The sequence below is a fragment of the Methylomonas koyamae genome (assembly GCF_019669905.1).
In the GTDB taxonomy this organism is placed as follows: Bacteria; Pseudomonadota; Gammaproteobacteria; order Methylococcales; family Methylomonadaceae; genus Methylomonas; species Methylomonas koyamae.
Map to the genome: position 1 here is coordinate 1 of NZ_AP019777.1, position 114,667 is coordinate 114,667.

Consider the following 114,667-nt stretch of genomic DNA (forward strand, 5'->3'; position numbering starts at 1 on the left):
ATGAGTGTGATTTGGAACAACTGCCTGGCCAAACTGGAACACGAAATCCCGAGCGCGGATTTCAGTACCTGGATCAGGCCGCTGCAAGCGGTGGAGTCCGACAGCCAACTGAAGTTGCTCGCCCCCAACCGTTTCATCATCGACCACATCAAGCAGCACTTTTTTTCGATCATCGAAGACGCGGTCAACGAATTTTCGAATGCGACGCTGTCGGTGCATTTCGAGATCGGCTCTAAGAAATCGCCGGCCATCAAAGCGCCGACTTTGAGTAAGAGTTCGACCCAGAAAAAGAACCAGCCCAATTTTTTGAACAAGGCCTTCACCTTCGAGAGCTTCGTCGAAGGCAAGTCCAACCAGTTGGCGCGGGCGGCGTCGGTCACGGTGTCGGACAATATCGGTAAGGTCTACAACCCGCTGTTCATCTATGGCAGTTCCGGCTTGGGCAAAACCCATTTGATGCATGCGATAGGCAATGCGGTGCTGTTGAAAAAACCGGATGCCAACATCGTTTACTTGCATTCGGAAAAGTTCGTGCAGGACATGGTCAAGGCCCTGCAGCAGAACAGCATCAATCAATTCAAAGAGTACTACCGCAGCATCGACATTTTGTTGATGGACGACATTCAGTTTCTGGCCGGCAAGGAGCGCTCTCAGGAAGAATTTTTCCACACGTTCAACAATCTGCTGGATAACAAGCACCAGGTGGTACTGACCTGCGACAAATACCCGAAGGAAATCGACGGCCTGGAAGACAGGCTGAAATCGCGTTTCGGCTGGGGCCTGCCGGTGGCGATCGAGCCGCCGGACTTGGAAACCCGCACCGCGATTCTGATCAAAAAAGCGTTGCAGGTCGGCGTCGAGCTGGACCAGGAAATCGCCTTTTTCATCGCCAAACGCATCCCGTCCAACGTTCGCGATTTGGAAGGCGCGCTGCGGCGGGTGGTGGCCAACTCCCAATTCACCGGCCGCGAGATTACGCTGGAATTTACTAAGGAAGCTCTGCACGATTTGATCAGCCTGCAGGACAAACTGATCAGCATCGACAATATCCAGAAAACCGTGGCCGAGTACTTCAAGATTCGCGTCGCCGATTTGTCGTCGAAAAACCGCAAGCAGTCCATTACCCGGCCGCGGCAGGTGGCAATGAGTTTGGCGCGGGAGTTGACTTCGCACAGTTACCCGGAAATCGGCGATGCCTTCGGCGGCCGTGACCATACCACCGTAATCAACGCCTGCAAACGTATTGCCGAACTGAAGGAAGAGGACGTGAAAATGGCGGAGGATTACAAAAATCTGCTGCGGACCTTGTCGCATTGATCCGGCCGGCCCACTGCCGCCAGATACCGTCTGCGCGATGAAACGCCATCTGCTCAGCGGCGCAATTTTTCTGGCCGCGACCGCGCTTTATCTGGTAGGTTATTCGCAAGCCAGCGCTGCTGCGGCGATTGCCGGCGGCGTGTGCGAGGCCTGGTTTTGGCTCAGAATGTTTGATAGTTCGTCGGGCGACGGCGCCCCGGCGCACCGGGGGCGTTAGCCGACCCGACAACGCGGCCGCGTTTCGCGCGCGGCATGGAATAACGGCGGAAAGGACCGAGTAACCGATAAGGAACAGAACACAAGGATTCAACATGAACGGCCCGCAACGCATTGTTTGTCTGACCGGGGAAACCACCGAAGTACTGTATCTGCTGAACCAGCAATGGCGCATAGCCGGCATTTCCGGTTATACCAGCCGCCCGGCAGCCGCGCGTAAGGAAAAGCCCAAGGTTGCCGGATTCACCTCGGCCAACATCGGTAAAATCCTGGCCTTGCAGCCCGATCTGGTGTTGACCTGTACCAATCTGCAAGCCGATATCGCCGCGGCGTTGATCAAAGCCGGTATCGAGGTGCATGCGTTCAATCAACGTTCGCTGGCCGGCATCCTGCAAATGGTTTCGACGCTGGGTGCGTTGGTCGATGCCGTCGAGGCCGCCGCGGCATTGCGCACCGAGCTGGAAGGCTTGTTAGCCTCGGCTCGAGCCGAGGCCGAAGCGTTAACGGCCAAACCTAAAGTTTATTTCGAGGAATGGAACGATCCGCTGATCAGCGGCATCGGCTGGGTGTCGGAAATCGTCGAGTCGGCCGGCGCTAGCGATTGTTTTGCCGAATTGGGCCGCCAAGCCGCCGCCAAGGACCGGATCATCGCCGACCCGAACCTGGTCGTCGAGCGCCAACCCGATATCATCGTCGGTTCCTGGTGCGGCAAAAAATTCCGGCCCGAGCAAGTCGTGGCCCGCCCCGGTTGGACCGAGATTCCGGCGGTGCAGCACGGCTTCGTCTACGAAATAAAATCGGCCGACATCCTGCAACCCGGACCGGCGGTATTTCGCCACGGCCTGCGGCAGATGCAAAACTTGGTCCGGCAATGGACGGCATGGCGGGCGGCTCATGGTTAATCCCGCGCCGCGCCGCAAATCTTCGGCCGAATCCGGCCCGCTGCCGCAGCTCCAGCCTGCGGTGTATCACTCAGACAGTTAACTGAAGTCCCGTGGCTACCTTATTTCAAATTCCGCCCAACCACCCGCAACGCTTCGTCTTGCATAACGAAGTCCATGCCCGCGCCTCGTCGATTCGCAGCCTGCCGGTGCGCGCCAGTTATTTGGCCTTGGCCTTGGCCGGCGAGGAAAAATTGCGGGAACGCCAGCATTTGGTTGCGCTGTGCCAACGCTACGGCGTCGCCCCGCCCGACAACGACGCCGACCATTTCGGCGCCGTGTTCGATGCGTTTCAGATGAGTTGGGAACAACACGGCGAATTCAGCACCTACACCTTTTATGCCTACGACAGCGAGAGCGAACCGTTCAGCGAACCGGCGCTGAAAAAAGTCCCGGTGGACTGGCTGGCGAATATCGGCGGCCAGACCATGGTCGCCGCTCATGCCAGCGTGGTTGCGGCTGCCGATACGGATTACCAGGATGGCATGGATTTGAGTTCGCTATCGGCCTATTTTGCCGGCAACTCTATCGTCGGCTCCAAGGTAACCGGCGGTGCGGCGTCGGTATTCACCGATTTTCGGATTCACGTCGACGGCTTCAGCCGCTTTCTGGTCGTCGACCAGAACCTGAAAACCGCCCAGGCCGGACGCTTGTTGCACCGCCTGTTCGATATCGAAGTCTATCGGGTACTGGCGCTATTGGCGTTTCCGATTGCCCGTAAACTCTACCCGGAACTGAAAAAAGCCGACCGCCAGTTGTACGCGATCACCAATTCGATGACCCAGCCCGACGCCGACGACGCCAAATTGCTCGACGAGCTGACGGCTCTGGCGGCCGAAGTGGAAAACCACATTTCATCGCACCAGTTTCGTTTTGCTGCGGCCAGCGCTTATTACCATCTGGTCGGCCAACGCCTGGAAGATTTGCGCGAAGCGCGGATTCAAGGCATCCAAACCCTGGGCGAGTTCATCAAGCGCCGCTTGGAACCGGCGATGAATACCTGCGCCTCGACATCGCACCGTTTCAATTTGATTTCGGAACGGGTCAGCAACGCCAGCCAGTTGCTGCGCACCAAGGTCGATATCATTATCGAGCGCCAAAACCAGGGCTTGTTGTCGTCGATGGCCTTGCGCGCCAAAATGCAGCTGCGCATGCAGCAAACGGTCGAAGGCATCTCGATGGTGGCGATCACTTATTATGCCGCCAGCCTGGTCGGCAAAATCGCCGAAGCCCTGCATGGCGCGGGCTGGCATGTCGATCCGGAAATTGCCGAGGGCGTAGCGATTCCGTTCATTTTTATCGTGGTCGGCCTCGCCACCAAACGCATCCACCGCATTATCGAAAACACGACGGACTTATGAAGTATCCGGAGCCGATGGCTTGGGAGTTTATTGCTAGATTTATACTGCGCCGGCCGCTAGCCAATGCCGTTAAGTTAAGCATTTCAACTTCCGCTCCCCTCTTTGAAAAAGCACCCAAGGGTATAAAAGGGGTTGGGGGAGATTGTTCAAATAAATTGCCCTCAATCACCCTTTTCCAAAGGGCGAGGCAGGTTTAACTTAACGGCATTGGGCTGCTAGCGGGCCGAGTTTGGGGGCATATCCGATTCGAAACTGCCGCCAATTAAATTGAATATAAACCGACAAAATAATATCTTCGAATTGAAATTAAAATGAAACTTCGCGTTGTTCTAAAAAGATTCTCGCATCCGCAAGTTAGAAGGCGATTGAAAATAGGCCTGTCGCTTTGGGCCGCCGCTATCGTTTTGAGTTTGATTTCCAAAATATCCTACGATATCGGTTATTTCAAAGCCCAATCCCTGATCGAGCAAAAGAACGCGGCAATGCCGGTAACACGCCAGTTTCTGACGTCGGAAGCCGCGCAACGCATCGTCTCCGGGGCACTGAAGGAAGATCCGAATTACCCGAAAACCGTGGTGTTGCAGGTTGTCGACAACAATCCGAAACTATCGGCGATTATTGTCGAGAATAACAAGCAAAAGCACATTGCCTGGATTGTCGACATGCGCTTGTATTTCACCGGCGATCTGTTCAGCGATAACGGTTACAATTTGACCCAGTCCATGGAATATCAAAATAATATTATCGCCGGTCCGCGTTGATTATTTACGCCGGGTAAATCGAAGCGGAATTTCGCCGATATAAAATCCGGCATGGCCGAGGCGAATACGTTATGACCGCACCGGCCGGTTGGCGGCGGCCTGTCATACTCCGGTCATACGCCTGTGCTCGAATAGCCGGAATCCGATTTCCGTCTATCGGCCCTACCCAACCTGCACCGATATTCCAGCCCAACCCATGCCTAGCCGCTCGAAGATATTCGCCACATTGCTGGTATTGGCGCTGTGCATCGCCGCATTTAGGCAAGGCACACCCGCTCTTCAGGACATCCAATTCCACAAACAGGCCATAGGCCTGTTCATCGGCAGCCACTATGGGGTTGCCGTGGCTTTGTTCTTTGCGTTGTGCGTGATTTTCATCAACTCGCCGCTGCCGTTGGCGGCAGCAATGAAAATCCTGTCCGGCTATTTCTTCGGTTTCTACCTGGGCGCGGTTTACAACATCAGTGCGACCGTACTGGCTTGTTTGGTCGGATTTTGGCTCAGCCGCTACGCCTTTAGGCGCCGATTCGAACAATTGTTTTACGCCCGGCTGGAATCCGTCGAACACGAAATCGAGCGTAACGGCCTGTACTATTTCCTGAGCCTGCGCGTTGCCATGGTGGTGCCTTACTTCCTGATCAACATCGTTGCCGGGTTGTCGCGGATATCGTTCAAGCATTATCTGGTCAGCACCTTGCTCGGCGTGTTGCCGGCCTCGTTGATTTACGCCAACGGCGGCCAGCGCCTGGAACAAATCCGTTCCGCCGCCGAATTGTTCGAATGGCAGACAGCCGCGTCGCTGGCGCTGGTCGCGGCGGCCAGCCTGCTTCCGGCATGGTTGCGCCGCGGAGGCCGCCGTTCGAACTAAGCCCGCCGCATTCCGCCAAGCGCTGCGCTATCGGCGCGCCAGTCGGTAGCCGACTGGGCGGCTCGTTTTGCGGCTGCTATATTGGCGGTTTATCCAAATCCAGCTAGCAGGAGCAGTAAGGCATGAATCCATTGTTCGACCCAATCCGTATCGGCGACCTCGAATTGCCCAACCGCATCGTCATGGCGCCGTTGACCCGCTGCCGCGCCAGCGCCGGCCGCATACCCAATGCGTTGATGGCGGAGTATTACGCACAGCGGGCCGGTGCCGGCCTGATCCTCAGCGAAGCTACTTGCGTCAGCCCGCAAGGCGTCGGTTATCCGGACACGCCCGGCATCTGGTCGCAAGAACAAATCGACGGTTGGCGCGGCGTCACCGAGTCGGTTCATGCCGCCGGCGGCCGTATTTTTTTGCAGTTGTGGCATGTCGGCCGGATCTCCGATCCGTATTATCTGGAAGGTGAATTGCCGGTGGCGCCCAGTGCGATTGCCGCCCAAGGCCATGTCAGCCTGTTGCGGCCGATGCGCGATTTCGTCACGCCGCGCGCCTTGGAGCTGGACGAAATTCCCGCCGTCGTCGAAGCCTTCCGCCAAGGCGCGGCCAACGCCAAGGAGGCCGGTTTCGACGGCGTCGAAATTCATGCCGCCAACGGTTATTTGCTGGACCAATTCCTGCAAGACAGCACGAATCGGCGCAACGATGCCTACGGCGGTCCGGTGGAAAATCGCGCCCGCTTGTTGCTGGAAGTGACCGACGCCGCGATATCGGTCTGGGGCGCCGGCCGGGTCGGCGTACATCTGTCGCCGCGCTGCGATATGCACAGTATGGGCGACTCCGATCCGCTGGCGACATTCGGCTACGTCGCCGAGCAATTGGGCCAACGCCAGGTTGCCTTTATCTTCACCCGCGAAGCGCAAGGCGCCGACGCGATCAGCCCGGCCTTGAAACGCCGTTTCGGCGGCGTGTTGATCGCCAACGAAAACTTTACGGCCGAGAGCGCGGTGCAAGCCATCGCTAACGGCGATGCCGATGCGGTCTCGTTCGGCAAACACTTCATCGCCAACCCCGACCTGCCGCGCCGCCTGCAAATCGGTGCGCCGCTGACGCCGTTCGATGCTGCGACGTTTTATCTCTGCGGCGCCGAAGGCCCGAGCAAGGGATATACCGATTATCCGTTTTTAGAGGACTGAGGTCGGAGCTAAACTAAAAAACCTGTTTTCGGCGTCTCTCTAGGCTTGCCGGCGGCCGGCCGCACGATCCGCAACGCGGCCACCGCGAACGGCGAAGTTTTCGGAAAGGCTCACCGATACCTACCGCCGGAAATAAAAACGGCCCGTCGCTGCGGGCCGTTCATCAACAGTTACGTGGAGGGTTTAAACGGCGGCTTTGCGGCGCTGCCAACCCAAAAAGCCAACCAATCCGCTCAAAAACATCCAGGCGCTAGCCGGAAGCGGCACACCGCTAATGGTTTCGGTTGGGATTCGGTTATTGATAAACGAATCGCTGGCACCCGCCGCACCGATCGATCTGACGTGCATACCGATGCGTAACGCGCCGCTGGTCAGGGCGGAGCTGATATCGTCGAAGCTGTAGCCGTTATTCAACGACACCAGGATGCCCAACACATCGGAGCCGGTATTCACGCCGAGACTCGGGTTACCCGGGTCGACGTTCGCGCCGAAATACGGGGTAGGTTCGAAATCGGGATCGGCGTTATTGCCGCCCGGCAACACGACGTTTTTCAGCGTTCCGTTGGGTTTGGTCCAGCTTACCGGGCTGAAAGAAGTAAATCCGCCCAAGCTGTTCAATATGGCCGTTTGCGAAGCCAGAAAACCGCTGTCGTCGAAGTAAATCTCGGCAATGTTGGCAGCGGTCTGGGCGCTGTTGGCAAAGGTAAACAGGATTTTGTTGGTCAGGGATTGGTTCAAGAACGCCGAGGCATCGGTATTGTTGTAAACGTCCATTTGCAACTGGCTGCCGACGTCTTCGGCGGCGTTGCTGGTGATGCGGGTGAAATTAAAGCTGGTCGGCGCGGCCCAGGCCGCAGCGGCCGAAAACATTAAAATCCCGGCCATTGCCGCGGTTCTGCAAGTTGCAGCTACATTCATTGATGTCTCCTTAGTGTTAAAAAATATTGGAGAGAATCATACCTGTCCGAAGCTTAACTGTTACTGAACCAAAGGCCAGTGAGCCTTATTCGTGGCTGCCCTGCAATCGGGTTACCCACGAGTCTTTGGCGTAAGGATCGATATGGAACGCCAGCGCCGCCGGCTTGTGCAACAAGCCTTCTTCGCCGGACGCATTCGGGTTGAGTTGGCGTTTTTCGACGAAATCGATCATCCGCCGCAAGTGGTAAATTGCCAATACCCGGTTAGTCTCGCTGCCCTTGTAAACCAGGTATGCGACATTGTCTTCGCCGATTTCGCTATTGCGTGCCAGTAACTCTGCCAAGCGTTGCGCATCGGGACCGGCCAGACTCTGCAAGGCCGAATCAGGATGGGTACGGATCAAGCCGACCAAGTAGTCCGCCAGCTTGCCGTTCAATTGTTGCTGTTGCAAGCCTTCCAATTCGCCATCGTCCAACAGAAAACTTTCCGCCACTAGATAGTGGCGGTCGCGCTCGCCGTCGTTGGCGAACAGCGAAATTTTCGATACGCCGGTATCCTCCAGCGCATGTAAAAACTCCTGCGGCGAGCGAATGTGTTTGTCGATGGTCACTACCCACGGCAACGCCCGGCCGCTGGTCTGAAACCGGGTTTTGACGCTGCCGACCACGCCGGAGCGCGACAGCTCCAGCTCGCGGCCGGCCGGCTTCACCAAAAAGGCGTCGACGGCGGCAATTTGCGTGCGGAACCCGGCCGCGCGGAATTGCTTGATGATGGCCGAGTAGCGCGGATGGTAAGGAATGCCGGTACCGTCGTACAAAATATTGATGCGTTGCTCGCACGCCCGTTGTGCCACCAAGTCGCGCAAGCGATTGGCGAAGGGTTCGATGTAGATGTAATCGTCGCTGTGGTGGTTGGCGGCGGTCAGCAGACGGTACAAGTCGCTGAGCTTGCGGAATTCGTCGAGCGAGGCGATGACGAAATTGTCGCCGCAAATCGCACCGGCGATTTCCTCGACCGCGGTCTTGCCGGCCCCGGCCCCGCCCATACTCATTAAAAATTGCGGCTCGGCTACCGGCGTTTTACCGGCAAAAATGGCGTCGCAGGCGGCCAGCAGCATCGCGTTGATTTTTCCCAGTCGGGCGTAGGCGATCTCCACGGTACGCCGCAGCCGCGTCTCGCGCTGGGCGGCGGCGAGCATCTTGTCTCTGAGCGATGCGTTATCGGCCAGCCAAAACAGATTGGCCTGCTCTCCGGCGCACTGCTTCAGCAAGTCTATCAACTCGGCCTGACTGGGCGAACGCAAACCGGTCAGCATGTTGACGTCGAGGCAGAATAACGGGGCGACGCCGTCGGCACGGATTGGAATCGCGTCGATCTCGGTCTTGCCCGGTGCGCGCAAATCCTCGGTACCGGGCAGATAGCCGATTACGTGTTCGGAGACGCTGAGCGGATTGTCGGCAAAATGCTGGCCGGCGATCAATTGTTCGGCGGCAATGCTCGATATCGGCACCAGCCCGCCGGTCACAGTCAGCAAACAATCAATGCCGTCCGGCGTGGTATGCGACAGAAACGGAATGCCGAGTAAAAACCGTTTGTTCTCCGGCCATTTGCCGTAGCGGTTGGCCTGGTTGCGCAAATATCGGGTACGGCTGCAATCCAGCGCATGTAGAAACGCCCGGCTCAAGGCTCGATGCTGGCTGGCATGGTCGTGCAATACCCGGGCGTCTTCGACGGTCAGCCGGCGAAAATCGATACCCTGGTCGTAAACCGCCCTGAAGGCAGGCAGGTTACCCAAGGCGGAGATGAAAAAGTCCAGCGTGATCCGGTTGCCGTAGGCGAACGGTCTGATTATCCGCAGCGAGTGGTAAAAACTCGCCAGCCGTTCGGCGATATCGTCGCTATAGATCACAAAGCCGTTATTGTCGAAAATCGCGCTATCGCGGTTGCTGTCGCCGTCCAGCACCAGGCGTTCGATGGCGATGCGGAATTGCCTGCGTTTGTCGGCATCCGGCATCGTGCCGGGGCGATGGGGCACGGTGGGCTGTTCCTTCCAGTCGCCGAACATCTCGCGGTGGATCCTTGAATACAACGCGGTCATGTAAGTAACCCGTTTGGTCTGGTCGTGGGAGACTGTAGCTTCCAGTTCCTTTAACAGCGTCGACAGCAAGCTGGTGCCCTGGGCTATCGCCAACGCGGTGCGCAAACGCTTTAACGGACGGTAACCCGGCAGGTTCCGGCAGGGGTTTGACATGTTCTACCCTCTTGTTATTTTTCGATTGGGATGCGGCCGTTGCCGGAGCTGAAAATTACGTGGTTTGCCGGAAGAAATCAATCGCCACTAACGCCCATGACTCTAAACGTTTTGCGCCAAGCAGGTCCATTGCATAAATACCATTGGCATATAAAGGATTTAGACTCGGGTATTCACGATCCGGTTAGCATCTAAATTTACCTGCTGCAAATGCGGCGGAGAAAATGATTGCCTATACTTTGTCACAGCTAATTACAAAGGTTTAGTTATGGATTTTTTGATTGCACCGGCCGTGGCCTTGATGAACAGGCTTAGTTATCCGGCCAAATTTACGCTGTTGTTCCTGATCGTATTGATCCCGATGTTGGCGATGGGCAGCGTTCTGGTCAAGCAGTTTGCCGGCGAAGCCGATTACCTGGAAGGCGAGCGGCTCGGCTTGGACTACATCAAACTGTTGCGGCTACCGATCGAGCATATTCAGCAACACCGGGGCATGACCAACGCCTACCGCAACGGTGCCGAGCAATTCAAGGAACGCATCCTCGGCAAACGCCAGCAGATCGATGCCGATTTCGCCGAGTTGGCGCGGCTGGACCAAACGGCAACGGTCCGCCTGAAAACTAGCGAGCGGCTGGCCAAGCTTAGGCAGCAATGGGCTACCGTCCAAGCCAATGCGATGGATCAGGAGCTGAGCGGGGTCATCGCCGCCCATAACGGCTTGATTGGCGACGGCCTGGATTTGATCACCCATGTCGCCAACACCTCCGGCATCATTCTCGACCCGAAGCTGGACAGCTTTCATTTGGGCTTCACGCTGACCGCCGACTTGCCGCGACTGATCGAGTTCATGGGCCAAGCCCGGGCCATGGCCTCCGGCGCTGCGGCGAAAGGCCAACTCAGCCCCGAAACCAAAAACAAACTGTTGCTTCTGATGGCCAACATCGACACCTATGCGCAAAAGTTGGATAGCGGCCTAAAGGTGGCGGCCGCCGAAAATCCCGCTGTCGGCGTCAGCTTGCAGGCCCCGATCCAAAACCATAACCAGGCGTTGCAGGCGATGCAGGATTTAATCCGCCGCCAACTACTGGAAAGCGAAACCATCGGCATCGACAGCGACAGCGTGTTTCAGATCGCCACCGACGCCATTACCCAGTCTTACCAACTTTACAACGGCCTGATTCAAGAACTCGGCAGTTTGTTCGCGGCCCGCGCCGACGCCGCGAACCGGTCTCTGCAACTGACGGTGGCCGGCCTGGCCGGCGTGCTGCTCGCCGTGGTTTTGTTGTTGGCCGGACTGACCCGTTCGGTCAACCGGAATATCGCGCTGATCAATAGCGCCACCCAGCGGATTGCCAAGAACGATTTGACGGTGCGTTTGCATATCGACTCCGAAGACGAAATGCACGAAATCGGCAAGAATTTCAATGTCATGGTCGAAACCAGCTCGGCGCTGCTGCGCCAGATTATGTATACCAGCAACGAGCTGCACGTATCGTCGGAACAGGTCTACACCGTCGCCAGCCAGAGCGCGGCCCATATCGACCGACAACGCCAGGAAACCACCTCGGTGGCGACCGCGGTTACCGAAATGAGCGCAACGATCCACGACGTGGCGGCCACCACCAGTAACGCGGCGCAAGCCGCCAGCAGCGCCAACGAACAGGCCAAAAACGGCAAAAACGTGGTGCAGAACACCACCCAGGCCATCGGCCAGTTGGCGCGGGACGTCGAAGCGGCCGCCAACGTGATTCGAAGCCTGGAAAAAAGCAGCGAATCGATCGGCGCCTTGCTCGACGTCATCAAAAGTATCGCCGAACAGACCAATCTGTTGGCGCTGAATGCAGCGATCGAGGCGGCTAGAGCCGGCGAGCACGGCCGCGGCTTTGCGGTTGTAGCGGACGAAGTGCGCAGTCTGGCCAGTCGGACCCAGGAATCGACTGCAACGATAGAAAACATGATCGCCCAATTGCAAAACGGCGCGCGCGAGGCCGTCCGCGTGATGCAGCAGAGCTGCAACCAGGCCCAGGTCGGCGTCGAGCGCTCGCAAGACGCCATGCAGATGTTGGAATCGATCAGCCGCTCGGTGGCGACGATAGATGCGATGAATTTGCAGATTGCCAGCGCCGCCGAACAGCAAAGTGCCGTGACCGAGGAAATCAACCGCAACATCATCCATATCACCAGCCTGTCGGAACAAACCGCGGCCGGCGCCGAACAAACCACGCAAGCCGCCAGCCATCTTAATCGGCTGGCGGAAAATTTGAACGGCTTGATTAACCAGTTCAAGATCGGCGCTTGACTTGCCGGGCAGCCCGGTAAACTGGGCTGCCTGGTTACAGCGGAGAACGATTATGAAAACTTTGGTGTTCTTGTTGAGTATCGGCGCCGCCGCGTTGCCGGCATTCGGCGCCGAAACTTGCGCCGATTTGTTGAACTTTAAAATGGCCCGCTTGCGTTCGACCGAGCAAATCGACTTTTGCCAGGCCTTCCAAGGCAAGCTGGTGCTCGCGGTCAATACTGCCAGCAATTGCGGCTACACTCCGCAATTTAAAGGCCTGGAAGCCTTGTACCAAAAATACAAGGACCGCGGCTTGGCGGTGGTCGGCTTTCCGTCCAACGATTTCAACCAGGAATTCGACGATGCCGAACAAACCGCCAAAGTGTGTTACATCAATTACGGCGTGACCTTCCCAATGCTGGAAAAAAGTGCCGTAACCGGAGCCAATGCCAACGCTTTTTTCCGAAAACTGGCCAAGGTCAGCGGCCAGGAGCCGCAATGGAATTTTCATAAATATCTGATCGGCCGCAACGGCGAATTAATCTCGGCCTTTCCCAGTAACGCCACGCCGGAGCAATTGGACGCCAAAATCGGCGAATTGCTGTCCAGGCATTGATTTCGCGGGGAGAGGCTTCGCGCCGCGCTAGCTGCCGTTCTTGACGTTTTTCCCGCTTCTGCCTGCTGCGGGCTTGCGCGCGGCCACTTTCAGCAAGCGCAAAAATTTCGGGCATTCGAAATGGCTGGCTGCGGTGCAGTCGGCGGCATGGAGCAGGCCGTCGCGCATCGCGACCAATTCCCGTATCGTGCGATCCAGTTCCCGCGCCTTCTCTCGCAACAAATCGCGGTCGATGTTGGTGCCTTCGGCCGAAAACATCGTCGCAATCTGGTCCAACGTAAGCCCGGCGCGCCGGCCCATCGCAATCAGCCCCAGCCTTTGTAAGGTCGCGGTATCGAACTGCCGCCGCAGCCCGATCCGGCCGCTGGAGCGGATCAGGCCTTTTTCCTCGTAATACCGCAACGTGGACGCCGGCAATCCGGAAATCCGCGCCACCTCGGCAATATCCATCAGCGTTCCTTTCGAAATTAATACTTGACTTAAAGTCGGCTTGAGTTCGTATTCTGAGCCGGAACCCCATTCTCCGCAATGCCTGAGGCAACGCGGCGGCATGGCATCGAACCCGAACCCGTGAGGATTAAATATGGATGCGAATTTTTGGCACGAAAAATGGCAACGCCGCGAAATCGGCTTTCATCAGCCACAGGCCAATCCGTTGTTGGTTGCCTATTTCGATAAACTGAATTTAGCGGCCGGCAGCCGGGTTTTGCTGCCTTTGTGCGGCAAGACCCGCGACATCGCTTGGCTGTTGGATCGTGGTTTCCGCGTTGCCGGCGTGGAACTGAGCAAGATCGCGGTCGAGGAATTATTCGACGAATTGGAATTGGCGGCGCAAATCAAACCGGCCGGTCCGCTATGGCACTACCGGGCAGATAACATCGATCTGTTCGTCGGCGACATTTTCCAGCTGTCGGCCGAACTGCTCGGTCCGGTAGACGCCGTTTATGACCGTGCCGCTTTAGTCGCGTTGCCGGCGGAAATACGGCGAAAATACGCAGCCCATTTGACCGGATTGACCGCCGCGGCGTCGCAGTTGCTGGTGGCATACGAATACGACCAACTGCTGGCCGAAGGCCCGCCGTTTTCTGTGGTCGCCGACGAAGTGCTTGGCCTCTATGCCGGCAGTTACCGCTTGACGCCGCTTGCGCGCAGCGAAGTCGACGGCGGCTTGAAAGGCATGGTGGCGGCGGTTGAAGCGACTTGGCTATTGGAAAAAGCGAACTGAAAGCCGCGGCCGCCGAACTGGTAGCGACAGGCCGATTTCGCGGCTAGATGGTGTGCAGCAATGGCGATAAAAAAATCCGAGCTTTACAGCTCCCTGTGGAAAACCTGCGACGAATTGCGCGGCGGCATGGACGCCTCCCAGTACAAAGACTATGTGCTGGTGTTGCTTGTCATCAAATACGTCAGCGACAAATACGCCGGTTTGCCGTTTGCGCCGATCAGCATACCCGCCGGCGCCAGTTTCAAGGACATGGTGGCGCTAAAGGGCACAACCGACATCGGCGACCAGATCAACAAGGCCATCATCGGCCCGTTGGCCAAAGCCAATAAGCTGTCCGACATGCCGGACTTCAACGATGCCGGCAAGTTGGGCAGCGGCAAGGAAATGGTGGACAGGCTGACCAATCTGATTGCCATTTTCGAAAATCCGGCGTTGGATTTCTCCAAAAACCGCGCGGAAGGCGACGACATCCTCGGCGATGCCTACGAGTTTTTGATGCGCCACTTTGCTGTCGATAGCGGCAAGAGCAAAGGCCAGTTTTACACCCCGGCCGAAGTCAGCCGCATCATTGCCCAGATCGTCGGCATCCGCGACGCCAACACCAGCAACAATACCACCGTCTACGATCCCACCTGCGGTTCCGGTTCGCTGCTGCTAAAAGTGGGCGATGAAGCGACTGCCAAAGTGACTGTTGGCGAAATCGGGAAAAGCGACTTCACCCATAGCAACCGATTTGACAGCTTGCTGGATCAGTTCATGCCGGGTTGGCAGCACCTTAGAGACAGTTTGAATCGGCTACCTGTCAGGCAAGAGGTTTGGGGATATTGAGGTGTCGATCTGCAGAAGTTCGGACTTAATCGGACACTTGGCCTTGAAAAGGTTGAGGCTTACTGGTGATATAGAAGTGTCGTCTTTTATCAAACCGAACGAGGTAACCCTTGCGTGACGGTGGCCTGATTCACCATAGCGATCGAGGTGTGCAGTACGTTTCGATTCACTATCCCAAACGTCTGTCAGATTTCCGAGTTAGCTAGCAGCATGACTCACGACAATCAGCCTCCCAGAAAACCGGGGCGATTCAAGCCACTTGTGTCTGGTTGCCATGGCTTGCATCGCTAAGCGGGTGATGTTTTCATAAGCCGTTTTACGCTTTGAATCATCATGCAACAACTCACAGACAAACCGCTCTTCGCAGCCCTGCAATACGCTAGAGACCAAGATGAACAAGCCGGCTGTGCCATCTTGGAACGTTTCCAAACCCGGCAACCGGTGTTTGCCCAAACTCTGTTCAACGTCTTTCCCTCGACGATGGTCGATTTGGATCAAGCCATGGCGCATCTATTCATGGATCTGTGCTTTGATGTCATCGCGGTTTACGAACACGCGTTCGGAAAAGTTCCTGATCAGCGGATCGTCGGCAATCGATGGTTTGAAGAGCGCGCAGAACGGCTGGATCAAGCAATGAAACCGGCCGCCAAGCCCAACACGACAGCCAATAGCAACGACCAAGACCGGCAAACGGATCTGGTGAATTTTTTACATGCCGCTATCGATCAACAACGTTGTCCCTCAATCGATGCCGTGCGATTAGCCAAAACGATGATCTTTACCACAGTGCAGTTATTTGACGCACTGTATGACGCCGCCGATTCAAGGCCGAATCAAGCCATCCATTAGACCATTGAAACTTGGGGCAGTCGTACCCATCAATAACAAAGAATTATCGTTTTATTTGATTTCAATGACACAACCTATTGCTAGCAAACCCGAACCCCGCAAAGCGCGAACCGACTGGTGTTACCAAACCTACTTTTTATCGCAACGACAACGCCGCGAAACAGTTGCCGAAACGACATCGGCCATTGCACTTCCGATAGGGTCCAAGAGTCATCCTTCGCCGACACTGCAAGCCGAACGGCGGGATCAGGTCATCGCTCAAATGGAGGCGCTGGCGGCGTCCATCGGTGTGGGTCTTACAATCGTCAATCAAGATGCTGTAACGAAACGCAATGCCATTGCTGGCGCGGGTAAAATATCGTAAATGCCCTCTCATTGACTCCAAGCCCCTGATTAACCTGGGTTAGAACACCGGCGAGTTAAAATCGGAAAGTCGATATCCGAGTAATATTGGGCCGGCGAACTTAAGCTGACGTTTGCTGAATGCAGTGATGTGCGCCACGGATATAATCGGTGAGTTGGGTATAGCCGCCGCCGTAGCCGGCTTTCTGCAGTTCCTCCAGCAACTTCAAAGCGGTCCGTCGTTCCCGTTTGGGGCGATAGCCATCGGCAATCAGTGCGCGTTTGAGCTGATCTTCAAACGGGGATCGTTTGGTCGGCTTTATATTTCGGGTCGGTCTCGCCGAGCAATTTCGTTGATGGATAACTTATCGCGGAAACACATCCGCCGGATTTTTGAAATTAAGATCAGGGTCATCACCTTCCTAAGCTCCTGTCTAAATTTTGGACAGGGCAGGTTCTATGAGTTAAAGCTATATCTACAATTCTTCGTTCCATGAATCTTCCCACTCAGCGACGGTAAACCGACAAAAAGCTAAGAACGTTATGAGCCGAGCCTAATGTTTTAGGTAGGCCGATGTTATTGGGATTCCGGTGCTTGGCATTGTCTCCACCGTATCAGGCCATCGAGCTGATGGTCTTGCGAAAGCGGCTCAGTGCCAGCATGAAAAACACGCCGCCTATGGCGATCAGCGCCAGAAATTCCGGCCAGACGATGCTGAAATCCGCACCGCGATAGAGAATAGCCTGAGCCAAAGAGACGAAATGGGTGGTGGGCGCCGCCATCATCAAGCCTTGCACCAATGCAGGCATGCTCTCTCGGGGAGTTATGCCGCCGGACAGCATCTGCAATGGCAGCAGGATGATGATCATCATAAGGCCCAGTTGCGGCATCGAGCGCGCCACCGTCCCCATAAAGATGCCCATCGAGGTGGTGGCGAACAAATGCACCGCCATTCCCAGGACGAAAAGCCCGATCGAGCCTTCGATGGGCACTTCGAGCACGCCTTGCACGATGAAGACCAGCGACGCCGTCGCCACCGCGACCACCACCAGGCCCATGGCCCACACCTTGGCCGACATGATTTCGAACGGCGTCAGCGGCATGACCAGCAAATGCTCGATAGTGCCGTGCTCGCGTTCGCGGATCAGCGCCGCGCCGGTGAGGATGATGGACAGCATGGTGATGCTGTTGATCAGTTCCATCACCGAACCGAACCAGACCGAACTCAGGTTCGGGTTGAAGCGCGCACGCACCTCGAGTTCGGCCGGCAGAGTCGTGACCGCGCGATGCCCCTGCACGAATGCCGCCACTTCGCCGTTGACGATGCTCTGCACATAGCTGTTGCCGATGAAGGACTGGGACATGCGCGTGGCATCGACATTGAGCTGGATCGAGGGTGTCCGTCCAGCCAGCACGTCACGCTGGAAATCGGGCGGGATGTCGAGGACGAAGGTATAGATGCCGGCATCCATGCCGGGGTCCATGGCATATTGATCGATGATCGCCGGCGCCAGGAAGTGAGGCGGATAAAAGGCGTTAATAATGCGCGTCGACAGTTGCGAGTGGTCTTCGTCGACGATGGCGATAGGCGCCTTGTGCAGCGATTCCGGCAGCCCGGTCGCCGTCAGGTAAACCTGGACGGTGAATGCAAACAGGATCAGCACCATCATCACCTTGTCGCGTCCCAGGCTGCGCAATTCCTTGACGCCGAGATGAAAAACATTCAGCCAGATATGCACGGCTAACACTCCTGTTTCTTCAGCAGTGCGACACTCAGAACGAGAATCACCGGGATGGCGAGGGCCAGCGGCAGCAACAAAGGGCTCAATTCAACGAAACCTAGCGCCTTGGAGAAAACTCCGCGGCAAATCGTCACGAAATGCGCGGCAGGAAAGATCTCGCCGACGAAGCGCGCCCCTCCCTCCAGTGACGACACGGGGTCTATCATGCCGGAAAACTGCCTGGTTGGAATGATGGTGGCGATCGACGTGGCGAAGATGGCGGCAATCTGGCTGCGGGTGAAGGCTGAGATCAAAAGCCCCAAACCTGTGGATGCGGTCACGTAGAGCAACGCGGCCACGGCAAGCAATAGAAAACTACCCTTGAGCGGCACGTCGAAAACAAACACACACAGCGCGCAAACCAGAAAGAAGTTGACCATCCCGATGGCGATGTAGGGCAGTTGCTTACCCAGCAAAAATTCCAGCTTCGTGACCGGCGTGACGTACAGATTGAGAATGGAGCCCAGCTCCTTTTCGCGCACCACGCTGAGCGCGCTGAGCATGGCCAGAATCAGCATCAGCAGCATCGGAATCACCGCCGGCACGATGGCCGGCAGACTCTTGACGTCCGGGTTGTAGCGAAAGCGTGTCTCGATGGTCATGAGTCCGGCCGGCAGGCGTCCCGTGGCATGTCGCCGCGCCTGCTCCTGCAGCCAGACCTGATGCATGGCTTGCACGTAGCCCAGCACATTCTCGGCGCGCGTCGGCATCGCGCCGTCTATCCAGGCGCCGATTTTCACGTTGTCGCCGCGCTCGATATCGCGGGCAAAGTTGGGAGGAATCTCCAGCGCCAGGCTCAGCTCGCCGCTGCGCATGCGCCGGTCGAGCTCGTCATAATCGCTGATCGGCGACTGGGCGATGAAATAGCGCGAACCGCCGAGATCGAGTGCGTAGTTACGGCTGAGCATGGTCTGATCGCGGTCGAGCACGGCAAAACGCAGATTTTCGACATCCATGCTGATGCCGTAACCGAATGTAACCATCAGCACCAAAGTACCGAACAGGGCTATCATCCAACGCAAGGGGTCGCGGCGCAGTTCCAGCGCCTCGCGAAAGGCATAGCTGAGCAATCGCAACAGGCTGAAGCGGGGGCTGGGTTGAATTGGCTCCCTCTCCCCTTTTGGGAGAGGGTCGGGGTGAGGGGGAAGGCGCGATAACTCGTCCGGGGCGGCAGCAGGCTCTTCATCCAGGCCACTCGCTTTTTTCAGATAAGCAATAAAGGCTTCTTCCAGCGTGGCGTGGCCGCTGTCTTCGACCAGCTTGGCCGGCGCATCGCTGGCCAGCACCGTCCCGGCGTGCATCAGCGAGATGCGATCGCAGCGCTCTGCTTCGTTCATGAAATGGGTGGAAATGAAAATGGTGACCTTGTCGCGGCGCGCGAGCTCGATCATCAGCTCCCAAAAACCATCTCGCGCTATCGGATCGACTCCAGAAGTCGGCTCGTCGAGGATCAGCAGGTCCGGCTTGTGGATCACCGCCACAGCCAGCGACAGCCGCTGACGAACGCCGAGCGGTAAAGCATCGGGCAGGCTATCCATCACCGCGTTCAGCGAAAAACGTTGCGCCATCTCGGCGACGCGACCGGCAATCTCGGTTTCCGGCAAGTGAAACAGGCGGGCATGCAACGCCAGATTTTGCCGCACGCTCAATTCCGAATATAAGGAAAACGCCTGCGACATGTAGCCGACGCGCCGGCGGGTAGCCAGGTTGCCGGCATCGACGACCTGGCCGAATAACCGCGACTCGCCCTCGCTGGGCTCCAACAGGCCGGTGAGCATTTTCATCGTGGTCGATTTGCCGCAGCCGTTGGAGCCGAGAAAACCGAAGATTTCGCCGCGTTCTATCGCCAAGCTGACGTTATCGACGGCGACGAAATCGCCGAAACGCATGGTCAAGCCGTGCGCCTCGATGGCGATTTCAGGCTCACCGCTGATGTCCCGCGGCGGAATGACGACTGCCCTGTGTCCCTGCCGTTTTGCTTCCGGCAGCAGGCGAATAAACGCAGTTTCCAGCGTGTCGGCGCCTGTGCGCCCACGCAGTTCGGCGGCCGTGCCGGTGGCCAGCACCCGGCCCGCATCCATCGCCACCAGCCAGTCGAAGCGCTCCGCTTCGTCCATGTAGGCGGTGGAGACCAGCACGCTCATGCCGGCATGGCGTTGGCGCAAGCGGGCGATCAGTTCCCAGAACTGGGCGCGCGACAGCGGATCGACGCCGGTAGTCGGCTCGTCCAGCACCAGTAGGTCCGGGTCGTGGATCAGCGCGCAGCACAAACCCAGTTTTTGTTTCATGCCACCCGACAAATTGTCCACGGGGCGATCGCGGAATGGCGCCAAGCCGGTGCTTTCCAGCAGTTCGTTGATGCGCTGATGACGCTCCGCCCGATGCTGACCGAACAAGCGTCCGAAGAAATCCACATTCTCGAACACCGACAAAGTGAGATAGAGGTTCTTGCCCAAACCCTGCGGCATATAGGCGATGCGCGGACAGACGGCTCGGCGATGGCCGGCGTCGGCAATGTCGCCACCCAGCACTTCGATTTTGCCGCCCTGCAGCTTGCGCGCGCCCGTCAACAGAGACATCAGGCTGGATTTGCCGACGCCGTCGGGGCCAATCAGACCCACCATGCGGCTGGCAGGAATCTCCAGGCTTAGGCCATCCAATGCCAGCGTGTCACCATAACGCAGGCTGGCACCCTGCACCCGGACGACTGGTGGTTGAGCGTTCATTTCGGCAACTTGATCGCCAGATTGGCGGGCCATTCGATGGCCGGATCGAGCTTGACATAAGCCACCCCAGGCACCCCGGTCTTGACCCGTTCGATATGCTGCTTCAACAGCTCGGCATCGATCCGGGCACGGACGCGAAACATTAGTTTCATGCGTTCGCTTTCGGTCTCGACCGTTTTTGGCGTGAACTGGGCGACACTGGCGACGAAACTGGCCTTGGCCGGAATCACGTAATCTGGCAGAGCATCGAACACAAGGTGGATTTCACTACCGACCGCGACCTTGCCGGCCGCCTCGGTGGGTAAAAAGAAGGTCATATAGACATCGGACAAATCCACCATGTTGAGCACGCGGCCGCCGGCATCCAGTACTTCGCCTGGTTCCGCGACCCGGTACTGGATGCGGCCGTCTATCGGCGCCTTCAGCTCGCTGTCGTCAATATCCGCTTGCAGGCGCGCGACCGTCGCCTTGACCGCGTCGATGATCGATTGCGCCTGTATCACTTGCGATTTCGCGGCCTCGATGCTCGCTTTCGCCGCCGCGACTTGGGCCACGGCGGTCCCGATTGCGGCCTGCATCCCCAGCACGCGGGCATGGTTGTCATCGACCTCCTGTTGCGGGGTGGCGCCTTCACCGACCAGCCTTTGCGAACGATGCAGACGTTTTTGGGCTGCGTCGAATTCGGCTCGACGCTGGGCTACGACCGCCTGCGCGGCAGCGTATTCGCTTTCGCGCTGAACAACGATGGATTTTGCCGTCTGATAGGCATTTTGGGCCTCATTGACTTTGGCTTGAGCCTCGGCCTGTTGAGCCCGCAGCACTTGGGTATCCATGCGCGCCAGTACCATGCCAGCTTGCACGAAGTCCCCTTCCCTAGCCATGATGTCGACGATACGACCGGCGGTCTTGGTGGCGATATTGATTTCGGTGGCCTCGAGCCGGCCATTGCCGGCGACGATGCCGACCGGTAGACCAGCAGGACGCATCTGCCACCAGACGGCGAAGGCAACGGCAGCGACTATGCCGACGAGAATCAGGGTCGATCGAAACGATCTGGGCATCGTCACCTCCTATGAATTTTATGTTTACGGCGCTATCGTCGCATCCGCACCGCCGCCTAGTGCCTTGTAGACCGCGATGAGATTGGTCGAAGTTGCGGCAGCTGACCGCGCCAACTCGATTTCGGCGACATACTGCGCACGCTGCGCATCCAGCACATCCAGAAAGGATATGACACCTTCGTGATAACGCAACTGCGACAGGCGCACCGATTCTTTTAGATCATCGACCGCGCGCGCCAGCTGCTGCCGGCGAATTTCTTCCTTCAGATAATGCGTCAGCGCCGTTTCGGTCTCCTGCAACGCATCGAGCACGGCTTTCTGGTAGCCCAGATAGGCTTCTTTTTGCCTGGCTTCGGCCATATCGATACCGGCCTGAATACGGCCAAAATTCAGCAGTGGCTGCATCAGGTTGGCGGCGGTGCCATAGGAAAACGCAGCATTTTTGAACAAGCTCTCGATATCGGTGTTGCGCAGTCCCACGAATGCCGACAGCGATATTTTCGGAAACAGTTCGGCGATCGCGGCGCCCTGCATCGCCGTGGCGGCCGCCAATTGGCGCTCGGCGACGCGAATGTCGGGACGTCGACGAATGGTTTCCGCCGGCGATGTCAGCAGTTGCCGTGCCGGCGCCGCTGGCAGAGGGGCCTCTGCATCCAACTCGGCGTTCAGTGTGCCTGGTGGGTGTCCGATCAGCACTTCCAACTGCCGTTGGATGGCAATTTGGTTGGCTTCCAGCGCCGGAATCTGCGCTTCGGTGGCTTCGGTCTGGGCGCGGGCACGCACCACGTCATGCCGAGTGCTAACGCCTTCATTGAACAATTTTTCGGTCAGCGCCAGCGTGTGTTTTTGCGATTCCAGATTCGAACGCGTGATGCGCAACTGATTTTGTAGACTGCGATAATCGATATAGTTGCGGGCCACTTCGGCGGTCAGTATCACCAGAGACTGGCGATACTCCTCTTTTGCGCCTTGCAGATCGGCCGTCGCCGCTTCCAGTCGTCGCAGTTGTCGTCCGAACAGATCGATTTCCCACAAGGCATCGAAGCCCACTTCAAACAGATTGTATTTGATGCCGGGCGCCAGGCCGGGAAGCGGGTTGCTTTGGCGCTGCGCGCCTGCCGTGGCATCCACGCTCGGAAACAGTTCGGCGCGGGTGCCGCGGCGTTCGGCCCGGGCCTGATCGATGCGCGCCAGTGCGATTTTGACGTCCAGATTTCCGGCCAACGCCTTATCCATCAGGTTGTCCAGTTGGCCATCACCAAAACTTTTCCACCAGGTTTTCAGCGCTTCCGGATCGACGGGCTCTTCAACAAGATTTTGACCGGATTGTCCTGACTGCCAATGCGCCGGCACCGCCGGGATTTCTTTACGATAGTCCGGTCCCATCGTGCAGCCCGCCAATCCGGCCAGCAGTAATAGCCAGCAAAGTTTATGCTTCATAGCCATGTCCTTTTAGAAAGAAGGCAACTACTCTGGAAATAAGGCGTTGTTTTTCCGGTTCGCCGAGGCCCGTTTCCAAGCCTAGCAGACAACGAAAATGCGGATCGCCTTTTAACATGTCCAGAAACAAACGACTGGATGTTTCAAGGTCGGTGATGTGCAGAATGCCTCGCCCACTCAGTTTGGCCAAATAAGAAGCCATCTGCCGCAACACGGGTTCTGCTCCGACCCGGTAAATCAATTCGCCCAATTCGGGGAAATGCTGCTGCTCGGCGATGATCGGCCGGTAAAGTTGCAAGGCTTCGTCGGCATAGGCCAAGTCGATGATCCAGATCGTCGCCAGTTCGCTGGAGCAGATTCAGGCCGGGTTATCCGCGACCGCCGATGAAATCACCTGGGTACAGACTGCCTACCGGGTAGCGGAAGTGGTGATTATTCCGCTGTCGGGCTGGCTGGCGCGCGCCTTTTCCGAGCGCATCCTGTTCGTAATGTCTTGCGGCGGCGTGGCAATTCTAAGCCTTCCGAATCACAAGAAATAGATTCTGTCTGAGCCTGTCTCGATCGATTTCAATGCATGGAGAGCTATTTCCATCGATTTTTAATCATCCAGGCAGTTTCGTTTCCCGGCGTTAGTGAGGCTATCGGTTGTGCGGGTCGGTAACTGCTCACTGTTGGTTCGTGGTGTGCGCTCCTGGTTTTAGAACATCCGCTGTTTCTGCAAGCAGACAGGAATTCGGCAAGCCACTGATAAATATATCTATTTTATTCAAAAGGTTTATCTTTTTAGAAAATGGTTCTCATAAGAACAAAAATAGTTGCAATTAGAACTATATATGCTAAGATCTTGCCATACGCAACGGTCGATCTGAATACATCCTCCTCAGTCCTTCGTTTTAATCGTTACGTATCAACACCCTATAATCAATCAAGAGGCTCGTCCCTATGAACACATACAAAAAAATCCTGGTTTCTTTCGTTTTGGCCGCGGCATCTACAAGTGCCTTTGCCGTGGTTAATCCCACCTATGCGGAAGTGAGAGCCGCTATCGACAATACGCTGGCTAAAGTGGAAGAAGCTAAGGCGGCCATGGACAGCGGCGCACCGAAAGAATCATTGGTCGATATGATTACCGAAGCTCGCCAGTTGCAAAAAGACATTGCCAACAACGTGCTGGACGTAAAACGCAATCAGGCCAGTGGTGTGTTGAAACAGGTCAGAGTCGCTATCGAAAAAGATGACATGCCAGCGGCCAAGGAGTCTTTGAATAATGCTTTAAACCGTTACAAAGAAATCAAACAGCTCTACGCCGATAACCATTAATCGAGCCGATGAGGATGGCTGCAAAGCCATCCTCGATTTTCGCCATTTATTCAAACGGCAGTAATAAATCCGAAGTCGAACTTGGCGATGAAGGCGTCGTTGATATTTTTCGCCAGCCTGATCTTGTCGACGGCATGGTTGAGGTCTGGATATCGATTTATGACCCGCATCATCGATAACGCCAGTGCATCCGATGCGCGTGTACTGGCCTTGGACCCATGCCCATGGTCCGAGCGTTTTCTTACCTCCGAAAAGAACAACGTTATTTTTGATTGGTTCGCCGCGTGGCGAACCGGTGATGAGGGTCTTTTTTATACTGCGCTCGCCGGCAAGCCTGATACTAATGAATTGGTCGTATCGGCCAACGCCGTAAGCGCCTTGGCTTTTCTGTGCGGATCGATCCAAACCGAAAACAGACTGGCCGCCGTTTTTCCAACTGAGTATTGCCACGCCGCCGTCCTTCGGCTTGCATCCTAATCGGGAGTCCTCAACCATGAAAAAAATGCTTATCCCGCTGCTGGTACTAGCCGGCATCGCGGTCGTGATGTTTGCCGTCTTTAACCCTACTGCGCCTGCCTACCATGCACAAAACGACCTGTCGTACTCGGATTTTATCCAGGATGTGCGCGGCAAGGCCGTTGCCGAAGTGGTGCTCGATGGTCGCTCTGTCAATGGTCTGCGCCATAACGGAACCCGCTTTACGGCCTACAATCCCGGCGATGCGCGAATGATCGACGACTTGTTGGAATATGGCGTCAAGATCAAGGTCCAGAGACCGGAGGTACAGTCGCCGTTGATGGAAGTCTTTTATGCCTGGGCGCCGACGTTGTTATTAATCGGGGTATTGGTGTACTTCATGCGCAAGCAGCAACTTGGCGCCGGTGCCCAAAACGGTTTCGGCAAAAGCCGCGCCAAATTGATGAGCGAAGACCTGATCAAGGTCCGTTTCAAGGACGTGGCCGGGGTCGAGGAAGCCAAGCAGGATGTCGCGGAAATGGTGGATTTTCTGAAAGATCCCGGCAAATACGAAGCTCTGGGTGGCAAAATCCCGCGCGGCGTCTTAATGGTTGGTCCTCCCGGCACCGGTAAGACCTTATTGGCCCGGGCCATAGCCGGTGAGGCAGGTGTGCCGTTCTTCTCGATCTCCGGCTCGGATTTCGTTGAAATGTTCGTCGGTGTCGGCGCGTCCCGCGTGCGGGACATGTTCGAAAAAGCCAAGAAACGCGCGCCTTGCATCGTCTTCATCGACGAAATCGACGCGGTCGGCCGGCAGCGTAGTCCCGGTAATATGGGGGGTACCGAAGAGCGCGAACAAACCCTCAACCAGCTATTGGTGGAAATGGACGGCTTCAGCGGTAACGAGGGCATCATAGTTATCGCCGCCACCAATCGCGCCGACGTGCTGGATAAAGCCTTGCTGAGGCCGGGCCGCTTCGATCGCCAAGTGCAGGTTGGCTTGCCGGACATCAAGGGCCGCGAGCAAATCCTCAAGGTTCATGCCGCCAGGGTGCCGTTGGCTGCTGACGTCGATATCAACGATCTGGCACGCGGCACCCCTGGTTTTTCCGGTGCCGAATTGGCCAACTTAATTAACGAAGGCGCTTTGTTCGCCGCCCGCAACAACCAGCGGCAAGTGACAATGACCGACCTGGATAAAGCCCGCGACAAAACCATCATGGGTGCTGAAAAACGCACCATGATCATGTGTCGGGAAGATCTGTTGATGACCGCTTACCACGAAGCCGGTCATGCCATTGTCGGTCGCCTGATGCCCGAGCACGACCCGGTTTATAAAGTCAGCATCATGCCGCGCGGCGGGGCCTTGGGCATTACCATGTTCTTGCCGGAACGCGACCAATACAGCGCCAGCAAGGACAAACTGGAAGGCCAAATTTCCAGCTTGTTTGGTGGCCGGATCGCCGAAGCGTTGATTTACGGCAAGAACAAAGTCACCACCGGCGCCTCCAACGACATCCAGCGTGCCACCCAGCTGGCCCGTAACATGGTCACCAAATGGGGGCTTTCGGACCGTTTAGGGCCGATGGATTGCGGCGAATTTGATGGGGGCTATCCGGGCTCATCCAAGCCGATGTCCGAACAAATGAGCCTGTTTGTCGATAAAGAAATCCGCCGCTTGCTGGCCAGGAATTATCAACGCGCCGAAACCATCCTCAAGGCGCATGTCGATATTCTGCACAACATGGCGCAAGCTTTGATGGAATGGGAAACGCTGGATAAAAATCAGATCGACGAATTGATGCAAGGCAAGGCGATAGCGCCGCCCAAGGCTGCGGGCACGTGAAGCGGAATTAAAAAAGCCAGAGCCGAATTCTGGCCCAAGGTTTCACGGAAGGGCGGCCTGAGTAACCAATATCGGAGGATTTTCATACCAATCCGCCGGGGAACGAAAATTATTCGGCCAACAATATGCTCGGCTCAGCCATGCTGAACTTGGAATGGCCCTTGTTCGACGGTTTCGAACGCAGCCATGCCGAGTAAGAAGCGGAAACCCGGAAATCCGCCATGAATAGGCGACGTGTCCTTATATCGCTTGGCTTGCAATGTTGGAGCGGTTTTTACTTGAGCGAGATGCCGCTTGCGGCTACCATCCGATTCTAATTAGAACAATTTTCTTTTTGCCTTATGTCGACTACATCCACATTTCCAACCGTACTTCGCCAGTTATTAAAGACCCATCAAACGTTTTTGTCTTACGCCGCCAAACACGTCCATAAGCTGGACCTGACCTTACCGCAATTCGATGTGATCATCACGTTGGGCGATACGCCCGGCATGACACCAAAAAAACTCGGTGAACAGACGCTGATTACCAAAGGTACGTTAACCGGCGTCGTCACCCGGCTGGAGGATAAAGGCTTGGTGCAGCGGACTGCCTCGAAAAAAGACGGCCGCAGTCAGATTATTCGCTTGACGGAGACCGGCCGGGCTTTATACGAACGGACTTATCCGGAGCATTTAGCGTTTATCAACCGCTTATTCAATAACTATCTTCCGGAAGAAGTGGTAACCCTGGAAGCGGACTTGGTGAGGTTGTACGACGAGATCATCGCTGCTCGTGGCGGAGACGGCGAGACGGTGGCTGACGAGTTTGAAGAATAAAGCTCTGGTACTGGTATAGCGCTATGGAAGCTCGCCAGTTACAGGATCAGCTGAATCTGCAAGGCATCCCGATCGGCCGCAAGCGGGTGAAAACTTTGATGAAGACAATGGGCATCGAAGCGGTGTACTGCAAGCCCAATACCAGCAAGAAGACGCCACGTCACGAAATCTATCCGGCATGACCATCCATCGCGCCAATCAAGTTTGGGCGTTGGATACGACCTACATCCCGCTGGCCAAAGGATTCGCGTATTTAACGGCGGTCGTGGACTGGGCCAGTCGCAAAGTGCTGGCAGCTAAAGTCGCGATTACCCTGGAAGCCTGCCATGCGGCGGTAGCTGCCTTGTTGCATGACGCCGTAGAGGATGCCGAGACTACCGACGAGGCAAACCGTCGGCGGGATTTAATCCGGGAAGCGTTCGGCGAGCGCGTTGCGACCATTGTCGAAGGTTACACAGACGGCGCGCCAGATAGTAATGGTGTAAAGCCCGATTGGCACACCTGCAAGCGTACCTATTTGGCGCATCTCAAGCCCCCCCGCCAATACCTTGTTGGTGTCTTGCGCAGATAAGCTTTACAACGCTAGGGCGATTTTGAATGACTTTCGGACTTTCGGCGACGAGATTTTAATACGGGTAAGGAAGATACTCTGTGGTATTACCAGACGTTAGCGAAGATTTTTGACTGCCGGCTTCAGAATGGACTATCTACAGAATTGTCAAAAACAGTCGAAGCTTTGTGTGTTCTGGCAAATTCGGTTTCAGGGGAAATAGCTGAGTGCTGACTTAAAAAGCTTACTCAGGACAGTGGCTTTTTAATTAGGAGAAAACGAGGCGCTCAATTGAGGTGAGTTTCCGTATAAATTCCGTACAGCCCTGGCATCGACACTATAATTTGTGCTAAGCCATTGATTTAATGGTCGGAGTGAGAGGATTCGAACCTCCGGCCCCTGCCTCCCGAAGGCAGTGCTCTACCAAGCTGAGCTACACTCCGTAATGCTCGGCTATTTTAACAAAGACCGGTAAAACCGACATGCAATTTTTAACCGCCATCGAGTTTATGATTCGGCTTGGCTTACAATCGAGCCACGCAGCGAGCGCTAACGGGCGGTTAGCGGAAGCCAGATGGCTGGTTGCCGGGAAATTAATTTGCCTAAGCTCGCTTTGACAACTGCGAAGAATCCACACAAGCAGCCCGCCCGCATGGCCGGCACGGTGAGTAAACCAAGTAGCTTAACCGCGGTAGGGCGGAATTTCCCGCTAGACGCCAGCCGCTTAGCGGGCAGTTTTTATAGCGTAAGCATCCCGTAAAATGTGTTCCGCGCTGCGCCCGGCTTCGGCTAGTTCGCGGGCGGTTTCGATAGATAAGCCCTCGCCATGGCCGGCGCCGATGCCTTGGAATAACCAGCTTTGGTTGTCTGCGGATTGAATCGAATCCGGGCACGACGGCAGTTTCAGCGTATTGCGAAATACTTCGCAGGCCAAGGCCTCGTCCGAATCGGCGTAGACCATGCGCACGTATAAGGCTCCGTCTTTGCGCCGCTCCCGGCGAATGTCAAAAATCTGCTGTTCGGCGAAAAGTCGCTGCAACTCCGCGAGCGGGATTTGCCGTTGCCAGCGTTGTGCGCCGCCGTTGGCAAACGCCAGCCAGTCGCGGTCTCCGGCCAATTCGTCCAATAGACCCAGTAACTTTGCATCGGTAGTGTGGCCGTGCCGGGCTGGGCCGGTTAATGCCTCGCCGAGAAATACCATGCAATGGGTGGTATCGCATACCGAGCGGGTTTCGGCGTGGCGGTGTCCGCCGCGGCTGCCGTTCCAAACGATTACGGCCCGCAACGCGTCACGCGCCGGGCCGGCCAGGTGCTGGGCCTCGGCGGCAAGTACCGCGTCGGCATAACTTTCGGCATCGGTTTCCAATACGGTCGCGCCGCCTGCTGGGGATCGATGCAAGATACCGTTTATTCGCCGTTCCGAGCGGCTGCCGCGGGCAGTCGAGGTAATGTAAAAATGGCCGCACAAACTGATGCGCGCCGAGCCGGCTTCCAGTTCCGGACATTCGCTGTGTGCCTGCCAACTGGCCGGATCGGTTGCCGATAGCACATGTACCCGCACGGCCGCGTAACGGGATGGAAACCGCCGCTGCCAATCGCGCAGCAATCCGGCGGCTTTGGCGGCGAGCGCGGCGCCACTGCTGCCCGATTGACGAAAAACGGCCAGATACACCGGATGTTCGGCCGGCCAGGCGACCATTAAATGCCCGACTAAGGGTTGGCCGCCGCTGCTGGATACCGTACCGGTTTTGGCCAACGCTTTCAGCTTACGGAAGGTCTGTTTGTCGGCAGCGTCGATGCCGGCCAGCGTCGAGTTCGGCGTGGCGCCGTTGCGAACCAGGCCTTGGAAATAATCGGGCTGCGACAACAGGGCGGCCCGCAGCGTTAAGGCCAGTTCCGGCAATGAGGCTTCGAGCGCGAAACCGCCGTCGGCGCCGCGTTCGCCGAGATAAGCCCGCCAGTCCTGTTCGGTAACGGGCGGCTGTAGCGTCAGGCTTTGCTGTTTGATTGGGGATAGCAATAAACGGTAACGCTCCGGGCTAAATTGGGCCCGCCGCGCCCCTAATTTATCGGTATCGCTGGCGGCCAACTCGTCGGCCAGTATTTGCGGATTGGCTTGGCTCAATGCCGCGGCATAGGGAATTTTCAATAACGAGCCGGGCGGTAGCGGCGTAGCGACATCGCCGCCGGTTTCCAAAATCCGACCGGAAACCAGGCTGGCCAACAAGTAACCGGAGCCGGCTGCGGGAAAGGGCGCGCCCAATAGGCGGCTCAGCGTTTCCGGTGGGTTACAGATTGCGGAAGGCCACTCGTAATGCAACGCCAGACGCCCCAACAAATCGCGGTCGCTCCGGTCCAGCGCCGAATTTTGCCGAATATGGCTGATCAGGTTTTCCAGGTCGGCAGCGTTCGGTTGCGGTTCGTGCTCGCGGCCGGCCAGTTCGCCGCTAAAACGCATCGCGGCCATTTCCTCGGCCCATTCCGGCAGGCGGCCGTTGCAAGTGCGGTAACTGGCTTCGTGAAACAGCTCGTGGCGTAAGTATGCCGATGTCGAGAAACCGGGTTGGGTTATTTCGCGTAAATAGATGCTGCCGGGGCGCCAGGCTCCGGCATGGCGGCCGCTGAACTCGCCGCCGGTCAATGCCGGGAACACCCGTAACGGCTGCTCAGCGCTGGGGATGCGGTAACCGAGTGCCGCCAGCTCCTGCATGGCTTGAAATGCATCGCCTTGCAGGGCCGGCTGTTGCGCCAGTGCCCCGAAAAACAAAATCGCCGCACCTGCCTCGAAACAGCAGCGGCTGCGCGTACAGCGACCAATGGCTCGGCGTATCGTCGCGATTAAGCGAGCCAGCGTCGCCAAGCCCGCGCCAATGAAACCGGAAGCCATAGCGCTCTGCGCAACCGATTCGGCTTAATTCCTGATCTTGTAACCGGTCCTGAACGCCCACCAGACGAATGCCAGGCAGATTAGCAAGAAGCCGAAGGTCATGCCTAAGCTGATTGCCACGTCGACATCAGCAATGCCGTAAAAGCTCCAGCGGAAGCCGCTGATCAGGTAAACCACCGGATTGAACAACGTGACTTTCTGCCATAGCGGCGGCAGCATGTTGATCGAATAAAACGCGCCGCCGAGAAAGGTCAGCGGCGTGACGACCAACATCGGCACCACTTGCAATTTCTGGAAGCTGTCCGCCCACAGGCCGATGATGAAGCCGAACAGGCTGAAGCTGACGGCGGTCAGCAGTAAGAATGCGACCATCCAGCCGGGATGCGCAATCTGGTAGGGTACGAATAGCCGCGCGGTACCGAGAATCAACAGCCCCAGCATCACCGATTTGGTGGCGGCCGCGCCGACATAACCCAACAACACTTCGATCCACGATACCGGCGCCGACAGCAGTTCGTAGATCGTGCCGGACCATTTCGGCATGTAGATGCCGAACGAGGCGTTGGAGATGCTCTCGTTTAACAGATTCAGCATCACCAGGCCGGGAATGATGAAGGCACCATAGCCGACACTGTCGATCTCGCCCATTCGCGAGCCGATGGCGCGGCCGAAGACGATGAAATACAGCGAGGTGGTCAGCACCGGTGCGGCGATGCTTTCGGCCAGTGTGCGAAAGGTGCGGGCCATTTCGAAATGGTAGATGGCGCGGATGCCGTAAAAATTCATGGCTTAACTCCTTGGGCTTGCTGGACCAGGCTGACGAAGATATCTTCCAGCGAGCTTTCGCTGGAACGCAGGTCTTTGAAATCGATGCCGAGTTGGTTCAAGGCCCGCAGTAATTCGGCGATTCCGCTTTCTTCGGTCTGGCTGTCGAAGGTGTAAACCAAAGTTTGGCCGTCGCCGGACAGGGTCAGCGGCCAGGCATGCAGTTCCGCCGGCAATTCCGTTAAAGTCTGGCGTAGCGTCAAGGCCAATTCTTTCTTGCCCAGCTTGCGCATCAACGCGGTTTTGTCTTCGACCACGACTAGCTGTCCCTTGTTAATGACGCCGATGCGGTCGGCCATGTCTTCGGCTTCTTCGATGTAATGCGTGGTCAGGATGATGGTTGTGCCTTGCTCGCGCAGTTCGCGTACCAGCCGCCACATGTCGTGGCGCAGCTCCACGTCGACGCCGGCGCTGGGTTCGTCGAGAAACAGGATTTCCGGTTCGTGGGATAAGGCTTTGGCAATTAGCAGTCGGCGTTTCATGCCGCCGGATAAGGCCATGATTTTGGCGTCGCGCTTTTCCCACAACGACAACGCGCGCAGAATTTTTTCCAGGTAGTCCGGGTTGGGCGGCTTGCCGAACAAGCCGCGGCTGAAGCGGACGGTCGCCCAGACCGACTCGAACGCATCGGTATGCAATTCCTGCGGTACCAGGCCGATTGCCGCCCGCGCGGCGCGATAATGCTTGCGGATATCGTAGCCCGCGGCGACCACGCTTCCCGAAGTCGGATTGACGATGCCGCAGATAATGCCGATTAGCGTAGTCTTGCCGGCACCGTTCGGGCCGAGCAACGCGAAAATCTCGCCGCGCCGGATCTCCAGATCGATGTTGCGCAAGGCCTGGAAACCGCCGGCGTAGGTTTTGTGTACGCCGTGCACCGAGATAATCGGCTCCGAGACTGCTGTCGTTGTGTGTGTGGATGTCGGACCTATAGCCACGGTAATCTCCAGGCGCGTGCGTTATCGGATCAAGACGAGCGTTATTTGGGTTTCGAAGGCCGCCAGGCCAATCGAAGTAACGCGATTTTAAGGCGAATCGCGCCGCTTTTCTCGGCGGAATAACCGGCCATCGAGAACATCGAGCAATGAAGAAGGCAGCCGTAAAGCTTCACGCCTCACTGAAATTACGAAAAGTGCCTATAGCGGAGTATCAAGCCCAATCCGATTTGCATGTTTATTGCTTGCTATTTTTTTTGGCGGTTGTATAATGCACGCATATCAATCGCGGGGTGGAGCAGCTTGGTAGCTCGTCGGGCTCATAACCCGAAGGTCGTAGGTTCAAATCCTGCCCCCGCTACCAGACAAAACAAAGGCTTAGGTTTTACGACCTAAGCCTTTTTTGTTGCCAGAATGGTTTCGGTAAGCAGATAGTAAGCGAATTTCGAATATATCAATCAACACTAAGGCATTCGCCCAAGTTCAACTGTTGGCATTTTCGACGCGAAGTCCCCACCACAAATAGTCCTGATTTGCCTATCGCTTAAGCTGTATTCGATGGCCAAGTCCACAATCCCTGCGCCTGCGGCCCGCTTTTTCCTGATTTCAGCATTTCTTGCGTCCAATCGATTGGCGTGGCCCTTGGGAATGTAAACCCAGCCAGCAAAATGCTTGCACATTGCCTCCCAAACGATCTGATCTAGCGCCACATGTCGCCCCTGTTGGCAATTATCCGGGAAATAGTGGGTGATGCCGCCGATCTGGCTTATCAAATGTTGGGCTTGGTCTGCGCCGATTACGTCGGCGATTTCTTGCAGGGTTAATGATCGACGTTTGGTTTTCATTATTTCCCAATTCAACTCTACCAAGGGAGCGAGTGACGATTTAGGGATATTCCAATAGATGCCAGTCAGGTATTCAAATCGCAGACAGCGCCTTCCACTTATTCAGCAGCTTGAAATGGTCAATGGCGAAATATTCCGCCATGTTTTATATCCCCTCAACATCAATTCCGTGTTCGGCCAGCCAGGTCTTGCGCTGATAATAATCGGGCATTGCACGCTCAACGCGTAACCAAAAAGCGGGGGTGTGATGTGGCTCGTGCAAGTGAGCAATTTCATGGACGACCACGTACTCGGCAATACGGGCTGGCAGCAAGATGGTCTTCCAATGAAAATACAGCCAGTCGCCCTTTCCGCAAGAGCCCCAGCGATAGCCGAGGTCCTGAACCTTAACGCCAGCAGGAGCGACCTCCATGCGAGACTGGTAGTCGGCGACGCGGCCGGACAACCAAACACGGGCTCTCTCACTGTACCAGCGGATGAAGTGCTCCCGTGCTGTATCCTGCACATCTTGGCGTAGTGCGAAGCGGCCATTTGCCAGTTTCAACGGGGCATCTTGGTGTTCGACCAATTTCAGTCGATGGCTGCGTCCTAGGTATAAGAAACCCTCACCATTGACGAATTCCTTGCGTGGCACCTGGCGTTGCAATCGGTCCTTCTCGGCCAGCTTGGTGTAGATCCAGAAGCGTTTCTCGATAATAAAGTCACGGAGTTGGCTAATGCCAACATCCGGTGGCGCGCTCAGTATCAGTTCCCCCGTTCGCTCGACCGTGATTTGCATGGTCCGGCGTCTGGCGCTGCGCCGTATCGCAAACTGCAAATCGTCCACCTGAATGCATCGCTCTGCCGCAACGGATAAGCTGCCCATTCGATGGTCGGTTGGTTTTAGAGGTGCCGGCATTGCTCTACACCTGCACCAGCTTGTCGTGACTGGCGCGTGCCTGCTCCATCAACTTGTCTGCGAGCACGCCGGCCTTGTCGGTGTCTACCAACGGTGGCCGCAGGCGCATCAAGTGCTCGAAAAGCACGCCATCACGCAGATTTTCCTGGTCTGGCATTTTGCTGGGGCTCCAAATCTTCGGGTTAGCCTTCAACTCATCCACCAATAGGTTTACGAGTTCCACGGTCACATCCTTCAGGCGCAGTAACTCAGTTGCCGTTGGTGTTTGACCAGCAGAAACCACATCCAGGACGGTACGCAAAAACGGCGCACAATGCTCGGGCAAGTCGCTGGGGGCATCGGCAGTTCCCGCCTTACCGGTGCGCAGCTCGTCGATGATTTTCTGCAGTTGCGCAATGACCTCATTCCACTGTTCGCCCAAGTTTTTCAGGATATCGTTCAAGCGTTCCGAGAGTTTGCGGTACAGCACCGGGTCTTCGTCGGTGTGCTTGCGAATATGCGAGCGAATCGCGTGCTCCATTTCGGAAGCCTTGGCGCGGTCGTTGGCGGCACGCGCCACGTGGCTATCAAACTCCGCATCACTTAGCTGAATCGGCGGAATTTTTGGATCGATGCCCAGCGAAATCACGTGGTCGTCGATCAGCTTGCGTACCTTGGCGCCAATATCCTTGCCCAATACCGGCGTGTCCTTGTAACGATTTCGGGCACGCGCATAGATGTAAGCCAGACGCTTGGCGTCGCCAGAATACGGCAAGCCTTCAGGGCGCGGCAGCACGGTATCCAACGATGCCAGAAAGGCTTTGAGTTTGACCGCGAACTCGGCGCGCAACTTCTCGCTGCCCAAAGCCTCGACACAGGCTTCGGCGTCATCGAGCGATTCAATGCCATGCCGACGAAACAGGTCCACCACGCGCAGATGCCGGTCGCGCAGTACCGGCACTTCGTCCTTCAGGCTGGCCAGTGCACCTGCCACGTCTTCATCGGCATAAGCCGCCAATGCTTCTTTCAAATGTTGCGCCACGCCGTAATAGTCCACCACGATGCCGCAACGTTTGCCAAAGCCGGTACGGTTGACGCGAGCAATGGCCTGCAGCAGTTCCGCTTCGCGGATGGGTCGGTCCAGATACATAACGCCTTCGATGGGCGCATCGAAGCCGGTCAACAACATCGACTTCACGACCAAAAAGGCCAATGGGTCGGTTTTCTCCGGCTTGGCTCCCTTGCTATCACCCAGCAACAGAGGCTTCTTGAAGCGTTTGAGCAATTGCTCGTGCGCCGTGCCGTCTGTCCAACGCTTCCAGGCCGGGTCGTCATTGTTGCTGCCAGAAATGATGGGCGCGAATTCGATGCGGGCCAGCGTGTCGCGGTAGCGCCAAGCCTGCACCAGCGCCTGAACCTTGGCTGGACGTTGGCACAGCGCCTCGTCATCCAGCCCCTTGTCTTCGGTGGAAAGAGCCTGCGCTTCAGCCAGAAGCTCGTCACGCGCCTGCTGCAAGGCCTCGAAGTAGCGGATTGCCGCCAGGCGACTGTAAGCCACCACCTGCGCCTTATAGCCATTCGGCAGGATATTGGTGACGTAGTGGCGAATGATGTCGCGTGCCTTATCAGCGATCAGCGCTGGAGCGTCGAAAATGTGGCCCTTGGTGGCGTATTTTTGCTTGATCGCCTCCAGTTCCTCGGGCGTGTGCTGGCGAAACAAATCCTCGAATAACTCGTCCAGGCTGGCCCCGTCCTTGATCGCGCCGTTGGCCGTGCGGCCCTCGTACAGAACCGGTACCGTGGCGCCGTCGGCTTCGGCTTCCTTGATGGTGTAACGGTCGATGAACTCGCCGAAGATTTCATGGGTGCGTTTCTTCTCGCCCATGATGATCGGCGTGCCGGTGAAGCCGATGCGCGCGCAGTTGGGCAGCCCTGCCAGCAGGTTGGCATGCAGGTCGCCAGCCTGGGTGCGGTGGGCTTCGTCGACCAGCACCAGGATGCTGTCGTCCTCGTTCAGTACCTCGAACTTTTCGTCGGCTTTATAACCGGCCTTCGGTTGTTCTACTTTTGGCAAATCGTCGGCTGTCAGTGGCGCATCGCCCGCAATGTCGGAGTCACGGTATTTCTGGATTGTGGCAAAAATGAGTCCCGGCCCTTTACGCCGCGCCAACTCCTTCACGCCTGCCGTGCTCTCGGCCACGTCCACTACTTCGCCGGTCAGCGTGGCGGTCGCGGATAACTGGCCCTGCAAGTCCTTGCGGTCGGTGATGACGATCACCTTGAAGCGCCGCAACTGCGCATCCGCGCGCATCTTGCGCACCAGAAACACCATGGTGAGCGATTTACCGGAGCCCTGGGTGTGCCAGATGATGCCGCCGCGCTGGTCGTGTTCGCCATGTTGTCGTCGCGTCAGGCCGGTTTTGAGTCGAACCAGGGCGCGGTTGACGGCCCGGTATTGCTGATAGCGGCACACCGTCTTGATGGTTTGCCCGCCCGCCTGCATGAACAACATGAAGTTTTGCACCACATCCAGCAGATGGGCAGGTGTCAACAGCCCGGCAATCAAACGCTCCTGCTCGGAGAGAGCGGACTTACCCAAACCGTGAGCCACCTCGAGTTCCGAACCCGCGCCATCCGGGCCGACCACGGTCTTCCATTGGGCGTAATGCTCGAAGGCCGCACCCACGCAGCCCACCCTAGCCTCGTCGAAGCTGCTGGCCACCAACAACTGATTGGTGGCGAACAAGGGCTCGTTGCCCTCGTTGTCATCCACCTCGAAGGCGGCCTTGCGCTGATTGCTGTAGCGCCGCAGTTGATCCACCGCTTCCGCCAGCGGCTCGGGGATGGATGGGCTTTTGCACTCCGCCACCACCAGCGGGATGCCGTTCACCAGCAGCACTAGATCGGGCACGATGAACTGCTTGGCGCTGTTGAAGCCGGGCGGGCAATCCACGCGGTACTGGTTAATCACCGTGAAGCGGTTGTTGGCAGGGGTGTCCCAGTCGATGTAGCGAATCGTCTGGCCGCGGCCTCCGTCCCAGCCGGGCAGACCTTCAACGGTCAGGCCACGGATCAATAAAGCGGTGGCCTTTTCGTTGGCCTCCATCAACTTGTGCGTGCCCAGCCGGGTGATGGCGGCAACGGTTTCTTGCAGCCGTGCCTCATCCAGCCAGGGCAAACCGTCAGGCCCGGGATTCAGCGCGCGCAATTGTTCGCGCAGCAAACTCTCCTGAATCACCTCGGCAAAGCCGGTGCGGCCCGTGACCGACGGGTCGTCCAGGCTGCCTTCGATATGCCTCCAACCCAGCGCCTGCAACTGGGCCACGAAAGGTTTTTCTACATCGTCGAGTTCCCAGCCCATCAGTCGTTCTCCGTGTCGGGCTCATCGGACAGAGCGCCCAGTTCCCGTTCAATTTGTTCAATGCTGGGCAGGCCGGTTTGCAGTTCCGCCGGTAGCGATTCCAGCAGTTTGTATTCGGCAATACCCATGGGCTGGTTTTTCTCGCGCAGAGCGTATTCGGCCACCACCTTGTTTTTGCTTTTGCACAGCAGCAAACCAATGGTCGGGTTGTCGTGCTCGTTCTTAACCTGGGCATCCACCACGGTGAGATAGAAGCTCAATTGCCCAAGGTGCTCGGGTTTAAATTTATCCGCCTTCAGCTCAATCACCACATAGCTACGTAATTTCAGGTGATAGAACAACAGGTCAATAAAAAAATCATCGCCGCCTACTTCTAAATGCACCTGCCGCCCTACAAAGGCAAAGCCCGCGCCCAGTTCCAGAAGAAAGCGGGTAATGTGCTGCACCAAGCCGGACTCGATCTCCCGTTCGTCGGCATCTTTGCCCAAACGCAAGAAATCAAACAAATAAGGGTCTTTTAGTGACTGCCGCGCCAAATCCGTGCCCGGCGGGGGGATACGTTGGACGAAGTTGGTAACCGCCTTGCCTTCACGTTCCAGAAAACGGGTTTCGATCTGCATTTCCAGAATTGAACGGGACCAACCATGTTCAATGGCCCGCTGGGCATAAGCCAGCCGTTGTTCTGCGTTTTTTAATTTGCTGAGCAACACCAGATTGTGGCCCCAAGGCAATTGTCCAACAGGCTGTTGGACAATTGCCTGCTCCGGCCAAGCCTCGGCAAAAGCGCGCATATACATCAAGTTAGCGCGGGAAAAGCCCTTCATGTCCGGGAAGGCGGTGCGTAAATCATGCGCCAGCCGTTCGATGACCTTGGCGCCCCAGCCTTCCCGGCCTTGCCGCTCCAAAATGTCGCGGCCAATCTGCCAGTACAACAGCACCAGCTCGCGGTTCACCGCCAGCGCGGCGCGCTGCTGGGCGGAGTGGATGCGCATCTTCAGCTCGGCCAGCCAGTCGGTGTAACCGCTGGGGGGCGGGGTGAGGGAAACGGGGCGGTCGGTCATGGGATGGTTCCCTCTAGCAGGGGCGTGACGCGGACGCGGCCGGTGAGGAGATCGTCCATTAGGCCGGATTTTTTTTTAATCAGTTTGTTTAGTGTTCGCCTCTCACATGCCAGTTTGCTCATTGAAGCATCTAAAATCTTTGCAATAGCATCCGCTTCTTCGACAGGAGGGCATGGGACGATTAGAAGCCTTACCGTCTCAATACCCAAGGCGGGTTGGGAAGTTGTATTCGTAACCTCCAATATCTGCTTTTCAAATTGCCGAGAGTCGACGAAGTGAAAAAGAAAAGAGCTATTGTGTTTTGGCTGGATCAGTAAAACATTTGCCGTAAGCGCGTAGCGACCTTTTGAAAGTAGCTTGGGTTGCCCTATGGTTCCAATTTTTCCGTAGATTATGTCGCCTTGCCTTACAGAGAAGCGACGCTCCTGCTTTTCCAGTGCGCTCCAAATTACTTTTCTGCATGTTGTTATATTGATTTCCCCGGTGTCATCGAAATCACCAATTCCAATATAAGGTGCTCCTTCCTCCTGCTCTCTGGGAGTCCTGTGATCTGGTTGAGGATCAACAACATCTGCAACATGTTGCAACGTTCGCACATCCCACTCCTTCGGAATCCATCCCAGCGGCGACTGCTTGTAGAGATGCGGCGCCTCGCTCTGGGAGGGGCGCAGTTCGCCGTTGGCGGCTATGCCACGCGTCAGCAGGTCGTCAAGCAGGGCCTGCTGCACGGCCTTGAGTTTGGCGATGATCGCCTCGGTTTCGTGGATGGCGGTGTCGAGGGTGTCGAGGACGTTGGCTATTCCTTCTTGCTCAGATTCGATGGGAAGGTTGATCTCAATCCGTCTGAGTTCGCCTTGAGTCAGTTTTGTTCTGGTCCCTCCTACGATGTATTTTCGGATGTCTTTGTTTACTATGCTCCAAAAAATGAAGCTCTGACATACGCCAGTTTTTGCCCGGATGATGTGAGCATGATTATTGACCCAAGACGGGCCATCGATTCGGTATGCGATTGGCCGGGTAGCAAAGTCGTCGAAATTTCCGCCGTCTTCAGCCAATAGGATGAGTGGCTCATTGAAAAGAGGTCGGTCAATCCAACCTTGAAAGCCGTTCGCACCGTAGTACGGAACCGTGCCCGCACGGCCCATACGTTCCGTCCCATTGATTGGGACTCGGAGGTTGTCCAAGATGTCTACCACATCCGCTAACTGAGCTGTTGGAAACGGCGATGCCTCAGACATACCTCAACCCCTTCAAGAATCCCTGCAACACAGAAGTCGTCATTCCCGCGAATGCGGGAATCCAGCGAGGGTTGAGGGCGCGTGCTGGGTCCCCGTTTTCACGGGGACGACGGATTAGGGCATTTTGATGTCCTCCCACAGATCGCGCCAGTTTGGGTTTTGGTGTTCGATTAAATCCAGCTTCCATTTACGGTTCCATTTTTTCAACTGCTTTTCGCGGGTAATTGCGGCGTTCATGTCGGCATGCAGCTCGTAGTAAACCAAGGTATGCACACGGTACTGTTTGGTAAAACCTTCGACCAGGTCGTTTTTGTGTTGCCAAATTCGTTGTACTAAATTACTGGTAACGCCGATGTATAAGGTGCCGTTGCGTTGGCTGGCGAGGATGTATACGGCAGGTTGTTTCATTGGGTTGCGGCAACCAGCAATTTTAAGTCATTCATGCGAATAGCCTTACCATCCATGGCTTCTGGGTTCCGGAAATCCCTGCCGGAACGACGGCCGTTAAACGTATCCCAACCCGCTCAAAAACCCCTGCAACACCTTGACTGCCTCATCGCGCTTGCTTTCAATTTCGGTCAGCGTTACCCGGTACTTATCCCACCAGTTCTCGAACGCGGCGACGATGCCCTTGCGCTGTGCGGCGATGTAGCGCTCGACGATGGCTTTCATGTCGTTATGCAGGATGGTCAACAGCAACTCGGCAGCGGCTTCCATCGTCAGGCCATCCACTGCGTCGTCGATGTGCTGCTTGAAGCTATCGTTTTTGGCCTTGAGTTGTTTCTTGACGGCGGCGAGTTCTTTCTTCCACGCTTTGAGCTGTTCTTCGTCCACGGCGTTTTCTTCGTCAGCCTCGTCCTCCGCCGCCTCGGCGGTTTCGCCGTCCTCGCCTTCGGCAGCCTTGGGGCTGGCGGCCTTGATCTGGCTGTCCAGTTCGGCCTTTTGGGCTTCCAGTTCGGTGATGGCCTCGACGAAATCACTCATCAGGAACTTGACCAGTTTGTGCTCCAGCGGGCTTTCCTTGCTGGCTTTGTCTTCCAGCGCGGTGACGATGCTGGTGCGCCAGGCGTCGGCCACGCCTTTGGCGCCGCGCGCCATCAGGGTGAGGAAGTCGTACTTGGTTTGGTACCAAAAGCCGGCCACAATGCCGCGCACCTGGAAGGGATCGAGCAGGCCGATGGTTTCCAGACTTTGGCTGAAGCTGGCCAGCAGGTCGTTACGCAAGGCCACCAGGCTGGCGGCGTTGTCCATTTGCCCGGATAGGGCGGTGATGCGGCCGCTGTGTTCTTGCCACCATTGCTCGAAGGCAGCGCGGATGGCGGCCTCTTTGGCCACCAAGCCGGCATTGGTTTCGATAGCGGGCTTGAGAGCCTGCCGCTTGTCGAGGGCGGGTACAAAGTCGAAATACTTGGAGTCGCGTTCCACCAGCAGGTCTAGCGGATTTAAGCCGTGGGCGTTGAACAAACTGAATTTGTAGGCCACCTCTGACTTGGGTATGCCGCCGACCAGATGGGCGCGCACGTCGTGCGGCTCGGGCGGTGGGGCGTTATCGGCATAGCGGCGAATGTTGAGGTTGTAGTCATTCTCTTTCAGCGCGGCGTTGGCGACGATGGCCGAGAAGCCGTCGATTTGTTTGAACTCATCAAAAGTCGTGACGATTTTCTCGATGTGCTCGGGCAGCAGGTAGTTCTGGGCGCGGCCTTCGAAAAATTCGCGGTCGGCATTGATGAATAGCACCTTGCCCTGGCGCTCGGCGGGTTTGCCGCTGACGCGGTGGGCGCCGTTCTGCACCTGCTGGCGCAACACCAGAATGCAGGCGGGAATGCCGGTGCCGTAGAACAGGTTGGGGGCGACGCCGATGACGGCTTCGAGCAAGTCGTCTTCGATGATGCCGGCGCGGATGGTTTTTTCCTCGCCGCCCCGGAACAGTACGCCATGCGGCATGACCGTGGCTACCATGCCGCCGTCGCGGGTGACCGCCAGCATGTGCTGCAGAAACATCAGGTCGGCCTTTTTGGCGCCCAGCGGCACCTGGCCGTAGCGGAAGCGCTCGGCTTCGAATTTGGGTTTCCAGGCCGGCTTACCGTCGGCATCTTTCTCGGTATTGCCCCAGTGGATGGAAAACGGCGGATTGGTCAGCACCCGGTCGAAGTGCATCAACTCGCCGCCTTCGACGTGCTGTGGCTCGGCCAGCGTGTCCTCGTTTTGCAGGTTGGCGGTGCTGATGCCGTGCAACAACATGTTCATTTTGGCGATGGACCACACCGTGCCGTTAAATTCCTGGCCGAACAGGTTAGCCTTGCGGCCGTCTTCGCCATGCTCGTCGACGAATTCCTTGGCGGCGATCAGCATGCCGCCGGAGCCGCAGCAGGGGTCGTAGATGTCGTGTTTCAGTTCGGGCTTGATCAGTCGCACCATCATCCGCACCACCGAGCGCGGCGTATAGAACTCGCCGCCTTTCTTGCCGGCCGAATCGGCGAATTCGCCAATCAGGTATTCGTAGGCTGCGCCCAGCAGGTCGGGAAACTCAAAGTCTTCGTTGCGCAGCCGGTACAGGCTGAAATGGGTGATGAGCTGCTGCAGCTTGATATCGGGGATTTTGCTCTGGCCGATCTTGCGGGTGAAGTCGATATGCTCCAGTACGTCGTAGAGGCTGACGTTTTCGCCCTCGATCCCGGCCAGCGCTTTGCTTAGAAGATTGCCGACGTTGGTTTGGCGCGAGTTGTCGACCAAGTAGCTGTAGCGCGACTCTTTCGGCACCCAGAAATAGCCGTCTTTTTTGTACCAACGTTTGTTCTCGGCCGAGGCTTCCGCTTCGGCGAGCGGCTTGCCTGCATTGAGTTCGAGCTGGATCACTTCTTCTCGGCGCTGTTCGAACACGTCGGAACAACGCTTGAGGAACAGCATCCCGAAGATGTATTCCTTGAATTCGGAGGCATCCATCTTGCCGCGTAGGATATCGGCGGCTTTGAAAAGGTGGCGTTCTAGTTGAGGTAAGGTTAAGGGCATTTAGCGTTCCTACTATTCATTGGCTTGATAGTAACAATTAATCTTTGTTTTGAAGATAGTTCGGTCGATTGGCTTGCTGTATAGCTTTTGGGGCGCAGGCTCTAGTCGCTTGGTTTTTCAACGGAATCCTCTGCCTGCTATTGCACTACGTTTTCAGGAATTAACGACTCAAGCAGATTTGGAAATGTGGCCGGCCATCGAAAATAAAGCACTTGCCCCAAGCTTGAGTAACCGCCGCTGCAGATTTCCCGTTTTTTTGGGGCGCACTTACCGAAGGTAGCGAAGGTAAGACCTGCCAGCCGTGTAAAGACTCTTGGTCAAAAACTGCTGCTACGGTGTCGGAAATAAGACAAAGATCTGACTGGAAATTTAGCATTTGCAGCTAAGTGTCTGACAGCAAAAAAGGTTGTAACGTTATCCACAAAAACTGTGGATAACACTGGGGATAAAAAGTTTTTTAAGCCGCTAAATGCCTAATTTTTGGGGCGTTTGCTTAGATTGACTCGATTTTAGCCACGAATTTATCTAATTCAAAATCAATAACTTACACGCGAAAAAGCATGGCTTGGAGACTAAGATCGCACCATGATTGCGCATCGATAGTGTCAAGTGGTTTTTTGTGAATAATTAAAATAAATGCCTTGCATTTTTCCATGTGCCGTCTAGCCCTTTTTCGCCCAAAACCATGTTAACTATGTTTGCCGCCCGGTCATTCCTTTGTCATTAACTACCCTGTTAATGTCGCTATTTGAGCGCCAAAACCAGCCAATGCTTTGGTCGTGTTTCCCGACGATCGGATTGATTCAGCACTCAATAAAGGCTTCTTCTAGCTCAATTAGTGGCTGGAATGGTTTTTCATCAACCTGTCAGGCCAATGCGTTTTCCATCGTTATGCCATCATTCAAATGATGGTAGGTGGGTTCGAACTGCGTGATACTGGTGTCGCACATTTCCGCGTTTGTGCAGCTTTATGGAAAAAACACAGCAAAAGCGGCTGTTGTTTTTGCTGTGCGAAACCTTTGTGTAACTTTAATTGTTAATTAATTCAAATAATTAACTTTAAGTTATTACTCCCACTCAATCGTCGCCGGCGGCTTGCCGGAAATGTCGTAAGTCACCCTGGAAATCCCCGGTACTTCGTTGATGATGCGGCGGGATACCAAATCCAAAAAGTCGTAAGGCAAATGCGCCCAACGGGCGGTCATGAAGTCTATGGTTTCGACGGCGCGCAGGGCCACGACGTAGTCGTATCTGCGGCCGTCGCCCATCACGCCGACCGATTTGACCGGCAGGAACACCGCGAAGGCTTGGCTGACTTGGTTGTACAAATCATGGCGATACAGTTCTTCGATGAAGATGGCGTCGGCTTTGCGCAGCAGGTCGGCGTAGGATTTTTTGACTTCGCCGAGAATGCGCACGCCCAGGCCGGGGCCGGGGAAGGGGTGGCGGTAGATCATGTCGGCGGGCAGGCCCAGTTCCAGGCCGAGTTTGCGGACTTCGTCCTTGAACAGTTCGCGCAAGGGTTCGACCAGTTTCAAGGTCATGTTTTCCGGCAGGCCGCCGACGTTGTGGTGGGATTTGATCAAATGCGCCTTGCCGCTCTTGGCGCCGGCCGATTCGATTACGTCCGGGTAAATCGTGCCTTGCGCCAGCCACCGAGCATCGGTCAGTTTGCCGGCTTCCTCGTCGAAAATCTCGACGAACAGCCCGCCGATGATCTTGCGTTTTTGTTCCGGGTCGTTGACGCCGGACAGCGCGGCCATGTAGCGGGCCTCGGCATCGACGCGGATGACTTTGATGCCCATGTGCTGAGCGAACATTGCCATGACCTGGTCGCCCTCGTGCAGGCGCAGCAGGCCGGTATCGACGAAGACACAGGTCAGTTGCTCGCCGATAGCTCGATGCAGTAAAGCCGCCACCACCGAGGAATCGACGCCGCCGGACAAGCCGAGAATGACTTGGTCGCTACCGACTTTTTCCCGTACCGCGTTAATGCTGTCTTCGATGATGTTGCTGGCGTTCCACAGCGCCGCGCAGCCGCAGATGTCCAATACGAAACGGCTCAGAATGCGGCCGCCTTGCTTGGTGTGGGTGACTTCCGGGTGGAATTGCAGCGCGTAGAAATTGCGCTCCTCGTCGGCGATGCCGGCAATCGGCGCGCCGTCGGAGCTGGCGATCAGTTTGAAACCGGCCGGTAGTTCCACCACGCGGTCGCCGTGGCTCATCCACACGTCCAGCAGGCCGTAACCTTCCGCCGAGACGTGGTCTTCGATTTCCTTTAACAATTTGGAGTGGCCGCGGGCGCGGATTTGGGCGTAGCCGAATTCGCGGTGGTCGGACGATTCGACCTTGCCGCCCAATTGCTCGGCCATGGTCTGCATGCCGTAGCAGATACCGAGCACCGGCACGCCCAATTCGAACACGGCTTGCGGCGCGCGCGGGGTGTCGCTGCTGGTCACGGTCTCCGGCCCGCCGGACAGGATGATGCCTTTGGCGCCGAAGTTTTTGACTTCGGCGTCGCTACTGTCGCAGGAATAAATCTCGCAATAGACGCCGATTTCGCGGATGCGGCGGGCGATCAGTTGCGTGTACTGCGAACCGAAGTCGAGGATCAGGATTTTGTCGGAATGGATGTTGGCGGCGGCAGAATTTGTCACGGGCTAACCTTCGAAGATGCTGGAGAGGCCTTAACCGGTTAAGGCCTGTTTGAATTGGCAAGTAGCGCGGTTGGCTGTCACAGCAGCCGATGTTCGCGGTAAAGTTGATCGAGCAAGACTTTGCTGTCGGCGACTTGTTGGCTCAAATTGCGTTCGGCAATCGCGCGTTGCAACTTTTTCACGAAGCGTAGATACGGCGCAGCCCGCATGTAATGGCGCAAATTGGTATGCCCTTTGACGATATTGCCGATGCGTTCGGCATTGCCGGCCACAGTCCAATTCTCTGCCGACGGGGCTTCCGCCGCCTGGAAAAACATCGTCAAATTGCCGCCGTCTGCCGACAGCAAATGGCCCACTGCACGCAGGCCGGCTTTCTCGCCCATCTTCTGCAAAGTCTGCACGTTGAAGTTGAACAAATGCGCTTCGTGGAAGCTGCTGGCCGGCGATTGGCAGACCGCTTCGACATTCGGTACTTCCACCACCAGCGTCGCGTCCAGTTTCAGTAACTTGCGCAAAATGCCGAGCACGGAACACGGGTCTTCGGTGTGTTCCAGCACATGCCAGATGGTGATCAAGTCGAAGCTGGCTTCGGCAAAGTCGCCATCCTGGACAAAGCCGACCTGCAAGTTCAACTGGTACTGGGCTTTGGAATATTCGGCATAGCCTTTATTCGGCTCGATGCCTTGAATATCGTGGCCCAGAGCCTTCATCAGGTAGGCGAACTCGCCGCCGCCGGTGCCAACGTCGAGCATGGTTTTGCGGCTTTGCAGCAAATGCTTGATCTTGTCGTGGCGCTCTATCGCCACCCGGCCGGCCCGCAATATGTGCTTGGCTTTGGGGGCATAGGTTTTTTTGTAATCCAGCCGGTATTCTTCCTCGTAAAATTTCCGGGGATCGTGCGGGAACGGATCGCTCCAGACCAAGCCGCATTGGTCGCAAATCACGGTGCGCAATGGCGCGCCGCTTCGGCTACGCATGGACAGCACGCTAACGTGCCGGTTGCCGCATAAATTGCAGGGGGTCGAAGAAGTTTCTGACATTGCGCTGACTTGGGGTGTGAAGGTTGCGATTCGTAGCGGACCGGGTGCGGTCCGCTGCCTAAACCGGCGGTGGCCGGTTTTAGTTCATATGGTAATTCGGCGCTTCTTTGGTAATCGTCACGTCATGGACGTGGCTTTCGCGCATGCCGGCGTTGGTTACGCGCACGAATTGCGCATTTTCCCGCATCTCGGCGATGGTGCTGTTACCGGTATAGCCCATGCTGGAACGCACGCCGCCCAATAATTGGTGGATGATGGCCAACACGCTGCCTTTATAAGGTACGCGGCCTTCGATGCCTTCCGGCACCAATTTCTCGACTTGGTCGGTGTCTTCCTGGAAGTAGCGGTCGCTGGAGCCTTGCTGCTGCGACATCGCGCCCAGCGAGCCCATGCCGCGGTAGGACTTGTAGGAGCGGCCTTGGAACAGTTCCACTTCCCCCGGCGCTTCTTCGGTACCGGCGAACAATCCGCCCAGCATGACGGCATAGGCGCCGGCCGCCAGGGCTTTGGCGACATCGCCGGAGTAACGGATACCGCCGTCGGCGATCAGGGGCACGCCGGTGCCCTTCAACGCGGCGGCGACGTTGGCGACCGCAGTGATTTGCGGCACGCCGACGCCGGCGACAATGCGGGTGGTACAAATGGAACCGGGGCCGATACCGACTTTGACGCCGTCGGCGCCGGCTTCGACCAATGCTTTGGCCGCCGCCGCGGTAGCGATGTTGCCGCCGATGACCTGCACCTGCGGAAAGTTTTGTTTGACCCAGCGTACCTTGTCCAGCACGCCCTGGGAATGGCCGTGGGCTGTGTCGACAATAATCACGTCGACGCCGCCTTCCACCAACGCTGCGGCCCGCTCGCCGGTATCCGTGCCGGTACCGACCGCGGCACCGACCAGCAAGCGCTCCTGTTCGTCTTTGCAGGCTTGCGGGTTGTCTTTGGCTTTTTGGATATCCTTGACGGTAATCATGCCGCGCAAATGAAAGTCATCGTTGACCACCAATACTTTTTCGATGCGGTGGGTATGCAGTTTTTCGATGACTTCTTTATGGGTAAACGATTCGTTTACCGTCACCAGTTTATCCTTGGGTGTCATGATTTGGCTGATCGCCACGTCCAGCCGGGTTTCGAAACGCAAATCGCGGCTGGTGACGATACCGACCAACTCTTCGCCGTCGACTACGGGTACCCCGGAGATGTTTTTGGCCCGGGTCAATTCCATGACTTCCCGCACCGTGACGTAGGGCGATACCGTAATCGGATCCTTGATTACGCCGCTCTCGTATTTCTTTACCCGCCTGACTTCCGCCGCTTGTTGCTCGACGGTCATGTTTTTGTGAATGATGCCGATGCCGCCTTCCTGAGCGATGGCGATTGCCAAGCGGGCTTCGGTTACGGTGTCCATCGCCGCCGAGACCAGCGGAATATTCAGTTTGATTTTGCGGGTGAGCTGGGTTTTCAGCTCGACTTCGCGCGGCAGCACGCTGGAATGGGCGGGAATCAATAAAACGTCGTCAAAGGTGAGAGCTTCTTGAATGATTTGCATAAATCACACCTGGGGGCTAATCGTGGATAAGCCAGCCATTGTACAACTTTACCGAGGTTCCGAAAAACCGGAAATAGTCAAGGACTTACTCGCCCCGGTTGTCTCGCGCCGAAAGTGCGGCGGCAATGGCGCGATATTCCGCCATTTTCGGCCGGTGCAGGAATATTCCCAAGCCATGCATCAGGCTGAATATGTATAAGGTGTTGAAGCCGTCGCCCAGCACGATCATGATCGGCCCGAACAGGCCGACCCATTCGATCAGCGCTTGGCTGACCGCGATCGTCGTGAAATAGCGTTGCCCCGCCGTTTTCGGACCGGGCATGGTCTGGTTCAGCCGCAGCAAAATATGTTTGGTCAGATTGGTTAACGGAAACAATACGATCGCGACGGCGTACAGCACGCTACGCACCAATACCCGCCGTTCTTCGCTGACCGTAATCTGTAGCTCATTGCCCCAGACCTGGCAAACGACGTTGTAAACAATCAGCATCAGCAGCATGGCGGCGCAGACCAGCCAATGGCTGCGTAAAGCGGCGGACGGCGTTGGGGCGATGGCGGACATTAAGCGCTCCTGTCGAGACGGTTACGGTAATCGCGCAGAATAACAACAAAGGCCACGAAGTCGTAAGCCGCGTGTATCACGACCGGCGTCAGCAAATTGCGTTCGCCGCCGTAGTCCAGCAGGGTTCCCAAATACAATCCCATCAGAAACGCCAGCAATGCATATAAAGGTGTTACGGCGTGCACCAGAGCAAAAACGACGTTGCTGAACAGCAAACCGAGCTCGGCATTCCAGCGTAATTCCAGCCATGGTTGCAAAAAGCCGCGGAACAGCGCCTCTTCGGCGAAACCGGCGATGCAGGCCAAAACCAGCAAGTCGGCCCAATGCCGGTCGCTCAACCTGGCGCCCAGAGTTTCCAGCAGCAATTCGCGGATGGTTTGCAACGGCGGATACGCCAAATGTTGCAACGCAAAAAACAACAGCAATAGCGGCACCGTCGCCAGTAGCCCGATTGCGACGGCGCTTTCCGAAAAATACCAGTCCTGAAACGGATCGACGTCGGCCAACCAGCCGAACAGCAAAGCCAAGCCCGCTAATGCCGACTCGAAATAGCAAGCGGCCTTAAAAAAGTTATCTGTGGAAAACGGGCTGGATTTCATCGGCGGAAACGGCCTAGATCGACAAGGGCTGAAAATTCTAAACAAAAACCGTTAAAATTGGCAGGGTTACCTCAGGAGTGGCAAACATGAACTGCTTTATCTACAAGAGCCTGAAGAAGGACGAACTTTACCTGTATTTGGATAAAAAAGACGATTTTTCGGCAATTCCGGCCGAACTGTACAAAAGTTTGGGCCGCTTGGAGTTTGTCATGGAGTTGGAACTGACGCCGCAACGTAAGCTGGCGCGAGCCGATTCGGCCAAAGTTATCGCCAGCCTGCAAGCCAAGGGTTTCTTCGTGCAGATGCCGCCGACGCTGTTCTCCGCCGTCCAAGCCGACGCCGCCCGGCAACTACACTGAAAGCGAGCTAGCCATCACAATCCGTGCTAACATGCCGGCATTCGGCCGCTAGGGCCTTTTTGTTCTCATCCGGATACGTAACACATGTCAGACAATTCATTCGCACTCGAAGAAGACAGTAAGTCTAAAGGCATACTCTGGGGATTCGGTACGCTGGTAGGCATCGTCCTTGTGGTCATGCTGATTTTAGGCGAATGGTGGAGCCGGGAGCCCGCGCAGTTCAACGTTCAGGACGAAGCGATCGAACGGATGAATGTGACCCATACCGACCAGATGCCGATCGGTTACGTCTATGCCAATACGCTGGCCCACATCGCCGACGTGATTTTGTTCAAAGCCGGCGGTTATTTATCCAACGACGTCGCCCCGCCGGGCCTGTTCTGCGACAACATCCAGAACTTCGAATACGGCGCTTTGGTTATGCTGCGCGACGGCACCACCGCATTACGTAACCACTTTGCCAGAGACCAGTCGCAATCGGCGGAAGACCCGGATTTAGCGAAAGCGGAACCTTATTTTTATTACGAGCGCAATTCCTGGGCCTTGCCGTCCACCGAGTCGGAATATATTAAAGGTATCGAGGCGTTACATGGCTATATGTCGCGGCTGCAAAATCCGACTTCGACCTCGAGAGCGGCCCAATTCCACTCCCGCGCCGACAACTTGTGGCAATACACCGAGGTCGTGATCAAGCGTCTGGGTGGTTTGTCGACCCGTCTCGCCGCCAGTACCGATAAATTTGCCGGCGCCGCGCACGGCGATCCTTCCAACCCGGTCGATATCAACATGCCAACCATCGGCCAGACGCCTTGGATGGAAATCGATAACGTATTCTACGAAGCGCGCGGCTCCTGCTGGGCCTTGCTGCACATCCTGCGCGCGATCAAGCACGATTTTTCCGACATTCTGCTGGATAAGCGGGCAATGAATACGCTGGATAACATGATCCAGGCGCTGGAAAACGCGTTGACGCCAACGCTGAGCCCGGTGGTACTGAACGGTGACGGCTTCGGCATTTTTGCCAACTACTCGCTGGCCATGGCCAACTACATTGCCCGTGCCAATGCTGCCGCACTCGACTTGCGCGACGTGATGAACAGAGGTTAAACCGCGGCCATGCAGGAACAAATCAACGAAAATCTGAAAAAAATCGAAACCTGGAAACGGGTGATATTTATGTTGGTTTTCGCCGCAATAGACAGTTTGGTCAAACTGCTGTTGTGGCTGGTGATTTTGCTGCAGGTCGGTTCGGTACTGTTTACCGGCGCCGCCAACGCCAACATTCTCAACTTCGGCCGCAGCTTGTCGACCTACCACTACCACATCCTGCTGTTTTTGACTTTCAATACCGAGCAATTGCCGTTTCCGTTTTCCGATTGGAACGAAACCGCCAAGCTGGAGTTGCTCGACAAACCCTAAGCCCCCATGGACGACCGTCCGCGCAAAATCATCCACATCGATATGGATGCGTTTTACGCGGCGGTCGAACAACGCGATCACCCGCAATACCGGAACAAACCGGTGATCGTCGGCGGCAGACCCGACTCGCGCGGCGTGGTCGCCACCTGCAGTTACGAAGCCCGCCAATTCGGCGTACGCTCGGCCATGCCATCCGCCCACGCCTACCGGCTTTGTCCGCAGGCCATCTTTATCAAGCCACGTTTCGACGCCTACCGCGAAGCCTCGGCAATCATCCGTAGCGTGTTCGCCCGTTACTGCGACTGCATCGAACCGCTATCTCTGGACGAAGCCTACTTGGACGTCAGCGACACCGAGCTTTGCCAAGGCTCGGCCACGCTGTTGGCCAAGCAAATCAAACAAGACATCCTGAAACAAACCCGGCTGATTGCATCGGCCGGCGTTTCCTACAATAAATTTCTGGCCAAACTTGCCTCGGACATGGGCAAGCCGGACGGACTGTATCTGATCGCGCCGGAACAAGGGCCCGAATTTGCCGAGCGCTTGGATATCGGCCGGTTCCACGGCATCGGCCCGGCCACCGAACAAAAAATGCGCGAGTTAGGCATCAATACCGGCAAGGATTTGAAAGCCGTGCCGCTGCCGGTATTGCACCAGCATTTCGGCAAGGCAGCTCGGCATTATTTCGACATCGCCCGCGGTATCGATTTGCGCCCGGTCAACGCCTACCGGCCGCGCAAGTCGGTCGGCGTCGAAACCACCTTCGAACAGGACTTGGCGGACCTCGGCGCGATTCAGCGCCAGTTGCAGGATCTGATGCGCACCGCTTTGCAACGGTTGGCGGAAAAGCGCATGACTGCGTATACCTTGACGGTAAAAATCAAATTCCAGAATTTCGTGCAAATCACCCGCAGCCGCACGTTATCCGAACCGGTCGCGGATAATCCGGCGTGTGCATCACTGCTTACCGAGTTAGTAAAAAACACCGGCGTCGGTTCCAGTAAGGTCCGTTTGCTCGGCGTCACGCTATCCGGCCTGGATAGCGGCGACGCCACCTTGAAGCCTCACCGGCAGTTGGATTTATTCGATTATGTCCAAGAGGGTGTCGGCCAATGCCGTTAAATGAAGCAACTCGATTTCCACGCCCCTGTTTGAAAAGTACCCCGCTAAACGGCTGCCGGGTCGATACATAAGCGTTTCATTTCTCCATTTAGCGGCTATGCTACTGCGGAAATAATACCGGTACGGGCGGCGCGTTTGCTTCGGAAACCGGCAATCGATAATCGTCGGCCGGGAGGCGTTGATATGTACCGATTTCTGAATGCGGTTTTGCGTAACCGGCCGGCCGGATTTGCCGCGGTCATTTGGCTGGCGATAACGCTGGTGCCCTACGCCGCCCTTGCCGGCAGCCCGTTCTACCTGACCGCCGAACGCAGCTTCAGCAACACCGAAGCGCCCAGCATCCGCCTGGACTATACCGTCACCGACCAGCCGATGCTGATCCGGGTGCTAAAAGCCGATAACCTGGAAAACTTTCTCGACGGCCAGTTCAACGTCAGCCGCAGCTACGAACAACCGGTCAGCGAACTCAACCCCGGCCACTATTTCGCCAAGGGCTTGAACCATGCCCAATCGCCGCTGAAACTGCTACGCGGCATGCTGGATGTGGAGTTTCGCAAATCCTTGAAAGACACAGCGTTCAGTGGCTCGGTGCTGACCGTGACCGACAAGCCGTTGGCGGCGGTACCGCAGCAAATTTTGGTGGCGCCGCCCAAGGGCTTTAGGGTGGTCAAGGAAGCCTATCTGGACTTGCTGCGCAACGGCCAGCAAACCCACGATCTGGGCTGGTGGTTTAACGAGGATACCTGGAGCGAACACCGCTACAAAGTCCGCCAGATTGCGCTCGAGCCGCTGCCGGACGGCCTGTACCTGCTGCAAGCGGTGCAAGGCAAGACCGAAGCGCAATGCCTGATTCAGGTCAGCAGTTTAGCGGTGCAAGTCAAGCAATCCAGCGCGCAGTTGCTGGTGCGGGCAATGAACCGCGATTTGCAAGCTCTCGCCAATGCCAAAGTCAGTATCCGCGACGGCCGCGGCCGTTGGCAAACGCTGCCCGGAACGACCGACGCTGCCGGCGAACTGCGTTTCGACAACCCGGACGGCGTGTTGGACGGCAAGTTGCTGGTCCGGGTCGATGCGCCGGCCGCCAAGCCGGGCGAGGCGGTGCGAACCGCGCTGACCGGCACCGACTTTTTGCCGACCCAAGCCAAGGACGATGCGGTATTCGTGATGACCGACCGGCCGATCTTCAAACCCGGCGAAACCTTTTTCTATAAAGGCATCGTCCGCAATTTGCAGGACGGCCAGCTAAAAATACCGCCGTTTCAATCCAAACAAACCGACGTATCCCTGATCCGCGCCGACGGCAACGCCACCGGTTTACAAGGCCAAACCCAGCTAACCGATTTCGGCTCGTTCTCCGGCGGCTTTGAGCTCGATCCCGGCCAGACGCCCGGCTTGTACCGCTTGCTGGCCGAGATCGACCACAAAGCCTACGGCGGCGAATTCCGGGTGCGCGATTACATCAAGCCGACGTTTTATCTGGAATGGCTGGAACGTAGCCCCAGCGTGCAGGCCGGCCAGCCGTTCAATCTGAAGTTCCGCGCCAAACGTTACAGCGGCGGCGCGCCGCAGAACGTCAAATTCGAAGTGTTTCTGTACCGCAAGAAGTTCGAGGCGCCGCAGTTCGTCGTCGAAGCCGGCGCCGGGCTATCCGCCGGCAACGACTATTTCGGCCAGGTCAAATCCGCCGCGCCGTTGACCCAGCCGCAGCGCCTGTTCAGTTCGATCGAGGCCCGCCAAGCCGCCGAAGCCAGCAACCCGTGGGAAACCGCCGCTAAATTGGCCGACGACGGCGACGGCAGTTTCGAATTTATCGTGCCGGTTGCCGACCAGGATCAAGCCAATCAGGAATGGATTTACACCCTGATGGTGCGCGCCCAGGACGCCGCCGGCGGCAGCGCGATTTTGACCGACAGCATTTACGCTACCTTGGCCGAAGCCCAGCCGGCGCTCAGATTTAATAAAACCGTGGCGGCGGTCGGCGATCAGGATTTGCAGATTCTGTTGCAGTCCAGTTATGCCGACGGCAAACCGGCAGCCAAGGCCGGCGGCGTGCTGGACGTGACCTTGGAACAACCCGGCAGCGGCAAGCGCAGTCTGGTGAAACTGGATATCGCCACCGACGCCAACGGCCAACAAAAACTCAGTGTGCCGGCCTTGAAAGAATTTGGGCGGCTAACCGCGGTCGCCCGGCTGGAAAGTTTGGACGGCCGGGCGATGAGCCATAGCGCTACCTCGCAACCGGCGACCTTGATCGTGGCCGGCAGCGGCGGCGAAGCGGTAGCCGACAACCCGGAGTTGGAGCTGTACACGCCGACCACCATCCTCAGCCCCGGCGAGCAAGCCAAAGTCTTTGCCTTGCTGCCCAAGGCGTGGGGCAACAACGAAAGCGGCGAAATTTGGGAAACCCTGGCTGGCGCCAAATTGTTCGATAGCCGCAGCGCCCAAGTGCAGGGCCGCAGCCGTTGGTTCGAAGTGACCGCCAAACCCGAATACGGCACCGGCTTTTACCACACCGTCACGGTGCCGGTGGCTGGCGGCAAATACAAAGAACAAACTTTGGGCTTCCGCATCGTGCCGTGGGAGAAGCGGTTGCAAATCGCCATCGAACCGGCCCAAGCCGAAGCCGAACCGCTTAAACCCACCCAAATCAAATTGCAGGTCAAACGCGCCGACGGCAGCCCGGCCGCGAATACCGAACTGGCGGTATCGATCGTCGATCGCGCCGTCTACGCAGTACAAGCCGAATTCCGTCCCGGCATTTTCGACTTTTTCTATCCGCTGCAACGCAGCAATTTGTCGACCTACTATTCCGACGACCTGCAAGGCTACGGCTACGCCGACTTGCTGCGTAAGCCCAATTTCGCGCTCAGCGCGTTGAAAAGCCAAAGCAAACTGGCGAAAAAAGCCATGCGCGACACCGCCGGCTGGTTTCCGCACGTGGTCACCGACGCCGCCGGCGTGGCGACGATTAACGTCGATATGCCGGCCAACGTCACCGAATGGCTGGTCACCGCCGTCGCCAGCGACAAAGACGGCCGCGTCGGCGAAACCACCGGCCAGTTCCGCACCAAAACCGACATCGCGGTCGATATGGTCGGCCCGCAATTTTTACGCAGCGGCGACGAGGTGGAATTGGCGGTGAAATTGACCAGCCATTGGCCGGGTCCGGTCAAAGTCGCCGGAAATTTAAGTTTGACCGACAACCTGCTAGGTCAGGACATCAATTTAACGCCGAATGCCGAATTGGCCGCCAAGGCGGAGCAATTGTGGCCGCTACGCCTGACTGCCGGCCCGCAGCCCGGTAATGCCACGTTAAAAGCGGCGTTGACTGCGCCGAGCACGGTCAAGGTTGGCGGCGCCGAGGAATTCGATCTGCCGATTCAAGCCGCGGCCATGCCGCAAGTCTATGCCGCGGAACGGCGCGACGGCGGGTTGTATTTCGATATCCCCGAGCAAGCCCAGCCTGCGCAACTGACCGTACGGGTCAATTCCGGCCTGCTCGGTGCGGCCTTGCAGGCGGCGTCTATGCTGGTGCAATACCCTTACGGTTGCACCGAACAATTGGCGCACAGCACGGTGCCGAATCTGGTATTGCTGGACTTGATCGAACGCGCCGGACTCAAGCCCGAGCAACTCGGGCCGTTGGAAAAAACCTTGCAACGCGCCAAACAGAACGCCGCGCTGGGCATCCGCAAACTGATCCAAAACCAGAAAGCCGACGGCGGCTTTGCGTTGTGGCCCAGCGATGCCGAGCCCAGCCTGCCGGTCACGCTGATCGCGATGCAGGCCTTGAAATACGCCGAGGAACTGAAACTGGAAGGTACCACTTCGGCTTATAACAAAGGCTCGGATTGGCTGGCCCAGCAAGCCAATACCGACCAGGTACTGGACGGCTTTACGCTGGCCGGCTATTCGGCGGTCGGTTACATCTATCAGGCGCCGTGGGAGCGGCAGGCCGAGTTCGTCGAAAAAGTCGCCGCCGACCCGCAAGCCGGCAGCGAGGATTTGACGGCGGCGCTACGCATATTGACGGCCTACCGAAACCAAAGCTGGCATGCCTTCAACCAGCAAATGAAAAACCAGCCCGATCTGGCCAAGCGTCTGAGCAAACGCCTGCAACAGGCGCTGGAGGCCATCGATCCGGCCAATTATCAAAGCCAGCGCGGCCAGTTGGCCGACCGGCTCGGCTTCCGCTTCGGCTTGCCCAGTGTGGTTTCGGCCGGCCTCGGCGCGTTGCAGGCCGCTGCCGACTTGCCGCCGGCATTGGAAACCAAACTGAAGCGGCTATTGCTGCAAAGCCAGCAACACGGTTACTGGGTCTCTACCTACGACACCGCGCAAGTCATCTTCAACACCCGCGAGTTATTGAGCAAGGAAGCCGCCGCCGCGCAAAGCCAAAAAGCCCGAACCCTGAAAGTCGCCGGCGCGGTCGGTGCCCTGGGCAACTTGCAACGCATCCCTGGCGGTTACTTGGGTCGCTTCGATAAGCTGCCGGCGGCCGGCGAACTGGCCGATCTGCGTATCGCCGATCTCAACGACACCGACATGGCTTCGGCCACGTTACAAGTGGAACTGCCGTACCCGGCCGTCGTCGCCCGTGACACCGGTTTGAATGTGGAGCGTAGTTTCCGCCGGATTACCGGCAGCGGCAGCGAAGCGGTCGACCTGAGCCAGGCGCTGCATGTCGGCGATGTCGTGGTCAGCGAGGTCAAAATCAAACGCAACGACGACCCCAGCCGCTTGCCGGCCGGCAGCGACTTCGTCGTCGTCGAAGACGGCATCCCGTCGCTGGCGGAAGGCCAGGAAAACGACCAGACCTACCTGGCCGACGCCAAACTGCAAGCCGGCGACGACAGCTATTGGGCCAGCGTGAAGGAAACCCAACGCTACCCGGATCGCATCGTCCGCGTCGCCAAACTGCAACCCGGCGCCGAATTGAAACTATACCAAGTCTGGAAAGTCGCCCGCCCCGGCATCGCCTCGATCCCGCCGGCCAGCGGGTTTGATATGTATAACGAGGCGGTCAGGGGTAATGGGGTGGCTGGTAATATTACGGCGAAATAATCTTCTTATCGAGCGCCAAACTATTTTGGAAAAGATATGCAAAAACGTCTGCCGACATTTATTTTCTTGTTTTTATATACAGCGGTAGTATTCGCTACGCAGTGGCCTGACTTTCCAGTCTTATTCTCGACAGGTTCGGCCGAAAAAGAAATTCCGCCAAATATCGCAACTATAACATTTAGCGTAGGTGCTTTCGACGAAAGTCCTGAAAAATCTCTTACTATTGTGAAAAAACAAAGCTTAGAAATTATTGATTTTTACTTTTCCTTAGGCTTACATAAAGATAATTTGGAGGCCTACGACATCAATAAAACAGCTGTGCGTGAGGATAACAATTATACGGAGCTCAAAATATTGGGGTACGAAGTGAAACAAAAGATTTCTATTGTATTGCCATCGCTCGATAATTACACATCGCTTCTGGAAAAACTTCTAAGAACTTCTAAGAACTTCTAATGTATCTGACATAGAAACAAAGTTCGATATCGCTGAACGTAAGGAAATAGAATCTGCTTTAATTAAAGAAGCTTGCGCCGACGCTCAAATTAAGGCCGAAAATATGGCAAATGGTATGAATGCTTCATTAGAATATCCATATGCAATTTCGGAAGACGGTTTTCATGGTTTAAACGAGTATTTTGGGGTTGCTAATCCAAAACCGCCGATGTTTAAAAAAATTCAATATAAAGAAGGCGATACAGCTAAGATTACATATATCCCTTCGAGAATTAGAATGTCCAAAAGCGTCAATGTGATATATCGTCTTTCGAACAAGTAATGAAAATATGTAGTTTACGTTTGCCCGATTAGATTCAGCGTCAACTAAAATAGCTGGCAACCAAGGAAGTTATATCGATTTCTAATTACTTATAAGTGCTTCGCGATAAGCCCGGTAGACCGGAATAAGCGTTAGCGTTTCCGGCGGGTTTTAAATTGCCAGAAACGCCGTTCGGTTTATTCTGGCCTACAGGTAACTGAATTTCTTATGTCCATTGGATTTTACGGTGGCCTGTTTAGCCGCGATTTGCGAAGCCTAATTGGGGAGTTATGAGTTTCCATTCGGAATTGATCGGCCAATAATCTCGCGTGGGCACTCAATCGTGCCCACCCTAAGGCTACAGCCGGATACACGTATTTATTCGGAGTAGAAACGACCAAGGTATTCGAAGTAACCGGCTGGCATTACGGCGGTTCGCGGAGATGCGCCAAGCCGGAAATCGAAGGCCGACCGTTGTTGATCGGCGAAAAGGCGCTTTGCGTCTCGAAAGATGCAAGATTGAGTCTACCGGTAGGGACGGAATTGAAAGCCGAAGGCCGCGAATCCGTTGTGGGGTTTAACGTCAATAAAATTCTTTCCTACACGCAGAAGGCCGGTTCGACTAACTAATTTGGCGGAAGCAGCTGCGGCTAGTCTTGCGCCGGTTTGGCAATTTTACCCACCTCTTGATTTGAACTCTGCGCCGCCCCGGTTGAGCGGCAACTGCGTTTTGCCGGGAGAGACCATACTCTTCTGCGCCTTAGTATAAAGGCTAGAATCCGGAGCGCCCGGTTTGGTGTTAAATCCATCTGCAGAGGAAACGATTATGAAAATATGTCGCTACGCCGTATTGGCGGGCTTTTTAATGGCGAATGCCTTCATCGGGGTTCAGGCTCACGACCGTCCGAACTGCGCCGAGCAACGCCGGCCGGCAATCGAGTTTGTCGAGATCCAATCGGAAAAATTGGCATTCGATCCCGCCGTGCCGGGCGGTGTGGTCAGTCAGGGGCCGTTAACCGTTAAAGCCAAACTGTCGATACCGGCCAAACGCCATTGCCGTGGCGGTTTGCCGGCAGTTGTGATTTTGCATGGTTCCGCCGGCATCGATTCCCGCGGCGATTTCTATACCGGCGAATTGCTGGAAGCCGGGATCGCCACGCTGGAAATCGACATGTGGGAAGCGCGCGGCGTTACGTCCCCCGCCAATCGCCCGCTATTACCTATTCTGACCTATCCCGACGCCTTTGCCGCACTGGCGTTTTTGAGCGAGCAGGAAGGAATAGACCCGGAGCGTATTGGCGTAATGGGTTTTTCCTGGGGTGCGATCATGACCTTGGCCAGCGCTACCGAGCAGGTGACGCAGCACTACGGCGACGGCCGCCGGTTTAAAGCACATGTCGCCAATTATCCGTTGTGTTACGGATACAACAATCCGCGTTTGCCGTATTTCAGCTTCGGCAGCCAAAACGGCAACCCGTTGACCGGCGCGCCGGTGATGATTCAGATCGGCGAGCTGGATGGTTACGACGAAAGCGCGGCGCCGTGTCATGCCTTGAAAGCCGTTCTTCCGGCCGACGAACAAGCCTTGGTCGATGTCGTCAGTTATCCGAATGCTACCCACGCTTGGGACCGACTAATGGTGCCGATCGCGATCACGGATAATTTCGCCCATTTGGGTAGGGGCGGTACGGTGGAGATGATTCCGGAGGTTGAGCAAGCTTATAGCGCGCGTCAGAAAACCGTCCGCTTTTTCCGGCGCCAACTTTAACGGCGTAACGTGCGCCGGTGCGGCCCGGTAAAGTCCTAAGCCCCGTTGGACTGTCGCGTTTGTCGACCAGCTTTTGCGGCGACAAGCGCGAACCGGCCGGATCGCGCAGCACGGCAAGCGATCAAAACCGCACTTCTTCGAATGCGGCGTTGGGCGTCAGCACTTCCATTTTTGCCAGGCAGTGGGTTTCGACCCGCTCGCTATCGAGTTGCAAATACTCGCGTTTGTCCGCCGTCGTTCCGGTATCGACGGCTTTGGCTTCGATAATGCGGCCGTCTTTCAACGTCAGCCGCACGCGGTAACCGTACATACAGGCAATTTCCAGATAATCGTGCAAATCGCAGGCGATGGGTTGGGTCATGGCGAGTCTCCTAAAAAACGGCAAGCGGTGGATTGCAAGCGTATTGTCGGAAATCGGCTGTGGAATTGCCAGACATCCCTGCAGCCGGTCCAGTCGGAATCGAATTCGTAGTTAAGTTTGATCCGTTACGAGGCGCCGGATTGGGTTTCGACGTTGATCGAATCGGCCAGTTTGTGCTTCAGCACCAGGATCGCTTGCGTATTGAACAGGCCCAGCTTGGTGCCGACGTAAAAAATCGACGTCAGGTAATGGCCCGCAGTCACCAGGGTGTCCGACAAATTTTGGCTCTGTTGGACATCGAATTCGTCGACGCCCAGGCTTTCGGTAAGCCAGGAAAGCCGGCCGGCAACGTAGGTCAGAGCGGAGCCGGTGATCATATTGCCGACGCTTTTGCTGGCCCGACTCTGCGAGGAGCCGGTGATCGAATAGGCTATGTTCGCGTTAGTAAGTTGGCGTCGCCCCGGCATGGATTGCCGGGGCCCAGAAGCCAAGGATGGCAAAGTTTCAACACATCCTTGTGCCCTGGATCCCGGCAATCCATGCCGGGATGACCGCTTCGATCTCATTCAACTATTAACGCGAATATAGCCATCGAATAAGCCAGGGCATCGGATTCCGGCAATTCCGGTTCAGAGCAATCCGGTTTTGTGGCGCGTTGGCCGGGCCGCTAACGGCCAGTACCGCAGTAATTTTTTGGTCTTTCGACAAACGGTAGGTTTTCACATCCAGCCACGGCTCGGCCGGCGGGCCGTTGAACAGGAATTTACCCTTGCACAGCGTCAAACTCTGGCAGTAACTGCGGTAGCGGCCTCCCGTCATATCGACGCAGCCGTTCAAATTTGTGGCGTCGGCCGACTTCCGCAATTGTAAGCGTCCGGCCAGCTTGGCGGTCAAACCCAAACCGGAAAAACTGACTCGATCGCCGAGTAGGATGGCGACGTCGGCAGCGGCAAACAGACTGCGGATATTCCATTCCGGGAACTCACAGTCTTCGTTATGCAGGGACATGCTCAGTTCGACGTTGCGCTCGGCATCGTCGTCGAGTCCGGCGACCGAGACTTCGGCTAACGCCGGTACGGCGCGCCACAAACGGCTTGACTCTCGGCATTGCTCGACGATGGCGCCGCCGCCGAGTTTCGGATTGGCCGTGGCTTTGCAACTTTGCGTCAAATGCGTAAAAGCTTGCGGTGGGCTTCGGGTTCGCATCATACGGGTCAAACAAATCCTGATAAAACCGAAGCCGCTAATGACAATCGCAGGGCAGTCTGTCAAGCACGCGGCGCCGATTGCGTTGTGCTGAAACTGCCGGCCAAGAGATGCGGTAATGGTTGACATGACGACCGCAAAAACCGGTATCGGCGCAGTTCGAATGATATACGGAAGGGAAAATTCTTACCGATTACGAATTTATTGTGGCGACGTAGGCTTCGTGGTAGATAGACAGAAACTATCTAATAACTTGTTAGGCGAGTCCAATCATATGAAGCCAGTTCTCCGCATACCAATCGAAGAAATTCGGTCTTACATCGAACGCTACGACTACGAAGCCGACCCCAAGCTCGCCCATATTCGGGAGGCAGCGAAAGTACAAGGTCACCTTACACGAAGCCAGCTCCACGAAGTTGCTCTCTGGAAGTCGAGGCGTCGTGCGGCCCTTATTATGGACAATGATGAGAATTTCGTTCGGGAGATTACCGAGTTTGCGTTTCGTGCGAAACACGAGCAATCCCGCATCGGATCGCTTGTGCTGCTTGCTGGCGTTCAGTACCCCACGGCATCAGTAGTGCTGCATTTTTGCGTTGATGAAACTTACCCGATCTTAGATTTCAGGGCCATTTGGAGCCTTGGTCTGAAGCAACCGGCCGTCTATACCCCGCATTACTGGATCAATTACACAAAAGCCTGCCGTTCTCTCGCAGCGGAGCATCAGCTCACAGTGCGGGAGCTAGATATGGCGCTTTGGCAGTACTCACGTGAACACCAAAATGACGCCTAACAACGCCATCAACTCGGACCCGCAAAAGCTACGCTGCGCTCCGCATTTGCGCGCCGGTTATGGCGATCGTTAGCTTTCACTAGAGAGTACTTATGAATAATCAACGTCGAGCATTGTTCTTATCTCACGGGGGTGGCCCACTGCCACTTCTTGGTGACGGTACTCATACCGAAATGGTTTCTTGCCTGAAGGAAATCGCTGCAAGGATTTCTAAACCTGCTGCAATTCTTGTTGTTAGTGCGCACTGGGAGGCTGGCATTGCAACCGTTACTTCCGGTGCAAACCCAAGTTTGATTTACGACTACAGCGGCTTCCCGCCAGAGTCCTATGAAATCAAATACCCCTGTCCCGGCAGTCCGGCCCTAGCCAGTTCCATCATCAGGCAACTTGAAAAAGCAGGCATCAATGCGAGTACTGACAGCGCCAGAGGATTCGATCACGGGCTGTTCGTGCCGTTAAAGATCATGTATCCAGAAGCAGACATACCCTGCGTGCAGTTGTCACTCATTAAAGGCCTTGATCCTCTAGTACACATTAATCTGGGGCGTGCTCTCCAGGGCTTGAGCGATCCATCGATTCTTCTGATTGGTTCGGGGTTTTCCTTCCACAATATGAGAGCCTTTTTTACACCGGAAACGGTAGATTCTCAGCATGCGAATACGTCATTTGAGCGTTGGTTGATTGACACTTGTTCGAATAAAAGCATTTCGGAAGAAGAAAGAACCAAAAGGTTAATAAATTGGGAGGCAGCGCCTTCCGCTCGCTATTGCCACCCCAGAGAGGAGCATTTATTGCCCCTTCAAGTCTGTTATGGGTTTGCAGCTTCTTCTTGTACAAAATCTTTTAAATTGCAAATTCTCAACAAAGAATCGAGCATGTATTTGTGGGAGCATGAAAGCTAACAAATCGCTGTACAGGACAGTTTTTCCGTTCGCTGCCGCTCACTCCAAAACTGCCTGTGGCTCAGGCGTTATGCAATATATGGGAAGCCAGCTCATAGATGTGCTGAACAACGCGAAGCCTATCGCTCGCGACTCGCACGTTCAATATCAACTTAAGGTCGTTCCGCTTTTCGCCTATTCCGCGCTATGAAACACCACCATCGTTTATTGCTGAGTCTCGTGCTTGGCGCCGCTGCCGGTTTGGTTTGCCACGGTTTCGCCGGCAACGGCGGCTTGCAGATGTTCAACCGTTACCTGCTGGAGCCCGTCGGTCAGATTTTCCTGCGTTTGATTTTCATGATCGTGGTGCCGATGGTAATGAGCGGCCTGATGCTTGGCGTGTACCAGCTCAGCAGCCATCACGGTCTGGCGCGGGTGGCCAAGCGTACTTTGCTGTTCACCGTGATGGCCAGTTCGGCGTCGGTGGTGATCGGCGTGTCGTTGGTCAATCTGTTGCAACCAGGCACCGGTCTGGATATTTCGCAGATGCTCGGCGACGCGGCCGGCGTGCACAAGATTAGCCAAAACGTGGCGCAAGCCAAGCCGGTGGTGCAATCGTTGCTGGAGATCATCCCGAAAAATCCGCTCCAAAGCGCCGTGCAGGCTTTGGACGGCGAAATGCTGTCGTTGATGTTTTTTTCGCTGGCGTTCGGCGCGGCGTTGGCGGCGGCGAATGGCGGCAAACCGTCGCGCTGGCTGGAATTGCTGGAAGAAACTTATGCCGCCTGTCTGCGCGTGGTCGACGCGGCGATGCAGTTTGCGCCGTGGGCGGTGTTCGCGTTGGTGTTTCAATCCACCTTCAAATTCGGCCACCAGATTTTGTTCTCGCTGGGGTTTTACGTGTTGGTGGTGGTTGCCGGCCTGCTGTTGCAACAGGGCTTGGTTTACAGCGCGCTGCTGCGGCTGTTCGGCGGCATTGCGCCCTGGCAATTTTTTCGGCAATGCCGCGACGTGTATCTGTACGCCTTCGCCACCGCGTCGTCGAACGCCACGCTGCCGCGTTCTTTGGAATTGGCGGAGCGGGAATTGAAGCTCCGCCCGGAAGTGTCGCGCTTCGTACTGACCATAGGCTCTACCGCCAACCAGAACGGCACGGCGCTGTTCGAAGGCATTACCGTGTTGTTTTTGGCTCAGGTCTATGGCGTAGATTTGTCGTTGGCGCAGCAGGTGCAAGTGGTGTTGATGTCTATCCTGGCCGGCATCGGCACCGCCGGCGTACCGGGCGGCTCGCTGCCTTTGATCATGATTTTGACCCAGCAGGTCGGCATCCCGGCCGAAGGCATGGGCCTGATTCTAGGGGTGGACCGGTTTTTGGACATGTGCCGCACTACCTTGAACGTCAGCGGCGATTTGGTCATTGCCGCACTGGTCGATCAGCCGCGGCAAAATCCGGCCTGACGGCGTCGGTTACAGCAACGGTTCGGCCGGCGGCGCTTGGTTAAACGCGGCGACGTCCTCGTTATCGACTTGCTCGTAGATGTCGGCCACGCTCAGGCTGAGATCCAGCGCTGCGAATTCGATTTGGTCGCCCAGATAGTAATAAAACGACTGCCAATGCTGGTTGCGGCGGAATACCTGAATCTCGCCTTTATCCTGCTCGACCAGTACGTATTCTTCCAACGTCGGAATGGTCTGGCAGCGCAGGCGTTTGGCGGTCTGGTCGAATTTGCGGGTGGTTTTGGACAGGACTTCCACGATCACCACCGGCGCGGTTTTGTAGTAGTTGTCCTGCTTATCTTCGCCGCAAACCACCATTACGTCCGGGTAGAAAAAATCGTCGGCGATGCGCAGTTTCATATCGGACATGAAGGTTTTGCACGGCTTGCCTTTCAGGCCGTTCTTGAACAAATTGAAAATATTACCTTCCAGCAAGTTATGGTTCTCGCTGCCGCCGGTCATCGCATAGATTTCGCCGTCGATTAATTGATGCCGAAGCTCGGACTGGCGTTCGCCGGCCAGATATTGTTCGGGACTGATGCGGGATTTAAGTTTGGCAAGGGCCATGGCCGTTCTCTGCTAAGTTGCCGATTGCTATAGTCTACTGCGCCAAGCGCCGCCGAGAAAAGCGCGCATGGGCGGGGTGTGAAATTCTACGCTTGCAGCGCTCTGGCTCGCCCTGTATCGTTCCGGCATCTATCTGTCTTTTAATCGCACATGTCCGATTCCGCCAACAATAAACTGATTCTGGTCGACGGTTCGTCCTTTCTGTTTCGCGCCTTTCATGCGGTACCGCCATTGACCAACAGCAAGGGCGAACCGACCAATGCCGTTTACGGCGTTTCGAATATGCTGCGCAAGCTGATCAACGATTACGCCACGCCCTATTTCGCGGTCGTGTTCGACGCGCCGGGCAAGACCTTCCGCCACGAGTTGTACGACCAATACAAGGCGCACCGGCCGCCGATGCCGGACGAGTTGCGGGTGCAGATTCAACCCTTGCACGACTTGATCCGCGCGTTGGGTCTGCCGCTGATCATCGAACACGGCGTCGAAGCCGACGACGTGCTGGGCAGTCTGGCCCAGAATGCCGCCCGCCAGGGCTTCAACGTGATCATTTCCACCGGCGACAAGGACATGGCGCAATTGGTCACCGAACGGATCATTCTGGAAAACTCGATGACCGGCGCGGTGATGGACATTGCCGGCGTGCAGGAAAAGTTCGGCGTCAAACCCGAACAGATCATCGATTACCTGGCGTTGATGGGCGATGCGGTCGATAACATCCCCGGCGTGCCCAAAGTCGGGCCGAAGACCGCCGCCAAGTGGTTGCAGGAATACGGCACGTTGGACCATCTGATCGCCAGCGCCGCTGACATCAAGGGCAAGATCGGCGACAACCTGCGCGAGGCCTTGGGCCAACTGCCGTTGTCGCGGGAACTGACCACGATCAAATGCGACGTGGCTTTGCATTACAGCCTGGACGACCTGAAACGCAAGGCTCCCGATATCGCCGCGTTGAAGGACCAGTTGGGCAGTTTGGGTTTCAGCAGTTGGTTGAAAACGCTGAACGGCGACGCGGCGGTAACCGCTGGCGAGCCGGCCGCACCAGCCGCCGCGCCGAAACCGGCGCCGGTCGCAAAAGACTACCAAACCATCCTCGGCCAAGCCGAGTTCGACGCGTGGTTGGCCCGGCTGGAACAAGCCGAGTTGTTTGCCTTCGATACCGAAACCAGTAGCCTGAACTACAGCGAAGCCGAGATCGTCGGCGTCTCGTTTGCGATCGAAGCCGGACAGGCCGCCTATTTGCCGCTGGCGCACGACTATCCCGGCGTGCCGGCGCAATTGGATCGGCAGGCTGTTTTGCAGGCCTTGAAACCGCTGCTGGAAAATCCGGACCGCGCCAAACTTGGCCAAAACTTGAAATACGACGCCCACGTGCTGGCCAATCACGGCATTGCACTGCGCGGCATTCGCCACGACACCATGCTGCAATCCTACGTGCTGAACAGCACCGCGACCAAGCACAATATGGACGACCTGGCCAAACATTACCTGGGCGTGGACACCATCCATTTCGAGGACGTTTGCGGCAAGGGCGCCAAGCAGATCGGCTTTGCCGAAGTGGCTATCGACCGCGCCACCGAATACGCCGCGGAAGACGCCGACATTACCTTGCGCCTGCACCAAACCTTGTCCGCCGAATTGCAGCAACGGCCCAGCTTGTGGGCTTTGTATAACGACATCGAATTGCCGTTGATCAAAGTGCTGGCAGCAATCGAGGAAAACGGCGTGCTGATCGACAGCGACATGCTGGCTCAGCAAAGCCAGGAACTGGCGGACCGGATGATAGGCCTGGAAATCCAGGCCCACGATTTGGCCGGTTCGGCATTCAATCTGGGTTCGCCGAAACAGATTCAGGAAATCTTGTACGACCGGCTGAACCTGCCGGTGTTGAAGAAAACCCCGAAAGGCCAGCCCTCGACCGACGAGTCGGTGTTGCAGGAACTGGCCGTGGATTACGCGCTGCCGCGCGTGATCCTGGAGCACCGCGGCCTGAGCAAGTTGAAATCGACTTATACCGACAAGTTGCCGCAGCAGATCAATCCCAAAACCGGGCGGGTGCATACCTCCTACCATCAGGCGGTGGCCGCGACCGGGCGCTTGTCGTCCACCGACCCCAATCTGCAGAACATTCCTATCCGCAGCGAAGACGGCCGCAAAATCCGCCAGGCCTTTATCGCCCCGCCCGGTTACAAAATCGTCGCGGCCGACTATTCGCAAATCGAACTCAGGATCATGGCGCATTTGTCCGGCGACGCCGGCTTACTGAACGCGTTCGCCGCAGGCGCCGACATTCACCGCGCCACCGCCGCCGAAGTGTTCGAGGTGGCGCCGGACCAGGTCACCCACGACTTGCGCCGTTCGGCCAAAGCGATCAATTTCGGTTTGATTTACGGCATGTCGGCCTTCGGTTTGGCGCAGCAACTGGGGCTGCCGCGCAATCAGGCCCAATCTTACATCGACCTGTATTTCAGCCGGTATCCCGGCGTCAAGCACTACATGGATAGCACGCGCGAATTGGCCAAGCAGCAAGGCTACGTCGAAACCATCTTCGGCCGGCGCCTGTATTTGCCGGACATCAATGCCCGCAACGCCGCCCAACGCCAGTACGCCGAACGCACCGCGATCAACGCGCCGATGCAGGGTAGCGCCGCCGATATCATCAAACGGGCGATGTTGGCCTGCCACGACTGGATCGAAACCAGCGGTGCCGATCTGAAAATGATCATGCAGGTGCACGACGAGCTGGTGTTCGAAGTGGCCGAGCCCATTCTCGCGGACAGCATCGCCAACATCACCGGCATCATGTCCGCCGCTGCCGAGTTGGCGGTACCGTTGCTGGTGGAAGCCGGTAGCGGCGCCAACTGGGACGAGGCGCATTAGGCCGGTATGAAGTTCAAGTTCTGGGGCGTCAGAGGCTCGATCGCCACGCCGGGGCCGAAGACCGTCCGCTACGGCGGCAATACTACCTGCATCGAAATCACCAGCAGCGCCGGCGATCTGATCATTCTCGACGCCGGTACCGGCATTCACGCCCTGGCGCAGACGCTGCTCGATCAGCGCAACCTGACGGCCCACATTTTGATCACCCATACCCATTGGGACCACATCCAGGGCTTGCCGTTTTTTTTGCCGATGTTCAGGCCCGGCAACCGGATCAACATCTACGGTGGCCTGGAACCGGTGACCCACCAGGGTATCGAGCGGGCGATGCGGGTGCAGTTACAGCACGCCTATTTTCCGATCAGCGAAGCGCAACTGAAGGCGGAGGTGTGTTACACCACATTGAAAGCCGGCGAACCGGTGCGGATCGGCAGCGTCCGCGTCACGCCGACCGTGTTGAACCATCCGGTATTCAACTTCGGCTACCGGGTCGACGACGACGGCGGCGGTTCGCTGTTCTTCACCGGCGATTACGAGCCGCCGCTGAACCCCTATCCGGAGCAGCACCCCGGTTATTCGGCGATGCAGGAATTGATCGATCAGAAAAATGAAGAAGTGGTCGGCGCAATGGCCGGCGTCGATGCGTTGATCATCGACAGCTCCTATACCGACGCCGAATACGCCGACCGCCACGGCTGGGGCCACGGCACCTACCGCTCGGCGTTAGACATTGCAACCCAGGCCAACGTTAAGCAATTGTTTCTGACCCACCATGAACCGACCCGCAGCGACGCCGAGCTGGATACAATTTATTCCGGCCTGTTGCAGGCCGGGCATTTAGGATTTCCGGTTTGGCTGGCGCGCGAGGGCGACCAGTACTGCTTGCCGTTCGCAGCGGAAGATCCGGCTTAGCGTACGGCCAGCGCCATCACGGCCGGGATTTATCGCGGATGGTCTGGATGATGCCGGTGGTGGAATGGCCTTCGATGAACGATAGTATTTTCACTTCGCCGCCTGCCGCCAGTACGCTGTCGTGGCCGGCTATGCTGGTGATGTCGGTATAGTCGCCGCCTTTGACCAGAATGTCGGGCAACAATTGGTCGATGGCTTGCTTCGGCGTGTCTTCCGCGAACTCCACCACCCAGTCCACGCACTCCAGCGCCGCCAGCATTTCCATCCGGTGAGCCAGATCGTTGACCGGACGCTCCGGGCCTTTCAGACGCTTGACCGAATCGTCGCTGTTGACCAGCACCACCAGGCGGTCGCCCAGGGTTTTGGCTTGCTGCAAGTAACGGACGTGGCCGGGGTGGAGGATGTCGAAACAGCCGTTGGTGGCGACGATTTTTTCGCCGTTTTGTTTGGCGGCGGCGCGTTCCTTCAGCAGTTCCGGCAAGGTGCAGACGCCCTTGTGCCGCGCCCGCGGGCCTTGCAGCGCGGCGGCCAGTTCGTCGGTATCGACCGTGGCGGTACCCATTTTGCCGACCACGATGCCGGCGCCGATGTTGGCCAGTTGCGTGGCCTCCGCCAGCGGTTTTTTCGCCGCCAGGCTGGCGGCCAATACCGAAATCACCGTGTCGCCGGCGCCGGTGACGTCGAACACCTCGCGGGCATGGGTCGGCAAATGTAGCGGTTCGGCATCTTTGCTGAGCAGACTCATGCCGTGTTCGCCGCGGGTGACCAGCAGCGCGTCCAGTTGCAGGGTCTCGATCAGATTAAGGCCGCGTTCGACGATCTGCGCCTCGTCGTTGCAGCGGCCGACCACCGCTTCGAATTCGCCCAGGTTCGGCGTAATCAAGGTTGCGTTGCGGTAAATCGAGAAATCGCTGCCTTTCGGATCGACCAGTACCGGTTTTCTCAATTGCCGGGCCAGCGCGATGAATTGCTGCACTTTGTTTAACGTGCCTTTGCCGTAATCGGACAACACCGCCACTTGCGATTGCATCAGCTCGGCGTGGTACAGGTGCAGTAACGGATCGCTGTCGATTTGGTGAAAGCCGTCCTCGAAATCCAGCCGGATCAGTTGCTGGTGGCGGCTCATCACCCGCAGTTTGGTGATGGTCGGGTAATTCGGGATCGCTTGGAACAGGCACAACACCCCGGCGTCCTTCAGCAATTTTTCCAGCGCGTTGGCCGCCTGGTCTTCGCCGGTAAAGCCTAGCACCGAGACTTTGCCTCCCAGCGCGGCGATGTTCAGCGCGACGTTGCCGGCGCCGCCGGCGCGGAACTCGTCCTGTTTGACATGCACTACCGGCACCGGCGCTTCCGGAGAAATACGCGAGGTCGGACCGTGCCAGTAGCGGTCGAGCATCAGGTCGCCGACCACCAGCACCCGAGCGTTGGAATAGTTGGGTAATTGCATGGCTGTGTGAAGTAATCCGTGATTCGAAGGGTGCTATTATAGCCGCAACCCATTGCGATACAGGTGCGAAGCATGAGCGTGAAAATCTACCACAACCCGCGTTGCGGCAAATCCCGGGATACCTTGAAGCTATTGGAAGCCAATAATATCCAGCCCGAAGTGGTCGAATATCTGAAAACCCCGCCGACCGCCGCCGAATTGCAGGATATTTTGCAAAAACTGGGGCTGAAACCGCGCGATTTGATGCGCACCAAGGAACCCGAATACAAGGAAAACGGTTTGGACGACAAGTCGTTGAGCGACGCCGAGTTGATCGAGGCCATGGTCAGAATTCCGAAATTGATCGAACGGCCTATCGTGTTGAAAGACGGCAAAGCCGCCATCGGCCGTCCGCCCGAAGCCGTGTTGAGTATCCTGTAATGGCGAAAATCCTGATCCTGTATTACAGCCGCGACGGCGGCACGGCGCGGATGGCGCAGCATATCGCCCGCGGCGTCGAGTCGGTGGCCGGCGCCGAAGCGTTACTGCGCACCGTGCCGGAGGTGTCGGCAGTATCGGAAAAAGTCGCCGACATCATTCCCGACAGCGGCGCGCCGTATGCGACGTTAAACGATCTGGAAGGCTGCGACGGCTTGGCGCTGGGCAGTCCGACCCATTTCGGCAATATGGCGGCGGCATTGAAGTATTTCCTGGATAGCTCGACGCCATTGTGGTTTTCCGGCGCGCTGTCGGGCAAGCCGGCCGGCGTGTTCACCTCGACCGGCAGCATGCACGGCGGCCACGAAACCACGCTGTTGTCGATGATGTTGCCGTTGATGCACCACGGCATGCTATTGCTGAGCCTGCCCTGCAACGAAATCGCGCTGCGGGAAACCGTCAGCGGCGGCACACCCTACGGCCCCAGCCACTGTTCCGAAGCCGACGCCGAACTGACCGAGCACGAGCAACGCTTGTGCTGGGTATTGGGAGAGCGTCTGGCGAAGGCGGCGCTGGCGTTGAGTGGCGCTTTCTAATTTGCCGGCCCGCTTCGATACTCGATTACTTTCGTCTGAAACCAAAAAATACCGGTTTTTGTATATCCGCAGAGTCGGCAAATTAGGATTGACATAGTCCATAAATAGACTTATTTTTACATAAAGTTTAAATGAGTTGTATGGAGGGCTTATGTTATCGACCGCACGAACAGCATTACCAGCCGACACTGCCGTCGTAGCGGGGGCCGCGTTACGCACCTTTTTCAATATCGCCGACGCCTGGCGGCTGAATGCCGAGCAGGCCATGACGCTGCTGGGACTGGATTCGCGCAGCACTTATTTCAAATGGAAAAAAAGCCCGGAAAGCGCCAGCCTGAATCCGGACAAGCTGGAGCGGCTGTCTTATATTTTCGGCATCTATAAAGCCCTGCAAATTCTACTGCCGCAAGCCGAGGCCGCCGACGCCTGGTTGCAGCAAGCCAATCAGGCCGCGCCGTTTTCCGGGCAAAGCGCGTTGCAGCGCATGTTGTCGGGCCGGGTCGCGGATTTATACGTGGTACGCCAATATCTGGATGCCCAGTGCGGATGGGCATGAGGCCAATCGCAACGGCGCGGATAGACTGGCGGCCGTGTTGGCGGCTGGTGCCCAGCCGGTTTCCGCCGACCGGATTGTTCGACCGGGTGGCCGATCCGGCCGATCTGGACGTGGTGTTCGCAATCGAGGCCTTGACCAACGACCGTCTGCGCGACGAGGCCGGCGAAATTCGGTTGGTGGCGGCGGAGGATAGAATCTCCGGACCCGGCACCACACCTATCATGGCCGCCTTTACCCATTTGAATCCGGAAGGCAGCCGCTTCTCCGACGGCAGTTTCGGCGTTTATTACGCGGCCAAGGATATCGATACCGCAATCGCCGAGACCGCTTTCCATCGCGCCCGCTTTTTGGCGGCGACCCGGCAAGCGCCAATCGAGATCGACATGCGTTCCTACGCCTCGGATCTGGACGCCGAACTGCACGACATTCGCGGGAAACAAACCGAACTGCCGGATATTTACGCCAGCGATACCGGGCATTATGCCGCGGCGCAGGCCTTGGCCACGCAATTGCGCGCTGACGGTTCGAATGGGATTGCCTATTCCAGCGTACGCAACGCCGGCGGCGAATGCGTCGCGGTGTTCAAACCGCGTTTGTTGTCTCCGGTCAAACAGGGGGCGCATTATTGTTACGTCTGGGATGGCAACAGGATCAGCGCCGTCTACAAAAAAGAACTCTACCGCCCTGGCGTTTGACTAGAGATATCCGAAATGCTCGATCTAACCGTTCCCAACCCAGCCAACGATTTTCATAGCCGGCATATCGGCCTGGTACTGGACAGTTACCGGGAGTTGCTCGGTATGCCATTACTGGCGCCGTTGCCAGGCCAGTCGCTGGCCGAAGCCGCCTTTAACGCGGAATTCGTGCTGCTGTCGCACACGGCCGATGCCGACCCGCTATTCAACTACGGCAACCGCCAAGCCTTGGCATTATTCGAATTCGAGTGGTCGGAATTGGTCGGCCTGCCGTCGCGCTTTTCGGCGGAGCCGGTCAACCGCGAGGAACGCGAGCGCTTGTTGGCGCAAGTGTCCGGCCGCGGTTATATCGACGACTATTCCGGCGTGCGCATCGCCAAGTCCGGCAAGCGGTTTCTGATCGAACACGCGGTGGTTTGGAACGTTTACGACCGATGGCGGCGCTACTACGGCCAGGCCGCTTGTTTTAGCGATTGGCGCTTGCTACCCTGAAGCGCCTGCCCGTTTCCTCGAATCCAGCGGAGAATTTTATGTTCGAAAAATTACTGAAATATGGCGGCCGCATCGCTTGCGGCTTGATCGTCGGCGCGGCCGCACCGGCAATCGCCGACGAAGTAGGCTGCGTGACCACGGCCTGGAAATTGATCGGCGCCAACCACAAAGTCTGCGTCGATGTGTTCGAAGACCCGAAAATTCCGAACGTGATTTGCCATATCAGCCAGGCCAGAACCGGCGGCATCTCCGGCGGCTTGGGGCTGGCGGAAGATCCGTCGCAGTTCTCGCTGGCCTGCCGCCAGATCGGCCCGATTGCGTTACCGGCCAAATTGCCGGCCGAGGAAACCGTATTTTCGGAAAGCACGTCGTTATTGTTCAAATCCACCAACATTACCCGCTTGTGGGACGCCAAACACAACACGCTGGTCTATCTGGCGATCAGCCGCAAGGTGATCGAAGGCGCGCCGGCCAACAGCGTGTCGACGGTACCGGTGATGCCTTGGGGGAAATAAGCCGGCGCTCAGGCCGGCGGCTGGGTAGTGGCGGTTCGGCCTGCCGTCGGCGGTGCGATCCATTTCAGCAAGGCCTCGTACAATGTCGCCGGCAGGATCGGTTTGCCGATGAAATCGTTCATGCCGGCTTCGGCGCATAATTGCTGGTCGCCGTGCATGACGTTGGCGGTCATCGCAATCACCGGCAGCTTCAAGCAGGACGGCATTTGCCGGAGCAAACGCGTGGCCTGGTAGCCGTCCATCACCGGCATCTGCACGTCCATCAACACGCAGTCGTAACGGCCGGCTCGCAGCTTTTGCAGCGCAATTTCGCCGTTTTCGGCCACATCCACCTGAATTTGGGCTTGTTCCAGTAATTCCACCGCGACGATGCGGTTGATTTCGTTGTCTTCGGCTAGCAGTACCCGGCTGCCGTGCAACGGCCGCAACCGCTCGGGTTCGAAACTGCTGCGGTGGCGGCGCATCTGGAAATTGCGGATCGTGGCCAAGTCGGTGACGCCGAGCAGCACGTCGAAGGTAAAGGTGGAGCCGATGTTGGGCCGGCTATCGACCCGGATACTGCCGTGCATCTGTTCGATCAATTGTTTGGAAATGATCAAACCCAGGCCGGTGCCGCCGTAATTGCGGGTCACGCTGCTGTCGCCCTGGCTGAATGCCTGGAACAGTTTGTGTTGCTGTTCGGCGGTAATGCCGATGCCGGTATCGCTGATGGCGAACTGCAGGCGCACCGTTACCGCATCGCGCTGCAACTCGGTGACGGCGACCCGGACTTCGCCGCGCTCGGTAAATTTGATCGCGTTGCCGACCAGATTGATAAAAATCTGCCGCAAGCGCTGCGGATCGCCGATCACGGCATGGTAAGCGTCGGTTTGCTCGGGCCGGATCAGGCGGATGCCTTTTTTGGCGCTGAGCTGCAGCATGGTCGAGAACACGTGTTCCAGCGTTTCTTCCAATAAAAACGGGATCGTCTCCAACTGCATCTTGCCGGCTTCCATTTTGGAAAAGTCGAGGATGTCGTCGATCAACGCCATCAGCGAATGTGCCGACGATTCCACCCGCAACAGATATTCGCGCTGCTTAACGTTCAACGGGCTGTTCAGGCACAGTTCGACCAAGCCGACGATGGCGTTCATCGGCGTGCGGATCTCGTGGCTCATATTGGCCAGGAATTGGCTTTTGGCCTGGTTGGCCGATTCGGCTTCCAGCTTGGCGGCTTCCAGTTCCCGGGTCCGGGTCTGCACCTGGATTTCCAGCTCGGCTTCGTGGGCTTCGGTCTGGGCCAGCATGTTGTTGAAGGCCTCGGCCAGATCGCTGATTTCGTCGTTGCCGGCGTAAACCGAGCGCCGGCTGTAATCCTGGTCCCGTTCGATCTGGCGCGCGGTTTCCGCCAGCCGCAGGATCGGCCGCAAAAACGAGCGTTGCAGGCGCTGCACGTATAAGCCGACCACGCTCAAGGCGATCAGAATAATGCCGGCGTTGAGTAGCGCATTGAACAACAAGGTGTGGTAGCTCTGTTTCAGGCTGGCTTCCAGCGTGATATAGCCGACCACCTGCTGGTTCTTGTGCAGAATCGGTTGAGTGATCGAGCGGGTTTTGGCGATTTGCTCGGGCCACCAGCCGTGCCAGGCCGACGCCGGTTTGCGGTAGCTGACCAGGGTTTTGCCGGCGGTGTTCTGAATTTGGCCGGAAATGATGTCCGGATCGTGGGCCAGCGCGTCCAGAATTTCCTGTGCCGTCTGGGCATCGTCGAACAGCAGCGCGAAACTGCTGTTTTGGCCGATCATGCTGGCGGTAAGCTGCAATTTGTAGCCGATGGCCTGTTGTAACGCGCCGTATTCGCGCACCGTCAGCGACGCCGTGGCCACCATCAAACTTAGCATTACCATCAGGCGCAGGATATTGCCGAGTTTGCGGCTGATGGAGATACGCGGTTGAGTCGAGGCGGTCATTCTATTAGTTCGGCCATCCGAAGCAATTTGGAACTCAATGTTAAATGGGCGGATTTTACCGGCGCTAAATTTACCACCAATTTCAACTTATTATCGCGCAAGCTGAATTGCACCATGCCGCCGGCGGCGGCGAAGCCGTCGCTATCGCCGACCAGCAACACGTGTCCGGCCCGCGCTTGCTCGGCGACGTCCGTGGTCAATAAGCCGTTTTCGGCCAGGAACAAAATGCTGCAGCCGCCGATGCCGGCGTTGGCTTCGACAGCGACGTGCACCGGCGCGCCGTCTATGGTTTGCCCTTCCAAAACCGGTAGAAATTTGCGCAGCGGGCTGGCGCCGCGCAAACAGATGACGATGGGCCGCGGCTCCGGCCAGCGCGTCAATTCGGCGAAGTGGAACAGATAGGCGGTTTTCAGTTGAAATTCCCGGTCGCCGGCCGCGGATTCCGCCGCTGCGGCGGCCGCAGCGCTTAGCCAAACGCAGAGGCTGAGTAGCGTATATAGAAAAACGCGCATCGTGTCGCTCAAGCCTAAAAGCGCCAGGATATTTGCGCCAGATAGCCGCGTTGCACCTGGCTGGAAACCGGGATGTACAACGCGTCGTTGAATTCCGGACGCTGGCCGTCCAGCAGATTTTGCCCGACCAGCGACAGCTCCAGGTTCTTGGCCGGGTGCCAGCCCAGCCGCAGGTCCAGCGAAACGTAATCCGGAATCCGGGTTTGGTTGACGGTGATGCGGTCCACGTAACGCAGCCAGGCGTCCAGTTCGATATCGTCGGTTAAATCCAGCATCGAACGCAGCGACAAGCTGTGCTGCGGATTGACCGATTCCTCGGCCAACGGGTCCAGAAACCAGGGTTGCCGGTTGTCGGCTTCGTTGTCGAAGCGGATGCCGGTATAGGAAGCTTGCAGGCGCCAATCGTGGCTGACCCGGTAGTTGGCGGCCAGCTCCAGGCCGTAACTTTTCACGTGCCGGTAATTGCCGACGCTGAGGTCGAGAATCGGCAATGGAAAGCCCGGCGCCTGGGCATTGCCGGTAAAGCCGGCGACCTTGACGCCCTGGATCCGGTCGTAAACGTTGTAGAACAGGGTGCTGTCCAAGTCGAGCCGGTTGCTAATCTGCCAGCGCCAGCCCAGCTCGTAGGCCACCACGTTTTCGGTGCGCATGTCCTGGTTGGCGTCGGCCAGAAAAAACAACGATTGTTGGCCCGGAACCGGCAGAAACAGCCGGATGCTCTGCTGGGCGCGGTTGGGCAGCGCCACCGCCCGCGATACCCCGGCCCACAGCCGGTGGCGTTTGTGCGGGGTCCAGATTAGCCGGGCGTTGGGTTCGGTTTCCCAGCCGGTGTAAGTGAAGTGTTCGACGCGGTTGCCCAAGGTTAATTGCAGATTGTCCAGCAACTCGATGTTGTCCTGGGCGAACAGGCCGATGTTGTGTTGGGTAAACCGGTCCGGCTCGAAGCCCAGCGTCAGCGAGTTGTCGAAACGGTCGTCGATAATCTGGTAATTCAAGCCCCACATTAAACGGTGGTTGCCGAATAACGGCTGGCTGTGCTGGATGTCCAGATTGTAATGCGAGCGGCTCATGCGGTTGGTGGCCATCTGCCAGTCGGTCTGGGTGAAGGCCATGTTGACCCGCAATTCCCGCTCGCCGTCGAATTGGTGGGTCCAGTTGCCTTGCAGGCTGCCGGATACGCCGTCCTTGCCGAAGTCGTCCTGGCGCCAGTACGGCGGCGTGGCCGACGACACGCCGGTCAAAAAACCCTGCAGCCGGTAACGGGTGACGGTGGCTTCCAGCATTAACTGGTCGCGTTCGCTCAGTTGGCTGTCCAGGCGGAAGTTGGCGGACTCGGCATCGCCGGTATCGTGGGTGTTGTGCACGCCGGCCATATCGACGCTGGCGTCGCGCACCACGGCATTGACCGAACCGCGCAAGTAAGTCGACTCGGACAGCTTTTGCCCGTAACGGACGCCGCCGAAGCCGCGTTCCTCGGTGCCGCCGCCGGCCGTGAGCAGGCCGCCCTCGGTGTCGGCCGCCGAACGGGTGACGATGTTGATCGCGCCGTTCACCGCATTCGCGCCCCACAAACTGCCGCTGGGGCCGCGCAGCACTTCGATCCGCTCGATGTTTTGCAGCAGCGGAATGTGCTGGCCCCAATACACGCCGCTGATCAGCGGGTCGTAAATGCTGCGGCCGTCAACCATGACCTGCAGTTTGTTGGCGTAGAGGTCGTTGAAGCCGCGGGCGCTGACGCCCCAGTTCCAACTATTGACCCTGGCTACGGCCATGCCCGGCGCCATGCGCAACAATTCCGGCAGGCTGGTGGCGCCGGAACGGCGGATATCCTCGGCACTGATCACAAACGCCGCGGCCGGCGTGTCTTTGACGGTTTGCGCCTGGCGGGCCAGACCGGATACCTTCAGCTCGGTCAATTCGTCCCAACTCAAGGACAACAACTCGCTGGTGCTGTCCAGCGCATCGGCGTCATCGTCGGCGGCCATCGCCGGGGACGCCGATACCAGTGTCAGGCACAGGCCGGCGAGTTGGCGAATCAGGCGAGTTGAGGCCATGGTCTGGGATGAAGGCAAAAGTTGTCTTGCATTATAAGTGAGTCGCCGCCGCAGGCAACGCGACTATGGTATGAACTGCGCCGGACTATCCGCTCAAAACAGCGCCGAAATGGCCGCGCATTCGTCGGCATCAAGGGCAAATTCGAAGATCGCCAAATCCTCGCGCATATGTTGCTCGGAGCTGGTGCCGGTCAGCGGTACGACGCCGTGCTGGTGCAGATAGCGGAAAAATATTTGCGCCGGCGTCCGGCCGTGCGCGCCGGCGGCTGCGGTTACCGCCGGGTGCGCCAGCACGCGCGGGTTGGCGGTTAAGGTCCAGAAACTTTGGTAGACGATCTGCCGCTGCCGGCAGAAAGCGCGAATCGGTTTGTCGTAGCCGGTGTCGGCATAAAACCGGTTTTGAATCACGGCCGGTTTGACCGTGGCGGTTTGGTACAAATATTCGAACAACGCAAAATCGTAACAATTGCTGATACCCAACTGCCGCACCTGGCCGGCCGCGGCCAAGCTTTCCATGGCTTGCCAGACTTCCAGCAACTGCCCGCGGTCGGCCAGCGGCGAATGCAGCACCAGACCGTCCAGATAATCGGTTTGCAAATTGCTTAGCGAAACCGCGAACGACTGCGCGACCTGCTCCGCCAGCCCGGCGCGCGGGTCGTAAGGAATCCGTTGCGGATCGTGGCCGTTCAGCGGCGTGAATTTGGTCTGCAGGTAAAGCTCTGCGCGGGCAACGCCCGAATTGGCGCAAGCGGCGGCAATGCCGCGGCCGACGCCGGCTTCGTCGTAATGCTTGGGTTGGCAGGCCGTGTCGATGCCGCGAAACCCGGCGGCGACAGCTTGCTCGACTAGCGCGGCGGTACGTTCCTGTTTCCAGGCCGTGCCGTACAGGATGCCCGGCATGCGCACGCCGGCGGCGGAAACAACAAAAGCGTGGTCTGGCATGAGCGGCTCCCGAAAAAAGCTCGATCTTCGGCGATTGCCGCGGGGCCGTCAATTCTTGGCTTATTCGACGTCAAATCAGCCACCCTTTCCGTTTAAAAAACGCTACCAATTGCAATTCAAACCGGGCTGTCGATTCGGATATGATTACATCAGGGTTGAATGACAGTTTTTGGAAGCGATGAAATGGCGCAAACGACCCCAAGCTACCAATTAAGATAAATTTGAAACGACAAAAGAGATAAATAAGCCGCCATTCAAAATGTCAGGTGCGATTGGCTTGCATAATCGCATATTACGAAATCAACACTCCTCCGATTACGCTATTGCTAATCGGTTCGGGGCTTGGTTCAAGGCGGATTCATTGATGGATTTTGCTTGAGAAATAGGATAGGGTAAATTTATCTATATATTTGAAATTCAAATTAATTTATCAGTTTTTAATTTTTTAGCCAACCGGATGACGCAATGTTTTGCGTCATTTGGGAGTGCTAATTTTAGTTATGTTTCATCCCATCAGCCTTGCGCATTCTTGACGAAAAGATGATCGACGATTTCTTGTCCAATCCCAATGGTGTTTTTGGCGCCATCTTGCTTGCCTGTTTTGGTGCATGGCTCACCTATCGGACCGTTCATCGTGGGCGGCGTGCGGCCGCTTGTTCAGCCTTTCGGGCTGCTGTGTTGGCCGAGCTCGGTCCCATCTATCCAAATGCGTCGTCATGGCCTGCGAACATCGATTCCTTTCTTCGTTCCCGCTTCCCTGCGCTCCAAACCGCTGTTGAGACGTTTCGTCCGTTTGTTCCATGGTGGAAGCGCTGGCTCTTCGAGCGAGCCTGGTTTCGCTACCGCTGTGCCACGGGTCGAAAAATTGATGTTCAGTGCTATCACCACTACGTACCCATTGGTGATAACCCGAACTACAAAGCCAATTTTCAAGGAAATGTTTCGGCTCTTCTTTCATTTGCCGATGAAACATAACCCCGCGATCAATCGGACCAGCGTTAATAGCCGCGCAGACCGGTTAACTCCACGTTGTCCCTCACATGAATGACTTGATTCGGCTCGGAAAGCTCGAGGCTGCACGGCGGCAACTGGCGGTGGCGATCCGACTCATTTTTGAGAGCGGAGATCCAGTCGCAGCGCATACACTCGTCGGGGCCGCCTCGAATATCCTTACCGATCTTGTGGAGCAGCAGGTGTCCCACAAGTCCTGGGACAAGTTCGCGCAAGACGCCAACAACCCTGCGCCGAAGACGTACTTCAACATCATGCGCTAAGCACAGAACTTCCTGAAGCACGCCAAGGACGATGCGGATAAGACCTTGGAGCTAAACCCAATAGATACTGAGTCGTTGGCGTTCTTCGCCCTCATGAATCTCGGCGAGATACTAAGCCATAGAAATCTCGGGCAGCTCTCAATGGAGGAATCGGTGTTCCAGCTCTGGTACATCGCCTGCCACGCGCCAGAATTGGAAGGCGCAGATGATCCGTTCAAGAGTGCCTTGGAGGCGTTTGGAGATCTTCGCGGTCGTGCTCGTGCCGAACGGTTGTCTGCTGGTAAACGCGCGCTCGCGGAGAATGCTTGAGCCCGGTACGCACCGCGTACCTTCTGGCTTTTGCTACCATGAAGACTTTAATGGTACGCGATGCGTACCCTACATCTGATGTGCAATTAGCATTCGATCAAGCGCTACAGGCTCCGAACCGTACATACAGAAAGGAAGCCCAACAGTCCGCTTTTGGCCGGACGGCGCCACTCGGGGGAGGGACTGGAACCATGTAGCGATTTCGTCGAAACGTTCAATTCCCCGCCGATTACCAGCAAGTAGCCTCGATGGAATCGAGGATTCGAAGGCCAGCACCCTTAAAATTTGCCGAGACTAGTCTGATGATGGATTGGGCGACACCCTCGATTCCGCTAACGCTGCATCGAGGCTACGCAAGCCCGGTAGGGTACGCACCGCGTACCTTCTGACTTTTGCTCTCCATGATGGCTCGAATGGTACGCGGTGCGTACCCTACATCTATTATGCAATTAGCTTTTGATCGAGGGTTATAGGTTCCAAACCAGGCATACAGAAAGCAAGCCCAACAGGCAGCTTTTGGCCGCTCGCCGCCACTGGCGATTTTTAATCGGAATCCCCAATTTCCCGCCGATTACCGGCGCCACCCCGGCGAAGCTGCACGAAAACTGTGCGCCAGCCAGCGCGGTGCTGCTCCCGGTTTTTACATTTTCCCTTACGCCAAGTATGCTTTCCGCCGGAACGGTTATGGAGCACGCACAATGGGGCTGGGAAGTTTTGCCTATTTTCCCTCAATCGATTTACCCGCCATCGAAAGCCGGTTGGCGGAATGGCGCGCGGTTTTTCCGGAAATGGGGGTGCTGGCTTTGTTTCCGGAAGCCGAAAAGGCGCTGATTCCGGCATTGCAGGCCTTATGTAACGATTGCGGTCTGCCGCTGTGCGGCGCGATATTTCCGCAGTTGGTCTACGCTACCGATTTTCGCAGTCACGGCCTGTGCCTGCTGCGTTTCGACCGGATGCCCTACACCGCGCTGTTCGAGGTACCGCGGCAGGACGGGATCGGTGCGGCCGAGGCCGCCGACACCATTGCCGGCCATATCGGCCGCCATCTCGAAGACGATGTGCCGGCTACCTTGTTTTTAATGCTGGATGCGCTGCTGCCGAACATCGGTTCCCTGCTCGACGAGCTTTACCTGCGCCTGGCCAATCGCGTGCATTACGCCGGCGCCAATGCCGGCAGCGAGACTTTTCAAGCCATGCCCTGCTTGTTCGACAACCAGCGGATTATCGGCAGCGGCGTGTTGGCGATGTTGCTGAAGCCGCATTTCGGCGCGGTGTTGGAGCACGGCTACCGCAGCGAAGCCGAAACGTTGCCGGCCACTTCGACCGACCGCAACCGGATCATCCATATCGATTGGCGGCCGGCATTCGAGGTTTACCAGGAACTGGTACGAGCCAAGTTCGGCGTCGAGATTACCCGCGATAACTTTTACCAATACGCGGTGCATTTTCCGTTCGGCATTCTCCGCGCCAACCACACGACCTTGGTGCGGATTCCGGTCATGCTCGATGCGGACAACGCGCTGTACTGCATCGGCGAAGTGCCGCCCCATTCGATGTTGGCGCTATTGGACGCACCGCAAGTCGATTCGCCGGATACCTTGCAAACCCTGCACGGCGGATTGTCCAAACTCAGCGGCGATCCGGCCGGTCAAGAGTTGCTGCTGTTTTATTGCGCCGGCCGCCGCCAACATCTGGGTGCGGCCGCCGCCGGCGAAGAATTGGCGATTTTTCGGAATTTGAGCCAAGCATCCGCCATCGCCGGCGGTCTGGCGTTGGGCGAAATCGGCGATACCACGCTGTGGGGATACCCTTTGTTTCATAACGCGACCGTGGTTAGCGCCGCCTGGACGAATCCCGCATGAGGCACGACGACGTCATTCCGGTTTTGTACGAAATGGCGATGACAATCGGCGGCGAGATCAGTTTGCAGCCGCTGCTGACCCGCACCCTGCAACGCCTGCTGTATTTCACCTCGTTTCCGGCCGGTTTCATTTGCCTTGATTTGGTCCCGAGCGCAGCGGCCGGCGAGGCTTATCTGGACGCGGCGCTTTTGGCCGCGATCGGCGATTTTCAATTAATCAAACACATCGGCGACAGAATAACGCTACCCGCCGCCTTGGCGCTGGGTCCGGCGGCTCGGGAAGACGACCGGGCCGCGTTATTCTCCAGATTGCCGGTGAGTCCGGACCGCTACCGGGCGTTTCTGCGCTTGCCGATAACCGACATCGGCGTCGTGATTCTGATGGCACCGATCATGCCGGAAACCCATCTGCCGCTGACGCGGATGTTCGAGCCGATCATGGCACATTTGGCCAGGGCAATATTGCTGTGCCGGCATTACGATCAACATACCTCGCAACTGATAGCCGACAAACGCCAGGCCGACCAACGCGCCGATTTTCTGGCTTTGCACGACGGCTTGACCGGGCTGCCGAACCGGGCATTGCTGCTCGACCGCATTCAGCAAGCGATGGCGATGGCCAGCCACAACGGCCAATACGGCGCGCTGTTGACGCTGAACCTCGACCATTTCAAGCAACTCAACGACATTTACGGTTACGAGACCTGCGACAAGATTCTGGTCGAAACCGCGCGCCGGCTGGAGCATTGTGTGCGGGAGGGCGATACCGTGGCCCGCTTCGGCGGCGACGAATTTGTCTTGCTGCTGTGGCCGTTGTCGGTATCGAAGCAGGAAGCGGCGATTCAGGCCGAAGCCATCGCCCAAAAGGCGCAGCAGGCGCTGCTAACGCCTTACCAATGCGACTCGCGCGGTTTGCTGGCGACGTTCAGCATCGGCATCAGCCTGTTCCGGGCGCATGGCGACAGCCTGGAAAGCCTGCTGAAAAATGCCGAAACCTCGTTGTACCAGGCCAAAACCGCCGGCCGCAATACCATCCGCTTCTTCGATCCGGGGATACAAGCCGCGATGATGCAGCGGCTGGAATTGGAGGCCGACTTGCTGTCTGCAATACGCGGCAACCAACTCGAGCTTTATTACCAAGTCCAGGTCAACGACCGCGGGCTGGCCACCGGCGCCGAGGCTTTGATCCGCTGGCACCATCCGCGGCGCGGCATGGTTTCGCCGGCGGTATTCATCCCGTTGGCGGAAGAAAACGGGGCGATTATCGAAATGGGCGATTGGGTGCTGGCCGAGGCTTGCCGCCGGCTTGCAGCCTGGCAGTCCGATCCGCGGCTAGGTCGGCTGGAGGTGGCCGTCAACGTCAGTGCGATTCAGTTTCAACAACAGGACTTTACCGCCAAGGTCGGCGCGCTGTTGGCCGAATACCCGTCGGTGTCGCAACGCTTGAAACTGGAGCTGACCGAAAGCGTGCTGTTGAATCGGGCCGAGGATGCAATCGAAAAAATCCGTTTGCTAAAAAACCAGGGCATCCGCTTTTCGCTGGACGATTTCGGTACCGGTTATTCGTCGCTGGCCTACTTGAAGCGCTTGCCGCTGGACCAATTGAAAATCGACCAAAGTTTTGTCCGCGATATCGCCAGCGACCCGAGCGCCGCGGCGATCACCCAAACCATTATCGCGATGGCGCAGACATTAGGCTTGGAGGTCATCGCCGAAGGTGTGGAAACGCAGGAACAATTGGCGTTGCTGAGGAATTTCGGCTGCCGCCATTACCAGGGTTATCTGTTGAGCCGGCCGCTGTCGGTCGGCCAATTCCAGGCCTTGCTGGCCGGCGGCAACCCGCTGTTAGATGCGGCCGAGGCGGAATGACGCCAAACCGCAGCGCCGCGCCGGTTTGACCGGCGTCAAGCCCTGACAGTCGTGGGGTTCGGCTGCGGCCGGTAACGCCGCTTCGCTTGATACATGCGCAGGTCGGCAATCTCAAGCAAGGCATTGATATCGCCGCTATCGTCGGGAAACTGGGCGGAACCGATACTGGCGGACAGCGCATAGCCCCTGTTCTCGAACGAAAACGGCGCCGCGATGGCCGAATTGATCCGGGCGACGGCCGCGGCAATGCCGTCGCCGGAATCGACCGGATGCAAAATCACGCCGAATTCGTCGCCGCCCAAACGCGAAACGGTATCGGATATGCGGGACGATGTGCCCAACCGGTTGGAAAACTCCCGAATGATCGCATCGCCGATCCGGTGGCCGAACGAATCGTTGACTTGCTTCAGGCCGTCCATGTCGATCATCAGGATGCCTATCGTTTGCGCTTGGCGGCTCGACAGTAAAGCCCGGAGCCGGTCCATGAACAGAGACCGGTTGGTCAGTCCGGTCAAATCGTCGTGCGTCGCTTTATAAAACAGATCGTCGATATCGTATTTGGTCGCAAAAAACATCGCCGCCGCCACCTGTTCGGACAGCAGTTGCAGCAGGCCGATCTCGATTTCGCTAAATTTATGGGGCTGCACCGACACCGCCTTCAATACGCCGACGATGGTGCCTTTGTGGTTCAACGGCACTACCAACATCGAACGCAAACCGATTTTCCGGCAGGCCGCGATGTCGACGCGAGCGTCGGTTTCGGCATCGTCGCAAACCAAGGTCTTGCCGCCGGTAACCGCCAGGCCGGATAAGCTTTGCGCTATTTTCAACCGCAATCCCAAATGGGGAGCGGTAATGCCGGCGCAAGCCCGGTAGACCATGTCGCCATCCTCGGCCAATTCGATGGCGGCGCCTTCCGCACTCAACAACGCTAGCGTCCGCTGCGCGACCAGAGCCATCACGCCGCCCAAATCCAAGCCCAATTGCGCGATTTCGGTTTGCAGATTGATTACTTCCAACAATTTTTCCGGCGGTGGCAGCATGACGATAGCGTGCATAAGATGAGGAATTTTCGGCACAGCACAACTTTAGTGCCTCCAGCACGGAAGAGCAATATCAGAACGGGCCGTTGCCGGGGGCGTGGCGGCGTTAACCCGCCGCGTTTTTGATCGCGGGCATTCCGTTCCAGTTGGTTTACCTCGTATCTGGCGGTTTCCGGCGACAACTCCGAGCCCGTTTCGGTATAGTGCGGTTGAATTTTTTGCCGGATGACGACGATGAAAAAACTGTTGCTGACGCTGCTTGCGGTGCTGCTGATTATCGAGGAATGGCTGTGGGACTTTCTGTCCGCGTGCGGCCATTATCTGGCGCTGTGGTTGCGGCTGGAAAGCGTCGAGCGCTGGTTGAGCCGGACCTCGCCGCCGATGGCCTTGTTGGCGATTGCGGTGCCGATAATGATCGTCACGCCGATCAATTTGGCGGCGCTATCGCTATTGGTACACGGACTGCTGTTGCAAGGCATCTTGCTGGAACTGTTCGCCAAGTTACTGGGTACCTTGCTGGTGGCGCGGGTGTTCAGCCTGACCAAGCCGCAACTGCTGACTTTTACGCCGATTGCCTTTATCTACCATACCGTCAGCGGTTGGCTGCGTTGGGCGCATGGCAAAATCGCCGAGACCGCCATTTACCGCTTCGCCAAGCAACTGAAAGCGGACGTCAAAGCCAAAATCAAAGCCTGGTTGGCTTGATTGGCGACCGGATCGGGAGCGGGCTGTGGCATTGGAGTTTAGCCGGGCGGAAGCGGCCGACGCCGAGGCGTTGGCGCAATTGGTCAATTCGGCTTACCGCGGCGACGCCAGCCGCTTGGGCTGGACCACCGAAGCCGACTTGCTCGACGGCCGCCGAATCGACGCCGCCGGGATTCTCGATTTGCTGGCCGAATCCGATTCGCTGATTTTGGCCTGTAAACGGCAAAACCGACTTTTGGGATCGGTGCATTTGCGCCATGCCGCGGGGCAGGTGCATATCGGCATGTTGGCGGTCAGTCCGGCGCATCAGGGCCAGGGTATCGGCAAACAACTTTTGCAGCAGGCCGAGCAATGGGCGGCACGAACCTGGCCGGTCAGGATTTTTGTCATGGCCGTGATTCCGCAGCGGCGGGAATTGATCGAGTTTTACCAGCGCCGCGGTTATCGCCGTACCGGCCGTATCGAACCCTTCCCCGAGAACCCGGCACTATGGACGCCCAAAGTCGGCGGCTTGTGTCTGGAACTGCTGGAAAAGCCGGTGCAGCAGGCTCAGACGTCGCTTAACTCCGGCGATTATTAACCCGGCCCTTAAATAGCGTTCGCCTTTATGCCCTTGAGGGTGCTGAGCCTGTTGAAGGGTATGCTGCAAAAGGGCTTCGACGCGCTCAGCCCGAACGGAATACCAGTGATTAAACGGGCCGGGTTAGTAAACCAAATGCGCTGGGCGGCGCCGCTTCAATCGGCGGCGGCCGCCACGGCTTGAGCGACCAATTTCCCTTGCAAGCGAGCGCCGGAGGCATTGTCCGCCACCCGGCCGGCGTAGCTGAGCAGCGGCAGATTGCCGAACAGCTTGTCGCCGTCCCGGCGCATCGTGGCTTTGGCGGCTTCGTAGTCTTGCTGCCAGCGCGGCGCGAATTCGTTGGCGTCCTGGTTGGCGCCGGCGCCGCCGGCCAGAAACAATTCGCGGGCGGCCGTAGCGGGATTGACGAAGGCAAGCAACTGCGCATCCTGCAAGCGTTGTTTCTCGGCGCCGCGCTGCCAATCCAGCGGGCTCAGCGATTGTTTGTTGCAGGCGTCTTTCATCCGCGTCAGCAAATTCGCCGAACTGGCGGCAAGGAACAGGCTGCCGCCGGCGCACTCGGCGCCGAGGTCCGGATTTTTCAGGTATTGGGCATAGGCCGGGCTGGCTTGCGGCTGGCCGGGATTGGCAACGACGACGCCGACCGCGCCGGCCGGATCGTCGGGGCTGAAATCCCACACCACGCCGATGCCGGCCGGCTCCGGGCCGGGCGGGTTGGCCGACGGGCCGGCCGCGGCCAGTTTGCGCCAATCGTCGCCGGTAAGGTCCGGCGGCAACGCCAGACTGGCGGCGAAGCCGGCGAAAGCGTCGTGCGGCATGCTGGCGACTACGCCGTCGAACAAACGTGGGTGCAATTGGCGCTGCCAGCTTGCTGCCGGCAAGTTTAACCAGCCGGGTTCGGCGCCATTCAGCGCAAAATCCCAGCGGATTGGGTAGCTTTCCGCGCCGGCCATTACCGGCAGCAGATGGGCGACGAAGGCCTCGCTGCGCATTACCAGACTGAGCGGCGCATCGCCGCCGCTGGTTTCCGGCGCGATGTTGTCCAATACGTTCAGTAAGGCTTCCAGGCTTTGCGCCAGATAAATTCGGCCGTCGTATTCGGTGACGAACAGTTTTTGCAGGCCGATGCGGGCTTCCAGAATCGGTTCCGGCAATTTGCCGACCCGGTAGCCGCTGCTGGCCAGCACGCCGGCCAGCGCCGGCATGGCCTGGTCGGCAAAGCGGCTGGCGCTGCGGCTATAACCGATCACCCAACCCTGGCTGCCGTGGGCCATGTCGTAATGCAGCTCGGCGTTGGCGCCGACCGCGTCGCGCAGCACCTGCAGCAGGAAGTCGCCTTGTATGCCTTGCAGATTGAGCTGTTCGGCTTTGACGTGCAGGCTTTGCAGCAGGCCGAAGAACAGCCCTTTGACGAAGCGGTTATCGACCAGGCGTTGCACTTCGGCTTGCTGGTCCCACCACTGTAAAAACGCCTCGCCCTGGTTGAAGTACAGCGTAAACGCCACCGGGTGCTTGCGTACATACCAGGCGGCGCGTTTCGGACAGTTGGCCGGGCGCTTCACGGAAACATCGACTGCCGTAGCCGAACCGGTGTCGCCGCCTACCAGCGCCGGGCAGCGTTCGTCGCCGGCCGGAACCTCGTCGTTGCTGCCGACCAGCGAATTGGCGGCGTCCAGATCCTGATTGGCCGAGTCGCGCAATTTCACGGTCAATTCCAGCAGCGGCAGATCGGCGCGGACCAACTTGGCCAACGGTTGCCGGGCCACTTCCCGGTAGATCGCCACGCCGGCGCCGGCAGCCAAGACTATGCCGGCGGCGATGGCGGTCAGGCGTTTTGCGGGCGTAAGCGGTTCCATTCGAACACTCCAAGGAAATAGGGATTTTCCGGGCGGGGAATCCAGACCGGGTCGGGCGAGTTCAGCAATTCGGCGACGCGCACCACCCGTACCTGGCCCTCGCTGCCTTGGGCACCGTTATGGTAAACGGCCAGGCTTTCGGCGCGGCCGGCGGCGAACAGCATCAAATGATAGGGCTCGTCGTTGAGCAACGGCTTTTGGTAAACCAGCAAATCGCCGCTTTGCGCCGCCGCCAGATCGCGCGATTTCAAACGAAAGTTATAGCCGATCAGGGTTTCGGCGTCGGCAAAATGGCCGTAACGCGGCAAGCCGTTACTTACCCCCGTCTGCCAGAGCTGCGGATAATTCGGCAAGGTTTTCCGGGCCTGCTCCGACACGGCCGGCAAATTCAATTTGGCCGGGATGCCGAGCTTGGCAGTGCGGGCCGCATCGCGCGGTTCCAGCGCGGTGCGGTAAGCGAAGCGGACCAGGCCGGCGCAGTCGCGTTGTTTCGGTTCCCACAACGGGCTGGGTTTGCGGGCCTGTAGCAGCGCGACGTTGGTGACGGCTTCCCGCAGCGCTTCGGCATCCGGTGCCGGCAAATAGCTCAAATCCTCGCCGCTGTCTTCGCCTTCGCGCTTGGGTTCCTGTTTGATGTACTCCCTGATTTCGGCCGGCATGTCGCGCTCCGCGTCCTGCCCCGGCACGTAAATTTTCGCCGGTTGCCGGTTGCCCTGGATCGCGACGTAAGCCAGGGTTTGGGTCTCGCCGGGCCGAGCCAAAGGTTTTTGCACCCGGCGCCGGCTTTCGCTCGGCAGGCCTTCGTCGAGAATGATGTCCAGGTTGGCTAGCGTGTGTTGCACCGCACCGCCCGGCCAATAATTGGTATCGATGCGGAACACGCCGACCGGCGGCGCCGGATGCACGTATAAATAAGGCCCGTAGCCGGCTTGGTCGAAATTGTCGCCGTTCGAATTCAAAAAGAAAATGCCGCCGCTGCTGGAGTTGGTATCGGCCCAATAGACGTGGCTTTTGTCCGGTTCGTAGATGTGCAGGTCGGTATAGACGCCGTCGCTGTCGCTGGTCAGGATCACTTTCAAGGGTATCGGCGAAATCACCGCGTCCACCGTCGCCGAGGCTTTGGCAACGCCGGCGGCATTGGCGCATTCGGCAATCACGCTGTTTTTGCCCTTCGCGGCCGGGAAGGCGCGGCTGAAGCTGCCGTTGGCATTGCGGACGTAATACCGCACGCCGTTGATATTCACCACGACCGGATCGGCTGCCGGGTCGGAACAGGTGCCGGCGACGGTGATTTGTAAGCCGCTGGTCCAACCGCCGGCTGGCTTACTCAGCGCGATGGTCGGCGCTTCGGCCGGGCTGGTGCTGAACGGCGTTTGCTGGCCGCGCCGGGCCAGAATATCGGGATCGTCGCTGGGCGCGGCGGGACAGTGAGCCGATACCGCCAGCCAGGCCAGGGATAACCCGGACAGCCGGTATCGGTTGAGCAAGCTAAATTTCCGCATCCAGGCCTCCACAGCAACGGCATCTCATTCGGTGCTGGAAATGTAGCAATCAAATCCGCTAACGGCAAATCTGAGCCAGGTTGTTTGACTTTACCGGCGTTTGACTTTACCGGCTTCCTTAATTTTATGCTAGCGTTGTGGCGGTAAAAAGATATTGCGCTTTTTGTTCAATACCAATGACCCTGAGCCGAAAGTTAAGATTTAATTTGCGGTGCCAGCAAATGATAAATAAGCTGAGATTCAAATCTGATAGCGCTCGGTTAATTGTGGGCTTAATAGGATGTGCCGACGTTAGCAGGCGCATCGTTCGTGTATCAAACAAGGCATGACAGAATACCGACGTTTTTACATACCAAATGCTATGTGGTTTTTTACCGTGAATCTTGCCGAACGGAACAACAATCACCTGCTGATTGATAATATTGATGAATTAAAAAAGCTTTTCGACATGTTAAACAACGCAAGCCCCTTCATATCGAGGCCGTCGTTATTATGCCGGACCATTTGCATTGTATTTGGACATTGCCGCCCAACGACGGCGATTTCTCTGTAATATGGAATATGTTGAAAGGAAGATTTTCTAGAGCGATTGATCGCGGCGAAAGAATTTCAAAAAGCCGTCAAAAACGCCGTGAGCGTGGGATCTGGAAACGGCGTTTTGGGCGCATTTGATTCAAGACCAAGACGATTAAAATCGCCATGTCGATTATATTCATTGGAATCCGGTAAAGCATGGTTATGTTGAACATGTAATTTACCGGATGTATTAAAGTTTTCACCGTGATGTGAAACAAGGCGTTTATGAAAAAAAATTGGAGGAATAATTCAAATAATGAGATTGACGGTATCGAGTGACACGACCGATGCGCCTCCTAACGTCGGCACATCCTATTTGCGCAACTTATCGGGTTTGCATGTATAATCTAGAAGCGGAATTAATTTAAAATGGAAAAGCCAACACTTACCCAAATTGAGAATGCCTTTTTGCCTGCCAAGGAAATAGCCGACTCTGAAAGGTTTGCGGGACGGAAAGACGCAATATCAGATGCTTTTTATGCATTAATTGCCGAAGGGACAAATATAGCTGTTGTAGGAAATAGAGGTATAGGAAAAACATCCTTAGCTCGTCAGATAACAAACATTAGTTCGGGAGATAATTCTATTCTCGAGAAGCTCGGCATTTCAAATGATGGGATTCTTGATTATCTATCCATTTACTTGGCTTGCGGAAATCAAGTTAGTTCAACTGAGGAGCTTCTAGAAAGGTTGCTGACGTCATCAACCTGTCTGGTTGATTGGATATACGATGTTCCAAATGCCAAGAAAGTTATGATGAGTTATTCGCCTAAGTTTACCGCAAAAGTATTTGGCGTAGGCGTTGAGCTAAGCGGATCTAAAGCTTCAGAAGCAACAATGGCACCGGTGCTAAAAGACCATCCGGTCGATGTCGTTTTTTCAAATGTGGTAGATGCAATTGTAAAAGAGGGTGTGGCTAAGAATGGAATACTAATAATAATAGATGAATTTGATCAAATATCCAACCCATCGGGTTTTGCATCTTTCCTAAAAGCGCTTGCTACAAATTCACCTAAAGTAAAATTCTGTATCGTTGGTGTTGCAAAAGACATTCAGATGCTTATGAAAGAGCACGAGTCGAGCGATCGATTATTTTCTGGCAGTATAATTACTATGGAGCCAATGGCAAATGATGAGCTTGAAAATATTATTGATAATGCAGAAAAATTCATTGATAACTATATAACTTTTCATCAAGCCGCTAGAGACAAAATCATACAATTGGCTAATGGACATCCTTATATGGTCCATATGATAGGAAAATTTTCACTTAGAGCTGCATATCAGGAAGGTAAGTCAGTTATAACAGAAGAAAATATAATTCAGACTTTAGCAAATATAGCGGAAAGAAAGGCAGACCCCGTTTTAGAAGGAAAATATCGAAAAGCCGTTGCATCTTCACCACAAAGAGAAATAGTTCTACGAGCATTGGCCAAAGTGCAGGATTCGCATAATGAAGTTTGGACTACGAATGCATATAAGATAGCCCTGGATGATGGAGTGGATAATTCAAGTCAGTACGTCGGACAACTTGTTTCCGAGGAGTACGGTGCTGAAATCGAAAAGCTTCGGGAGCGTTACTATCGATTTAAGGATTCACTATTTCATGCATATGTGTTGGCTCGACCTAAAATGTATCAACAGAAAAGCTAATCGTTAAGGACGGCTTTTGGATTTTTTGTGGCCCACCCACTACTTTTTGAACCTCCCAACGTGGCCGATTGCAACGGTTTCACTGATTTTATAAAACTCGATGCCGCCCGCTGAAAATCTAGCTGCAAAAAAACGTGAGATATTACTGAATTCGGGCGGATATGGCTGAAGCAAGTAAAAGGCGGTTGGTTAGGTAAATCCAACCGCTTGTGCCGGTTGTCGGATGTTTCAGGCTCCGGTCTCGGTTTCCTTGTCCTCGTCGGAGGTCATTTCGGAAATTTCCTTCAGGCGGGCGACGGCTTTGAAGTTGACGCTGCCTTCGGGATACTGGCCTTCGGCGTTCATCGTGCCGGCTTCCTGGCCGGTCAGCAGGCTGAGGGCTTCGTCGACGTTGGAGACCGCGTAGATGGCAAATTCGCCGCGCTCGACCGCGTCCACCACTTCCCGTTTCAACATCAGGTTGCGCTTGTTCGAGGTCGGAATGATCACCGCTTGCCCGCCGGTCAGGCCGCGCGCTGCGCATAATTCGAAGAAGCCTTCGATTTTTTCGTTGACGCCGCCGATGGCTTGCACCTCGCCGTACTGGTTGATCGAGCCGGTCATCGCGAAGCCTTGGTTGATCGGGGTGCGGGTCAGCGCCGAGATCAGGCAACACAATTCGGCTAGCGAGGCGCTGTCGCCGTCGATGTGGCCGTAGGACTGTTCCATCGCGATGCTGGCCGAGATTGCCAACGGAAATTGCTGGGCGTAGCAGTGGCCGAGGTAGCCGGTCAGAATCATCACGCCTTTGGAATGGATGGGCTGGCCGAGTTCCACTTCGCGTTCGATATCGACGATGCCGCGCGAGCCGGGATGCACGGTGGCGGTGATCCGGGCCGGTGCGCCGAAGCTGCTGCCGCCGATATCCATCACGGTCAGACCGTTGACCTTGCCGATGGCTTCGCCCTCGGTGTCGATCAGGATCGTGCCGTCCAGCATTTCTTCCAGGATGGCTTCGGCAATGCGGCCGTTGCGTTGTTCGCGGGCGGCCAAGGCCAATTCGATTTCGGCTTTGCCGATCTCGCTGGCGCCGGTCTGGCTGCTCAATAGGTTGGCTTCGGCGATGATTTCCAGGCAGTTGTTGACGTGGGCCGACAGCCGCTGCTGGTTTTCCGCCAGGCGGCAACTGTGTTCGATTAGGCGGACCAAGGCCAGGTCGGTCAAGGGTTTGGCGCCGGCGTCGCGGGCCTGTTGTTTCATGACCTGCACGAACTGGCCGATGCTGTCCGGCGTGCGTTTGATGTGGTCGTCGAAATCGGCTAACACGCGGAACATCTCGTTGAATTCGCTATCCAGCTCTTCCAGCAGGTAGTAGATGTCGCGGGTGCCGACCAGGATTACTTTGACGTTGAGCGGAATGACTTCCGGTTTCAAGGTGATGGTGTTGATGCCCAGTTCCGAATACGGCGATTCGATTTCAATTTTGCCGGCTTTCAGCGCCCGCTTCAGGCCCTCCCAAACAAAGGGGTAGGTCAATACTTTTTCGGCGTCGAGGATCAGGTAGCCGCCGTTGGCGCGGTGCAGCGAGCCGGGGCAGATGCGGCGGTAGTTGGTGATCAGCGTGCCTTGGTCGCTGACGTATTCGATGCGGCCGAACAGGTTTTGGTAAATCGGGTGCGGCTCGTAAATCACCGGGGCGCCGGCGGCGTCGTGCTTGCAGTCCACCAAAATGTTGGGCAGATACTGTTCGATCAGCATCTGGCGTTTGGCGATGATTTCCCGGTTTTCCGGGTTGCGGCTCGGCATCAAGAAGTCGCTGATGGTGTTGCTCAGGTTTTTCTCGATTTCCGCCAGGTAGGTAATCACGTCGTCGACGTTTTGGTACTTGTCGGTCAATTCGGCCAGCAACGGTTCCAGCGCCAGTTTGATGGTGTCGCTATCCAGTTGCCGGATTTCCTCGGCCAGCGTGCGTCGCCACTGCGGCAGTTCCAGCAGTACGTCGCCTAGATACTCTTCCAGTTCTTCGGTGTGTTGGTGGAAGGCGTCGCGCTCGGCTTCCGGCAGTAGCGTGAATTGCTCCTCGTCCAGCGCCTTGTTGTTGCGGATCGGCAGGAAGGTGATCGAGTCGTTGTCGCGGTACAAGGCCACGCCCATGGCCCGGGCTTTGCTGTCGACCAAATCGATAGCCGCGTTGTAACGCTGATTGAAGCGGCGTTCGATCGCGGTTTTCTTTTGCTGGTAGCTGGGGCTTTCGAAGGCGGCCGGAAAGGTGGCCAGCACGTTGTCGATCAGTTTTTCGACGTCTTTGGCAAAGCTGTGGCCTTCGCCGGACGGCAATTCGACGGCAACCGGCTCGCGCGGGTTTTCGAAGTTTTCGACGTAAGCGTAGGACAGCGGCGATTCCTGTTGTTCGGCGTAGCCGGTCAAATAATGGCTGACCATCGACAGCCGGCCGGTGCCCGGATCGCCCATGACGAAGATGTTGTAGCCGGGGGCTTTCATCGCAATACCGAATGCCAGCGCCGACTGGGCGCGGTTCTGGCCGAGGATGCCGTTGTAGCGGGAACCGGCGTCGGCGGCAGGCAGGTCGATCGTCAGCTTCAGCGCTGCGGCCGGTAGTTTCAAGTGGTCTAGCATGGCGCTCAGGAACGGTCCGGTACCGACAGCATGTGGCGCATGCGTTCGGCCTTGGTTTTCAGGTAGTCGAGGTTGTCGCGGTGGATGCGGGTTTCGATGGCAATCCGGTTATGGACTTGCACGCCGAGTTTGGTCAACTCGTCGATTTTTTGCGGGTTGTTGGTGATCAATTCGATTGAATGCACCTTCAGGTTGTCCAGAATCAGCGCGGCGATGTCGTATTGGCGTTCGTCGGCCAAATGGCCGAGTTTGATGTTGGCATCGACGGTATCCAGGCCTTGGTCCTGCAGGTTGTAGGCTTGCAGTTTCTTCAGCAGGCCGATGCCGCGACCTTCCTGGCGCAGGTAGATCAATACGCCGTAACCGGCGGTATTGATCATGTCCAGCGCCATGTCCAACTGCTCGCCGCAGTCGCAGCGGCGCGAGCCGAGCACGTCGCCGGTGAAGCATTCGGAATGGATGCGGACCGGCACGTCGTCCTTGCCGGCCACGTCGCCTTTGACGAAGGCCACGTGTTCTTTGTCGTCCAGACTGTTGCTGTAGTAATGCAGGATGAATTCGCCGTGTTTGGTCGGAATCCGGGTTTGAACTTTGTCTTCTACGGTTGCTTTCACTGAGCTGGAAATCCTTGAAATGCGCGGGTTACGCGGCTAAGCCTTTTGCGATCGCCTCTCCGGAAGCGATGGCAAAAGGCTCCAGCCCGCGATGTTTGGCTTTACGGCGGTATTGGGTCTTGTCGGCGTAGGTTTGAGCTTTGTTGAATTGGCGGGCGAATTTAGCGACCGGATTGTGCTTGGGTTTGTCCGGCAAGCCCTGGCCGGGGTTTTGTTTTCTCATGCTTTTTTCTCTCTAAGCTATTAAAATAACGTTTTATTTGAACATAGATTGCCTGTGAAATTCCAGAAAGACTTTGACGTAATCGTGGTCGGCGGTGGTCATGCCGGTACCGAAGCGGCGTTGGCGGCGGCGCGTACCGGCGCGCAAACCCTGTTGCTGAGCCAAAACATCGAGACGTTGGGGCAAATGAGCTGCAATCCGGCCATCGGCGGCATCGGCAAGGGCCATCTGGTCAAAGAGGTCGATGCGCTGGGCGGCATCATGGCCAAGGCTATCGATTTGGGCGGTATCCAGTTTCGCATCTTGAACGCCAGCAAAGGCCCGGCGGTGCGGGCGACCCGGGCGCAAGCGGATCGCCAGCTTTACAAACAAGCCGTACGCAGTGCGTTGGAAAATCAGCCCAATCTGGCCCTGTTCCAGCAAACCGTGTCCGATCTGATCGTGCAAGGCGACCGCGTCACCGGCGTCAAAACCCAGATGGGTTTGGAGTTTAACGCCAAGGCGGTGGTATTGACCGCCGGCACTTTTTTGGCTGGCCGTATCCATATCGGTCTGGAAAACTACAGCGGCGGCCGCGCCGGCGATGCGGCATCGATTGCGCTGGCCGAGCGCTTGCGCGAGCTGCCGTTCCGCGTCGGCCGGCTGAAAACCGGCACCCCGGCCCGGATCGACGGCCGCACCATCGACTACAGCAAATTGCAGGAACAGCACGGCGATACGCCGCTGCCGGTATTCTCGTTCATGGGCAGCCGCGAGCAGCATCCGCGCCAGGTTTGCTGTCACATTACCCGCACCAACGAACAAACCCACGACATCATTCGTTCCGGTCTGGACCGGTCGCCGATGTATTCCGGCATCATCGAAGGCGTCGGCCCGCGCTACTGCCCGTCGATTGAGGACAAAGTGGTCCGCTTTGCCGAGCGCGATTCTCACCAGATTTTCGTCGAGCCGGAAGGCTTAAACACCAACGAAGTCTATCCCAACGGCATCTCGACCAGTTTGCCGTTCGATATTCAGTATCGCTTCATTCGCACGATGCTGGGTTTCGAGAACGCCGAAATCGTTCGCCCCGGTTATGCCATCGAATACGATTTTTTCGATCCGCGCGATTTAAAAACCTCGCTGGAAACCAAGCACATGAATGGGCTGTTCTTCGCCGGCCAGATCAATGGCACCACAGGCTACGAAGAAGCCGCCGCGCAAGGTTTGATCGCCGGGCTGAACGCCGCGCGCTTGGCAAAAGGCCTGGAAAGCTGGTGCCCCGGCCGCGAGGAAGCTTACATCGGCGTGATGATCGACGACTTGATCACCCGCGGTACATCCGAGCCTTATCGCATGTTCACCAGCCGCGCCGAATACCGCTTGCAATTGCGCGAGGACAACGCCGATCTGCGCTTGACCGAACAAGGCCGCGAATTGGGTTTGGTCGACGACGAGCGTTGGCGCCGGTTCGAGGAAAAGCGCGAAGCCATCGCCAATCTGCAAGGCAAGCTTGCCAAAAAGTGGATCAGAGCCGAATCCGACGAAGCGGCGTTGGCGGAGCAGTACTGGGGCAAAAAATTGGTCAAAGAAGCGAGTTTGATGGACATGCTGCGCCGGCCGGAGGTCGATATCGAAAATCTGTTAACCTTCACCGACGAAACCGAAATAGACGAGCAAGTCGCCGAGCAGGTGGCGATTCAGGCCAAATACGCCGGTTACATCGACCGTCAGCAAACCGAGATTAGCCGTACCCAGCGCTACGAGCATCTGAAATTGCCGGAGAACGTCGATTACAGTCTGGTGTCCGGCCTGTCCAACGAAGTCAGCGAAAAATTGAAAAAACAGCGTCCGGAAACTTTGGGTCAGGCTTCGCGCATTCCCGGCATAACGCCGGCGGCGATTTCCTTGCTGTTGGTGCATCTGAAAAAGAAAAGCGCCTGATGGACGCCTGCCGAGAAAAGTTACGGCAAGGCCTTGCCGCCTTGGGCTTGTCGCTCGAGGATGGCCAGATCGAAGCATTGCTGCGCTTCGTGGCGCTGATGGGCAAATGGAACAAGGCCTACAACCTGACAGCAGTGCGCGAGCCGCTGGATATGGTGGGTTTGCACATTTTGGACAGTCTGGCGGTTCTGCCGCATATCAAACCGGAATTGATCGCCGATATCGGTACCGGTGCCGGTCTGCCCGGTATTCCGTTGGCGATTTGCCGGCCCGATTGCCGTTTCGTGCTGGTCGATTCCAATTCCAAGAAAACCCGCTTCGTGCAGCAAGCCGTGCTGGAGCTGAAATTGACAAACGTCGACGTGGTGCACAGCCGGGTCGAGCAATTCAAACCGAGCCGATTGTTCGACACGGTGTTGATGCGTGCTTTCGCCTCAATGCCGGACATCGTTAAAATGACCGGCCATTTGTTGGCCGAGGACGGCGTGTTGCTGGCGATGAAGGGGCAGCAGCCGGTCGACGAACTGGCCGGAATCGGCGCCGAATACCAAGTGGTTCCGCTGGCGGTGCCTGGCATAGACGCCGAGCGTTGTCTGATTCGCATAGAGAGACTCAAGCATGGCTAAGATAATCGCGATCACCAATCAGAAGGGCGGCGTCGGCAAGACCACGACCAGCGTCAATCTGGCCGCCGCGCTGGCAGCGACCAAGCGCAAAATCCTGCTGATCGATCTCGATCCGCAAGGCAATGCGGCGATGGGTTGCGGCGTCAACAAGGACGAGCTCGAATATTCCAGTTGCGAATTGTTGCTGGAAGAGGTGCCGGTCTCTGGCATCATCGTCAAAAACAAGGCCTTGGGTTTCGATTTGATTCCGGGTAATGCCGATCTGACCGCCGCCGAAGTGCAATTGATGGCGGCGCAACACCGCGAGCGGCGTCTGGCCGATGCGTTGTTGCCGGTCAAGGACCAGTACGATTACATTTTGATCGACTGTCCGCCGTCGTTGAACATGTTGACCTTGAACGCCATGGTCGCGGCGCACAGCGTTCTGATTCCGATGCAATGCGAATATTATTCGCTGGAAGGCTTGTCGTCGTTGATGTCGACCTTGCGCAACATCCGCGATACCGTGAATCCGGGGTTGCACCTGGAAGGCATACTCCGGACCATGGTCGACAGCCGCAGCCGCTTGGGCAAGGACGTGTCGGACCAATTGATCGAATATTTCGGCGATAAGGTATTCCGTACCACGATCCCGAGAAATATCCGGCTGGCCGAAGCGCCCAGCCACGGCGTGCCGGTATTGGCTTACGACAAGGCTTCGCGCGGTGCGGTCGCCTACATCGCGCTGGCCGGCGAACTGATCCGCAAACATAAAGCAGCAGCCAAATGATGAATCCGAAAAAACGCGGTTTGGGCCGAGGCTTGAGCGAATTGCTCGGCGACGTTTCGGCGCCGGCTCCGGAAAAGACCCACGATACGCAAAAGCTGCCGATCGAATTTCTGCAACGCGGCAAATACCAGCCGCGCAAGGATATGGATCCCGACAAGCTGAAAGAGTTGTCCGATTCGATTGCGGCGCAGGGTATCATTCAACCCATCGTCGTGCGCAAAGTCGCCGGCGAAAAATACGAAATCATCGCCGGCGAACGCCGCTGGCGCGCCGCGCAGTTGGCGGAGCTGGCCGAAGTGCCGGTGTTGGTCAAGGATATCGACGACCGCTCGGTGATGGCGATCGCCTTGATCGAAAACATCCAGCGCGAGGATTTGAATGCGTTGGAAGAGGCCGAAGCTTTGCACCGGTTGCAGGACGAGTTCGAGTTGACCCATCAGCAAATCGCCGAAGCGGTGGGTAAGTCGCGGACTACGGTAACCAACTTGCTGCGTTTGCTCGAGTTGGCCGGCGAGGTGAAAACCATGCTCGGCAAAGGGCTGCTGGAAATGGGGCATGCTCGCGCCTTGCTCGGTTTGGACGAGGCGAAACAGGTCGAAATTGCGCACAAGGCTGTCAAGCAAAACCTGAGCGTTCGCGCCGTCGAGAAGCTGGTGCGCGATATGCACGAGGACAAGCCGGCGGCTCCGGTAAAACGGATCGATCCCGATACCTTGCGCCTTCAGCGCGAGTTGTCCGAGCGCACCGGCGCCAAGGTCGAGATCAACCACCAGGCCGGCGGCAAGGGTAAGTTGATCATCAACTACACCAGTCTGGAAGAGCTGGAAGGCATTATCGGCAAAATCCACTGATACGGCGGATTGTTGCAAGCCCGTGTCGGTTTGTCGCATCTGCTACACGGTTTTCTCGGCAAACCTTAGAAAAACTGTTGATTTGTCCCTTGGCATGCCGATTGCTTTTATTGTCGGGGCATTGTCGGACAGTCCTGTCCGGGTTTTGAATTCTTGATTGCGCTTCAAAGCCTTAGCTTCGGCTCGGCCCGAGCTGAATGGCGGCCTTACCTTGCGTAAACGGCGGTGGCTGGATATAATCGCCGCGCTTAACGGTCAAGGAGATATTTATGGCAGTCGAAAATTCGTTTTCAACTGTCAGACGGGTATTGTATGCGCAGGTCCTGATGGCTACGGTAGTGGCGTCGGGATTTTTATTGATGGGCGGCTGGAAATCCGCAATGTCGCCGCTGATCGGCGGTGGCGTGGCCTTGATTCCCAATCTTTATTTTGCATACAAAGTCTATCTCGCCCGGTATCGGGATGCGTCTGGCATCCTCAAGGCGTTTTATGCCGGTGAGACGGTCAAGCTGTTGCTGACAGCGGCCTTGTTCGCGATGGTATTGCAAATCCCTTGGATTAATTTTTTAACGCTGTTGGTGGGTTATATCGCAGTGTTGTCGGTTTTTTGGTTCGCGCTTTTTTATTGGCGCGGTTAGTTTTGAATTGAGAGGCAAAATGGCTAGTGAAGGCGGCGCAACCGGTTATATAGTCCATCACTTAACTCCGTTATCGGTCGGTGAAGGATTTTGGACATTGCATCTGGATACCTTGTTTTTTTCCGTATTTTTGGGCGGATTGTTCATTTTGTTTTTTAAGTCGGTTGCCGAGCGGGCAACCTCCGGCGTGCCGGGACTGGCGCAAAATATTGCCGAAATGCTGGTCGAATTCGTCGATACGCAGGTCAAGGACAGTTTTCACGGCCGTAGCGCGTTGATCGCGCCGTTGGCGCTGACCATCTTCTGCTGGGTATTTCTGTGGAATGCGATGGATATGCTGCCGGTAGATTTGTTGCCGATGATCGGTAGCCTGATGGGCATGGAATACATGCGCGTGGTGCCGAGTACCGATTTGAACGGCACCTTCGCGCTGTCCATCAGCGTGTTTTTCCTAATTTTCTTTTACAGCATCAAAGTCAAGGGCTTGGCCGGTTTTGCCCACGAAATGACTTGCACCCCGTTCGGCCCGAAAATGATGCCGTTCAACCTGCTGCTGAAAACCGTCGAGGAATTGGCTAAACCGATCTCTTTGGGTCTGCGGCTATTCGGCAACCTTTACGCCGGCGAGCTGGTGTTCATCCTGATCGCATTATTGCCGCCGATCGTGCAGCCTTTGCTGGGCTTCCCGTGGGCCGTATTCCACATTCTGGTCATTACTTTGCAGGCTTTCATATTCATGGTTTTGACCATCGTTTACCTGAGTCTGGCCTGCGAAGACCACTAACCGTTTTATTTTTTACATTCATATCAATCTTTAGGAGACATTATGGAACTCGCATCATTAATCGCCAACGTTCAAGGCTTCACCGTTATTGCCGTCGGTATCATTTTAGGTTTGGGCGCGATCGGTACTGCTATCGGTTTCGGCCTGTTGGGCGGTAAATTCCTGGAAGGCGCGGCCCGCCAGCCTGAATTGGTACCGATGCTGCAAGTCAAAATGTTCATCATCGCCGGTTTGCTTGACGCGGTAACCATGATCGGCGTAGGTTTGGCTCTGATGCTGACTTTCGCGAACCCGTTCCTTTCTGCCGTTCAATCCGTTGCAGGTTAATTAACCCACCCATCTGTAACCTGAGGCGTAAGCCTTTTGCGTGTCGTTTATTGCGACTACGGACAGATAGACTAACAACGGCATTACGAGGAAAGCATCAATGAGTATCAATGCTACTCTGATCGGGCAGATGATCACTTTCACGCTTCTGGTGTGGTTCACCATGAAGTATGTCTGGCCGCCGATCATTGCTGCTCTGGAAGAGCGCAAAACCAAAATTGCGGAAGGTTTGGCTGCGGCGGAAAAAGGCCAGGAAGAGATCAGACTGGCCGAAAAGAAAGCCAAAAGCGTTTTGAAAGAAGCCAAGGAGCAGTCGGCCGAGATCGTCAGCGCCGCACAAAAGCGCGCCAACCAATTAGTCGAAGAAGCCAAGGAACAAGCTAAAAAAGAAGGCGAGCGCCTGCTGGAAGCAGCGAAAGCGCAAATCGAACAGGAAATGCTGCACGCCAAGGAAAGTTTGCGTAAGGAAGTTTCCTCTCTGGCTTTGCGTGCCGCCGAGCAGATTTTGAAAGAAGAAATCGACAAGGCCAAGCACCAGGACATTATCAGTAAAGCGGCGGAACAATTGGGTTAAGCGATGGCTGAAATATCGACATTAGCAAGACCTTACGCTCAGGCCGCTTTTAAGCGGGCCAAAGAAGCCAATGCTGCCCAAAACTGGTCCGATTCTTTAACGTTTTTGTCTTTGTTGGTTCAGGACGAGGCCTTAGCTGGTATCGTCGCCAATCCCAGAGTCAACAAACAGAATACAGCACAGTTGATACTGGATATTTGCCAGGATCAAATTCACGATGAAGCCAAGAATCTTCTCAAAGTGTTGATCGAGAACGACAAATTGCCTTTGTTGCCTCAAATTTCGGTGATGTTCGAACAGTATAAGGCCGACGACGAAGGTTACGTTAATGTCGAGCTGCAAAGCGCTTATGCTTTGACAAAAGCCGAGCAAGGCAAATACGTCGCCATGCTCGAGAAATTTTTGCAGAAAAAGGTCAACGCGTCCGTGTCTGTCGACAAATCGTTAATTGGGGGCATCCTCGCCAAAGCCGGCGACAAAGTCATTGACGGTTCCATCAGAGGCCAGCTTCATCAATTAGCTAAAAGACTTTAAGAGTTAGAGCGGGAAAATAACATGCAATTAAATCCATCAGAAATAAGTGATCTGATCAAAAAGAAGATCGAGAATTTCGACGCGCATCTCGAGGCCCACACCGAGGGCACCGTAGTCAGCGTTACCGACGGTATCGTTCGGGTTCACGGTCTGTCTGAAGCAATGCAAGGCGAAATGCTGGAATTTCCTGGCGGCTCTTACGGCATGGCTTTGAACCTGGAAAGAGACTCGGTCGGTGTGGTTATGCTGGGTGCATACCAACACATTACCGAAGGCGACACCGTCAAGTGCACCGGCCGCATTTTGGAAGTGCCGGTCGGCGAAGCCTTGTTGGGCCGCGTGGTCGATGCGTTGGGCAACCCGATCGACGGCAAAGGCGCGATCGAGACCAATCTGACCTCCCCCATCGAAAAAATCGCTCCGGGCGTTATTGCCCGTCAATCGGTAGACCAACCGGTCCAAATCGGATTGAAATCTATCGACTCTATGATTCCGGTCGGCCGCGGCCAACGGGAGCTGATCATCGGTGACCGCCAGACCGGTAAAACCGCGATTGCCGTCGATGCCATCATCAACCAAAAAGGCACCGGCATCAAATGTATTTATGTCGCCATCGGCCAAAAACGTTCGTCGATTGCTAACGTGGTACGCAAATTGGAAGAGCACGGCGCGATGGAACATACCATCATCGTCGTGGCATCGGCTTCCGAATCGGCTGCGCTGCAGTTCATCGCGCCGTACACCGGTTGCTCGATGGGCGAATACTTCCGCGACAACGGCCAAGATGCGCTGATCATTTACGACGATTTGACCAAGCAAGCATGGGCCTATCGCCAAATCTCATTGTTGCTGCGCCGGCCGCCGGGACGCGAAGCGTATCCGGGCGACGTGTTCTACATCCACTCGCGTTTGCTGGAACGCGCCGCGCGGATCAATGCCGCCGAGGTCGAAAAACTGACCGGCGGCAAAGTCAAAGGCAAAACCGGTTCGTTGACCGCATTGCCGATCATCGAAACCCAAGGCGGCGACGTTTCGGCCTTCGTTCCGACCAACGTAATTTCGATCACCGACGGCCAGATCTTCCTGGAAACCGGTTTATTCAACTCCGGTATCCGTCCGGCCGTAAACGCCGGCTTGTCGGTATCGCGGGTTGGCGGTGCGGCGCAAACCAAGATCATCAAAAAGCTGGGCGGCGGTATCCGTTTGGACTTGGCGCAGTTCCGCGAATTGGCGGCGTTTGCTCAGTTCGCTTCCGACCTGGACGAGAGCACCCGCAAACAAATCGAGCGCGGCCAACGCGTGACCGAGCTGATGAAGCAAAACCAATATGCGCCGATGTCGGTCGCGGAAATGGGCGTTTCGCTGTATGCGGCAAACAATGGATTCCTGGATAGCCTGGAAGTCAAGCAAGTCCGTATGTTCGAAGCGGCGCTGTTGGATTTCATGAGAAACGAGGAAGCCGAGTTGATGGCGAAAATCAACGAAAAAGGCGACTACAACGACGATATCCAAAAAGGCATTCACGCGGCGATCGAGCGTTTCGTCAAGACTGCTAGCTGGTAAGGGACTCGCACATGGCTGTTGGTAAAGAGATACGATCAAAAATCGCGAGTATCAAAAATACTCAAAAGATTACTCGAGCCATGGAAATGGTGGCGGCGAGTAAGATGCGTAAAACCAAAGACCGTATGCAGGCTACCCGGCCTTACTCGAAAAAAATTGGTCAGATCATTCGGCATCTGGCCAAAGCCAATCCGGAATACAAGCATCCGTTCATGATCGAGCGGGAAGTTAAGCGGGTAGGCATTATCGTGGTGAGTTCCGACCGTGGTTTATGCGGTGGCTTGAACGCCAACCTGTTCAGAAAAGTGCTGGGCGAAATGCAGCAATGGCAAAGCAAAGGCATTGCCGTCGATGTCTGCGCGATTGGCGGCAAAGGCGCTGCATTTTTCAGCATGATCAATGCCAATCTGGTCGGCCAGGTTTCGAAGTTGGGCGACACGCCGCACCAAAGCGACATTATCGGTCCGATCAAAATCATGCTGGACGCGTTCACGAACGGCGATATCGACGAACTGTTCCTACTCAGCAACGACTTTGTCAACACCATGACGCAAAGGCCGGTGATGCAGAAGCTGTTACCGGTGGCGGTTGGCGAGCTGGGCGAAGAGACCAAGGGCCGGTGGGATTACCTGTACGAACCTAACGCGAAAGACGTGTTGGACAGCTTGCTGATCCGCTATGTCGAATCGGCGGTATTTCAAGGTCTGGTGGAAAACAACGCCTGCGAACAGGCTGCGCGGATGGTGGCGATGAAAAGCGCTTCCGACAATGCCGGCAATATCATCAAAGAATTGCAACTGGTCTACAACAAAGCCAGACAGGCTGCGATCACGCAGGAAATTTCCGAAATCGTCGCTGGCGCCGCTGCGGTATAAGGCATTCGAGACAAGTTTAGATAGATTTTTATAGAGGACGACATAATGAGTTTGGGTAAAATCGTTCAAATCATCGGCGCGGTCGTCGACGTGGAATTTCCGCGCGATAACCTGCCGAAAGTATATGACGCGTTGAATGTCGAGGGCGGACTGGTTCTGGAAGTTCAACAACAATTGGGCGACGGCGTGGTGCGGACCATTGCGATGGGTTCCACCGACGGTCTCAGCCGCGGCGTCAATGTCACCAACACCGGCGAAGCGATTAAAGTACCGGTGGGCCAAGCGACGCTGGGCCGCATCATGAACGTTCTCGGCGAAGCGATCGACGAAAAAGGCCCGATCGGCGAGAAAGAAAAATGGACCATTCATCGCGATGCGCCATCCTACGACGAGCAAGCGCCGGCCAACGAATTGTTGGAAACCGGCATCAAGGTTATCGACCTGGTTTGTCCGTTCGCCAAAGGTGGTAAAGTCGGCCTGTTCGGAGGTGCCGGCGTGGGCAAGACCGTCAACATGATGGAATTGATCCGCAACATCGCGATCGAGCACAGCGGTTACTCGGTATTCGCCGGCGTCGGCGAACGGACTCGCGAAGGTAACGACTTCTATCATGAAATGACCGATTCCAACGTTATCGACAAAGTATCGTTGGTTTACGGCCAGATGAACGAGCCGCCGGGAAACCGTCTGCGCGTGGCGTTGACCGGTCTGACCATGGCGGAATTCTTCCGCGACGAAGGCCGTGACGTACTGTTTTTCGTCGACAACATCTACCGTTACACGCTGGCCGGTACCGAAGTATCGGCGCTGTTGGGCCGGATGCCGTCGGCGGTAGGTTACCAACCGACGCTGGCTGAAGAGATGGGCGTACTGCAGGAACGTATCACCTCGACCAAAACCGGTTCTATCACCTCTATCCAAGCGGTATACGTACCGGCCGACGACTTGACCGACCCGTCGCCAGCCACTACTTTCGCTCACTTGGACGCGACCGTGGTATTGTCCCGCCAAATCGCCGAGTTGGGTATCTACCCTGCCATCGATCCGCTCGATTCCACCAGTCGTCAGCTGGATCCATTGGTCATCGGTCAGGAACACTACGAAACCGCGCGTACAGTACAAGGCATCCTGCAACGCTACAAAGAATTGCGCGACATTATCGCGATCTTGGGGATGGACGAACTGTCGGAAGAAGACAAATTGACCGTGGCCCGCGCCCGGAAAATTCAACGTTTCTTATCCCAGCCTTTCTTCGTGGCCGAGGTATTTACTGGTTCGCCGGGGAAATACGTGTCGCTGAAAGACACCATTGCCGGTTTTAAAGGCATCATCAGCGGCGAGTACGACAGCTTACCGGAACAAGCTTTCTATATGGTCGGCACGATAGACGAAGCCATCGAAAAAGCCAAAGGCATGTAATCCGGCCCATAGGAGAGTTTTAACATGGCAATGACAATACATGTGGACATCGTCAGCGCCGAGGCGGAAATTTTTTCCGGCTTGGCGGAGATGGTGTTCGCTCCTGCCGAGTTGGGCGAAGTCGGTATCGCGCCGCGCCATGCGCCGTTGATAACCAAACTGAAGCCCGGCGAAGTCAGGGTTAAAATCAGCGACAAAGAATCGCAGGCGTTTTTCGTGTCCGGCGGGTTCTTGGAAGTGCAGCCGCATTTGGTGACCGTGCTGGCCGAAACCGCGATCAGAGCCCACGACATTGACGAAGCGGCGGCATTGCAAGCCAAAGCCAGAGCGGAAGAAATGTTGCAAGACAAGTCCGGCAAATACGATTACGCAATTGCCGAAGCCGAGTTGGCGCAGGCGGTCAACCAGTTGAAAACTCTGGACAGACTCAGAAAGCGTGGCGCGTAAAATCCGATTTGCGTGAAAATTTAAGCCCGATAGCGTAACGTTATCGGGCTTTTTTTGTTTAAGGAACAGCGATGTCGATAAAAACCATTATTCTTGCTGCCGGCCAAGGTACGCGGATGCGCTCGTCCCGGCCGAAAGTACTGCATGAAATTGCCGATAAGGCGCTATTGCAACACGTCTACGAGACAGCGCGCTCGCTGGACAACAACCAAATCTACATCATCTACGGCCACGGCGGCGAGACCGTCAAACAAACGCTGGCCGCACTCGATGCCAACTGGATCGAACAAAAGCAACAACTGGGCACCGGCCACGCCGTACAACAAGCGATTCACCACGTCGAAGATCCGGACACGGTTTTGATTCTGTACGGCGACGTACCGTTGCTAAAACCGAAAACCCTGCACGCCTTGCTGCATAAAGTCAGCTTGACCTCGCTGGCGCTATTGACGGTCAAACTCGAAGACCCGACCGGCTACGGCCGCATCGTTCGGGACAAAGACCACGCCGTGGTGCGTATCGTCGAGCAGAAAGATGCCAACGAAATCGAGTTGCAAATCAACGAAGGCAATACCGGCATCCTGGCTTGTAAGGGCAGCCAACTCAAGCAATGGCTGGCCAGACTCGGCAATAACAACGCGCAAAACGAATATTACCTGACCGACATCATCGAAATGGCGGTGGAAGACGGTTTGACCGTCGAAACCAGTCAAGCCGGTAGTGCCGACGAAGTGCTCGGCGTCAACAACCGGGCGCAACTTGCCCATCTGGAGCGGGTCTATCAGGCCGAGCAAGCGCAAATGCTGATGGAAAAAGGCGTAACGCTACGCGATCCGGCTCGTATCGACGTCCGCGGCGAATTTGCCGAACTCGGCCAAGACATCGATATCGACGTCAACGTTATTTTTCAAGGTACGAATCGGATCGGCTCCAACGTCAAAATCGGACCGAATTGTCTGATCAAGGATGCGACGATTGCCGAGGGTGTGGAAATATTGGCTAACAGCGTCATCGAAGATGCCAGCATCGGCAGCGGTAGCCGGATCGGTCCGTTCGCCCGCTTGCGGCCGCAAACCGAGTTGGCTGACCACGTGCATGTCGGCAATTTTGTCGAAATCAAAAAGTCCACGGTCGCCAGCGCTAGCAAGATCAACCACTTGAGCTATATTGGCGATAGCGAAGTCGGTAGCAAGGTCAATATTGGCGCCGGGACCATCACCTGCAATTACGATGGCATCAATAAATTCAAAACCGTGATCGGCGACGGTGCGTTTATCGGTTCCGATACCCAATTGATCGCGCCGGTGACGATTGGCAAAAACGCCACGATAGGTGCGGGTTCCACCATCACCAAAGACACGCCCGACGGCCAATTGACGCTGAGCCGCGCCAAACAGCTTAGCGTGCCGACTTGGCAAAGACCGGTTAAACAGGAGAAATAATATGTGCGGCATAGTCGCAGGCGTTGCTCAGCGCAACGTGGTCCCGATTTTGATTGAAGGTTTGAAGCGTCTGGAATACCGCGGCTACGACTCGGCAGGACTTGCCGTGCTTCACAGCGGCGAAATATTCAGAAAACGCGAACTGGGCAAAGTCAAAGGATTGGAAGAATTGATCGCGGCCGACCCGATCGAAGGCCGCATCGGCATCGCCCACACCCGTTGGGCTACCCACGGCAAGCCCAGCACCCGCAATGCCCATCCTCATGTCAGCAAGGACAGAGTGGCGGTGGTGCATAACGGTATCATCGAAAACCACGATAACCTGCGCACCGCGTTGCAGAAAAACGGCTACGTGTTCACTTCGGAGACCGATACCGAAGTTATCGTGCACAAGGTTGCCGAAGAACTGAAAGCTGCCGGCAGTTTGCTCGACGCGGTCGGTAAAACCGTGAAAAGCCTGCGCGGCGCCTATGCGCTGGGAGTGATAGACAGCGAACAACCGGACGTGCTGGTAGCCTGCCGCAAAGGCAGTCCGCTGGTGATCGGCATCGGCATCGGCGAATACTTCATCGCCTCCGATATCGCCGCCTTGTTGCCGGTCACGCAACGTTTCATCTTCCTGGAAGACGGCGACATCGCCGAATTGACCATCAATGGCGTCACCATCTTCGACGAGGCCGGCCGCCGCGTGGTACGCCCTGTCATCGAAAGCCAGCTCAAGGCCGACGCGGTCGACAAAGGCAAGTACCGCCACTACATGCTCAAGGAAATCTACGAGCAAGCCTGGGCGGTGTCGGAAACGCTGGAAGGCCGCTTCATCGACAACCGCCTGCAGGACAACGCCTTCGGCCACAACGCCGGCGAAGTATTCGACCAAATCAAGTCGGTGCTGATCCTGGCCTGCGGCACCAGTTACCATTCCGGCTTGGTAGCCCGCTACTGGTTCGAAAAATACGCCCGTGTGCCCTGCTCAATCGAAATTGCCAGCGAATTCCGTTACCGTAATCCGGTCGTGGCGCCGGATACCCTGGTCGTGACCATATCCCAATCCGGCGAGACCGCCGACACGCTGGCCGCCTTGCAGGAAGCCAAAAAGCTCGGCGTCAAGCACTCGCTGGTGATCTGCAACGCCCCGGAAAGCTCGCTAGTGCGCGAATCGGAGCTGGTGTTGATGACCCGCGCCGGCCCGGAAATCGGTGTCGCTTCGACCAAGGCCTTCACCACCCAGTTGGTGGCCTTGTTGATGCTGATTATCGCCGTCGGCCGCCGCTTCGAACTCAGCGCCGAGAAAGAGGAACACATCGTTTCGCAACTGTTCGCCCTGCCCGGCAACATCGAAAAAGTGCTGAAGCTGGACAACGCCATCGAACTGTTGTCGCAGCGTTTCGCCGACAAGCATAACGCGCTGTTCCTCGGCCGCGGCACCCATTACCCGATCGCGATGGAAGGCGCGTTGAAGCTGAAGGAGATTTCTTACATCCACGCCGAAGCCTATCCGGCCGGCGAATTGAAGCACGGCCCGCTGGCCTTGATCGACGCCGAAATGCCGGTGGTCACGGTCGCGCCCAACAACAATTTGCTGGAAAAGCTGAAATCCAACATCCAAGAAGTCAGCGCTCGCGGCGGACAGTTGATCGTGTTCATGGACGAGGACTTGGCCGAAAGCGACGCCGCCGACGAGAACGTACAAATCGTCAAAATGCCCAGCGTCGCCAACGCCATCTCGCCGATTATCTACACGATACCGCTGCAACTGCTGTCCTACCATGTCGCCGTGCTGAAAGGCACCGACGTCGACCAGCCCAGGAACTTGGCCAAGTCGGTCACGGTGGAATAGCGCGGCGAATTCGACGGAAGGGATTCCGTAGCAGTGAAGGGGAATTTAAGGGTTTGTCGAATAAGGTTCGGCAAGCCCTTTTTATTTGCCAGTCAATCGCGGCAAAAGCGGCTGGAACTTGCCGAAGAGATCGGTGTTCATTAGTTTGACGTCGGTCCGACAATCGAGGCTTAACAGGCGAAGGCGATACGGCATAATGTGGTTTTACAAGATCCGACGCCGCTGCGTCCCAGTTTCGGAGTACCCAGATGAACTACGATAGCCTATTGAAGATTGCATATCAGGAAGCCCTCACCGGATTCGAAGAAGGCGGTGTCCCGGTCGGTGCCGCCTTGTTCGATGCCGACGGCAATTTGTTGGGACGCGGCCGCAACCGCCGAGTGCAGGATAACGATCCGTCGGTTCACGGCGAAACCGATGCCTTTCGCAAGGCCGGCCGGCAAACCAACTACCGCGACAAGATTTTGGTGACCACACTGGCGCCCTGCTGGTATTGCTCGGGCCTGATCCGCCAGTTCAACATCGGCACTGTGGTGGTAGGCGAATCGGAAAATTTCGCGGGCCACCTGGATTGGTTGCGCGAAGCCGGCGTGACAGTCGTCGAAATGGACGACGAGCGCTGTAAAGCGCTGATGCGGCGTTTCATTGCAGAGTCGCCGCACATTTGGTTCGAAGACATCGGCGAATGCCGGCATGGCTAGAGTATTGCTGTTTTGGCTGCTGCTGTCCGGCCCTGCGGTCTCGGCCGCCGAACCGGACAAAGTCACCTTGCAACTGAAATGGAAACACCAGTTTCAATTTGCCGGTTACTACGCTGCCAAGGAAAAGGGTTTTTATCGGGAAGCCGGCCTGGATGTAAACATCGTGGAGGCGGAAACCGGTACCGACGCGGTGAGTGAAGTGGCTGCCGGCCGCGCCCAATTCGGCGTCGGCACCAGCGAATTGATATTGAATCGTTATCGCGGCGCTAACATCAGGGTGTTAGGCGTGATTTTCCAACACTCGCCGCTCAGCTTGATTACCCTGGCCTCGTCCGGCATAGACCATGTCCACAAGTTGGTCGATCGCAAGGTGATGATAGAAGCCAACTCCGCCGAACTGTTTGCTTATCTTTATCAGGAGGGCTTCACGCCCAGAGCCTTTGCGTTGCAACACCATAGCCAGGATTTAAACGATCTCTTATCCGGCGAAACCGATGCCATGTCGGTTTACGTCACTGACGAACTCTACGAGCTGAAACGGCAACGCATCGCCTATAACCAATTCAGCCCGAACATGAGCGGCATCGATTTTTACGGCGACAATTTTTTTACGCTGGATAGCGAACTCCAGACCAAGCCCGAGCGGGTCAAAGCCTTTCGGGAAGCAACTTTACGCGGCTGGCGTTACGCGATGCAGAACCCGGAGGAACTCGTTCAACTCATTTACCAGCAATATTCGCAACGCCACAGCATCGAACATTTACGTTACGAAGCGGCGGCAATGGCCGAACTGATGAAACCGGACTTAATCGATCCCGGTTACATGAACAAAGGCCGGTGGCAACACATTGCGCAAACCTATCATCAACTCGGACTGCTACCGGAAAATTTCGATGTGGAAGCCATGCTCTACTTTCCCGACAGCGAAGCCGATCTGAGCAAGTTGAGAACAACGCTGTATTACGGCGCGGTGGGATTGGCGCTAATGAGCCTGCTGTCGGTCGTCCTGTTTCGTTTCTACCGTCGGGCCAGCATCAATGAAAATCGGCTGAATACCATGTTCGAGCATGCACCGTTGAGCCTGATCGTACTCGACGAACGTTGCCTTATCAAAAGCTGGAATACGGAGGCGGAAAAGACCTTTCTTTGGCGCAGCAGCGAGATGCTGGGTAAAAATATCATGAGCATCGTTGCACCCCATTACTGCGCGGATGTGGAGCAAAAACTGGCCGAGGTGATTCGCCGGCATAAAGTGGTACGCTGCGAAAATCTCAACCTCAGGCGAGACGGTAGCGAAATTCTGTGCGAATGGCTGAATGCGCCGTTTCAAGACGCCAAGAATCGCGCCAACTTTATTCTTTGTATGGCACGCGACATCACCGAACAGAAGCATCTGGAGCAGCAATTGGAACAGGCCGCGCATTACGATCAGCTCACGTCCCTGCCTAACCGGGCGCTCATATTAGAGCTGATCAAGCAATCGCTGGCTGTAGCGGCTCGCCAAAAAACCAAGCTTGCAATTCTGTTCCTGGACTTAGACGGCTTTAAAGCCGTCAACGACCGCCTCGGCCACAACATCGGAGACATGTTGTTGCAAGCCACGGCCAAGCGCCTGTCACACGTCATCCGCAACTGCGACTATGCGGGCAGATTGGCCGGCGACGAGTTTTTAGTCATTTTGCAGGACATCGGCGGGCGAGAAAACGCGCAACGCGTCGCTGATATTTTGCAGCGTACGATCGCCAAACCGCTGACGCTCAATTCTCATCCTGTTACGGTCACCGCCAGCATTGGCATCAGTCTTTATCCGGATGACGCTGACGATATCGATCTGTTGATTAACGAAGCCGATCAGAATATGTACCAGGCAAAACGCGGCGAATTGGACTAAGTTTTCGGGGCAAAATTGAGATCGTTCGCGCGGTGCTTCCGCGCTGGTTTTGAGACTACCCTGAGCAACAAGTTGCCTTTGTCGCTGCCATCGAACCAGGCCACGATTTGGTAAACGGACGTTGGTCGAAGTTAGTCCGGATACCCGCGAAAAAATTTCTCGTGGAGACAGGGAAGCTTCCGGCAGTACTTTTGGGTGGCCCGAAAGTCTTTAAACCTACGAACCCCTAACTCGGTAAAAATTAAGCAATGATCATACGATACGCTGTAAACGGCGACGCTAGAGCTCTGTTGAGTTTGTTTTCCAAGTTGGATTACGAGTCTGATTTCATGCTGTTCGAGCCGGGAGAACGCCAAACCACAGAGTCGGAACAAGCGGCCATTATCGAAGCTTTTGCCAATACTGGCGGCCGCTTCATGTTCGTCGCCGAAACGGCGGACGAATTGGTCGGATTTTGCGTGCTGGTGGGCAACCAACAACGCCGCAGCGCCCGTATGGCCTCCCTGGTGGTCGGGGTCGCACAAGCCCATTGGCGGCGAGGCGCGGGTGCAAAGCTGATGGCAGCCGCTATCGAACAAGCCGTTGCCAGCGGCATCTCGCGTATCGAACTGACCGTACGCACTGACAACGTCGCGGCATTGGCGCTGTACCGGAAATTCGGCTTCGCGATTGAGGGCGTCAGAACCGGCTCGCTCGAGATAGGCGGCCGGCTATTTGACGAATATTACATGGCGAGAGTCTGACAATGCCCCGCTCCCGCAAATCGTGGTCGCCTTGTTCGACCATTACGCACCTTATGCGGAAGCCGAAATAAACCGGTCGCGTTACCCTTTAATAGCCGGCTCGGCATCCTGCGCCACAAAGCCGAGCGAAGTTTCACGGCCGGGCTCGGTTACCGCAACCCAACCTCCATTTTCTGCCGCAACGTTTCCAAATATTCCGGACCGACCGCGAGTTCGTGCGCCGAATCCTTCAGCGCGACTTTATACACTTCGTTCTCGCCCGGCCGCGGCCGCAAGCTGCGCACTTGGCGGATGTTCACCAAATGGCTGCGGTGGATTTGTAACAAGCCCAGCCCTGGGTATTTGTGCTCCCACTCCTTCAGTGCGCCGTAAACCCCGTCCAAAGCCGTGCCGTTACTGAGCTGGATGCGCAAACTGTTGGCGGCGTTGTTTTTGGCGATAAATACGATTTCGCGCGGGTCCACGTATTCGACATGGGTTTCGCGTTCGTCGAAGCGGTTAACGATGCGGTGGCGGATTTTGATACGTTGCGGCAGCGGGTCGGCGCCGAATACCGCCCGTGCCGCTTGGCGCCGAATCCAGCTCAAGGCTTCGTCGACCTTAGCGTCGTCCAGCGGCTTTAACAGATAGTGGGCCGGATGCAGCCGGTGCGCCTCGACGGCGGTTTGCGGATGGCCGGTGATAAATACGATCCACGGTGCGGCCGGCAGATTGTTGATGGCATATGCCAGATCCAGCCCGGCGCGTTCGCCTTCGGTCTGGATATGGATGTCCAGAAACACGCCGCCGATTTGCTCCCGCTGCAAAGCGGCCCAAGCCTCGCGGGCGTTGGCGGCTTCGGCGACCGGCTCGAAATCCGGATGCCGGCGCCGCAAAATATCT

Annotated in this window: 106 protein-coding genes and 2 tRNA genes (1 of these 108 cut by a window edge); 68 read left to right on the forward strand and 40 right to left on the reverse strand. The window is 56.6% G+C overall.

Annotated elements, in window-relative coordinates; translation table 11 throughout:
* The 7 genes from dnaA (at position 1) to MKFW12EY_RS00035 (ending at position 6,654) form a co-directional block, all read left to right on the forward strand.
* Positions 1-1,317, forward strand: a complete 1,317-nt coding sequence (gene dnaA, locus MKFW12EY_RS00005) for a chromosomal replication initiator protein DnaA (RefSeq protein WP_064019975.1) — start codon at positions 1-3, stop codon at positions 1,315-1,317.
* A 37-nt stretch (positions 1,318-1,354) separates the two neighbouring features.
* A complete protein-coding gene (locus MKFW12EY_RS00010; RefSeq protein ID WP_054763486.1) occupies positions 1,355-1,534 on the forward strand; it encodes a hypothetical protein in 180 nt (59 codons plus the stop codon).
* A gap of 94 nt (positions 1,535-1,628) precedes the next feature.
* Positions 1,629-2,435, forward strand: coding sequence for an ABC transporter substrate-binding protein (locus MKFW12EY_RS00015; protein ID WP_054763487.1), 807 nt, complete (start codon positions 1,629-1,631; stop codon positions 2,433-2,435).
* A 92-nt stretch (positions 2,436-2,527) separates the two neighbouring features.
* Positions 2,528-3,835: a DUF3422 family protein gene (locus MKFW12EY_RS00020; protein WP_064019978.1), complete on the forward strand. Its 1,308-nt coding sequence runs from the start codon at positions 2,528-2,530 to the stop codon at positions 3,833-3,835.
* Between the two features lie 365 nt (positions 3,836-4,200).
* Positions 4,201-4,596, forward strand: coding sequence for a hypothetical protein (locus tag MKFW12EY_RS00025; protein ID WP_245006390.1), 396 nt, complete (start codon positions 4,201-4,203; stop codon positions 4,594-4,596).
* 196 nt (positions 4,597-4,792) lie between these two features.
* A complete protein-coding gene (locus tag MKFW12EY_RS00030; protein WP_221053777.1) occupies positions 4,793-5,464 on the forward strand; it encodes a TVP38/TMEM64 family protein in 672 nt (223 codons plus the stop codon).
* A gap of 122 nt (positions 5,465-5,586) precedes the next feature.
* Positions 5,587-6,654, forward strand: coding sequence for an alkene reductase (locus MKFW12EY_RS00035; protein ID WP_221053778.1), 1,068 nt, complete (start codon positions 5,587-5,589; stop codon positions 6,652-6,654).
* A 183-nt stretch (positions 6,655-6,837) separates the two neighbouring features.
* On the opposite strand, the gene MKFW12EY_RS00040 is transcribed toward MKFW12EY_RS00035, so the two are convergent.
* Both MKFW12EY_RS00040 and MKFW12EY_RS00045 read right to left on the reverse strand, forming a co-directional pair.
* The gene (locus MKFW12EY_RS00040; protein ID WP_157199184.1) at positions 6,838-7,572 is read right to left on the reverse strand and encodes a VPLPA-CTERM sorting domain-containing protein; all 735 of its coding nucleotides are present in this window, start codon (positions 7,570-7,572) and stop codon (positions 6,838-6,840) included.
* 85 nt (positions 7,573-7,657) lie between these two features.
* Positions 7,658-9,823, reverse strand: coding sequence for a zeta toxin family protein (locus MKFW12EY_RS00045; RefSeq protein ID WP_221053779.1), 2,166 nt, complete (start codon positions 9,821-9,823; stop codon positions 7,658-7,660).
* A gap of 268 nt (positions 9,824-10,091) precedes the next feature.
* Between MKFW12EY_RS00045 and MKFW12EY_RS00050 the strand changes: the two genes are divergently transcribed.
* Positions 10,092-12,122, forward strand: a complete 2,031-nt coding sequence (locus MKFW12EY_RS00050) for a methyl-accepting chemotaxis protein (RefSeq protein WP_221053780.1) — start codon at positions 10,092-10,094, stop codon at positions 12,120-12,122.
* Between the two features lie 52 nt (positions 12,123-12,174).
* Positions 12,175-12,717: a glutathione peroxidase gene (locus tag MKFW12EY_RS00055; protein ID WP_054759249.1), complete on the forward strand. Its 543-nt coding sequence runs from the start codon at positions 12,175-12,177 to the stop codon at positions 12,715-12,717.
* Between the two features lie 27 nt (positions 12,718-12,744).
* On the opposite strand, the gene MKFW12EY_RS00060 is transcribed toward MKFW12EY_RS00055, so the two are convergent.
* Positions 12,745-13,167: a helix-turn-helix domain-containing protein gene (locus MKFW12EY_RS00060; RefSeq protein ID WP_221053781.1), complete on the reverse strand. Its 423-nt coding sequence runs from the start codon at positions 13,165-13,167 to the stop codon at positions 12,745-12,747.
* A gap of 133 nt (positions 13,168-13,300) precedes the next feature.
* Between MKFW12EY_RS00060 and tmpT the strand changes: the two genes are divergently transcribed.
* The 4 genes from tmpT to MKFW12EY_RS00080 all read left to right on the forward strand — a co-directional run bounded on the left by tmpT (position 13,301) and on the right by MKFW12EY_RS00080 (position 15,983).
* Entirely contained in the window at positions 13,301-13,942 is a 642-nt protein-coding gene (gene tmpT / locus MKFW12EY_RS00065) for a thiopurine S-methyltransferase (RefSeq protein ID WP_221053782.1), read from the forward strand.
* A 60-nt stretch (positions 13,943-14,002) separates the two neighbouring features.
* A complete protein-coding gene (locus tag MKFW12EY_RS00070) occupies positions 14,003-14,770 on the forward strand; it encodes an N-6 DNA methylase (RefSeq protein ID WP_245006391.1) in 768 nt (255 codons plus the stop codon).
* A gap of 333 nt (positions 14,771-15,103) precedes the next feature.
* Complete coding sequence (locus MKFW12EY_RS00075) at positions 15,104-15,619, forward strand: hypothetical protein (RefSeq protein ID WP_221053783.1); 516 nt, start codon at positions 15,104-15,106, stop codon at positions 15,617-15,619.
* Complete coding sequence (locus MKFW12EY_RS00080) at positions 15,579-15,983, forward strand: hypothetical protein (protein WP_221053784.1); 405 nt, start codon at positions 15,579-15,581, stop codon at positions 15,981-15,983. The genes MKFW12EY_RS00075 and MKFW12EY_RS00080 overlap by 41 nt, the downstream gene beginning before the upstream one ends.
* Positions 15,984-16,576: 593 nt before the next feature.
* Here the strand turns inward: MKFW12EY_RS00080 and MKFW12EY_RS00085 are convergent.
* Genes MKFW12EY_RS00085 through MKFW12EY_RS00105 form a run of 5 tightly spaced genes read right to left on the reverse strand, consistent with a single transcriptional unit; the run spans position 16,577 to position 23,268 of the window.
* Entirely contained in the window at positions 16,577-17,701 is a 1,125-nt protein-coding gene (locus tag MKFW12EY_RS00085; RefSeq protein ID WP_054759231.1) for an ABC transporter permease, read from the reverse strand.
* 2 nt (positions 17,702-17,703) lie between these two features.
* Positions 17,704-20,502, reverse strand: a complete 2,799-nt coding sequence (gene rbbA, locus MKFW12EY_RS00090) for a ribosome-associated ATPase/putative transporter RbbA (protein WP_425334034.1) — start codon at positions 20,500-20,502, stop codon at positions 17,704-17,706.
* Entirely contained in the window at positions 20,466-21,530 is a 1,065-nt protein-coding gene (locus MKFW12EY_RS00095; RefSeq protein WP_221053785.1) for an HlyD family secretion protein, read from the reverse strand. Before MKFW12EY_RS00095 ends, rbbA begins: the two co-directional genes overlap by 37 nt.
* 24 nt (positions 21,531-21,554) lie before the next feature.
* A complete protein-coding gene (locus tag MKFW12EY_RS00100; RefSeq protein WP_221053786.1) occupies positions 21,555-22,970 on the reverse strand; it encodes an efflux transporter outer membrane subunit in 1,416 nt (471 codons plus the stop codon).
* The gene (locus tag MKFW12EY_RS00105; RefSeq protein WP_245006392.1) at positions 22,960-23,268 is read right to left on the reverse strand and encodes a TetR/AcrR family transcriptional regulator C-terminal domain-containing protein; all 309 of its coding nucleotides are present in this window, start codon (positions 23,266-23,268) and stop codon (positions 22,960-22,962) included. The genes MKFW12EY_RS00100 and MKFW12EY_RS00105 overlap by 11 nt, the downstream gene beginning before the upstream one ends.
* Positions 23,269-23,293: 25 nt before the next feature.
* On the opposite strand from MKFW12EY_RS00105, the gene MKFW12EY_RS00110 reads away from it, so the two are divergent.
* The 8 genes from MKFW12EY_RS00110 (at position 23,294) to MKFW12EY_RS00145 (ending at position 27,981) form a co-directional block, all read left to right on the forward strand.
* Positions 23,294-23,509, forward strand: coding sequence for a hypothetical protein (locus tag MKFW12EY_RS00110; protein WP_245006393.1), 216 nt, complete (start codon positions 23,294-23,296; stop codon positions 23,507-23,509).
* Between the two features lie 403 nt (positions 23,510-23,912).
* Positions 23,913-24,290, forward strand: coding sequence for a hypothetical protein (locus tag MKFW12EY_RS00115; RefSeq protein WP_054759224.1), 378 nt, complete (start codon positions 23,913-23,915; stop codon positions 24,288-24,290).
* A 14-nt stretch (positions 24,291-24,304) separates the two neighbouring features.
* Positions 24,305-24,469, forward strand: coding sequence for a hypothetical protein (locus tag MKFW12EY_RS00120; RefSeq protein WP_172680210.1), 165 nt, complete (start codon positions 24,305-24,307; stop codon positions 24,467-24,469).
* Positions 24,450-24,767, forward strand: a complete 318-nt coding sequence (locus MKFW12EY_RS00125) for an SPFH domain-containing protein (protein ID WP_054759222.1) — start codon at positions 24,450-24,452, stop codon at positions 24,765-24,767. Before MKFW12EY_RS00120 ends, MKFW12EY_RS00125 begins: the two co-directional genes overlap by 20 nt.
* Before the next feature lie 16 nt (positions 24,768-24,783).
* Entirely contained in the window at positions 24,784-26,592 is a 1,809-nt protein-coding gene (gene ftsH / locus MKFW12EY_RS00130; protein ID WP_221053787.1) for an ATP-dependent zinc metalloprotease FtsH, read from the forward strand.
* 404 nt (positions 26,593-26,996) lie between these two features.
* Positions 26,997-27,410: a MarR family winged helix-turn-helix transcriptional regulator gene (locus tag MKFW12EY_RS00135; RefSeq protein WP_245006394.1), complete on the forward strand. Its 414-nt coding sequence runs from the start codon at positions 26,997-26,999 to the stop codon at positions 27,408-27,410.
* A 23-nt stretch (positions 27,411-27,433) separates the two neighbouring features.
* The gene (locus MKFW12EY_RS00140) at positions 27,434-27,592 is read left to right on the forward strand and encodes an IS3 family transposase (protein WP_157199182.1); all 159 of its coding nucleotides are present in this window, start codon (positions 27,434-27,436) and stop codon (positions 27,590-27,592) included.
* The gene (locus MKFW12EY_RS00145) at positions 27,589-27,981 is read left to right on the forward strand and encodes a DDE-type integrase/transposase/recombinase (protein ID WP_221053788.1); all 393 of its coding nucleotides are present in this window, start codon (positions 27,589-27,591) and stop codon (positions 27,979-27,981) included. The genes MKFW12EY_RS00140 and MKFW12EY_RS00145 overlap by 4 nt, the downstream gene beginning before the upstream one ends.
* A 345-nt stretch (positions 27,982-28,326) precedes the next feature.
* Here the strand turns inward: MKFW12EY_RS00145 and MKFW12EY_RS00150 are convergent.
* The 4 genes from MKFW12EY_RS00150 to MKFW12EY_RS00165 form a co-directional block, all read right to left on the reverse strand.
* A tRNA-Pro gene (locus MKFW12EY_RS00150) sits at positions 28,327-28,403 on the reverse strand.
* A 281-nt stretch (positions 28,404-28,684) separates the two neighbouring features.
* Positions 28,685-30,847: a hypothetical protein gene (locus MKFW12EY_RS00155; protein WP_245006395.1), complete on the reverse strand. Its 2,163-nt coding sequence runs from the start codon at positions 30,845-30,847 to the stop codon at positions 28,685-28,687.
* A 24-nt stretch (positions 30,848-30,871) separates the two neighbouring features.
* Positions 30,872-31,633, reverse strand: a complete 762-nt coding sequence (locus tag MKFW12EY_RS00160) for an ABC transporter permease (protein ID WP_221053789.1) — start codon at positions 31,631-31,633, stop codon at positions 30,872-30,874.
* Positions 31,630-32,610 (reverse strand): ABC transporter ATP-binding protein, encoded by a 981-nt coding sequence (locus MKFW12EY_RS00165; protein ID WP_245006396.1) that lies wholly within the window; start codon positions 32,608-32,610, stop codon positions 31,630-31,632. The genes MKFW12EY_RS00160 and MKFW12EY_RS00165 overlap by 4 nt, the downstream gene beginning before the upstream one ends.
* 284 nt (positions 32,611-32,894) lie before the next feature.
* On the opposite strand from MKFW12EY_RS00165, the gene MKFW12EY_RS00170 reads away from it, so the two are divergent.
* A tRNA-Met gene (locus MKFW12EY_RS00170) sits at positions 32,895-32,971 on the forward strand.
* A gap of 100 nt (positions 32,972-33,071) precedes the next feature.
* Here the strand turns inward: MKFW12EY_RS00170 and MKFW12EY_RS00175 are convergent.
* From MKFW12EY_RS00175 to MKFW12EY_RS00230, 12 genes are all read right to left on the reverse strand, one after another.
* Positions 33,072-33,452: a Mor transcription activator family protein gene (locus tag MKFW12EY_RS00175; RefSeq protein WP_157199179.1), complete on the reverse strand. Its 381-nt coding sequence runs from the start codon at positions 33,450-33,452 to the stop codon at positions 33,072-33,074.
* 145 nt (positions 33,453-33,597) lie between these two features.
* A complete protein-coding gene (locus MKFW12EY_RS00180) occupies positions 33,598-34,350 on the reverse strand; it encodes a M48 family metallopeptidase (RefSeq protein WP_221053790.1) in 753 nt (250 codons plus the stop codon).
* A 4-nt stretch (positions 34,351-34,354) separates the two neighbouring features.
* Entirely contained in the window at positions 34,355-37,690 is a 3,336-nt protein-coding gene (locus MKFW12EY_RS00185) for a type I restriction endonuclease subunit R (protein WP_221053791.1), read from the reverse strand.
* A complete protein-coding gene (locus MKFW12EY_RS00190; RefSeq protein ID WP_221053792.1) occupies positions 37,690-38,751 on the reverse strand; it encodes a PDDEXK nuclease domain-containing protein in 1,062 nt (353 codons plus the stop codon). Before MKFW12EY_RS00190 ends, MKFW12EY_RS00185 begins: the two co-directional genes overlap by 1 nt.
* Positions 38,748-39,989, reverse strand: a complete 1,242-nt coding sequence (locus MKFW12EY_RS00195; RefSeq protein WP_221053793.1) for a restriction endonuclease subunit S — start codon at positions 39,987-39,989, stop codon at positions 38,748-38,750. The genes MKFW12EY_RS00190 and MKFW12EY_RS00195 overlap by 4 nt, the downstream gene beginning before the upstream one ends.
* A gap of 114 nt (positions 39,990-40,103) precedes the next feature.
* Positions 40,104-40,397 (reverse strand): GIY-YIG nuclease family protein, encoded by a 294-nt coding sequence (locus MKFW12EY_RS00200; protein WP_054759215.1) that lies wholly within the window; start codon positions 40,395-40,397, stop codon positions 40,104-40,106.
* Positions 40,398-40,493: 96 nt separating this feature from the next.
* Entirely contained in the window at positions 40,494-42,998 is a 2,505-nt protein-coding gene (locus MKFW12EY_RS00205) for a type I restriction-modification system subunit M (RefSeq protein WP_054759213.1), read from the reverse strand.
* Positions 42,999-44,065: 1,067 nt separating this feature from the next.
* Positions 44,066-45,655 (reverse strand): glutamine-hydrolyzing GMP synthase, encoded by a 1,590-nt coding sequence (gene guaA / locus MKFW12EY_RS00210; RefSeq protein ID WP_221053794.1) that lies wholly within the window; start codon positions 45,653-45,655, stop codon positions 44,066-44,068.
* Positions 45,656-45,732: 77 nt separating this feature from the next.
* Entirely contained in the window at positions 45,733-46,695 is a 963-nt protein-coding gene (locus tag MKFW12EY_RS00215; RefSeq protein WP_245006397.1) for a class I SAM-dependent methyltransferase, read from the reverse strand.
* Between the two features lie 79 nt (positions 46,696-46,774).
* Positions 46,775-48,241: an IMP dehydrogenase gene (gene guaB, locus MKFW12EY_RS00220; RefSeq protein WP_221053795.1), complete on the reverse strand. Its 1,467-nt coding sequence runs from the start codon at positions 48,239-48,241 to the stop codon at positions 46,775-46,777.
* Positions 48,242-48,326: 85 nt separating this feature from the next.
* Positions 48,327-48,803, reverse strand: coding sequence for a hypothetical protein (locus MKFW12EY_RS00225; RefSeq protein WP_054759209.1), 477 nt, complete (start codon positions 48,801-48,803; stop codon positions 48,327-48,329).
* The gene (locus tag MKFW12EY_RS00230; RefSeq protein WP_054759207.1) at positions 48,803-49,402 is read right to left on the reverse strand and encodes a CPBP family intramembrane glutamic endopeptidase; all 600 of its coding nucleotides are present in this window, start codon (positions 49,400-49,402) and stop codon (positions 48,803-48,805) included. Before MKFW12EY_RS00230 ends, MKFW12EY_RS00225 begins: the two co-directional genes overlap by 1 nt.
* An 86-nt stretch (positions 49,403-49,488) precedes the next feature.
* Between MKFW12EY_RS00230 and MKFW12EY_RS00235 the strand changes: the two genes are divergently transcribed.
* The 8 genes from MKFW12EY_RS00235 (at position 49,489) to MKFW12EY_RS00270 (ending at position 59,891) form a co-directional block, all read left to right on the forward strand.
* A complete protein-coding gene (locus MKFW12EY_RS00235; protein ID WP_054759205.1) occupies positions 49,489-49,761 on the forward strand; it encodes a YcgL domain-containing protein in 273 nt (90 codons plus the stop codon).
* 84 nt (positions 49,762-49,845) lie between these two features.
* Positions 49,846-50,868 (forward strand): DUF2333 family protein, encoded by a 1,023-nt coding sequence (locus tag MKFW12EY_RS00240; RefSeq protein WP_054759203.1) that lies wholly within the window; start codon positions 49,846-49,848, stop codon positions 50,866-50,868.
* Between the two features lie 9 nt (positions 50,869-50,877).
* Entirely contained in the window at positions 50,878-51,180 is a 303-nt protein-coding gene (locus tag MKFW12EY_RS00245; protein WP_054759201.1) for a DUF4389 domain-containing protein, read from the forward strand.
* 6 nt (positions 51,181-51,186) lie between these two features.
* Positions 51,187-52,302, forward strand: a complete 1,116-nt coding sequence (dinB, locus tag MKFW12EY_RS00250; RefSeq protein WP_221053796.1) for a DNA polymerase IV — start codon at positions 51,187-51,189, stop codon at positions 52,300-52,302.
* A 183-nt stretch (positions 52,303-52,485) separates the two neighbouring features.
* Positions 52,486-57,366 carry an MG2 domain-containing protein gene (locus tag MKFW12EY_RS00255; RefSeq protein ID WP_221053797.1) on the forward strand — a complete coding sequence of 1,627 codons (4,881 nt, stop codon included), beginning with the start codon at positions 52,486-52,488 and terminating at the stop codon, positions 57,364-57,366.
* A gap of 36 nt (positions 57,367-57,402) precedes the next feature.
* A complete protein-coding gene (locus MKFW12EY_RS23140) occupies positions 57,403-57,822 on the forward strand; it encodes an SIMPL domain-containing protein (protein ID WP_054759190.1) in 420 nt (139 codons plus the stop codon).
* Between the two features lie 28 nt (positions 57,823-57,850).
* Entirely contained in the window at positions 57,851-58,144 is a 294-nt protein-coding gene (locus tag MKFW12EY_RS23145; protein ID WP_256360486.1) for an SIMPL domain-containing protein, read from the forward strand.
* A gap of 805 nt (positions 58,145-58,949) precedes the next feature.
* Entirely contained in the window at positions 58,950-59,891 is a 942-nt protein-coding gene (locus MKFW12EY_RS00270; RefSeq protein WP_221053798.1) for a dienelactone hydrolase family protein, read from the forward strand.
* A gap of 121 nt (positions 59,892-60,012) precedes the next feature.
* On the opposite strand, the gene MKFW12EY_RS00275 is transcribed toward MKFW12EY_RS00270, so the two are convergent.
* The 3 genes from MKFW12EY_RS00275 to MKFW12EY_RS00285 form a co-directional block, all read right to left on the reverse strand.
* The gene (locus MKFW12EY_RS00275) at positions 60,013-60,252 is read right to left on the reverse strand and encodes a Rho-binding antiterminator (protein ID WP_054759186.1); all 240 of its coding nucleotides are present in this window, start codon (positions 60,250-60,252) and stop codon (positions 60,013-60,015) included.
* Between the two features lie 125 nt (positions 60,253-60,377).
* Entirely contained in the window at positions 60,378-60,818 is a 441-nt protein-coding gene (locus MKFW12EY_RS22945; RefSeq protein ID WP_221053799.1) for a translocation/assembly module TamB domain-containing protein, read from the reverse strand.
* A gap of 7 nt (positions 60,819-60,825) precedes the next feature.
* On the reverse strand, positions 60,826-61,461 hold the full coding sequence (locus tag MKFW12EY_RS00285; RefSeq protein ID WP_221053800.1) for a translocation/assembly module TamB domain-containing protein: 636 nt from the start codon (positions 61,459-61,461) through the stop codon (positions 60,826-60,828).
* 115 nt (positions 61,462-61,576) lie between these two features.
* Between MKFW12EY_RS00285 and MKFW12EY_RS00290 the strand changes: the two genes are divergently transcribed.
* The 3 genes from MKFW12EY_RS00290 (at position 61,577) to MKFW12EY_RS00300 (ending at position 64,587) form a co-directional block, all read left to right on the forward strand.
* Entirely contained in the window at positions 61,577-62,248 is a 672-nt protein-coding gene (locus tag MKFW12EY_RS00290; RefSeq protein WP_054759180.1) for a hypothetical protein, read from the forward strand.
* Positions 62,249-62,340: 92 nt separating this feature from the next.
* Positions 62,341-63,150, forward strand: a complete 810-nt coding sequence (locus MKFW12EY_RS00295) for a DODA-type extradiol aromatic ring-opening family dioxygenase (RefSeq protein WP_054759178.1) — start codon at positions 62,341-62,343, stop codon at positions 63,148-63,150.
* Between the two features lie 186 nt (positions 63,151-63,336).
* A complete protein-coding gene (locus tag MKFW12EY_RS00300; protein WP_054759176.1) occupies positions 63,337-64,587 on the forward strand; it encodes a dicarboxylate/amino acid:cation symporter in 1,251 nt (416 codons plus the stop codon).
* A 9-nt stretch (positions 64,588-64,596) separates the two neighbouring features.
* Here the strand turns inward: MKFW12EY_RS00300 and MKFW12EY_RS00305 are convergent, their stop codons facing one another.
* Complete coding sequence (locus tag MKFW12EY_RS00305) at positions 64,597-65,193, reverse strand: Uma2 family endonuclease (RefSeq protein WP_054759174.1); 597 nt, start codon at positions 65,191-65,193, stop codon at positions 64,597-64,599.
* Positions 65,194-65,343: 150 nt separating this feature from the next.
* Here MKFW12EY_RS00305 and polA point away from each other — a divergent pair, with 150 nt between their 5' ends.
* A complete protein-coding gene (polA, locus tag MKFW12EY_RS00310) occupies positions 65,344-68,073 on the forward strand; it encodes a DNA polymerase I (RefSeq protein ID WP_221053801.1) in 2,730 nt (909 codons plus the stop codon).
* A gap of 6 nt (positions 68,074-68,079) precedes the next feature.
* Positions 68,080-68,985, forward strand: coding sequence for an MBL fold metallo-hydrolase (locus MKFW12EY_RS00315; RefSeq protein ID WP_054759173.1), 906 nt, complete (start codon positions 68,080-68,082; stop codon positions 68,983-68,985).
* A gap of 16 nt (positions 68,986-69,001) precedes the next feature.
* Here the strand turns inward: MKFW12EY_RS00315 and hldE are convergent, their stop codons facing one another.
* Positions 69,002-70,432, reverse strand: a complete 1,431-nt coding sequence (gene hldE, locus MKFW12EY_RS00320; RefSeq protein WP_054759171.1) for a bifunctional D-glycero-beta-D-manno-heptose-7-phosphate kinase/D-glycero-beta-D-manno-heptose 1-phosphate adenylyltransferase HldE — start codon at positions 70,430-70,432, stop codon at positions 69,002-69,004.
* A 72-nt stretch (positions 70,433-70,504) separates the two neighbouring features.
* Between hldE and arsC the strand changes: the two genes are divergently transcribed.
* The 6 genes from arsC to MKFW12EY_RS00350 all read left to right on the forward strand — a co-directional run bounded on the left by arsC (position 70,505) and on the right by MKFW12EY_RS00350 (position 73,703).
* Positions 70,505-70,852, forward strand: a complete 348-nt coding sequence (gene arsC, locus MKFW12EY_RS00325) for an arsenate reductase (glutaredoxin) (protein ID WP_054759169.1) — start codon at positions 70,505-70,507, stop codon at positions 70,850-70,852.
* Positions 70,852-71,445 carry an NAD(P)H:quinone oxidoreductase gene (wrbA, locus tag MKFW12EY_RS00330; protein ID WP_054759167.1) on the forward strand — a complete coding sequence of 198 codons (594 nt, stop codon included), beginning with the start codon at positions 70,852-70,854 and terminating at the stop codon, positions 71,443-71,445. The genes arsC and wrbA overlap by 1 nt, the downstream gene beginning before the upstream one ends.
* A 151-nt stretch (positions 71,446-71,596) precedes the next feature.
* Entirely contained in the window at positions 71,597-72,001 is a 405-nt protein-coding gene (locus MKFW12EY_RS00335) for an MbcA/ParS/Xre antitoxin family protein (RefSeq protein ID WP_054759165.1), read from the forward strand.
* On the forward strand, positions 71,998-72,696 hold the full coding sequence (locus tag MKFW12EY_RS00340; RefSeq protein WP_054759163.1) for an RES family NAD+ phosphorylase: 699 nt from the start codon (positions 71,998-72,000) through the stop codon (positions 72,694-72,696). The genes MKFW12EY_RS00335 and MKFW12EY_RS00340 overlap by 4 nt, the downstream gene beginning before the upstream one ends.
* 15 nt (positions 72,697-72,711) lie before the next feature.
* Positions 72,712-73,188: an MEKHLA domain-containing protein gene (locus tag MKFW12EY_RS00345; RefSeq protein WP_221053802.1), complete on the forward strand. Its 477-nt coding sequence runs from the start codon at positions 72,712-72,714 to the stop codon at positions 73,186-73,188.
* A 38-nt stretch (positions 73,189-73,226) separates the two neighbouring features.
* Positions 73,227-73,703, forward strand: a complete 477-nt coding sequence (locus tag MKFW12EY_RS00350) for a CreA family protein (RefSeq protein WP_054759161.1) — start codon at positions 73,227-73,229, stop codon at positions 73,701-73,703.
* 8 nt (positions 73,704-73,711) lie between these two features.
* Here MKFW12EY_RS00350 and MKFW12EY_RS00355 read toward each other — a convergent pair whose 3' ends face one another.
* From MKFW12EY_RS00355 to MKFW12EY_RS00370, 4 genes are all read right to left on the reverse strand, one after another.
* Positions 73,712-75,652: an ATP-binding protein gene (locus MKFW12EY_RS00355; RefSeq protein ID WP_221053803.1), complete on the reverse strand. Its 1,941-nt coding sequence runs from the start codon at positions 75,650-75,652 to the stop codon at positions 73,712-73,714.
* Entirely contained in the window at positions 75,649-76,164 is a 516-nt protein-coding gene (locus MKFW12EY_RS00360; RefSeq protein ID WP_221053804.1) for a YfiR family protein, read from the reverse strand. The genes MKFW12EY_RS00355 and MKFW12EY_RS00360 overlap by 4 nt, the downstream gene beginning before the upstream one ends.
* A 14-nt stretch (positions 76,165-76,178) precedes the next feature.
* A complete protein-coding gene (locus MKFW12EY_RS00365) occupies positions 76,179-78,218 on the reverse strand; it encodes a TonB-dependent receptor plug domain-containing protein (protein WP_221053805.1) in 2,040 nt (679 codons plus the stop codon).
* Between the two features lie 93 nt (positions 78,219-78,311).
* Positions 78,312-79,160: an aldo/keto reductase family protein gene (locus MKFW12EY_RS00370; RefSeq protein WP_221053806.1), complete on the reverse strand. Its 849-nt coding sequence runs from the start codon at positions 79,158-79,160 to the stop codon at positions 78,312-78,314.
* A 540-nt stretch (positions 79,161-79,700) separates the two neighbouring features.
* Between MKFW12EY_RS00370 and MKFW12EY_RS00375 the strand changes: the two genes are divergently transcribed.
* The 5 genes from MKFW12EY_RS00375 to MKFW12EY_RS00395 all read left to right on the forward strand — a co-directional run bounded on the left by MKFW12EY_RS00375 (position 79,701) and on the right by MKFW12EY_RS00395 (position 84,473).
* On the forward strand, positions 79,701-80,135 hold the full coding sequence (locus tag MKFW12EY_RS00375) for a hypothetical protein (RefSeq protein WP_157199547.1): 435 nt from the start codon (positions 79,701-79,703) through the stop codon (positions 80,133-80,135).
* A gap of 65 nt (positions 80,136-80,200) precedes the next feature.
* Positions 80,201-80,434, forward strand: coding sequence for a hypothetical protein (locus MKFW12EY_RS00380; RefSeq protein ID WP_054763327.1), 234 nt, complete (start codon positions 80,201-80,203; stop codon positions 80,432-80,434).
* Positions 80,435-80,479: 45 nt separating this feature from the next.
* A complete protein-coding gene (locus tag MKFW12EY_RS00385) occupies positions 80,480-80,743 on the forward strand; it encodes a hypothetical protein (protein WP_054763326.1) in 264 nt (87 codons plus the stop codon).
* A 698-nt stretch (positions 80,744-81,441) separates the two neighbouring features.
* Entirely contained in the window at positions 81,442-82,605 is a 1,164-nt protein-coding gene (locus tag MKFW12EY_RS00390; RefSeq protein WP_054763325.1) for an FIST signal transduction protein, read from the forward strand.
* Entirely contained in the window at positions 82,602-84,473 is a 1,872-nt protein-coding gene (locus MKFW12EY_RS00395; RefSeq protein ID WP_221053807.1) for a putative bifunctional diguanylate cyclase/phosphodiesterase, read from the forward strand. The genes MKFW12EY_RS00390 and MKFW12EY_RS00395 overlap by 4 nt, the downstream gene beginning before the upstream one ends.
* A 35-nt stretch (positions 84,474-84,508) precedes the next feature.
* Here MKFW12EY_RS00395 and MKFW12EY_RS00400 read toward each other — a convergent pair whose 3' ends face one another.
* Positions 84,509-85,531, reverse strand: coding sequence for a sensor domain-containing diguanylate cyclase (locus tag MKFW12EY_RS00400; RefSeq protein ID WP_221053808.1), 1,023 nt, complete (start codon positions 85,529-85,531; stop codon positions 84,509-84,511).
* Between the two features lie 219 nt (positions 85,532-85,750).
* Here MKFW12EY_RS00400 and MKFW12EY_RS00405 point away from each other — a divergent pair, with 219 nt between their 5' ends.
* Complete coding sequence (locus tag MKFW12EY_RS00405) at positions 85,751-86,221, forward strand: hypothetical protein (RefSeq protein WP_054763321.1); 471 nt, start codon at positions 85,751-85,753, stop codon at positions 86,219-86,221.
* A 25-nt stretch (positions 86,222-86,246) separates the two neighbouring features.
* On the forward strand, positions 86,247-86,801 hold the full coding sequence (locus MKFW12EY_RS00410; protein WP_221053809.1) for a GNAT family N-acetyltransferase: 555 nt from the start codon (positions 86,247-86,249) through the stop codon (positions 86,799-86,801).
* Positions 86,802-86,956: 155 nt separating this feature from the next.
* Here the strand turns inward: MKFW12EY_RS00410 and MKFW12EY_RS00415 are convergent, their stop codons facing one another.
* Entirely contained in the window at positions 86,957-88,657 is a 1,701-nt protein-coding gene (locus MKFW12EY_RS00415; protein ID WP_221053810.1) for a hypothetical protein, read from the reverse strand.
* Complete coding sequence (locus MKFW12EY_RS00420) at positions 88,627-90,159, reverse strand: DUF1175 family protein (RefSeq protein WP_221053811.1); 1,533 nt, start codon at positions 90,157-90,159, stop codon at positions 88,627-88,629. The genes MKFW12EY_RS00415 and MKFW12EY_RS00420 overlap by 31 nt, the downstream gene beginning before the upstream one ends.
* 492 nt (positions 90,160-90,651) lie before the next feature.
* Here MKFW12EY_RS00420 and MKFW12EY_RS22950 point away from each other — a divergent pair, with 492 nt between their 5' ends.
* The gene (locus tag MKFW12EY_RS22950) at positions 90,652-90,831 is read left to right on the forward strand and encodes a transposase (RefSeq protein WP_245006399.1); all 180 of its coding nucleotides are present in this window, start codon (positions 90,652-90,654) and stop codon (positions 90,829-90,831) included.
* Between the two features lie 273 nt (positions 90,832-91,104).
* On the forward strand, positions 91,105-92,388 hold the full coding sequence (locus MKFW12EY_RS00430; protein WP_054760798.1) for a Cdc6/Cdc18 family protein: 1,284 nt from the start codon (positions 91,105-91,107) through the stop codon (positions 92,386-92,388).
* Between the two features lie 228 nt (positions 92,389-92,616).
* On the opposite strand, the gene MKFW12EY_RS00435 is transcribed toward MKFW12EY_RS00430, so the two are convergent.
* The 3 genes from MKFW12EY_RS00435 to MKFW12EY_RS00445 are packed head-to-tail and all read right to left on the reverse strand — an operon-like array spanning position 92,617 to position 95,841.
* On the reverse strand, positions 92,617-95,004 hold the full coding sequence (locus tag MKFW12EY_RS00435; RefSeq protein ID WP_221053812.1) for an ATP-binding protein: 2,388 nt from the start codon (positions 95,002-95,004) through the stop codon (positions 92,617-92,619).
* A 5-nt stretch (positions 95,005-95,009) separates the two neighbouring features.
* Positions 95,010-95,618 (reverse strand): GTP cyclohydrolase II, encoded by a 609-nt coding sequence (ribA, locus tag MKFW12EY_RS00440; protein ID WP_054760800.1) that lies wholly within the window; start codon positions 95,616-95,618, stop codon positions 95,010-95,012.
* A 28-nt stretch (positions 95,619-95,646) separates the two neighbouring features.
* The gene (locus MKFW12EY_RS00445; protein WP_054760803.1) at positions 95,647-95,841 is read right to left on the reverse strand and encodes a DUF7230 family protein; all 195 of its coding nucleotides are present in this window, start codon (positions 95,839-95,841) and stop codon (positions 95,647-95,649) included.
* A gap of 54 nt (positions 95,842-95,895) precedes the next feature.
* On the opposite strand from MKFW12EY_RS00445, the gene mnmG reads away from it, so the two are divergent.
* The 18 genes from mnmG (at position 95,896) to MKFW12EY_RS00535 (ending at position 113,785) form a co-directional block, all read left to right on the forward strand.
* A complete protein-coding gene (mnmG, locus tag MKFW12EY_RS00450; RefSeq protein ID WP_054760805.1) occupies positions 95,896-97,764 on the forward strand; it encodes a tRNA uridine-5-carboxymethylaminomethyl(34) synthesis enzyme MnmG in 1,869 nt (622 codons plus the stop codon).
* Positions 97,764-98,390, forward strand: coding sequence for a 16S rRNA (guanine(527)-N(7))-methyltransferase RsmG (gene rsmG, locus MKFW12EY_RS00455; RefSeq protein ID WP_054760806.1), 627 nt, complete (start codon positions 97,764-97,766; stop codon positions 98,388-98,390). The genes mnmG and rsmG overlap by 1 nt, the downstream gene beginning before the upstream one ends.
* A complete protein-coding gene (locus tag MKFW12EY_RS00460) occupies positions 98,383-99,159 on the forward strand; it encodes a ParA family protein (RefSeq protein WP_064020050.1) in 777 nt (258 codons plus the stop codon). The genes rsmG and MKFW12EY_RS00460 overlap by 8 nt, the downstream gene beginning before the upstream one ends.
* The gene (locus MKFW12EY_RS00465) at positions 99,159-100,010 is read left to right on the forward strand and encodes a ParB/RepB/Spo0J family partition protein (RefSeq protein WP_054760843.1); all 852 of its coding nucleotides are present in this window, start codon (positions 99,159-99,161) and stop codon (positions 100,008-100,010) included. Before MKFW12EY_RS00460 ends, MKFW12EY_RS00465 begins: the two co-directional genes overlap by 1 nt.
* A 269-nt stretch (positions 100,011-100,279) precedes the next feature.
* Positions 100,280-100,648 (forward strand): ATP synthase subunit I, encoded by a 369-nt coding sequence (locus tag MKFW12EY_RS00470; protein ID WP_054760808.1) that lies wholly within the window; start codon positions 100,280-100,282, stop codon positions 100,646-100,648.
* A 19-nt stretch (positions 100,649-100,667) separates the two neighbouring features.
* Entirely contained in the window at positions 100,668-101,432 is a 765-nt protein-coding gene (gene atpB / locus MKFW12EY_RS00475; protein ID WP_054760845.1) for a F0F1 ATP synthase subunit A, read from the forward strand.
* Positions 101,433-101,474: 42 nt separating this feature from the next.
* Positions 101,475-101,759 carry a F0F1 ATP synthase subunit C gene (gene atpE, locus MKFW12EY_RS00480; RefSeq protein ID WP_020484117.1) on the forward strand — a complete coding sequence of 95 codons (285 nt, stop codon included), beginning with the start codon at positions 101,475-101,477 and terminating at the stop codon, positions 101,757-101,759.
* Between the two features lie 100 nt (positions 101,760-101,859).
* Positions 101,860-102,333, forward strand: coding sequence for a F0F1 ATP synthase subunit B (locus MKFW12EY_RS00485; RefSeq protein ID WP_054760810.1), 474 nt, complete (start codon positions 101,860-101,862; stop codon positions 102,331-102,333).
* Between the two features lie 3 nt (positions 102,334-102,336).
* Positions 102,337-102,867, forward strand: a complete 531-nt coding sequence (locus MKFW12EY_RS00490; protein WP_054760812.1) for a F0F1 ATP synthase subunit delta — start codon at positions 102,337-102,339, stop codon at positions 102,865-102,867.
* 21 nt (positions 102,868-102,888) lie between these two features.
* Entirely contained in the window at positions 102,889-104,430 is a 1,542-nt protein-coding gene (gene atpA, locus MKFW12EY_RS00495; RefSeq protein WP_221053813.1) for a F0F1 ATP synthase subunit alpha, read from the forward strand.
* A gap of 11 nt (positions 104,431-104,441) precedes the next feature.
* A complete protein-coding gene (gene atpG, locus MKFW12EY_RS00500; protein ID WP_054760814.1) occupies positions 104,442-105,305 on the forward strand; it encodes a F0F1 ATP synthase subunit gamma in 864 nt (287 codons plus the stop codon).
* A 45-nt stretch (positions 105,306-105,350) separates the two neighbouring features.
* Positions 105,351-106,724, forward strand: coding sequence for a F0F1 ATP synthase subunit beta (gene atpD, locus MKFW12EY_RS00505; protein ID WP_054760816.1), 1,374 nt, complete (start codon positions 105,351-105,353; stop codon positions 106,722-106,724).
* A gap of 24 nt (positions 106,725-106,748) precedes the next feature.
* Positions 106,749-107,171 carry a F0F1 ATP synthase subunit epsilon gene (locus MKFW12EY_RS00510; protein ID WP_054760818.1) on the forward strand — a complete coding sequence of 141 codons (423 nt, stop codon included), beginning with the start codon at positions 106,749-106,751 and terminating at the stop codon, positions 107,169-107,171.
* A 71-nt stretch (positions 107,172-107,242) separates the two neighbouring features.
* On the forward strand, positions 107,243-108,613 hold the full coding sequence (glmU, locus tag MKFW12EY_RS00515; RefSeq protein WP_054760820.1) for a bifunctional UDP-N-acetylglucosamine diphosphorylase/glucosamine-1-phosphate N-acetyltransferase GlmU: 1,371 nt from the start codon (positions 107,243-107,245) through the stop codon (positions 108,611-108,613).
* Position 108,614: 1 nt separating this feature from the next.
* Entirely contained in the window at positions 108,615-110,450 is a 1,836-nt protein-coding gene (gene glmS / locus MKFW12EY_RS00520; RefSeq protein ID WP_064020055.1) for a glutamine--fructose-6-phosphate transaminase (isomerizing), read from the forward strand.
* Positions 110,451-110,698: 248 nt separating this feature from the next.
* A complete protein-coding gene (locus tag MKFW12EY_RS00525) occupies positions 110,699-111,151 on the forward strand; it encodes a nucleoside deaminase (protein WP_064027037.1) in 453 nt (150 codons plus the stop codon).
* Positions 111,144-113,042 carry a diguanylate cyclase domain-containing protein gene (locus tag MKFW12EY_RS00530; protein WP_221053814.1) on the forward strand — a complete coding sequence of 633 codons (1,899 nt, stop codon included), beginning with the start codon at positions 111,144-111,146 and terminating at the stop codon, positions 113,040-113,042. Before MKFW12EY_RS00525 ends, MKFW12EY_RS00530 begins: the two co-directional genes overlap by 8 nt.
* Before the next feature lie 248 nt (positions 113,043-113,290).
* Positions 113,291-113,785 carry a GNAT family N-acetyltransferase gene (locus MKFW12EY_RS00535; RefSeq protein ID WP_054760823.1) on the forward strand — a complete coding sequence of 165 codons (495 nt, stop codon included), beginning with the start codon at positions 113,291-113,293 and terminating at the stop codon, positions 113,783-113,785.
* Between the two features lie 149 nt (positions 113,786-113,934).
* Here the strand turns inward: MKFW12EY_RS00535 and MKFW12EY_RS00540 are convergent, their stop codons facing one another.
* Positions 113,935-114,667, reverse strand: the 3' portion of a protein-coding gene (locus tag MKFW12EY_RS00540; protein ID WP_054760825.1) for a LytR/AlgR family response regulator transcription factor. Its footprint extends 62 nt past the window's final position; the window shows 733 of its 795 coding nt (coding positions 63-795); the start codon falls outside the window, past its right edge; it ends in the stop codon at positions 113,935-113,937.

Coding starts and splice junctions, on each gene's coding strand:
- MKFW12EY_RS00525 (WP_064027037.1), top strand. CDS start 110,699: ATGAACTACGATAGCCTATTGAAGATTGCATATCAGGAAGCCCTCACC.
- MKFW12EY_RS00315 (WP_054759173.1), top strand. CDS start 68,080: ATGAAGTTCAAGTTCTGGGGCGTCAGAGGCTCGATCGCCACGCCGGGG.
- MKFW12EY_RS00335 (WP_054759165.1), top strand. CDS start 71,597: ATGTTATCGACCGCACGAACAGCATTACCAGCCGACACTGCCGTCGTA.
- MKFW12EY_RS00015 (WP_054763487.1), top strand. CDS start 1,629: ATGAACGGCCCGCAACGCATTGTTTGTCTGACCGGGGAAACCACCGAA.
- MKFW12EY_RS00405 (WP_054763321.1), top strand. CDS start 85,751: ATGAAAAAACTGTTGCTGACGCTGCTTGCGGTGCTGCTGATTATCGAG.
- MKFW12EY_RS00100 (WP_221053786.1), bottom strand. CDS start 22,970: ATGAAGCATAAACTTTGCTGGCTATTACTGCTGGCCGGATTGGCGGGC.
- MKFW12EY_RS00080 (WP_221053784.1), top strand. CDS start 15,579: ATGACGCCGCCGATTCAAGGCCGAATCAAGCCATCCATTAGACCATTG.
- MKFW12EY_RS00490 (WP_054760812.1), top strand. CDS start 102,337: ATGGCTGAAATATCGACATTAGCAAGACCTTACGCTCAGGCCGCTTTT.
- MKFW12EY_RS00095 (WP_221053785.1), bottom strand. CDS start 21,530: ATGCCCAGATCGTTTCGATCGACCCTGATTCTCGTCGGCATAGTCGCT.
- dinB (WP_221053796.1), top strand. CDS start 51,187: ATGGACGACCGTCCGCGCAAAATCATCCACATCGATATGGATGCGTTT.
- MKFW12EY_RS00075 (WP_221053783.1), top strand. CDS start 15,104: ATGCAACAACTCACAGACAAACCGCTCTTCGCAGCCCTGCAATACGCT.
- MKFW12EY_RS00530 (WP_221053814.1), top strand. CDS start 111,144: ATGGCTAGAGTATTGCTGTTTTGGCTGCTGCTGTCCGGCCCTGCGGTC.
- MKFW12EY_RS00035 (WP_221053778.1), top strand. CDS start 5,587: ATGAATCCATTGTTCGACCCAATCCGTATCGGCGACCTCGAATTGCCC.
- MKFW12EY_RS00375 (WP_157199547.1), top strand. CDS start 79,701: ATGATCGACGATTTCTTGTCCAATCCCAATGGTGTTTTTGGCGCCATC.
- MKFW12EY_RS00010 (WP_054763486.1), top strand. CDS start 1,355: ATGAAACGCCATCTGCTCAGCGGCGCAATTTTTCTGGCCGCGACCGCG.
- MKFW12EY_RS00225 (WP_054759209.1), bottom strand. CDS start 48,803: ATGTCCGCCATCGCCCCAACGCCGTCCGCCGCTTTACGCAGCCATTGG.
- MKFW12EY_RS00420 (WP_221053811.1), bottom strand. CDS start 90,159: ATGCGGAAATTTAGCTTGCTCAACCGATACCGGCTGTCCGGGTTATCC.
- MKFW12EY_RS00120 (WP_172680210.1), top strand. CDS start 24,305: ATGGCTGCAAAGCCATCCTCGATTTTCGCCATTTATTCAAACGGCAGT.
- MKFW12EY_RS00365 (WP_221053805.1), bottom strand. CDS start 78,218: ATGGCCTCAACTCGCCTGATTCGCCAACTCGCCGGCCTGTGCCTGACA.
- MKFW12EY_RS00115 (WP_054759224.1), top strand. CDS start 23,913: ATGAACACATACAAAAAAATCCTGGTTTCTTTCGTTTTGGCCGCGGCA.
- MKFW12EY_RS00445 (WP_054760803.1), bottom strand. CDS start 95,841: ATGAGAAAACAAAACCCCGGCCAGGGCTTGCCGGACAAACCCAAGCAC.
- MKFW12EY_RS00190 (WP_221053792.1), bottom strand. CDS start 38,751: ATGACCGACCGCCCCGTTTCCCTCACCCCGCCCCCCAGCGGTTACACC.
- MKFW12EY_RS00175 (WP_157199179.1), bottom strand. CDS start 33,452: ATGAAAACCAAACGTCGATCATTAACCCTGCAAGAAATCGCCGACGTA.
- MKFW12EY_RS00370 (WP_221053806.1), bottom strand. CDS start 79,160: ATGCCAGACCACGCTTTTGTTGTTTCCGCCGCCGGCGTGCGCATGCCG.
- arsC (WP_054759169.1), top strand. CDS start 70,505: ATGAGCGTGAAAATCTACCACAACCCGCGTTGCGGCAAATCCCGGGAT.
- MKFW12EY_RS00395 (WP_221053807.1), top strand. CDS start 82,602: ATGAGGCACGACGACGTCATTCCGGTTTTGTACGAAATGGCGATGACA.
- ftsH (WP_221053787.1), top strand. CDS start 24,784: ATGAAAAAAATGCTTATCCCGCTGCTGGTACTAGCCGGCATCGCGGTC.
- MKFW12EY_RS00030 (WP_221053777.1), top strand. CDS start 4,793: ATGCCTAGCCGCTCGAAGATATTCGCCACATTGCTGGTATTGGCGCTG.
- MKFW12EY_RS00145 (WP_221053788.1), top strand. CDS start 27,589: ATGACCATCCATCGCGCCAATCAAGTTTGGGCGTTGGATACGACCTAC.
- polA (WP_221053801.1), top strand. CDS start 65,344: ATGTCCGATTCCGCCAACAATAAACTGATTCTGGTCGACGGTTCGTCC.
- atpD (WP_054760816.1), top strand. CDS start 105,351: ATGAGTTTGGGTAAAATCGTTCAAATCATCGGCGCGGTCGTCGACGTG.
- hldE (WP_054759171.1), bottom strand. CDS start 70,432: ATGCAATTACCCAACTATTCCAACGCTCGGGTGCTGGTGGTCGGCGAC.
- dnaA (WP_064019975.1), top strand. CDS start 1: ATGAGTGTGATTTGGAACAACTGCCTGGCCAAACTGGAACACGAAATC.
- MKFW12EY_RS00240 (WP_054759203.1), top strand. CDS start 49,846: ATGTCAGACAATTCATTCGCACTCGAAGAAGACAGTAAGTCTAAAGGC.
- MKFW12EY_RS00180 (WP_221053790.1), bottom strand. CDS start 34,350: ATGCCGGCACCTCTAAAACCAACCGACCATCGAATGGGCAGCTTATCC.
- MKFW12EY_RS00140 (WP_157199182.1), top strand. CDS start 27,434: ATGGAAGCTCGCCAGTTACAGGATCAGCTGAATCTGCAAGGCATCCCG.
- MKFW12EY_RS00040 (WP_157199184.1), bottom strand. CDS start 7,572: ATGAATGTAGCTGCAACTTGCAGAACCGCGGCAATGGCCGGGATTTTA.
- MKFW12EY_RS00125 (WP_054759222.1), top strand. CDS start 24,450: ATGACCCGCATCATCGATAACGCCAGTGCATCCGATGCGCGTGTACTG.
- MKFW12EY_RS00060 (WP_221053781.1), bottom strand. CDS start 13,167: ATGGATATTGCCGAGGTGGCGCGGATTTCCGGATTGCCGGCGTCCACG.
- MKFW12EY_RS00470 (WP_054760808.1), top strand. CDS start 100,280: ATGGCAGTCGAAAATTCGTTTTCAACTGTCAGACGGGTATTGTATGCG.
- MKFW12EY_RS00465 (WP_054760843.1), top strand. CDS start 99,159: ATGAATCCGAAAAAACGCGGTTTGGGCCGAGGCTTGAGCGAATTGCTC.
- MKFW12EY_RS00360 (WP_221053804.1), bottom strand. CDS start 76,164: ATGCGCGTTTTTCTATATACGCTACTCAGCCTCTGCGTTTGGCTAAGC.
- MKFW12EY_RS00255 (WP_221053797.1), top strand. CDS start 52,486: ATGTACCGATTTCTGAATGCGGTTTTGCGTAACCGGCCGGCCGGATTT.
- MKFW12EY_RS00305 (WP_054759174.1), bottom strand. CDS start 65,193: ATGGCCCTTGCCAAACTTAAATCCCGCATCAGTCCCGAACAATATCTG.
- wrbA (WP_054759167.1), top strand. CDS start 70,852: ATGGCGAAAATCCTGATCCTGTATTACAGCCGCGACGGCGGCACGGCG.
- MKFW12EY_RS22945 (WP_221053799.1), bottom strand. CDS start 60,818: ATGAGATCGAAGCGGTCATCCCGGCATGGATTGCCGGGATCCAGGGCA.
- MKFW12EY_RS00350 (WP_054759161.1), top strand. CDS start 73,227: ATGTTCGAAAAATTACTGAAATATGGCGGCCGCATCGCTTGCGGCTTG.
- MKFW12EY_RS23140 (WP_054759190.1), top strand. CDS start 57,403: ATGCAAAAACGTCTGCCGACATTTATTTTCTTGTTTTTATATACAGCG.
- MKFW12EY_RS00535 (WP_054760823.1), top strand. CDS start 113,291: ATGATCATACGATACGCTGTAAACGGCGACGCTAGAGCTCTGTTGAGT.
- atpA (WP_221053813.1), top strand. CDS start 102,889: ATGCAATTAAATCCATCAGAAATAAGTGATCTGATCAAAAAGAAGATC.
- MKFW12EY_RS00290 (WP_054759180.1), top strand. CDS start 61,577: ATGGTTGACATGACGACCGCAAAAACCGGTATCGGCGCAGTTCGAATG.
- MKFW12EY_RS00050 (WP_221053780.1), top strand. CDS start 10,092: ATGGATTTTTTGATTGCACCGGCCGTGGCCTTGATGAACAGGCTTAGT.
- guaB (WP_221053795.1), bottom strand. CDS start 48,241: ATGCAAATCATTCAAGAAGCTCTCACCTTTGACGACGTTTTATTGATT.
- MKFW12EY_RS00460 (WP_064020050.1), top strand. CDS start 98,383: ATGGCTAAGATAATCGCGATCACCAATCAGAAGGGCGGCGTCGGCAAG.
- MKFW12EY_RS00285 (WP_221053800.1), bottom strand. CDS start 61,461: ATGATGCGAACCCGAAGCCCACCGCAAGCTTTTACGCATTTGACGCAA.
- MKFW12EY_RS00070 (WP_245006391.1), top strand. CDS start 14,003: ATGGCGATAAAAAAATCCGAGCTTTACAGCTCCCTGTGGAAAACCTGC.
- MKFW12EY_RS00415 (WP_221053810.1), bottom strand. CDS start 88,657: ATGGAACCGCTTACGCCCGCAAAACGCCTGACCGCCATCGCCGCCGGC.
- glmS (WP_064020055.1), top strand. CDS start 108,615: ATGTGCGGCATAGTCGCAGGCGTTGCTCAGCGCAACGTGGTCCCGATT.
- MKFW12EY_RS00055 (WP_054759249.1), top strand. CDS start 12,175: ATGAAAACTTTGGTGTTCTTGTTGAGTATCGGCGCCGCCGCGTTGCCG.
- MKFW12EY_RS00390 (WP_054763325.1), top strand. CDS start 81,442: ATGGGGCTGGGAAGTTTTGCCTATTTTCCCTCAATCGATTTACCCGCC.
- MKFW12EY_RS00485 (WP_054760810.1), top strand. CDS start 101,860: ATGAGTATCAATGCTACTCTGATCGGGCAGATGATCACTTTCACGCTT.
- MKFW12EY_RS00205 (WP_054759213.1), bottom strand. CDS start 42,998: ATGCCCTTAACCTTACCTCAACTAGAACGCCACCTTTTCAAAGCCGCC.
- MKFW12EY_RS00300 (WP_054759176.1), top strand. CDS start 63,337: ATGAAACACCACCATCGTTTATTGCTGAGTCTCGTGCTTGGCGCCGCT.
- rsmG (WP_054760806.1), top strand. CDS start 97,764: ATGGACGCCTGCCGAGAAAAGTTACGGCAAGGCCTTGCCGCCTTGGGC.
- atpG (WP_054760814.1), top strand. CDS start 104,442: ATGGCTGTTGGTAAAGAGATACGATCAAAAATCGCGAGTATCAAAAAT.
- MKFW12EY_RS00270 (WP_221053798.1), top strand. CDS start 58,950: ATGAAAATATGTCGCTACGCCGTATTGGCGGGCTTTTTAATGGCGAAT.
- MKFW12EY_RS00045 (WP_221053779.1), bottom strand. CDS start 9,823: ATGTCAAACCCCTGCCGGAACCTGCCGGGTTACCGTCCGTTAAAGCGT.
- MKFW12EY_RS00155 (WP_245006395.1), bottom strand. CDS start 30,847: ATGGCTTCCGGTTTCATTGGCGCGGGCTTGGCGACGCTGGCTCGCTTA.
- MKFW12EY_RS00340 (WP_054759163.1), top strand. CDS start 71,998: ATGAGGCCAATCGCAACGGCGCGGATAGACTGGCGGCCGTGTTGGCGG.
- MKFW12EY_RS00160 (WP_221053789.1), bottom strand. CDS start 31,633: ATGAATTTTTACGGCATCCGCGCCATCTACCATTTCGAAATGGCCCGC.
- MKFW12EY_RS00110 (WP_245006393.1), top strand. CDS start 23,294: ATGATCCAGATCGTCGCCAGTTCGCTGGAGCAGATTCAGGCCGGGTTA.
- MKFW12EY_RS00215 (WP_245006397.1), bottom strand. CDS start 46,695: ATGTCAGAAACTTCTTCGACCCCCTGCAATTTATGCGGCAACCGGCAC.
- MKFW12EY_RS00200 (WP_054759215.1), bottom strand. CDS start 40,397: ATGAAACAACCTGCCGTATACATCCTCGCCAGCCAACGCAACGGCACC.
- MKFW12EY_RS00435 (WP_221053812.1), bottom strand. CDS start 95,004: ATGCTAGACCACTTGAAACTACCGGCCGCAGCGCTGAAGCTGACGATC.
- atpB (WP_054760845.1), top strand. CDS start 100,668: ATGGCTAGTGAAGGCGGCGCAACCGGTTATATAGTCCATCACTTAACT.
- MKFW12EY_RS00275 (WP_054759186.1), bottom strand. CDS start 60,252: ATGACCCAACCCATCGCCTGCGATTTGCACGATTATCTGGAAATTGCC.
- atpE (WP_020484117.1), top strand. CDS start 101,475: ATGGAACTCGCATCATTAATCGCCAACGTTCAAGGCTTCACCGTTATT.
- MKFW12EY_RS00380 (WP_054763327.1), top strand. CDS start 80,201: ATGAATGACTTGATTCGGCTCGGAAAGCTCGAGGCTGCACGGCGGCAA.
- MKFW12EY_RS00295 (WP_054759178.1), top strand. CDS start 62,341: ATGAATAATCAACGTCGAGCATTGTTCTTATCTCACGGGGGTGGCCCA.
- rbbA (WP_425334034.1), bottom strand. CDS start 20,502: ATGGCCCGCCAATCTGGCGATCAAGTTGCCGAAATGAACGCTCAACCA.
- MKFW12EY_RS00355 (WP_221053803.1), bottom strand. CDS start 75,652: ATGACCGCCTCGACTCAACCGCGTATCTCCATCAGCCGCAAACTCGGC.
- MKFW12EY_RS22950 (WP_245006399.1), top strand. CDS start 90,652: ATGCCGGACCATTTGCATTGTATTTGGACATTGCCGCCCAACGACGGC.
- MKFW12EY_RS00400 (WP_221053808.1), bottom strand. CDS start 85,531: ATGCACGCTATCGTCATGCTGCCACCGCCGGAAAAATTGTTGGAAGTA.
- glmU (WP_054760820.1), top strand. CDS start 107,243: ATGTCGATAAAAACCATTATTCTTGCTGCCGGCCAAGGTACGCGGATG.
- MKFW12EY_RS00345 (WP_221053802.1), top strand. CDS start 72,712: ATGCTCGATCTAACCGTTCCCAACCCAGCCAACGATTTTCATAGCCGG.
- MKFW12EY_RS00235 (WP_054759205.1), top strand. CDS start 49,489: ATGAACTGCTTTATCTACAAGAGCCTGAAGAAGGACGAACTTTACCTG.
- tmpT (WP_221053782.1), top strand. CDS start 13,301: ATGGATGCGAATTTTTGGCACGAAAAATGGCAACGCCGCGAAATCGGC.
- MKFW12EY_RS00230 (WP_054759207.1), bottom strand. CDS start 49,402: ATGAAATCCAGCCCGTTTTCCACAGATAACTTTTTTAAGGCCGCTTGC.
- MKFW12EY_RS00510 (WP_054760818.1), top strand. CDS start 106,749: ATGGCAATGACAATACATGTGGACATCGTCAGCGCCGAGGCGGAAATT.
- MKFW12EY_RS00245 (WP_054759201.1), top strand. CDS start 50,878: ATGCAGGAACAAATCAACGAAAATCTGAAAAAAATCGAAACCTGGAAA.
- MKFW12EY_RS00430 (WP_054760798.1), top strand. CDS start 91,105: ATGGAAAAGCCAACACTTACCCAAATTGAGAATGCCTTTTTGCCTGCC.
- MKFW12EY_RS00185 (WP_221053791.1), bottom strand. CDS start 37,690: ATGGGCTGGGAACTCGACGATGTAGAAAAACCTTTCGTGGCCCAGTTG.
- MKFW12EY_RS00195 (WP_221053793.1), bottom strand. CDS start 39,989: ATGTCTGAGGCATCGCCGTTTCCAACAGCTCAGTTAGCGGATGTGGTA.